Source organism: Collinsella sp. wc0529 (assembly GCF_046116875.1).
GTDB lineage: Bacteria > Actinomycetota > Coriobacteriia > Coriobacteriales > Coriobacteriaceae > Collinsella.
Window position 1 is genome coordinate 287,597 of record NZ_JBJXBO010000002.1, and the last position, 115,343, is coordinate 402,939.

The 115,343-nt window shown below is 59.2% G+C and carries 103 protein-coding genes, 6 tRNA genes and 3 pseudogenes (2 of these 112 running past the window's edge); 80 read left to right on the top strand and 32 right to left on the bottom strand.

Annotation, left to right across the window (positions count from 1 at the left end):
* Window positions 1-1,483: the 5' portion of a glycogen/starch/alpha-glucan phosphorylase gene (locus ACKUTP_RS07825; protein WP_409064009.1), read on the bottom strand. The gene continues 944 nt to the left of window position 1, outside the view; the window shows 1,483 of its 2,427 coding nt (coding positions 1-1,483); the start codon lies at window positions 1,481-1,483; the stop codon falls past the left edge of the window.
* Between the two features lie 94 nt (window positions 1,484-1,577).
* Window positions 1,578-3,839 (bottom strand): 1,4-alpha-glucan branching protein GlgB, encoded by a 2,262-nt coding sequence (gene glgB, locus ACKUTP_RS07830; RefSeq protein WP_409064228.1) that lies wholly within the window; start codon window positions 3,837-3,839, stop codon window positions 1,578-1,580.
* 331 nt (window positions 3,840-4,170) lie between these two features.
* Between glgB and ACKUTP_RS07835 the strand changes: the two genes are divergently transcribed.
* The 33 genes and pseudogenes from ACKUTP_RS07835 to ACKUTP_RS07995 all read left to right on the top strand — a co-directional run bounded on the left by ACKUTP_RS07835 (window position 4,171) and on the right by ACKUTP_RS07995 (window position 40,761).
* On the top strand, window positions 4,171-4,860 hold the full coding sequence (locus tag ACKUTP_RS07835) for an HAD family hydrolase (protein ID WP_409064010.1): 690 nt from the start codon (window positions 4,171-4,173) through the stop codon (window positions 4,858-4,860).
* Window positions 4,861-4,869: 9 nt separating this feature from the next.
* Entirely contained in the window at window positions 4,870-5,511 is a 642-nt protein-coding gene (locus ACKUTP_RS07840) for a thiamine diphosphokinase (RefSeq protein ID WP_409064011.1), read from the top strand.
* 69 nt (window positions 5,512-5,580) lie between these two features.
* A tRNA-Ala gene (locus ACKUTP_RS07845) sits at window positions 5,581-5,656 on the top strand.
* A gap of 785 nt (window positions 5,657-6,441) precedes the next feature.
* Entirely contained in the window at window positions 6,442-6,993 is a 552-nt protein-coding gene (loaP, locus tag ACKUTP_RS07850; RefSeq protein WP_409064012.1) for an antiterminator LoaP, read from the top strand.
* 54 nt (window positions 6,994-7,047) lie between these two features.
* Window positions 7,048-7,842, top strand: a complete 795-nt coding sequence (locus ACKUTP_RS07855) for a sugar transferase (RefSeq protein WP_409064013.1) — start codon at window positions 7,048-7,050, stop codon at window positions 7,840-7,842.
* 1 nt (window position 7,843) lies between these two features.
* Window positions 7,844-8,947 carry a glycosyltransferase family 4 protein gene (locus tag ACKUTP_RS07860; protein WP_409064014.1) on the top strand — a complete coding sequence of 368 codons (1,104 nt, stop codon included), beginning with the start codon at window positions 7,844-7,846 and terminating at the stop codon, window positions 8,945-8,947.
* Window positions 8,947-10,230 carry a glycosyltransferase family 4 protein gene (locus ACKUTP_RS07865; protein ID WP_035138272.1) on the top strand — a complete coding sequence of 428 codons (1,284 nt, stop codon included), beginning with the start codon at window positions 8,947-8,949 and terminating at the stop codon, window positions 10,228-10,230. Before ACKUTP_RS07860 ends, ACKUTP_RS07865 begins: the two co-directional genes overlap by 1 nt.
* 3 nt (window positions 10,231-10,233) lie before the next feature.
* Complete coding sequence (locus tag ACKUTP_RS07870; RefSeq protein ID WP_035138273.1) at window positions 10,234-11,370, top strand: radical SAM protein; 1,137 nt, start codon at window positions 10,234-10,236, stop codon at window positions 11,368-11,370.
* Window positions 11,371-11,442: 72 nt separating this feature from the next.
* Complete coding sequence (locus ACKUTP_RS07875; RefSeq protein ID WP_035138275.1) at window positions 11,443-12,546, top strand: polysaccharide pyruvyl transferase family protein; 1,104 nt, start codon at window positions 11,443-11,445, stop codon at window positions 12,544-12,546.
* Between the two features lie 58 nt (window positions 12,547-12,604).
* A complete protein-coding gene (locus ACKUTP_RS07880; protein ID WP_070100765.1) occupies window positions 12,605-13,678 on the top strand; it encodes a Coenzyme F420 hydrogenase/dehydrogenase, beta subunit C-terminal domain in 1,074 nt (357 codons plus the stop codon).
* A gap of 46 nt (window positions 13,679-13,724) precedes the next feature.
* Entirely contained in the window at window positions 13,725-14,663 is a 939-nt protein-coding gene (locus ACKUTP_RS07885; RefSeq protein WP_082421944.1) for a glycosyltransferase, read from the top strand.
* A 1-nt stretch (window position 14,664) separates the two neighbouring features.
* Window positions 14,665-15,942, top strand: coding sequence for a hypothetical protein (locus ACKUTP_RS07890; RefSeq protein WP_055287332.1), 1,278 nt, complete (start codon window positions 14,665-14,667; stop codon window positions 15,940-15,942).
* 94 nt (window positions 15,943-16,036) lie between these two features.
* Complete coding sequence (locus ACKUTP_RS07895; RefSeq protein ID WP_409064015.1) at window positions 16,037-17,311, top strand: hypothetical protein; 1,275 nt, start codon at window positions 16,037-16,039, stop codon at window positions 17,309-17,311.
* A gap of 2 nt (window positions 17,312-17,313) precedes the next feature.
* Window positions 17,314-18,387 (top strand): polysaccharide pyruvyl transferase family protein, encoded by a 1,074-nt coding sequence (locus tag ACKUTP_RS07900; RefSeq protein WP_117774364.1) that lies wholly within the window; start codon window positions 17,314-17,316, stop codon window positions 18,385-18,387.
* Window positions 18,380-19,885, top strand: coding sequence for a lipopolysaccharide biosynthesis protein (locus ACKUTP_RS07905; RefSeq protein ID WP_052044164.1), 1,506 nt, complete (start codon window positions 18,380-18,382; stop codon window positions 19,883-19,885). Before ACKUTP_RS07900 ends, ACKUTP_RS07905 begins: the two co-directional genes overlap by 8 nt.
* An 8-nt stretch (window positions 19,886-19,893) precedes the next feature.
* Entirely contained in the window at window positions 19,894-21,111 is a 1,218-nt protein-coding gene (locus tag ACKUTP_RS07910) for a Coenzyme F420 hydrogenase/dehydrogenase, beta subunit C-terminal domain (RefSeq protein WP_409064016.1), read from the top strand.
* Window positions 21,112-21,354 (top strand): annotated as a pseudogene (locus ACKUTP_RS07915) (acyltransferase family protein); the annotation flags it as partial.
* Window positions 21,339-22,067, top strand: coding sequence for an acyltransferase family protein (locus tag ACKUTP_RS07920; RefSeq protein ID WP_369796804.1), 729 nt, complete (start codon window positions 21,339-21,341; stop codon window positions 22,065-22,067). The pseudogene ACKUTP_RS07915 and the gene ACKUTP_RS07920, both read left to right, overlap by 16 nt.
* A 341-nt stretch (window positions 22,068-22,408) precedes the next feature.
* Window positions 22,409-23,308, top strand: coding sequence for a glucose-1-phosphate thymidylyltransferase RfbA (rfbA, locus tag ACKUTP_RS07925; RefSeq protein ID WP_409064017.1), 900 nt, complete (start codon window positions 22,409-22,411; stop codon window positions 23,306-23,308).
* A gap of 23 nt (window positions 23,309-23,331) precedes the next feature.
* On the top strand, window positions 23,332-24,354 hold the full coding sequence (gene rfbB / locus ACKUTP_RS07930) for a dTDP-glucose 4,6-dehydratase (RefSeq protein ID WP_409064018.1): 1,023 nt from the start codon (window positions 23,332-23,334) through the stop codon (window positions 24,352-24,354).
* Between the two features lie 13 nt (window positions 24,355-24,367).
* Window positions 24,368-25,828 (top strand): sugar nucleotide-binding protein, encoded by a 1,461-nt coding sequence (locus tag ACKUTP_RS07935; RefSeq protein WP_409064019.1) that lies wholly within the window; start codon window positions 24,368-24,370, stop codon window positions 25,826-25,828.
* 503 nt (window positions 25,829-26,331) lie between these two features.
* Window positions 26,332-28,260 (top strand): hypothetical protein, encoded by a 1,929-nt coding sequence (locus ACKUTP_RS07940; RefSeq protein WP_409064020.1) that lies wholly within the window; start codon window positions 26,332-26,334, stop codon window positions 28,258-28,260.
* On the top strand, window positions 28,250-28,537 hold the full coding sequence (locus ACKUTP_RS07945) for a hypothetical protein (protein ID WP_227790869.1): 288 nt from the start codon (window positions 28,250-28,252) through the stop codon (window positions 28,535-28,537). Before ACKUTP_RS07940 ends, ACKUTP_RS07945 begins: the two co-directional genes overlap by 11 nt.
* 578 nt (window positions 28,538-29,115) lie before the next feature.
* Entirely contained in the window at window positions 29,116-30,540 is a 1,425-nt protein-coding gene (locus ACKUTP_RS07950) for a reverse transcriptase domain-containing protein (protein ID WP_409064021.1), read from the top strand.
* Window positions 30,541-30,690: 150 nt separating this feature from the next.
* Entirely contained in the window at window positions 30,691-32,487 is a 1,797-nt protein-coding gene (locus ACKUTP_RS07955) for a P-loop NTPase fold protein (RefSeq protein ID WP_409064229.1), read from the top strand.
* Between the two features lie 290 nt (window positions 32,488-32,777).
* Window positions 32,778-33,623 (top strand): hypothetical protein, encoded by an 846-nt coding sequence (locus tag ACKUTP_RS07960; protein WP_227790872.1) that lies wholly within the window; start codon window positions 32,778-32,780, stop codon window positions 33,621-33,623.
* A gap of 11 nt (window positions 33,624-33,634) precedes the next feature.
* Complete coding sequence (locus tag ACKUTP_RS07965) at window positions 33,635-34,843, top strand: AAA family ATPase (RefSeq protein WP_250787754.1); 1,209 nt, start codon at window positions 33,635-33,637, stop codon at window positions 34,841-34,843.
* A 316-nt stretch (window positions 34,844-35,159) separates the two neighbouring features.
* Complete coding sequence (locus ACKUTP_RS07970) at window positions 35,160-36,266, top strand: hypothetical protein (protein WP_373118774.1); 1,107 nt, start codon at window positions 35,160-35,162, stop codon at window positions 36,264-36,266.
* Window positions 36,267-36,944: 678 nt separating this feature from the next.
* Window positions 36,945-37,661 carry a YfbU family protein gene (locus tag ACKUTP_RS07975; protein WP_227790875.1) on the top strand — a complete coding sequence of 239 codons (717 nt, stop codon included), beginning with the start codon at window positions 36,945-36,947 and terminating at the stop codon, window positions 37,659-37,661.
* Between the two features lie 1,160 nt (window positions 37,662-38,821).
* On the top strand, window positions 38,822-39,121 hold the full coding sequence (locus ACKUTP_RS07980) for a nucleotidyltransferase family protein (RefSeq protein ID WP_227790876.1): 300 nt from the start codon (window positions 38,822-38,824) through the stop codon (window positions 39,119-39,121).
* A 486-nt stretch (window positions 39,122-39,607) separates the two neighbouring features.
* Window positions 39,608-40,279 carry a DUF3825 domain-containing protein gene (locus ACKUTP_RS07985; RefSeq protein ID WP_350446093.1) on the top strand — a complete coding sequence of 224 codons (672 nt, stop codon included), beginning with the start codon at window positions 39,608-39,610 and terminating at the stop codon, window positions 40,277-40,279.
* A 138-nt stretch (window positions 40,280-40,417) separates the two neighbouring features.
* Window positions 40,418-40,492, top strand: a tRNA-Val gene (locus tag ACKUTP_RS07990).
* A 196-nt stretch (window positions 40,493-40,688) separates the two neighbouring features.
* A tRNA-Ala gene (locus ACKUTP_RS07995) sits at window positions 40,689-40,761 on the top strand.
* A gap of 134 nt (window positions 40,762-40,895) precedes the next feature.
* Here ACKUTP_RS07995 and ACKUTP_RS08000 read toward each other — a convergent pair.
* Window positions 40,896-40,971, bottom strand: a tRNA-Ile gene (locus ACKUTP_RS08000).
* Between the two features lie 252 nt (window positions 40,972-41,223).
* On the opposite strand from ACKUTP_RS08000, the gene ACKUTP_RS08005 reads away from it, so the two are divergent.
* The 20 genes from ACKUTP_RS08005 to ACKUTP_RS08100 all read left to right on the top strand — a co-directional run bounded on the left by ACKUTP_RS08005 (window position 41,224) and on the right by ACKUTP_RS08100 (window position 58,619).
* Window positions 41,224-41,296: transfer RNA gene (locus ACKUTP_RS08005), tRNA-Ala, on the top strand.
* Between the two features lie 75 nt (window positions 41,297-41,371).
* Complete coding sequence (locus ACKUTP_RS08010; RefSeq protein ID WP_250787757.1) at window positions 41,372-43,405, top strand: ABC-F family ATP-binding cassette domain-containing protein; 2,034 nt, start codon at window positions 41,372-41,374, stop codon at window positions 43,403-43,405.
* Window positions 43,392-43,688: a hypothetical protein gene (locus ACKUTP_RS08015; protein ID WP_250787758.1), complete on the top strand. Its 297-nt coding sequence runs from the start codon at window positions 43,392-43,394 to the stop codon at window positions 43,686-43,688. Before ACKUTP_RS08010 ends, ACKUTP_RS08015 begins: the two co-directional genes overlap by 14 nt.
* An 8-nt stretch (window positions 43,689-43,696) precedes the next feature.
* Window positions 43,697-44,380, top strand: a complete 684-nt coding sequence (locus ACKUTP_RS08020) for a site-2 protease family protein (RefSeq protein WP_250787759.1) — start codon at window positions 43,697-43,699, stop codon at window positions 44,378-44,380.
* 84 nt (window positions 44,381-44,464) lie between these two features.
* Complete coding sequence (locus ACKUTP_RS08025) at window positions 44,465-45,274, top strand: ScpA family protein (protein WP_250787760.1); 810 nt, start codon at window positions 44,465-44,467, stop codon at window positions 45,272-45,274.
* 11 nt (window positions 45,275-45,285) lie between these two features.
* The gene (gene scpB, locus ACKUTP_RS08030; RefSeq protein ID WP_250787761.1) at window positions 45,286-46,014 is read left to right on the top strand and encodes an SMC-Scp complex subunit ScpB; all 729 of its coding nucleotides are present in this window, start codon (window positions 45,286-45,288) and stop codon (window positions 46,012-46,014) included.
* Window positions 46,001-46,978: a pseudouridine synthase gene (locus ACKUTP_RS08035; protein WP_171025247.1), complete on the top strand. Its 978-nt coding sequence runs from the start codon at window positions 46,001-46,003 to the stop codon at window positions 46,976-46,978. Before scpB ends, ACKUTP_RS08035 begins: the two co-directional genes overlap by 14 nt.
* A gap of 66 nt (window positions 46,979-47,044) precedes the next feature.
* A complete protein-coding gene (cmk, locus tag ACKUTP_RS08040) occupies window positions 47,045-47,731 on the top strand; it encodes a (d)CMP kinase (RefSeq protein WP_138340986.1) in 687 nt (228 codons plus the stop codon).
* A gap of 3 nt (window positions 47,732-47,734) precedes the next feature.
* Window positions 47,735-48,463, top strand: coding sequence for a lysophospholipid acyltransferase family protein (locus ACKUTP_RS08045; protein WP_138340988.1), 729 nt, complete (start codon window positions 47,735-47,737; stop codon window positions 48,461-48,463).
* A 2-nt stretch (window positions 48,464-48,465) separates the two neighbouring features.
* On the top strand, window positions 48,466-49,365 hold the full coding sequence (gene ispH, locus ACKUTP_RS08050) for a 4-hydroxy-3-methylbut-2-enyl diphosphate reductase (RefSeq protein ID WP_409064022.1): 900 nt from the start codon (window positions 48,466-48,468) through the stop codon (window positions 49,363-49,365).
* 2 nt (window positions 49,366-49,367) lie between these two features.
* Entirely contained in the window at window positions 49,368-50,810 is a 1,443-nt protein-coding gene (locus ACKUTP_RS08055) for a DUF512 domain-containing protein (RefSeq protein ID WP_409064023.1), read from the top strand.
* A gap of 10 nt (window positions 50,811-50,820) precedes the next feature.
* The gene (der, locus tag ACKUTP_RS08060; RefSeq protein ID WP_006236029.1) at window positions 50,821-52,155 is read left to right on the top strand and encodes a ribosome biogenesis GTPase Der; all 1,335 of its coding nucleotides are present in this window, start codon (window positions 50,821-50,823) and stop codon (window positions 52,153-52,155) included.
* Window positions 52,148-52,831, top strand: coding sequence for a glycerol-3-phosphate 1-O-acyltransferase PlsY (gene plsY / locus ACKUTP_RS08065; protein ID WP_349114115.1), 684 nt, complete (start codon window positions 52,148-52,150; stop codon window positions 52,829-52,831). Before der ends, plsY begins: the two co-directional genes overlap by 8 nt.
* Before the next feature lie 9 nt (window positions 52,832-52,840).
* Window positions 52,841-53,848, top strand: coding sequence for an NAD(P)H-dependent glycerol-3-phosphate dehydrogenase (locus ACKUTP_RS08070; protein ID WP_409064024.1), 1,008 nt, complete (start codon window positions 52,841-52,843; stop codon window positions 53,846-53,848).
* 18 nt (window positions 53,849-53,866) lie between these two features.
* A complete protein-coding gene (gene rpe / locus ACKUTP_RS08075; RefSeq protein WP_409064025.1) occupies window positions 53,867-54,538 on the top strand; it encodes a ribulose-phosphate 3-epimerase in 672 nt (223 codons plus the stop codon).
* A gap of 6 nt (window positions 54,539-54,544) precedes the next feature.
* Entirely contained in the window at window positions 54,545-55,723 is a 1,179-nt protein-coding gene (locus tag ACKUTP_RS08080; protein ID WP_409064026.1) for a cysteine desulfurase family protein, read from the top strand.
* Window positions 55,720-56,529, top strand: a complete 810-nt coding sequence (locus tag ACKUTP_RS08085) for a Nif3-like dinuclear metal center hexameric protein (protein WP_409064027.1) — start codon at window positions 55,720-55,722, stop codon at window positions 56,527-56,529. Before ACKUTP_RS08080 ends, ACKUTP_RS08085 begins: the two co-directional genes overlap by 4 nt.
* Window positions 56,526-57,245, top strand: coding sequence for a zinc ribbon domain-containing protein (locus tag ACKUTP_RS08090; RefSeq protein WP_035138469.1), 720 nt, complete (start codon window positions 56,526-56,528; stop codon window positions 57,243-57,245). Before ACKUTP_RS08085 ends, ACKUTP_RS08090 begins: the two co-directional genes overlap by 4 nt.
* A 2-nt stretch (window positions 57,246-57,247) precedes the next feature.
* Window positions 57,248-58,462 carry a bifunctional phosphopantothenoylcysteine decarboxylase/phosphopantothenate--cysteine ligase CoaBC gene (gene coaBC / locus ACKUTP_RS08095; protein ID WP_409064028.1) on the top strand — a complete coding sequence of 405 codons (1,215 nt, stop codon included), beginning with the start codon at window positions 57,248-57,250 and terminating at the stop codon, window positions 58,460-58,462.
* Window positions 58,463-58,542: 80 nt separating this feature from the next.
* Window positions 58,543-58,619, top strand: a tRNA-Pro gene (locus ACKUTP_RS08100).
* A 509-nt stretch (window positions 58,620-59,128) separates the two neighbouring features.
* On the opposite strand, the gene ACKUTP_RS08105 is transcribed toward ACKUTP_RS08100, so the two are convergent.
* On the bottom strand, window positions 59,129-59,446 hold the full coding sequence (locus ACKUTP_RS08105; protein ID WP_368143250.1) for a DUF6273 domain-containing protein: 318 nt from the start codon (window positions 59,444-59,446) through the stop codon (window positions 59,129-59,131).
* Between the two features lie 113 nt (window positions 59,447-59,559).
* Between ACKUTP_RS08105 and ACKUTP_RS08110 the strand changes: the two genes are divergently transcribed.
* Window positions 59,560-59,964 (top strand): hypothetical protein, encoded by a 405-nt coding sequence (locus ACKUTP_RS08110; RefSeq protein ID WP_409064029.1) that lies wholly within the window; start codon window positions 59,560-59,562, stop codon window positions 59,962-59,964.
* A 12-nt stretch (window positions 59,965-59,976) separates the two neighbouring features.
* Window positions 59,977-60,216, top strand: a complete 240-nt coding sequence (locus ACKUTP_RS08115) for a hypothetical protein (protein WP_390398053.1) — start codon at window positions 59,977-59,979, stop codon at window positions 60,214-60,216.
* Window positions 60,217-60,666: 450 nt separating this feature from the next.
* Here the strand turns inward: ACKUTP_RS08115 and ACKUTP_RS08120 are convergent, their stop codons facing one another.
* Window positions 60,667-61,095 carry a hypothetical protein gene (locus ACKUTP_RS08120; protein ID WP_409064030.1) on the bottom strand — a complete coding sequence of 143 codons (429 nt, stop codon included), beginning with the start codon at window positions 61,093-61,095 and terminating at the stop codon, window positions 60,667-60,669.
* A 1-nt stretch (window position 61,096) separates the two neighbouring features.
* Window positions 61,097-62,785, bottom strand: a complete 1,689-nt coding sequence (locus ACKUTP_RS08125) for an ATP-binding cassette domain-containing protein (RefSeq protein ID WP_409064031.1) — start codon at window positions 62,783-62,785, stop codon at window positions 61,097-61,099.
* Window positions 62,786-63,384: 599 nt separating this feature from the next.
* Here ACKUTP_RS08125 and ACKUTP_RS08130 point away from each other — a divergent pair.
* Both ACKUTP_RS08130 and ACKUTP_RS08135 read left to right on the top strand, forming a co-directional pair.
* On the top strand, window positions 63,385-64,011 hold the full coding sequence (locus ACKUTP_RS08130) for a DUF1648 domain-containing protein (RefSeq protein ID WP_055287380.1): 627 nt from the start codon (window positions 63,385-63,387) through the stop codon (window positions 64,009-64,011).
* Window positions 64,012-64,561: 550 nt separating this feature from the next.
* A complete protein-coding gene (locus ACKUTP_RS08135) occupies window positions 64,562-64,756 on the top strand; it encodes a ribbon-helix-helix domain-containing protein (RefSeq protein ID WP_138341788.1) in 195 nt (64 codons plus the stop codon).
* Window positions 64,757-64,768: 12 nt separating this feature from the next.
* On the opposite strand, the gene ACKUTP_RS08140 is transcribed toward ACKUTP_RS08135, so the two are convergent.
* The 6 genes from ACKUTP_RS08140 to ACKUTP_RS08165 are packed head-to-tail and all read right to left on the bottom strand — an operon-like array spanning window position 64,769 to window position 69,605.
* Window positions 64,769-66,166: a sensor histidine kinase gene (locus ACKUTP_RS08140; RefSeq protein ID WP_409064032.1), complete on the bottom strand. Its 1,398-nt coding sequence runs from the start codon at window positions 66,164-66,166 to the stop codon at window positions 64,769-64,771.
* Window positions 66,167-66,192: 26 nt separating this feature from the next.
* On the bottom strand, window positions 66,193-66,855 hold the full coding sequence (locus ACKUTP_RS08145) for a response regulator transcription factor (protein WP_409064033.1): 663 nt from the start codon (window positions 66,853-66,855) through the stop codon (window positions 66,193-66,195).
* Window positions 66,856-66,900: 45 nt separating this feature from the next.
* Entirely contained in the window at window positions 66,901-67,302 is a 402-nt protein-coding gene (locus ACKUTP_RS08150; RefSeq protein ID WP_409064034.1) for a hypothetical protein, read from the bottom strand.
* Window positions 67,295-68,110 carry a lantibiotic ABC transporter permease gene (locus ACKUTP_RS08155; RefSeq protein ID WP_409064035.1) on the bottom strand — a complete coding sequence of 272 codons (816 nt, stop codon included), beginning with the start codon at window positions 68,108-68,110 and terminating at the stop codon, window positions 67,295-67,297. Before ACKUTP_RS08155 ends, ACKUTP_RS08150 begins: the two co-directional genes overlap by 8 nt.
* Window positions 68,110-68,880 (bottom strand): hypothetical protein, encoded by a 771-nt coding sequence (locus ACKUTP_RS08160; RefSeq protein WP_409064036.1) that lies wholly within the window; start codon window positions 68,878-68,880, stop codon window positions 68,110-68,112. The genes ACKUTP_RS08155 and ACKUTP_RS08160 overlap by 1 nt, the downstream gene beginning before the upstream one ends.
* Window positions 68,877-69,605, bottom strand: coding sequence for a lantibiotic protection ABC transporter ATP-binding protein (locus ACKUTP_RS08165; RefSeq protein WP_409064037.1), 729 nt, complete (start codon window positions 69,603-69,605; stop codon window positions 68,877-68,879). The genes ACKUTP_RS08160 and ACKUTP_RS08165 overlap by 4 nt, the downstream gene beginning before the upstream one ends.
* Window positions 69,606-69,800: 195 nt before the next feature.
* On the opposite strand from ACKUTP_RS08165, the pseudogene ACKUTP_RS08170 reads away from it, so the two are divergent.
* The 3 genes and pseudogenes from ACKUTP_RS08170 to ACKUTP_RS08180 form a co-directional block, all read left to right on the top strand.
* Window positions 69,801-69,896 (top strand): annotated as a pseudogene (locus ACKUTP_RS08170) (TetR/AcrR family transcriptional regulator); the annotation flags it as partial.
* 442 nt (window positions 69,897-70,338) lie between these two features.
* Window positions 70,339-70,788, top strand: coding sequence for a hypothetical protein (locus ACKUTP_RS08175; RefSeq protein WP_409064038.1), 450 nt, complete (start codon window positions 70,339-70,341; stop codon window positions 70,786-70,788).
* Between the two features lie 568 nt (window positions 70,789-71,356).
* A pseudogene (locus tag ACKUTP_RS08180) lies at window positions 71,357-71,635 on the top strand (AAA family ATPase); the annotation flags it as partial.
* A 207-nt stretch (window positions 71,636-71,842) separates the two neighbouring features.
* Here the strand turns inward: ACKUTP_RS08180 and ACKUTP_RS08185 are convergent.
* Window positions 71,843-73,006, bottom strand: a complete 1,164-nt coding sequence (locus ACKUTP_RS08185) for an iron-containing alcohol dehydrogenase (protein ID WP_409064039.1) — start codon at window positions 73,004-73,006, stop codon at window positions 71,843-71,845.
* A 43-nt stretch (window positions 73,007-73,049) separates the two neighbouring features.
* A complete protein-coding gene (locus tag ACKUTP_RS08190) occupies window positions 73,050-73,901 on the bottom strand; it encodes an aldo/keto reductase (RefSeq protein WP_409064040.1) in 852 nt (283 codons plus the stop codon).
* A gap of 287 nt (window positions 73,902-74,188) precedes the next feature.
* Between ACKUTP_RS08190 and ACKUTP_RS08195 the strand changes: the two genes are divergently transcribed.
* The 4 genes from ACKUTP_RS08195 to ACKUTP_RS08210 all read left to right on the top strand — a co-directional run bounded on the left by ACKUTP_RS08195 (window position 74,189) and on the right by ACKUTP_RS08210 (window position 77,458).
* Window positions 74,189-75,178 (top strand): aldo/keto reductase, encoded by a 990-nt coding sequence (locus ACKUTP_RS08195; RefSeq protein ID WP_409064041.1) that lies wholly within the window; start codon window positions 74,189-74,191, stop codon window positions 75,176-75,178.
* A gap of 6 nt (window positions 75,179-75,184) precedes the next feature.
* The gene (locus ACKUTP_RS08200) at window positions 75,185-75,892 is read left to right on the top strand and encodes a RibD family protein (RefSeq protein WP_409064042.1); all 708 of its coding nucleotides are present in this window, start codon (window positions 75,185-75,187) and stop codon (window positions 75,890-75,892) included.
* The gene (locus tag ACKUTP_RS08205; protein ID WP_409064043.1) at window positions 75,889-76,890 is read left to right on the top strand and encodes an alpha/beta hydrolase; all 1,002 of its coding nucleotides are present in this window, start codon (window positions 75,889-75,891) and stop codon (window positions 76,888-76,890) included. The genes ACKUTP_RS08200 and ACKUTP_RS08205 overlap by 4 nt, the downstream gene beginning before the upstream one ends.
* 118 nt (window positions 76,891-77,008) lie before the next feature.
* Window positions 77,009-77,458, top strand: a complete 450-nt coding sequence (locus ACKUTP_RS08210; protein WP_409064044.1) for a flavodoxin family protein — start codon at window positions 77,009-77,011, stop codon at window positions 77,456-77,458.
* A gap of 235 nt (window positions 77,459-77,693) precedes the next feature.
* Here ACKUTP_RS08210 and ACKUTP_RS08215 read toward each other — a convergent pair whose 3' ends face one another.
* The 4 genes from ACKUTP_RS08215 to ACKUTP_RS08230 form a co-directional block, all read right to left on the bottom strand.
* A complete protein-coding gene (locus ACKUTP_RS08215) occupies window positions 77,694-78,539 on the bottom strand; it encodes a prolyl oligopeptidase family serine peptidase (protein ID WP_409064045.1) in 846 nt (281 codons plus the stop codon).
* A gap of 67 nt (window positions 78,540-78,606) precedes the next feature.
* A complete protein-coding gene (locus tag ACKUTP_RS08220; protein WP_409064046.1) occupies window positions 78,607-79,401 on the bottom strand; it encodes an EFR1 family ferrodoxin in 795 nt (264 codons plus the stop codon).
* A 42-nt stretch (window positions 79,402-79,443) separates the two neighbouring features.
* A complete protein-coding gene (locus tag ACKUTP_RS08225) occupies window positions 79,444-80,070 on the bottom strand; it encodes a flavodoxin (RefSeq protein WP_409064047.1) in 627 nt (208 codons plus the stop codon).
* A gap of 46 nt (window positions 80,071-80,116) precedes the next feature.
* Entirely contained in the window at window positions 80,117-80,965 is an 849-nt protein-coding gene (locus ACKUTP_RS08230) for an aldo/keto reductase (RefSeq protein WP_409064048.1), read from the bottom strand.
* 129 nt (window positions 80,966-81,094) lie between these two features.
* Between ACKUTP_RS08230 and ACKUTP_RS08235 the strand changes: the two genes are divergently transcribed.
* Entirely contained in the window at window positions 81,095-81,994 is a 900-nt protein-coding gene (locus ACKUTP_RS08235; RefSeq protein WP_409064049.1) for a LysR family transcriptional regulator, read from the top strand.
* Window positions 81,995-82,131: 137 nt separating this feature from the next.
* Here the strand turns inward: ACKUTP_RS08235 and ACKUTP_RS08240 are convergent, their stop codons facing one another.
* Window positions 82,132-82,572 (bottom strand): MerR family transcriptional regulator, encoded by a 441-nt coding sequence (locus tag ACKUTP_RS08240; RefSeq protein WP_409064050.1) that lies wholly within the window; start codon window positions 82,570-82,572, stop codon window positions 82,132-82,134.
* Window positions 82,573-82,794: 222 nt separating this feature from the next.
* On the opposite strand from ACKUTP_RS08240, the gene ACKUTP_RS08245 reads away from it, so the two are divergent.
* A complete protein-coding gene (locus ACKUTP_RS08245) occupies window positions 82,795-83,559 on the top strand; it encodes a carboxymuconolactone decarboxylase family protein (RefSeq protein WP_409064051.1) in 765 nt (254 codons plus the stop codon).
* On the opposite strand, the gene ACKUTP_RS08250 is transcribed toward ACKUTP_RS08245, so the two are convergent.
* From ACKUTP_RS08250 to ACKUTP_RS08260, 3 genes are read right to left on the bottom strand one after another with little or no spacing between them, the layout of a single operon-like run.
* Complete coding sequence (locus ACKUTP_RS08250; RefSeq protein ID WP_409064052.1) at window positions 83,534-84,406, bottom strand: hypothetical protein; 873 nt, start codon at window positions 84,404-84,406, stop codon at window positions 83,534-83,536. The genes ACKUTP_RS08245 and ACKUTP_RS08250 overlap by 26 nt on opposite strands.
* Window positions 84,394-85,092, bottom strand: coding sequence for a hypothetical protein (locus ACKUTP_RS08255; protein ID WP_409064053.1), 699 nt, complete (start codon window positions 85,090-85,092; stop codon window positions 84,394-84,396). The genes ACKUTP_RS08250 and ACKUTP_RS08255 overlap by 13 nt, the downstream gene beginning before the upstream one ends.
* 3 nt (window positions 85,093-85,095) lie before the next feature.
* On the bottom strand, window positions 85,096-86,061 hold the full coding sequence (locus tag ACKUTP_RS08260) for an NAD-dependent protein deacetylase (protein WP_409064054.1): 966 nt from the start codon (window positions 86,059-86,061) through the stop codon (window positions 85,096-85,098).
* A 143-nt stretch (window positions 86,062-86,204) separates the two neighbouring features.
* On the opposite strand from ACKUTP_RS08260, the gene ACKUTP_RS08265 reads away from it, so the two are divergent.
* Window positions 86,205-86,762, top strand: a complete 558-nt coding sequence (locus tag ACKUTP_RS08265; RefSeq protein ID WP_409064055.1) for a TetR/AcrR family transcriptional regulator — start codon at window positions 86,205-86,207, stop codon at window positions 86,760-86,762.
* On the opposite strand, the gene ACKUTP_RS08270 is transcribed toward ACKUTP_RS08265, so the two are convergent.
* Complete coding sequence (locus ACKUTP_RS08270) at window positions 86,759-87,112, bottom strand: cupin domain-containing protein (RefSeq protein ID WP_195361425.1); 354 nt, start codon at window positions 87,110-87,112, stop codon at window positions 86,759-86,761. The two genes, ACKUTP_RS08265 and ACKUTP_RS08270, sit on opposite strands and share 4 nt — an antisense overlap.
* A 150-nt stretch (window positions 87,113-87,262) precedes the next feature.
* Between ACKUTP_RS08270 and ACKUTP_RS08275 the strand changes: the two genes are divergently transcribed.
* Window positions 87,263-87,589 carry a helix-turn-helix domain-containing protein gene (locus ACKUTP_RS08275; RefSeq protein WP_346971978.1) on the top strand — a complete coding sequence of 109 codons (327 nt, stop codon included), beginning with the start codon at window positions 87,263-87,265 and terminating at the stop codon, window positions 87,587-87,589.
* Window positions 87,590-87,861: 272 nt separating this feature from the next.
* On the opposite strand, the gene ACKUTP_RS08280 is transcribed toward ACKUTP_RS08275, so the two are convergent.
* A complete protein-coding gene (locus ACKUTP_RS08280) occupies window positions 87,862-88,782 on the bottom strand; it encodes an LPXTG cell wall anchor domain-containing protein (RefSeq protein WP_409064056.1) in 921 nt (306 codons plus the stop codon).
* Window positions 88,783-89,103: 321 nt separating this feature from the next.
* Here ACKUTP_RS08280 and ACKUTP_RS08285 point away from each other — a divergent pair, with 321 nt between their 5' ends.
* Complete coding sequence (locus ACKUTP_RS08285) at window positions 89,104-89,634, top strand: flavodoxin family protein (RefSeq protein ID WP_409064057.1); 531 nt, start codon at window positions 89,104-89,106, stop codon at window positions 89,632-89,634.
* 109 nt (window positions 89,635-89,743) lie between these two features.
* Here ACKUTP_RS08285 and ACKUTP_RS08290 read toward each other — a convergent pair whose 3' ends face one another.
* The 3 genes from ACKUTP_RS08290 to ACKUTP_RS08300 form a co-directional block, all read right to left on the bottom strand.
* The gene (locus tag ACKUTP_RS08290; protein ID WP_161160552.1) at window positions 89,744-90,838 is read right to left on the bottom strand and encodes an ATP-binding protein; all 1,095 of its coding nucleotides are present in this window, start codon (window positions 90,836-90,838) and stop codon (window positions 89,744-89,746) included.
* A gap of 217 nt (window positions 90,839-91,055) precedes the next feature.
* The gene (locus tag ACKUTP_RS08295) at window positions 91,056-93,296 is read right to left on the bottom strand and encodes a DNA gyrase subunit A (RefSeq protein WP_409064058.1); all 2,241 of its coding nucleotides are present in this window, start codon (window positions 93,294-93,296) and stop codon (window positions 91,056-91,058) included.
* A 45-nt stretch (window positions 93,297-93,341) separates the two neighbouring features.
* A complete protein-coding gene (locus ACKUTP_RS08300) occupies window positions 93,342-95,339 on the bottom strand; it encodes a type IIA DNA topoisomerase subunit B (protein WP_409064059.1) in 1,998 nt (665 codons plus the stop codon).
* 319 nt (window positions 95,340-95,658) lie between these two features.
* On the opposite strand from ACKUTP_RS08300, the gene ACKUTP_RS08305 reads away from it, so the two are divergent.
* Window positions 95,659-95,889 (top strand): helix-turn-helix transcriptional regulator, encoded by a 231-nt coding sequence (locus ACKUTP_RS08305; RefSeq protein ID WP_409064060.1) that lies wholly within the window; start codon window positions 95,659-95,661, stop codon window positions 95,887-95,889.
* A 9-nt stretch (window positions 95,890-95,898) separates the two neighbouring features.
* The gene (locus ACKUTP_RS08310) at window positions 95,899-96,483 is read left to right on the top strand and encodes a hypothetical protein (RefSeq protein WP_409064061.1); all 585 of its coding nucleotides are present in this window, start codon (window positions 95,899-95,901) and stop codon (window positions 96,481-96,483) included.
* 90 nt (window positions 96,484-96,573) lie between these two features.
* On the opposite strand, the gene ACKUTP_RS08315 is transcribed toward ACKUTP_RS08310, so the two are convergent.
* From ACKUTP_RS08315 to ACKUTP_RS08330, 4 genes are all read right to left on the bottom strand, one after another.
* Window positions 96,574-100,959 carry a hypothetical protein gene (locus ACKUTP_RS08315; RefSeq protein WP_409064062.1) on the bottom strand — a complete coding sequence of 1,462 codons (4,386 nt, stop codon included), beginning with the start codon at window positions 100,957-100,959 and terminating at the stop codon, window positions 96,574-96,576.
* A gap of 155 nt (window positions 100,960-101,114) precedes the next feature.
* Entirely contained in the window at window positions 101,115-102,119 is a 1,005-nt protein-coding gene (locus tag ACKUTP_RS08320) for a helix-turn-helix transcriptional regulator (RefSeq protein ID WP_409064063.1), read from the bottom strand.
* Between the two features lie 68 nt (window positions 102,120-102,187).
* Window positions 102,188-103,339, bottom strand: coding sequence for a sensor histidine kinase (locus tag ACKUTP_RS08325; RefSeq protein WP_409064064.1), 1,152 nt, complete (start codon window positions 103,337-103,339; stop codon window positions 102,188-102,190).
* Complete coding sequence (locus ACKUTP_RS08330) at window positions 103,336-104,010, bottom strand: response regulator transcription factor (protein ID WP_409064065.1); 675 nt, start codon at window positions 104,008-104,010, stop codon at window positions 103,336-103,338. Before ACKUTP_RS08330 ends, ACKUTP_RS08325 begins: the two co-directional genes overlap by 4 nt.
* Before the next feature lie 90 nt (window positions 104,011-104,100).
* Here ACKUTP_RS08330 and ACKUTP_RS08335 point away from each other — a divergent pair, with 90 nt between their 5' ends.
* From ACKUTP_RS08335 to ACKUTP_RS08355, 5 genes are all read left to right on the top strand, one after another.
* The gene (locus ACKUTP_RS08335; RefSeq protein ID WP_040219972.1) at window positions 104,101-104,247 is read left to right on the top strand and encodes a CD1871A family CXXC motif-containing protein; all 147 of its coding nucleotides are present in this window, start codon (window positions 104,101-104,103) and stop codon (window positions 104,245-104,247) included.
* Entirely contained in the window at window positions 104,240-105,142 is a 903-nt protein-coding gene (locus tag ACKUTP_RS08340; protein WP_409064066.1) for a 4Fe-4S binding protein, read from the top strand. Before ACKUTP_RS08335 ends, ACKUTP_RS08340 begins: the two co-directional genes overlap by 8 nt.
* A gap of 29 nt (window positions 105,143-105,171) precedes the next feature.
* A complete protein-coding gene (locus tag ACKUTP_RS08345; protein ID WP_409064067.1) occupies window positions 105,172-106,143 on the top strand; it encodes a TlpA family protein disulfide reductase in 972 nt (323 codons plus the stop codon).
* Between the two features lie 253 nt (window positions 106,144-106,396).
* Window positions 106,397-109,651 carry an ATP-binding cassette domain-containing protein gene (locus ACKUTP_RS08350; protein WP_409064068.1) on the top strand — a complete coding sequence of 1,085 codons (3,255 nt, stop codon included), beginning with the start codon at window positions 106,397-106,399 and terminating at the stop codon, window positions 109,649-109,651.
* A 175-nt stretch (window positions 109,652-109,826) separates the two neighbouring features.
* A complete protein-coding gene (locus tag ACKUTP_RS08355) occupies window positions 109,827-111,107 on the top strand; it encodes an MFS transporter (protein ID WP_409064069.1) in 1,281 nt (426 codons plus the stop codon).
* Window positions 111,108-111,245: 138 nt separating this feature from the next.
* Here ACKUTP_RS08355 and ACKUTP_RS08360 read toward each other — a convergent pair whose 3' ends face one another.
* Entirely contained in the window at window positions 111,246-111,779 is a 534-nt protein-coding gene (locus tag ACKUTP_RS08360; protein WP_161162250.1) for a TetR/AcrR family transcriptional regulator, read from the bottom strand.
* A 269-nt stretch (window positions 111,780-112,048) separates the two neighbouring features.
* Here ACKUTP_RS08360 and ACKUTP_RS08365 point away from each other — a divergent pair, with 269 nt between their 5' ends.
* The 4 genes from ACKUTP_RS08365 to ACKUTP_RS08380 form a co-directional block, all read left to right on the top strand.
* Entirely contained in the window at window positions 112,049-112,618 is a 570-nt protein-coding gene (locus tag ACKUTP_RS08365; protein ID WP_409064070.1) for an agmatine deiminase family protein, read from the top strand.
* Window positions 112,619-112,661: 43 nt separating this feature from the next.
* The gene (locus ACKUTP_RS08370; RefSeq protein ID WP_409064071.1) at window positions 112,662-113,288 is read left to right on the top strand and encodes an agmatine deiminase family protein; all 627 of its coding nucleotides are present in this window, start codon (window positions 112,662-112,664) and stop codon (window positions 113,286-113,288) included.
* Between the two features lie 123 nt (window positions 113,289-113,411).
* Window positions 113,412-114,476 (top strand): ornithine carbamoyltransferase, encoded by a 1,065-nt coding sequence (locus ACKUTP_RS08375; RefSeq protein WP_006234575.1) that lies wholly within the window; start codon window positions 113,412-113,414, stop codon window positions 114,474-114,476.
* Window positions 114,477-114,487: 11 nt separating this feature from the next.
* Window positions 114,488-115,343, top strand: the 5' portion of a protein-coding gene (locus tag ACKUTP_RS08380; protein WP_022094931.1) for an MFS transporter. It continues 410 nt past the right edge of the window; 856 of the gene's 1,266 nt are visible here — the first part of the coding sequence; it begins with the start codon at window positions 114,488-114,490; its stop codon lies beyond the right edge, outside the window.

Consider the following 115,343-nt stretch of genomic DNA (forward strand, 5'->3'; position numbering starts at 1 on the left):
AGGCGTCCTTCAGCCAGCCGTCGCCAATGGCCTCGGTCACGAGCTTGGCATAGGTGGGGTTGGCCTCGGCAAAGAAGCGACGGTGCGAGATGCCGTTGGTCTTGTTGTTGAACTTCTCGGGCGTCAGGGCGTAGAAGTCCTTGAGCACGATGTTCTTGATGATGTCGGAGTGGATCTTGGCCACGCCGTTGACGCTGTGGCTGCAGATCACGGACAGGTTGGCCATGCGAATCTCGCCGTCCCACAGGATGGCGGTCTGGCGCAGACGCTCCTGCCAGCCCTCCTGCGTGGTGTCGAACGACTCGTGCCAACGACGGCTGATCTCGTCGATGATCTGGTACACACGGGGGAGGAGCTTGGAGAACATGCCGATGGGCCACTTTTCCAGGGCCTCGGGCAGGATGGTGTGGTTGGTGTAGCTCACGACCTGCGTCACGATGCTCCAAGCGTCATCCCACTCGAGCTTTTTCTCGTCGATGAGAATGCGCATGAGCTCGGGTCCGCACATGGCGGGGTGCGTGTCGTTGGTGTGGATGGCCACAAACTGCGGCAGCAGCTCCCAGTTCTCGCCGTGCTCCTTCTCAAAGGTGTCGAGCAGGCTGTAGATGCCGGCCGAAACAAACAGGTACTCCTGCTTCAGACGCAGCAGACGGCCGTGCTCGCCGGCGTCGTTGGGGTAGAGGATGGCGCTGATGGCCTCGGCCTCGGCGCGCTCAGCATCGGCCAGGGCATAGTCGCCGCGGTTGAAGGCCTCAAGGTCAAAGTGCTCCTCGACCGGCTCGGCGGCCCAGACGCGCAGCTTGTTGACGGTCTCGCCGGCATAGCCCACAACGGGGATGTCATAAGGGACGGCAAGGATGTCCTGCGTGTCCACCGTGCGGTAGAACGTGCGGCCGTTCTCCTCAAAGCCTTCGACGTGGCCACCAAACTTAATGGTCACGGCCTTGTCCTGACGGCGAACCTCCCAGGGATAGCCATGGGTGAGCCACTCGTCGGTGGCCTCGACCTGGCTGCCGTTGACGATTTCCTGCTTAAACAGGCCGTAGCGGTAGCGCATGCCGTTGCCGTAGCCGGCGATGCCCTCGGCTGCCATGGAATCCAGGAAGCACGCGGCCAGACGGCCCAGGCCACCGTTGCCCAGCGCCGGATCGGGCTCCTGGTTCTCGATGACGGACAGGTCAAAACCCATGTCGTCGAGCGCTTCGGCGACCATGTCGCGCACGCCAAAGTTGAGCAGGTAGTTGTCGAGCAGGCGGCCGATCAAAAACTCGATCGAGAAGTAGTACACGCGCTTCTTGCCCTCGGCGGTGACGCGGGCGTCGCTCTTGGTGGCAACGGTGCGTGCCTTCTCGGCCACGAGCTTGGCCAGGGCGTTAAAGCGGTCCAGATCGCTGGCAGCCTCGACGCTCTTGCCGCTGATGCTCATGACGGCATCGCGATAGAGCTCGGTAAACTCCTGCTTGTTGTCGAAGATCTTATTCATACGTTCCTTTCCCCCGGGGATGTTTCTCCCGGAACGGTTATGACTTGTATCCTACGCCCCCGCGGGGCGGGTAATTACAGCTGTAACGCTTTTGTTACGCATCCTTGGCAGATGGCTTAACAGCAGCTGCCTTGGCCTTGGGAGCAGCCTTTTTAGTGGCTGCCTTTTTGGCCGTGCTGGACTTGGCCGAAGCCTTGGCAGCAGACTTGGCAGCCTTCGTCTTAGCCGGAGCCTTCTTAGCAGCCGCGGTCTTGGGCTTTACCGAGGACGTCCGCTTGCGCGTCGCCTTCTTGGGCTCTTTAACCACGGGCGGCTTATAGCTGCTGGGACCGCGGCGCTTAAGCACCACGCCTGCCAGGCCGGGCACCTTAATTTCGATGGAGTCCATCTGCCCGTTCCAGGGATAGGGCTCGCTCGAGCAGGTGTAGGGCTCCTCGCCGGCGTAGCCGCTGCCGCCAAACTCGGGACGGTCAGAATCGAAGATGACCTCCCAGTCGCCCTCGCGCGGCACGCCCACGCGGAAGCTCTCGTAGCTCGCCGGGTCAAAGTTGATCAGGATCACCAGGTCGTCGTCGACGTCCTCGCCCTGGCGCACAAAGCTCACGATGGACTGCTTCGAGTTGTCCGCATCGATCCAGGTAAAGCCGTCGTCGGTGTATCCGCGCTCATACAGGGCGGGCTCGGCGGTGTACAGGTGGTTGAGCGCCTTGATAAACGCCTGATGATGACGGTGGGTCTCGTACTCCTCGGTCAGGAACCACTGAATGGACTCGTAGTAGCGCCACTCGATAAACTGACCGATCTCGTTGCCCATAAAGTTGAGCTTGGCACCGGGGTGCGTCATCTGGTAGAAGGCCAGCGTGCGCAGGCCGGCAAACTGGCGCCACCAGTCACCCGGCATGCGGCCGATGAGCGAGCACTTGCCGTGCACGACTTCGTCGTGGCTCAGCGGGCAGATGAAGTTCTCGGTAAAGGCGTACATGATGGAGAACGTGAGCAGGCCGTGGTTGCCGGGGCGCCACGGAAAATCGGTCTGCATGTAGTGCAGGGTGTCGTTCATCCAGCCCATGTCCCACTTGTAGTGGAAGCCCAGACCGCCGTCCTGCGGCGGATAGGTCACGAGCGGCCACGCGGTGGATTCCTCGGCCATCATCATCACGTCGGGGTAGTGTGCCTCCACGGCGCAGTTGACCTGACGGATAAATGCGCTGGCGTCCAGGTCCTCCTCGGTACCGTACTTGTTGAACTTCTTTTGGCCGGGATCGTCAATGCCAAAGTTGAGGTAGAGCATGCTGGACACGCCGTCCATGCGAATGCCGTCCACGTGGAAGTTCTCGAGCCAGTACAGCACGTTAGAGACCAGGAAGGAGCGGACCTCGCCGCGGGCGAAGTCAAACTTGTGCGTGCCCCAGTTGGGGTGAATCTCGTGCTCAAACAGCATGTGGCCGTTAAAGGTGGCAAGGCCGTGGGAGTCGGCGCAAAAACCGCCGGGCACCCAGTCCATGATCACGCCAATGCCCGCCTCGTGGCAAGCGTCGATAAAGTGCATGAGCTGCTGCGGGTTGCCGTAGCGCGACGTGGCGGCATAGTAGCCGGTCGTCTGGTAGCCCCAGGAGCCATCGAAGGGATGCTCCATAAGCGGCATGACCTCGATATGCGTATAGCCCATGTCGCGCACGTAGTCCACGAGCTCCACCGACAGGTCGTCGTAGGTGTAGAACTCGCCACGCTGCGCGGGGAAGGGATCCATGGGGCCGGGATAGTTGCCGTACTCGTCGGGCTCGCCCTGCGGCGCGTCGCCGTGGCGCTTCCACGAGCCAATATGCACCTCGTAGATGTTGAGCGGCTGCGACATGTGATTGTGTTCGGCGCGGCGCTTGAGCCACGTGGCATCGTTCCACTTGTAACCATCGAGGGTCCACAACACGCTGGCGGTACCCGGAGGGCACTCGGCCTTAAAGGCATACGGATCGGCCTTATAGAGCTTTTCGCCCTCGTTGGTCTCGATGAGGTATTTATAGAGCTGGCCCTGCTCGGCACCGGGAATAAAGCCCTCCCAGATAGCGCTCGTATGCACGGGCACCAGCGGGTTGGCTTGCTCATCCCAATTGTTGAATTCACCGATAACGTGGACGCTCTTAACATCGGGCGCCCAAACGCAAAAACGCCACCCGCGCGTACGATTCTGAGTGTCGGGATGCGCGCCCATCTTTTCCCAGCTGCGCTCCCACATACCAATGCCAAACAGATAGACATCGTCCTTGGAGAGTTCCGGTGCGTGCGGGGCGGCTTTACGGGTAGCGGGCTTTTTAGCCGTTGGCTTTAGCTTTGTATCGCTCACGTTTGATCCCATCATGACACGGCAGCGTGTTGCCTTGGTGACTAGATGCGAAAGGTCCAAGGCTGCACGAATCGAAGGGACGGCAAAGTTTCTGTGATTCGTTCCACCTCGCGTGCTCGGTGGAACTTTCGGCAGAAACTACGATAACACCTGTGCGTTAGTTTTATGGATGAAAGCGGATTTGCGAGGACGTTTAATCGGTAAGCGACATGTTTATACCACTGGCAGAATTACCGTGGTAAAACTCTTGACAGTTTTACCAATTAGGGTTTCAAAATTGTTAGCCTGACGTTTGGTAAAACGTTTTTAGCAGGTTGTTTACCATTTGACATTGAAAGGTTCGTTTATGTCCCATACCGCCGCTCCCAAGGTTGCTATTATTTTCGATTGCGACGGCACATTGGTTAATAGCACCCCCGTTTGGGCCTATGCCCAGCCCGAGTTATTGCACCGTCACGGGATTGACGTGACCGTGGATGACTTTGCCCAATTTGAGCACCTGTCGCTGGAGGATGAGTGCCAGGCCTACCACGACACATGGGGCATTGGCACAGGTGGCGAGGAGCTGTATCGCGAGCTGAGCAATATTCTGATTGATGGGTACTCCAAGGTGCCGCCGCGCGAGGGACTCCTGGCATTTTTGGAGCAGGCAAAGGCGGCGGGCATTGCCATGTGCGTGGCCACGTCTACGCCGGCCGAGCTGGTGCAGTCCGCGCTCGCTGGTGCCGGGCTCGACGCTTACATGGAGTTTGTTACCACGACGGGCGAGGCGGGACGCTCTAAACAGTTCCCCGATGTGTACGAGCTGGCGCTGCGTCGCCTGGAGGAGCGCCATGGGCACAAGTTTGAGCGCGCTTGGGTGTTTGAGGACGCCGTCTTTGGTCTAAAGAGCTCTGGGGTCGCCGGCTTTAAGCGCGTGGGCATCTATGACCCACACGGCCGCATGAAGCGCGACGACGTGCGTGCCAACTGCGATATCTTTATCGACAGCTATGAGGACCTGGATCTCGCCCGCGTGCTGGCGTTTGAGGGATAGGCGAGGGCTGTGGGTTGCAAGGTATTAGTGGTCTGCGGCTCACCCGTGGTGGCGAGCGCGGATCTGTTACGTAGGCTAGCAGGGGAGTGCGACCACGTTGTCGCCGTGGACCGCGGACTCGATGCGCTGCTGGGTGCGGGACTGGGCTGCGACGTGTATGTGGGGGATGCCGACACGGTGAGCGACGCGGGTCGCGCGCTAGTCGATGCCGCCACCGATTTTAAAGTTGAGCGCCACGACCCCTACAAGGACTGCACCGATCTGGCGCTGGCGCTAGATTCCGTCCGCCGTCGCTGGCCGGGTGCTGAAGTGGTTGCGACCTGCGCCGCCGGCGGACGTCCGGATATGGCGCTTTCCGTACTGGGGCTGCTCGCGGGCTACGATGACGCCCCAGTCTGGATTGCCGAAGACGAGATCACGGCCCGTATCCTGCACGGAGGCGAATCCTGGGCCATCGAAGGTGCCGAAGGCAAGACGTTTTCCATAATCGCAATCGCCCCCAACACCGAGGTTAGCGAGCACGGCCTAGAGTGGGAACTAGATCACAGCTCCCTGGGTTTGTTGGCCGACACGGGCATTAGCAACGTCGTCAGGTCAACAGCCACGATCCGAGTCCACACCGGCACTGCCATCGCTTACCTATATCATTAGGCATTTAGAGTCTGACCAAAAAAGTCCTTGCACGTCGCGCCAACTTCCCCTATAGTATCTTCCCGTCACGGGGGCGTAGCTCAGCTGGGAGAGCGCTTGACTGGCAGTCAAGAGGTCAGGGGTTCGATTCCCCTCGTCTCCACCACCGTGAATGCAAAGCCTCCGGGAAACCGGAGGCTTTTTTCATATGCAGCAACTGCACAAATCAAATTGACGCCACACCAACATCCACACCCAAAAAAGTTGCGCAATTTATTTCCCACTTCTATACATAGTTTGTTAACCCAACATAATTCCATTTTGCATTTCACGTCGTCAGCTTTGCAGCTCGGGCGGTGCGTGCCAACAGCTACACCCGCATAAACCTGCGTTAATGTGAACAAGTTTGCAAAATTACCCCCTTAATCACTGCAAATGAACGATATGTTGTCGCGCGCGGCCTAAATAGGTTTCTAGCGACCTTGTGCTAGGATATCTATCGTTACATGGGTTCAACTGTGCCCACGGCTCCAGCAAGCCGCAAAGCGCAGGGTCGATCAGCATCCGGCCGTAACGGCGGTGCCAGAAAAACCACGAGCTCCAATAGCGTCGTCATGCGTATCGCATCGAATGACTTTGTTTTGTGTGTGCAAGCTGTTCTTTCGAATCGATATTTCATGACTAATTGCAGCAGTCTTACAGCTGTTTGCGTGTGGTCCAGTTTTGTACCCGCTTGACTGGGCCGCACGCAGCTAGCTGGAGTCGCGGTCATTTTGCGATACACGTCCGCGTCTCTAGCCACTGCAGTTATACATACCGTTCACGGTGAGGCAGAGCCACGTGCTTGACTAACTGGGCTCAGGGTTTGAATATGGAGCGCCTTCGCGCACAAGCGCCCTGGCGAAGCCATACCCAAACCCCGTGAGCCACACGTAAGACAGAAAGGGGGTGGTGCTCGTGTGGTATGTGATCCAGGTCATTAACGGTCGCGAAGACGTAATGCGCGAGCGCATCGAGCGCATGCTGCCGGCTAGCGCCATGCAGGAGCTCTTTTATCCCCAATTTCAGACCGAGATCAAGGTACACGGCGAATGGGTCAATACGACCAAGCCGCTCTTTCCCGGTTATCTTATCTGCGATACGGCAGATCCCCGTACCGTGCAACAGTATCTGCTGCGCATGGATGACTTTGCCAGGGTGTTATCCCAGGACGGTCAGTTTGTGCCGCTGGCAAAAGAAGAGGTCCAGCTTATTGGTGGCTTTACGCATAGGGGAGACCGCGTTGTGCCCATGAGCGAGGCCCTAAAAGACGGTGACAAGGTCGTAGTGACGGCAGGTCCGCTGCTGGGCCACGAAGGCCTTATCAAAACCATTAACAGACGCAAGAGCACTGCCCTTTTGGAGCTCAACCTGTGCGGCCGACGCATAACTACCCGCGTTGGCCTTGCGGTGCTTTCAAACGAACAGCGCGTCATGCGCAATCACAGAAAAGCGATCGCCTAGCTGCAAGCTCGCAAGCGGACGACCGAAAGCAAAAAAGTATCGAGGGAGGGGCTCTTGGAGACTACGATAATGACCATGGAGCAGGGTGCACGGGAGACGTGCGCCGCTGCCATGGCGAACTCCGTTCCTGCCGCAGCGGGTGCTGCGGGGGATTACCTTACAAACGAAGTGGCCACCGAGATGCTGCGCGGTGCGAACTCCGGCGTGAAGCCCGAGCTTGGGCGCAGACTCTACCGCGTTGTTAAGCGTACGGTGGACATTGTCGCCGCCGGCGGAGCCTTGGTATTGCTCTTTATACCCGGGGTAATTCTGAGCATGGTCATTTGCATTAAGAGCCCGGGCGCCAGCCCCCTTTATTCGCAGTGGCGCGTGGGCCGCGTGCGCAAAGACGGCACATTCTACCTGTTTAAGATCTATAAGTTCCGCAGCATGGTGCCCAACGCAGACCAAATGCTCAAGGACTTGCAGGCCCAAAACGAGGCCACTGGCCCCATGTTTAAAATGAAGCACGACCCGCGCATTATTCCCGGTGTGGGTAACTTCATTCGCAAGCACAGCATCGACGAGCTGCCCCAGCTCATCAACGTGTTCTTGGGCCAAATGAACCTCATTGGCCCGCGCCCCGGCCTGCCGCGCGAGGTTGCCCTGTACAGCGAGCACGACATGAAGCGCCTGGCGGTAAAACCCGGCTGCAGCGGTCCTTGGCAGGTAATGGGCCGCAGCCACCTGGGCTTCAACGAAATGGTTGAGCTGGATCTTCACTATATAGAGAATCGCAGCCTGCGCCAGGACCTGCGGTTGATATTCGGCACGCTGAAGACGATGTTCTCTGGGGAAGGTGCCGTGTAGCATGCGCATCGCCATGATAGGCCAAAAGAGAACGGGTTCGCGCGAGGGCGGCGTAGAAGTGGTGGTAGGCGAGCTTGCTCGCCGTATGGCAGACCTTGGTCACCAAGTAACCTGCTACGACCGTATGGGCGAAGGAGCTCCTTCCGAGCCCTACGAGAAGGATGGCTACCGCATCGTTCCCGTAAAGGCTCTGGACATCAAGGGGCTCTCTGCGCTCACGAGCAGCTTTGCCGCAACAAGGGCCGCCATCAAAGACGGGGCAGACGTAATTCACTATCACGCAGAGGGGCCGTGCGTCCCCCTTCGTTTTGCGCGTTCCGCGGACATCAGGACCGTGGCAACGATCCACGGCCTGGACTGGCAGCGTGCAAAATGGGGCGGCTTGGCTTCCAAGTACATCAAGTTCGGCGAGGCGACGGCGGCCAAGTACGCGGATGCGCTCATCGTGCTTTCCCGGGGCAATCAGGAGTACTTCAAGGAGGCTTACGGCCGCGAGGCTACGCTCATTCCCAACGGCATCACTCCCGAGGCGGATCTTCCCGCGAAGGAGATCTCCGAGCGCTTGGGGCTCACCCAGGGCTCCTATGTCCTCTACCTCGGTCGCATTGTGCCCGAGAAGCGACCGGAACTGTTGGTGGAGGCGTACAAGCAGGTAAAGACGGATAAGCGCCTGGTTATCGCGGGCGACTCCTCCGATACGGACGACTACGCCGTGGCGCTCAAAGAGGCTGCCGCGTCCGACCCCCGCGCGCTCTTTACCGGCCACGTTGAGGGCAACCTGCTCTCCGAGCTGTACTCCAACGCGTATTGCTACGCGCTCCCCTCCGACGTTGAGGGCCTGCCCATGAGCTTGCTGGAGGCCATGTCTCACGGTGCGGCATGCGTTACCTCGGATATTCCCGAGTGCGCGGATGTTCTGCAGGGTTGCGGGCTCACGTTCCCACACGGAGACGCGGGGGCGCTGCGCGACGTGCTTGAAGGCCTGATAGCGGATTCTGCCCAAGCGGAGAGGCTGGGCGCCATGGCACGTGACCGCGCGATTAATGGCTATGACTGGAACAGCGTCGTCCAAAGGACGCTTGCTTTGTATGAGGGTGTTGCGTAATGAAGATCCTTCTTGTAAATAAGTTTCATTGGCGCAAGGGTGGAAGCGAGACGTACTACTTTGCTCTTGCCGATGGTCTTCGCGCTCTTGGGCATGAAGTTGCCTTCTTCAGCATGGAGGATGAGCGTAATGAGCCGACTGAGTGGTCGCGTTACTTTGTAACGAATCGCGACTATAACGGACCGAGCTCTATTGTCGATAAGGCGAAGGCCGCGCAGGCACTTGTGTATTCCAAAGAGGCGCGCGAGAAGTTCGATGCGCTGTGCCGTGAATTCCAGCCCGATGTAATCCATCTCAATCTCACTCATAGGCAGATTACGTTTTCCATCTTGGACGCTCCTTGGCTAAAGCAGCATCCAACGCCGGTTGTGTATACCTCGCACGACTTGATTCTTGCTTGCCCGAGCTATCTTATGCTTGATTCCGAGGGCAACGTTTGCGATTCGTGTCTCGGGGGTCATTTTGGCAATTGCCTTAAGAAGAAGTGCGTAAAGGGTTCGATCGCAAAAAGCGCGTTAGCGGTGGCTGAGGCGGAGTGGCTTAAACGGCACAAAACCTATTCACGTCTCGATCGCATCATCTGCCCGAGTGAGTTCATGCGGAACAAGTTTATTGAAGCGGGGCTTCCCGAGCGTCAGCTTGTCCTCATGCGGAATTTCCTGAATCCCGATTCGATGTCACGGGAAGTTGCCAACCAAAATAATGAAGATCCCTACATGCTGTATCTGGGACGCCTTTCTCGCGAGAAAGGCGTGTTAACGCTCGTGCATGCTTTTGAGAAGGCGGCACCGGTGATCCCTGATTGGCGTCTTGTTATTGCAGGCGATGGCCCTGAATGTGATGCTGTGAAGGTCAAAGTTTCCGCAATGCCAAACGAAATAAGCTCGAGGATTGAGCTGGTTGGATATAAAACCGGTGACGCCCTGCGCGGACTTGTGAATCGAGCCACTCTGGCGGCTGCGCCGTCAGAGTGGCTCGAGAACGCGCCATATGCGGTTCTCGAGGCACTCGCCGCGGGCAAGCCCGTTATCGGTACGAACATGGGCGGAATACCCGAGCTGGTACGTGAGGGTGAAACGGGCTTCCTGGCTGAAGCCCACGATGAGGCAGGACTCGCAGATGCAATCCGTAGGGGTGCGGCGGTGGCCGCCGATCCTGCGGCTTACGCCGCGATGAGCGCGCATTGCCGTTCATTCGTGGCAGAGAACTGTAATCAAGAGGAATACATCCGGAATCTCGTCTCCCTGTATCAAGAACTAATTGACCGGAAGGTGGTGGCCTAACCCATGGCCGAGAAGAAACTCAACGGAACCGTAATCGTAACGTACCGCTGCAACGCGCGCTGCACCATGTGCAACCGCTACAAGGCTCCCAGCCGTCCGGAGGAGGAGCTCTCCCTCGACGTGATCAAGAAGCTCCCGCGCATGTACTTCACCAACATCACCGGTGGCGAGCCCTTCATCAGGACCGACCTTGCGGATATCGTGCGCGAGCTGTACAAGAAGTCCGACCGCATCGTCATCTCCACCAACGGCTTCTTCACCGACCGCATCATCGCCCTTGCCGAGGAATTCCCCCAGGTGGGAATCCGCATCTCCATCGAGGGTCTGCAGCAGACCAACGATGAGATCCGCGGTCTCCAGAACGGCTTCAACCGCGGCTACGAGACGCTCAAGAAGCTCGTGGAAATGAAGCACCCGGACGTGGGCTTTGGCATGACGGTGCAGGATCGCAACGCTGCGGACTTGGTGCCGCTGTACAAGCTTTCCGACGAGCTCGGCATGGAGTTCGCCACCGCCAGTCTGCACAACAGCTTCTACTTTGTCGAGGCGAAGAACATCATCAAGGACCGTCCCATGGTGGCCCAGAACTTCGAGGACCTGGTAAACGAGCTCCTCAAGTCCAACGAGCCCAAGAAGTGGTTCCGCGCGTACTTCAACATGGGCCTCATCAACTACATCTATGGGCAGAAGCGCCTGCTCCCGTGCGATATGGCGTTCGACACGTTCTTCATCGACCCCTACGGCGACGTCATGCCCTGCAACGGCACCAAGGAGAAGCTCGTTATGGGCAACCTTAACGACGAGTCTTGGGATGAGCTGTGGGAGAGCGCCCAGGCCGAGAAAGTGCGCGGCTGCGTGCGCCACTGCGACCGCAACTGCTGGATGATCGGCTCCGTGTCTCCTGCCATGCACAAGTACATCTGGAAACCCGCGTCGTGGGTGCTGGCGCACAAGCTCAAGCCCGGCAAGAAGTTCGACATGCACGAGCTCCCCATCGTGCGCGACTACGAGTCGGGCAAGGTGACGAAGGAGGAGCTGGACGCTCTTTCCACCTGCGACATGCACGCCGCGATCAACGACGGCCTTTCCGACGCAAGCCGAGCCGACGCGCACGTGTACGAGACTGAGGAGGCGCTGTAGTGCAGCCGGGTGGAAAAATCGAATGCAAAAATTCAGAAATAGCGGTTGCTCGATATCAATCGGAGGAAACACGTGAAAGTATCCTGCATAACCAGGCACGCAATCTCTAATTATGGCTCCCTGCTCCAGGCATATGCGACACAACGAGCGGTAGAGAGCTTGGGGCATGAGTTCGAGATTATGGACTATGTACCTGCTTGTGAGGACGTATCCCAGCAGGTGAGGACGCTTCTTTCGACAAAGCCGTCCTGGAACGGGAACCCGTTGAAGAAGTCTGTCTACAGACTTCTGATGGAGCCTGAGACAAGGGTGGCGGGCAAGCGGTTTGCGCGTGAGCGTTCCCAGCTGCTTAAGATGAGCCCTCACTATGCATCCCTGGAGGAGCTGAAGGCTAATCCGCCCAAGGCCGATGTCTATATGACTGGAAGCGATCAGGTGTGGGGTCCCATCAGCTCGGGCGCATACGACCTGTCATACGCGCTTGAGTTTGCTCCCGAGGGCGCAAGGCGCATCTCATATGCGGCAAGCTTTGGTAAGAAGAATATCCCGGATAGCGTGCGCCCCAGGTTTCTCGAGGACCTTCGAGCATATGAGGCCGTGTTCGTACGCGAGGATGCCGCGCGCGAGCAGCTTGCCTCGTGGGGCATAGAGGCCGGACAGGTTGTCGATCCCACGCTGCTGCTTGATGGCGAGGCGTGGAGAAGGATGGCGGCACCTGCCCCGAAGGGCGAATACATCCTCGTCTACCAGATTCACAGCGACCCGACGGTGGGGCAGTACGCCGTGAAGGTTGCCAAAAAGCTTGGCTTGCCCCTGATACGGATCTCCGCAAGCCTGCACCAGGCCTCACGCGAGGGCAAGTTCAAGTGGCTGCCGACGCTTGCTGAGTTTCTGTCGTATGTCGACAACGCAGCATGCCTAGTCACGGACTCGTTCCACGGTACGGCTTTTGCCATAAATCTCAATACGCCGCTGGTAGAAGTGCTGCCCAAGAACGGAACCTCGAGCAGGAACGTGAGTATTCTGCGACTCACGGACCTCACGGACAGAGTGCTTCAGAATCTAGATGATGTCGAGTTAGCATCCAAGCAGATTGACTTTGGTCGGGTCAACGACGTGATGGGTGCGGAGAGGGAGAAGTCGCTAGCGCAGCTCAAGAGCATGATTGAGGAGTAGGGCATTGTCAAACGTTGGCACTAGGACGGTATGCAAGAAGGATATGTGCGCTGGCTGTATGGCCTGCGTCGATTCATGCCGACATGGAGCGATTGCCATTGAGGATACGATTGAGGCGTATAACGCCCGTATTGATCCTACAAGGTGCGTGGGATGTGGACTGTGCGAGAAAACGTGTCCCCAGATGGTATCCCCATCTTCGTTGCGTCCTCTCGAGTGGCTACAGGGGTGGGCGAAAGATACATCGCTCAGAATGTCATCTTCGTCCGGGGGTCTGGCTACGGCCATCTCGGAGGCGTTTGTGGCGTCAAATGGATTAGTGTGTTCATGTGCACAGGAGGGCGGTGAGTTCCGGTTCCACCTCACTTCTGATGCGGATTACTTGAGGAGGGCCCAAGGCTCCAAATACGTCAAAAGCAATCCGCTTGGTGCGTACCGCGAGGTTAGGGAGGCCCTGCAAGGTGGTCAAAGGGTTCTCTTTATCGGTCTTCCTTGTCAGGTTGCTGCGATGCGTAACTTCGTTGGAAGCCGTTTAGCCGATTCCCTTTACACCATCGACCTTATCTGTCATGGTTCACCGTCCCCCAAGGTCCTGAGCCGATTCTTGGAAGAGACAGGTAACAACCTGTCTAATGAGCTGATACTGGACTTTCGAAAGAAAGTCCAGTTTCAGCTCCGCTATCGCGGAGCTGAAACTGTGGGTAGGACGGGTGTCCGCGATCGCTACTCGATTGCTTTCCTCTCGGGTTTACCGTATACGGAAGGCTGCTACTCCTGCCGCTACGCCAAGGGTGATCGTGTCTCCGATATTACGCTTGGCGATTCATGGGGTAGCGAGCTTTCTGATGAGGTCGCGAACGGGATATCCCTCGCACTTGTGCAGACAGACAAGGGTCGAGAACTGTTAGAAATGACGGACCTTGAGCTTTTGCCGGTTGATCCTGGTCTAGCTGTGGCCAACAATGAACAGCTTCAACGTCCTTCGACGAAGCCTATAGAAAGAAATACCTTTATGGACGGCTTTCGTAACGGGGTACGGGTTAACCGACTCGTTCTCAGGGCGAGGCCAAAAGACTGCGCCAAGTACTTGGTCAAGGATATACTGCTTGCACTGGGTTTGCTCAGGGGTTAACACATCGAGAGCGTTTGCTTTAGGCATTAATGATAAGGTAATCCATATGTTGAGTAATTCCAAGGTGCCAAAGTGCGTCGTATTAATGGCGTCATACAACGGCATCCCATTTATTTCAGAACAAATTGACAGCATTCTCTCGCAGGCTGAAGTTGACGTACGTCTTTTTGTCCGTGATGACGGGTCATCTGATGGTACTCGTGATCTTCTGCAGCGCTATGCAGATGAGGGCAGTCTGACTTTGTTAACAGGAGAAAACCTAGGACCTGCTTTAGGGTTTTTGACGTTGTTGCGGAATGCTCCCGAAGCTGATTACTATGCGTTTTCCGACCAAGATGATATTTGGGATAGCGATAAACTGATAACTGCGATTAAACAGCTTAAGAAGCAGGAGAATTTGGCTCTTTATCATTGCAATTCAAGACTTGTAGATTCAGCTGGTAATGAGATGGGCCGGTTAACCTATGGGCAACAAAGGTGCATATCTTATCGAGATAACGACCCTCTCAACCAGCTTTGCATTGGGTCACCTATGGGATGTACGCAAGTATTTGATAGGCGTATTTGGGAAGTTGTTTGCTTGCATGAGCTGCCCCATCCCGTCATCATGCATGATAAGCTGATAGCTAATCTATGCGTGCTGCTGGGTTATCGGATTGTTTTCGATGCTTCTCCTCATATGGGATATCGCCAGCATGGTCGTAATGTGGTCGGTGTGAGTACTGATTTACCATCTAAAGTGATTGAGAAAATCAATAGTTTTTGTCATCCGCGAGAGATTACTCTTGCAAAGCAAGTTACTGGACTTCTTTCAACTTATTCCGACTGCATTCTTCCTCCAGAGCGTGCTCTTGGAGAGTTGGTATCGAAAATGGACGCTTCTTTCATGGCTAGGTGCAGGGTTTCTTTCTCTTCGAGGCTGAATTTCGGCAGTCTACAAGAGGGCCTTTTCAATAGATCTCTCCTCTTGTTTGGGAAGCGATGATATGAGTAAAAGCATCCCCAAACCGCACAATAGTGGGTACGTCCTAGCGCTTGCCTTTTGCGACTATCTCAAGGACAAGACCGGCACCCCAAAGGCTATTATGGCGAGTCAGCAGGCCATGGCGTCGCACGGCATAAGTTACGTCTATCTCCACTCGGTTAAGAAGACCCTGTTCAGGGACGACCAGATGCTATTTTGCGAATTCGGGGTTACGGTCGACGGGGTGGAGGCTGGTGTTTTCAGTATTGCCCAGGTGTGCGAGGCCCTTTGCAGCTGGCAAAAAAGCGGCTTCAGCCTTCTTGAGCTTCATATCCACCACCTTCTGTACGTGAGCCTTGAGAAAGTCTCCGAACTGCTAAAAGTTACAGGCAAAACACCGGTCAGGGCCTTTCTCCACGACTATTACCTGTGTTGTACAAGCTATAACCTCCAAAATAGGAGCGGCTTTTGTGACAGCTCAAGGCTCGGCGACGCTCCCTGCGAGAAATGCCCCCACTTCAGTAACAGCCTTCGTGTGGAGTCGAAGATCCAAGGGCTGTTTGACTCCATCAAAAATCTCCGTTTTGTTGCACCTTCGACCTATACGAAGAATCGGTTTCTCTCATTCAGGCCCCAATACGAGGGCCTTGTTGATGTAATACCGCACCAAAAGCTGCTTGGAGAGTATCTGGGCAACAGACGTCCTCTGAACGCAGGGGAGCGCATCAGGGTTGCCTTTCTGGGGATGCCGAGGAAGACAAAGGGCTGGGAGACCTGGCTTCGCCTCGTATCTGCGGTCGATGAACAAGAGTACGAGTTCTTCGTCTTCAACAGCTCGAACGATATGTATCCAGGGATGAACAAGCGGTTTGTCGAATTTGATGAGAAGCACCCAAATGCCATGACCGACTCTCTCAGGGAGTGCGAGATTGCCATCGTTGTCATGTGGCCATCTTGTCCAGAGACCTATAGCTACACCTGTATGGAATCTTACTCCGCAAACGCTTATACGATTTCGAGTGCATGTGCAGGCAATGTCGCCGACTTTGTCGTTGAGCATGGGTCCGGTTTGGTGCTGAATAACGAGGAGGAGCTAATCGGGCTGTTTAGGGATAAGAGCCGGCTTATCAGGGAGGTCAATCGTTTCAGGAGCGGAAAGCCTGGTCCGCTCGATCTTGTCGATTCAGATGAGATCGTAGACCTGCTTCCATGCTCCTCGGTAGGTCTCAACACGGGAGTTCACATGCACACGAGGCTGATTGAACGTGTGCTGCTGGAGGTACTCAATGCAAGATCATAGGCATGCGAGGCTCGTTATAAATAAAGCGGAGGAGCGGGCTGGTCGAAGAGGTCGTTGGTATCTCCCTAATAAGCAAGGCGTTCTAACCGTTTGCATGGGTGACCTGGCGGATGCGACGATCGTTATAGGTATCTTGGCGCAGGTTTTCTTCCTTGAGTACTATGGTCTGGGGCGATACCTCAACTGGGTAATTACCGGCATGATTTGCGTGAGGGCGCTCTTCTCCGGATGGAAATATAGCGGTAGAGCGCTACTACTTGGGCTGATTACCGTTGCAGGGTGGCTGTCTGGTGCCCTCTTGGGTGGCAATATGGAAACGTTTAGGGCGAATATTTTGCTGCTCCTCTACCCGTTTGTCTATACGCTTTACTTCTTTCTTTTGATCACTAACAAGAGGGATTTTCTTCTTGGACTCTTTGATGCAGGTTTTCCGGTCTTCAACGCCATATTGCTTCTCAATATGGCGATCATGTTTATCCAGTACTCTACCCATGGGATGATCGCTGCGACAACGAACGACATCAGTTACTTCGAGGACAATATCTCCGGCCTGTTCTCTTATGCGTCCGTCCATGCGGTGGCCCTTTACACTTCATTCGTCGTGCTCTACAACTTCGTCTGGATTAGGAGGCTTCGGGGTCCTCTCTGGCCATCCCTTGCCATCGCTTACAACGTCTGCCTTATCGTCCTGTCCTTCTATCTTGCGACACTCAACGATAATAAGGCGCTCTTCATAATCCTTCCTCTCGTTTTAGTGATGTTCTGGCTTATTTCAGTCATGAGAGGAGAAGCGGATGTTTCGGGTCCCTTCTTTTGGCTTGTCGCCTTGTATTTTATCCTGACAATTGCATACGCCTTGGTGCCTGCGTTCCAGATCCTCGTGGATACGCAAGTGTTTGGTCTGTTCGATATGGTTGGCAGTTCAGCTTCCGTCGGTACTGCTGCCGACGGCAGTAACGAGAGGATTGCTATCATCGGCTTCGCTCTCTTGAGACCGGCTACATGGAGTCTCGGAGAGGGTCTTGGAGCCTCAAGCTTCTACGCGTCCGGGTTCATGTCGTTTAACCACTTTGGTCAAGCGGATATGGGGTCTTTCTTGATTCTCATGGGGGTTTGGGAGACGGCAGCGTATGTAGCGTTTTTCCACTCCGTGGTTAGTGAGTTTATGGAGCAGGAAAAAGGATCTAATGGCCGGATTGTTCGTTTGCTCCTTTTGCTAACAATTCTTATTACCTTTCTGTATACGCAGTGCTTTACAAGGGTGAACTGCTGCTTGTGCCTACTGCTGCTCTGTGGAGCGCTGGCTTGGTCGTGGAATTCCTCGGCTGCAGACTATTTGATTATTGATAGAGACGAAGAACAGGTTTGAACATGAAAATAGGCATTTCCACATTTACGCATGGGGACAACTATGGGCAGAGGCTCCAGAACCTTGCTGTCCAAGAAACTCTCAAACTCTCGGGTGCAGATGTCCTTACGTTCAGACAGAAGGACTCGAGATCTGCCAAATACAAGCTCAAGTCTTTGGCTTCGCTCATTCCAAAAGGGCTTGCCGTTGCCCACATCCAGAGGCATCGTTCGTTTGAGGATTTCAATTCCCGTAACATTTCCTTTAGCCGGGAGGTTATATCTGATTCCAACCCTCCACGTGACATTAAATCCTATGACTTTTTCGTTGCTGGGAGCGACCAAGTTTGGTCTCCGTATTCCCCTGACGCTAACTCCACTATGTTTCTCACGTTTTCGCCAAGAGAAAAGCGCATTGCTTTTTCGCCAAGCTTGGCAGCTCCGACGATTCCCGAGGAGAAGCGTGAGCTGTTCCACGGCTATTTCGACGGGTTTGATAGGCTGTCCGTTCGTGAGCAGAAGAGCGCCGAGCTTATAAACAGTCTGTACGGCTTAAAGGCCGAGGTGTTGATTGACCCAACACTGATGTTTGACGGCTCCTGGTGGGAAAGGTATGAAAAAGAGCCGCACTGCGGGCTTCCAAATGATTATGTATTGACGTACTTCCTCGGGAGTGCAGCTTACGAAGAGAGGGTTGCCGAAATCTGTGATTCACTTAGCTGCAAGAGGGTCGATTTACTAGGGGATGCGCGCTACTACGCCCTCGGGCCTTCAGAGTTCCTCTATGCCGTCCGTCACGCAAAGCTTGTAGCGACAGATTCATATCACGGATCAATTTTCTCGATCTTGTTCGGGAAGCCGCTGATTTATTGCCCTCGTGAGTCCACTGGTCCAGACATGAGCAGCCGATTCGACACGCTAGCCAGCGAGCTGGGTGTTTCTTTCGTTGAGCGGTCAATTCTTTCCGTATGTAATTCGGAACTGCTCGAGAGTGACTATTCAAAGGCGTATGACAGGTTGGCAGCTCAGAGGAAGATCGTTGTTGAATTCCTCGATAGATGTGGATTGAGCATTCCCTCGGAGGCCGCCCGTGGCTAGCCAGCGTAAGGCGGGCGCCCTCCTCGGCTACGCCAACATCCTCGCAAAGAACCTCGTCAACCTCGTCTACACGCCGATGCTACTGTCCTACGTGGGGCAGGCGGACTACGGCGTCTTCCAGAGCTCGAACTCCTTTGTCTTCTCGCTGACGCTCCTGTCCTTCGGCTTCTCCGAGGCCTACGTGCGCTTCTACACACAGACGGTGGCGCACGGCGGCGAGCGCGACATCCGGCACCTGAACGGCATGTACCTCACGCTTTACGTCGCCGTCACAGCCGCGGCGGTCGCCCTCGGCATGGGCTTCTCCGCAAACGCCGGCGCGGTGTTCTCGGCCGGGTTCACCGAGGCGCAGGTCTCGCTCGCCCGGGAGCTGCTCGCCATCATGACGCTCAACGTCGCCTCGACGTTGTTCACCGTCGTGTTCAATTCCTACATCACGGCGCACGAGCGCTTCGTCTACCAGCAGACCAGGCAGCTCGTCACCACGCTTGCGACGCCGCTGTGCGCCTGGGCCCTGCTGGCCGCCGGTATGGGGCCCGTGGGCGTTGCCCTAGCACAGCTCGCGGTGAACCTCGTCCTGCTCGCCCTCAACGCGCGCTACGCCATCGTCGTGCTGGGCATGCGCTTCGAGCTCAGGGGTGCCGACTGGGGCGTCATGCGCGGCATCGCCGCCTTCAGTGCCTGGATCTTCGGTAACCAGGTCTGCGAGATGGTCAATCAGAGCGTGCCCAACATCATGCTGGGGGCCATCTCGGGCGCGACTGCGGTATCTCTGTTCGCGGTGGCCGTGAACATCCGCCAGGTCTTCTACTCGCTCTCCACCACGATGTCGAACGTCTTCATTCCGAAGGTCAACCGCATCGTCGCCACCTCGGACGACAACGCCGAGCTCACTCGCCTTATGACGCGCGTGGGCCGCTACCAGATGGTACTGTTTTGCTGGGTGTACGGAGGTTTCGCTATTCTCGGGAAGTTTTTCGTGACGAGGTGGGCGGGCCCGGGCTTCGCCGAGGCCTACTGGCTCGTGCTCGCCATGACGCTACCCGTCATGGTGCCCCTCTGTCAGAACGTCGGCATCGAGATCCAGAGGGCCAAGAACATGCACCACGCCAGGAGTCTCGTCTACCTTGCGATGGCGGTCGGGAACGTTGCCTTCACCGCCGCGGCCGCCCCGGCGCTGGGGCCGTGGGCCCCCGCGATCGCCTATGTCGTCAGCATCGTGCTCGGCAACGGACTGTGGATGAACTGGTACTACCAGAAGCGGGTCGGTCTCGACATGCTCTTTTTCTGGAAGCGGAACCTGCCGGTGCTGCTCGCCTGGGCTGCCGTCACCGTCGCCTGCCTCGCTGGCACGGCGGTCCTGCCCGTCAACGGATGGCCCGCGTTCCTCGAGTGGGGCGCCGTTTACAGCGCGCTTTTCGCCATAGCCCTTTGGCTCGCCGTCCTAACGAAGGACGAACGTATCGCGGTCGTCTCTCGTCTCCCGTTCCTTAGATAGGGTCCATCATGAATGATTCCGAGAAATCCCCGAGGGTCGTCTCGCTTGGCGACCGTTGCTGCGGCTGCGGCGCGTGCGCTGCCCGCTGCCCCAAGTCATGCATCTCCATGGAACCCGATGATTGTGGCTTCCTACACCCCACCGTCGACGCCTCCGGGTGCGTAGGCTGCGGGGCGTGCGACGCCGTATGCCTGGCGCTCAACGCCCCTGGGGAGGACGGGTGCGAGTTCGCCCTCTGGGCGAAGGCTCATGACGTCGGCTTGCTCGATAGATCGTCGTCGGGCGGCGTGTTCGGTCTACTCGCCGGTGACGCTCTCTCGCGCGGCGGTGTTGTGGCGGGCGCCGCGTGGACGGACGGTTGCCGCGAGCTTCGTCACGTGCTCGTGGAGGACAGGCCGGCGCTCGGCGCCGTTATGCGCTCGAAATACGTTCAGAGCGCGGTTGGCCGCGGCGTCTTCGAGGGCGTCCGCGCTGCCCTGCGTGAAGGCAGGCCGGCGCTCTTTGCCGGTACTGCATGCCAGGTGGCTGGCATGCGCTCATACCTGGGGAAACTCGCCGACTCTGACCTCTTCCTCGGCGTCGACGTCATCTGCCACGGTGTTCCGTCTCCAGAGCTCTGGTCGCGCTGGGTCGACTACCGTGGTGAGGCCTTCGGGTCGGACGTCTGCGACGTCAATATGCGGAGTAAGACAACCGGATGGTTGTCTTACTCCGCTATGTACAAGCACATAGCGGAGAAAGACAACACCGGGGACACCGAGTCCCAGATATTCGGCAAAGACTGGTACATGAAAGCGTTTCTGGCCAATGCGAGCCTTCGTTCGTCCTGTCTGGCATGTCCAGCAAAGCGCTCCAGCGGCGCCGATATCACGCTCGGTGATTTCTGGGGGTTCCAGAATACCCATCCCGAGGTCGACAACTCCAAGGGCGTATCTGCCGTCCTATGCAATACCGAGAAGGGCGTGCGGGCATTCGAGGCTATTTCTGGGCTTACTGCAAACGGTCCGGCGACGCTTGATGGGGTAATCGCGGGCAACCCTAGCCTCGTCCATTCTGTCACGCCTTATCCAAAGCGCGACGAGTTCTTGAACGACGTGTCTGCCGGGCTTTCCATCCCAGATCTCATGGACAAGTGGGATTTCCGTCCCACTCTCTGGCAGCGTGTCCGCGGCAAGCTTGGTGGTATTAAACGACGACTAAAGAGACTCGTTGGAAGGAGAGCCTAGATGGCCAAGGATCGCTACCTTCAAGCTCTTCGTGGGCTTGCGATTTCCGCAGTGGTGCTTATCCACTGTCTTCCTCAATGTGCCGCGTCGGTCGCCATTCGCCCATTCCTCAACTTTTCTGTTGCGTTGTTCTTGTTTTTATCCGGTGTTCTTACCGACGAGCGCAAATTTAATGCGGGGGGGGGTCTTCGACGCCGCATTAGCAAGGTTGCCGGACCTTATGCGTTCTGGAGCGTTATCTATCTTGCGGCGTTTCCCGCCCTTCATGGGCGTCTGGGTTTCTGGCGTTCGCCGTGGGCTCCGTATCGGCTCAGATGTACTATCTATTGGTCTATTCACAGCTTGTGCTGCTTACTCCGGTACTGTTCAGGCTCCTTTCACGGTATAGGTTCTTTGTCTATTGTGTGACACCGGCTTGCTTGCTTCTAAGGGAGCTCGCTGCCGTTGCCGGTATCGCATTGCCTCTAATACAGGTTTTCTGCCCCATGTGGCTCATCTTTTATGTTTTCGGTCTCGACTGGAGGCGTTGGGCTGCGCTCATTGAAGGACGAACCACTCAGCTTGTTGCAGTGCTCTTTATATTTTTAATAATTCAGGAGGTCGCAGGCTTCTGGTGGTATTTGACTGGCGATTTCAATATGGCCACAACTCAGCTTAAGCTCGGTTCTGCCGCGACCTCTTTAGCTGTGATCGCGCTTCTTATGGCGGTTCCGGGATCATTCAAGTCGCGATTATCTTCTACTTTGCTTGTTGACCTTGGGAACGCCTCTTTTGGAATCTACCTCTGCCATATACTTGTTCTCAAGGCCGTTTGGAAACTGCTTGGATTATTCGTCATTCCACTTGGTGTTTCGACATTTGCTGTTTGGGCGCTAACTCTTGCCGGATCTTATTCGCTTGTATCACTTTGCGGTCGTTATTTGCCCGAACGAATTCACATCATTGTGGGATTATAAATTGATTTTCGATACTGGCGCTTTTCATAGCGTTGAAGCAAAGTGAGTCCATTACCAACATTTGGCACGCGATCATCGGTGAAGATACCGGACTTCCTGTTTTCGAACGAGAAGATGACTTTTTACTCAAAATGGCTGATTGGATTAACCAACCTGAAATAACCGGAATCAATCTCCCTTGGTCGAGCATCGAAAAATGGAAGGGGCAATTCAGGTAGCCATATTCCGCAGTCATTACCTTGCCTATTTCGTTAAGAATGAGGGGGTTTAGCAAAATAGGATACCCAAGTCTTATTTATCACTCGATCTAAAGCGCATTTCGATTGTAGAGGACAGATTAAATGAAAGGCATCATCCTCGCGGGCGGGTCCGGCACGCGACTGTACCCGCTCACGCTCGTGACCTCCAAGCAGCTGCTGCCGGTCTACGACAAGCCCATGATCTACTACCCGCTCAGCACCCTCATGCTGGCGGGAATCCGGGACATCCTGGTCATCTCCACGCCGACCGACCTGCCCAACTTCGAGCGCCTGCTCGGGGACGGCTCGCGCTACGGCGTGAACCTCTCCTACGCCGAGCAGCCCTCGCCGGACGGCCTGGCCCAGGCCTTCACCATCGGCGAGGAGTTCATTAACGGTGAGCCGTGCGCCCTCGTGCTGGGCGACAACATCTTCTACGGCAACGGCCTGTCGCGCCACCTGACGCGCGCCGTCCAGAACGCCAATTCGGGGAGGGCCACGGTCTTCGGCTACCACGTCGACGACCCCGAGCGCTTCGGCGTCGTGGAGTTCGACGGGGAGGGCAGGGCCGTCTCCATCGAGGAGAAGCCAGCCGAGCCCAAGAGCTCCTACGCCGTCACCGGCCTGTACTTCTACCCGGGCGACGTGTCCTCCCGCGCCGCCGAGGTGAAGCCCTCCGCACGCGGCGAGCTGGAGATCACCACGCTCAACCAGATGTATCTGGAGGAGGGGACGCTCTCCGTGGTGACCCTCGGCCGCGGCTACGCGTGGCTGGACACCGGCACCATGGAGTCGCTCCACGAGGCGGCGGAGTTCGTCCGCGCCGTCGAGCACTCCCAGGACCTACCGGTCTCGGTGCCCGAGGAGATCGCCTGGGAGAACGGCTGGATCACGACCGCCGAGCTGGAGGAGGCGGCCAAGGCCTACGGCAAGTCGGTCTACGGTCGGCACCTGAAGAAGGTCGCCGCCGGCGAGATCGTCAACAGCCCGCGCGAGTACTAAACGATTCAATGGGAGATACAGATATGTCTGAAGAGCTCTTCGAGCCCAGGAACATCATCGTCACGGGCGGCTGCGGCTTCATCGGCAGCAACTTCGTGCACCACGTCGTGAACAACCACCCCGGGGTGCACGTCACCGTCCTGGACAAGCTGACCTACGCCGGCAACCCCGAGAACATCGCGGGCCTTCCCGCCGACCGCGTCGAGCTCGTGGTGGGCGACATCTGCGACGCGGAGCTGCTGGATAGGCTCGTCCCCGGCCACGACGCGATCGTGCACTACGCCGCCGAGAGCCACAACGACAACTCCATCGCCGACCCGGAGCCCTTCCTGCGCACCAACGTCGAGGGCACCTTCCGCCTGCTGGAGGCCGTGAGGAAATACGGCGTCCGCTACCACCACGTCTCCACCGACGAGGTCTACGGCGACCTGGCGCTCGACGACCCGGCGAAGTTCACCGAGGAGACGCCGTATCACCCGAGCAGCCCGTACTCGAGCACCAAGGCGTCCTCTGACATGCTGGTCCGCGCCTGGACCCGCACCTACGGCCTGCGCACCACGATCTCCAACTGCTCCAACAACTACGGCCCCTACCAGCACGTGGAGAAGTTCATCCCCAGGCAGATAACGAACATCATCGACGGCGTCCGCCCCAAGCTCTACGGCCGCGGCGAGAACGTCCGCGACTGGATCCACACCGAGGACCACTCCTCGGCCGTCTGGGACATCCTCACGAAGGGCCGCATGGGGGAGACCTACCTCATCGGCGCCGACGGGGAGAAGAACAACATCACCGTGCTGCGCATGATCCTTGCGGCCATGGGACGCGACCCCGAGGACTTCGACTGGGTCGCCGACCGCCCCGGCCACGACCGCCGCTACGCCATCGACAGCACGAAGCTCCAGCGCGAGCTGGGCTGGAGGCCGGCGCACACCGACTTCGCCGGGGGCCTCAGGGCCACCATCGACTGGTACGTCGCCAACGAGTCCTGGTGGCGCCCGGCCAAGGAGGCCACCGAGGCCCGCTACCGCGCGCAGGGGCAGTAGGGAGAGGAGAGACATGGCAGACATCGCATTCGAGAAGGACCTCTCCGTCGCCGAGACCGGCATCGGGGGCCTCAAGGTCGTCGACCTGGCCGTCCACGGCGACTCGCGCGGCTGGTTCAAGGAGAACTGGCAGCGCGCCAAGATGACCGCCCTGGGCATCCCCGACCTCAGGGTCGTCCAGAACAACATCTCCTACAACGACAGCCGCGGCGTCACCCGCGGCATCCACGCCGAGCCCTGGGGCAAGTTCATCTCCGTGGCCCGCGGCTCGGTCTTCGGCGCCTGGGTGGACCTGCGCGAGGGCAGCGAGACCTTCGGCAAGGTCTACACCTGCACCCTGGACCCGTCCAGGGCCATCTACGTCCCGCGCGGCGTGGGCAACTCCTTCCAGGCCCTGGAGGACGGCACCGCCTACACCTACCTGGTGGACGCCCACTGGTCGCTGGAGCTGAAGAGGACCTACACCTTCGTGAACCTCGCCGACCCCGAGCTCGCCATCGAGTGGCCCATCCCGCTAGCGGAGGCCACCGTCTCCGAGGCCGACCTCAACCACCCGATGCTGAAGGACGTCGTCCCCATGGCTCCGAAGCGCACCCTCGTCACCGGCTGCAACGGCCAGCTGGGCCACGCGGTGCGCGCGCTCGCGGAGGAGCGCGGCGTGGCGAAGGACTTCGACTTCTGCGACATCGACACCTTCGACATGTCCGACCCGGACGCCTACGCACAGTACGACTGGTCGCTCTACGGCACCGTGATCAACTGCGGCGCCTACACCGCGGTCGACCGGGCCGAGACCCCCGAGGGCCGCGTGGCCGCATGGAAGGCCAACGCCACCGGCCCGGCCCTGCTCGCCCGCACCTGCGCCGAGCACGGGATCACGCTGGTCCACGTGAGCTCCGACTACGTCTTCGACGGCACCGCCGAGGTCCACGACGAGGGCGAGCCCTTCAGTCCGCTGTCCGTCTACGGCCAGACCAAGGCGGCGGGGGACATCGCCGTGGCCGGGTGCCCGCGCCACTACATCATGCGCTCCAGCTGGGTCATCGGCGAGGGACACAACTTCGTCAAGACCATGAAGGCGCTCTCAGACCGCGTCGCCGACCCCGAGGACGGGCTCGAGCAGGTCACGGTCGTTGACGACCAGCTGGGCCGCCTGACCTTCACGCGCGACATGGCCGCCGCCATCTTCCACGTGCTGGACGCTAAGGCCCCCTACGGCACCTACGGCTGCACCGGCTCGGGCGCCGTGAGGAGCTGGGCCGACATCGCCCGCGCCGTCTTCGAGGCTGCCAACGGCAACGGGGACAAAGTGGTCCCGGTCAGCACCGCCGACTACTACGCCAGCGCCAGCGCCGCAGGCCCCATCGCCCCGCGCCCGGTCCACTCCGCGCTCGACCTGTCCAAGCTGGAGTCGGCAGGCTTCCACATGCCCGACTGGGAGGAAGAGCTGGGGGAGTACCTCAAGACACTCTAGTCGCCCTTGAATATGCGAGAGTCAAGTCCGCTGTTCCTTAACGGCGGCCTTTCTTGTGACTAGCGTATAGCTCTGTGCCGGTAAGAGCGGCAGCGGTCGCCAGGCTAATTGCGAGCCCTGCAGATGCTTCCAGACCCGGCGGCGATTCGATTCGCCGCCGGGCCTGTTGCGTTTTGGGGCTCTGTCGCCGCGTCTTAGCCTATTCCGGCTTCGGCTGCGCGGCGCGGGTATCGCAGAAGACGTGCAGGCAGCGCTTGCAGCCCGGCGTCATCCCGGCTAGTTCAAGGTTGGATAAATGCTTTTCGTGTCCCGCCACGCTTTCCAATGTGGCGGGACTTTTTGATTGATAGAGCAACTTTGGTAGAGGCCCCGTTCTTACTGAATGCTTCGAAGGCAAGAAGAGCTTCCCAGTAGCCATTTCTACTACCGATGAAAGGCATAGAATTTTTTACTTAATCTGAATGTGGGATAATTCGACGAAAGGATAGGGTTACGGAGCCGCCATGGACCAGAAATTACAAGCGATGATCGAAGAGCTGCAAGGCGTATGCGGTAAACCCGCCCATGAAGAGGTTCAGAAGATCCAAAGGTGTCTGCCCGTCCCCAACGACCACGTCATTCTCTGGGCAGACATGATCTCATATGGAGGATACCCTGCCGGAATCGCCCTCACCGATCGCGCATTCATATCCAAAGCCCCCAAGAAAGATGTGAAGGCCGCCAACAAAGAAGCCAAAGCAAAAGCGAAGGAAACCGGTGAGAAGGCCCATAAGCTTAATGCTATCTACCGCATCATCCCATGGGATTTCTTCGATCCCGAGGATTACGACATCCTGGAGCGCAAGGATAAAGGAAATCGAAGATATGCGCTCAAAGGCAAAGACGAGACCCTCGCTGTATTCGAGAGCAAAGCTATGTACGAAGCGTTCAGAGAGTACCGCTCCGATGCGATAAGGCAAAGAAAAGAAGCGGAGGAATTGGCCGAGAGGTCGACGATCAGCGCCCTGAACTCCTTCAGCGTCGGGGGCATTATGTTCAATGCAGCCTATGGCGCAGGACAGACGAAGACGGGCCATGGAATCTACGCGGAGGAAGCCGGCGCGAAGCTTGATTGGATTCACGGCGAGAAGTCAACGGTAGTCGGAAGAGATAACGCCAAGAACGGACCCGACAAAATTGTTGGGGCATCCCCGGTGCAGTGCAAGTTCTGCAAAACGGCATACCAAACCGTAGAAGCCTGCTTCAAGAAAACGCCAGCTGGCGCCAAGGAATTCAGATACTATGATCTCAACGACAACCCGATGAAGATTGAAGTTCCGAAGGACCAGTACGCGGATGCTGTCGCCTATATGAAAACGCGTATCGAGCAAGGAACCGTTAAAGGCGTCAACGATCCGGAGGCGGCGCTTGATATCATCCGCAAGAGCAACCTTTCATACCAGCAGGTTCGCAACCTTGCCAAGCCGGGAACAGTGGAATCGCTCGTCTACGACTTCGCCGAGTCCTCGATAACATGCACTTCCGCCCTGGACATTTCCGCCGTCTGCGCATTTGCCCAAGCACTGTGGAGCACCCGAAGTCCAAAAGAGGCGGCAAAGTACGCAATCGTTACGGGCATCAGGGTCTACGGGCTCAGCTTCGCCGGAAGCGTCATTGCCTCCCAGCTGTCCAGGACCAGCTTGATGAACGCAATAAACCCATTGGCTACGCGTATCACCAAGAGGATAGGATCCAAAGCGGCGCAGGAAATAGTAAACGCATTTCGGGCGATGGCAGGGAAGAAGGCCATATACGGCGCCGCGGCACAGAAGAGCTTCGCGAAGTTTCTTGGATCGAACCTAATTACCCAGGGGGCTATGTTCGTGGTCTTTACCGTACCGGATACGTACGGGCTGATTGAAGGAAGGCTGTCAGGGGCTCAGTATACGAAGAACATAACGTCCCTGCTCGTGTCGTTCGGAAGCACGATTGCCGGGACGGCGGCGACAGGCGCTATCGCGGGGAAAAAGCTCACCGACAAAGTCGGCAAAATAGCAGTGCAGGTCATCGGGATGAGCGGAGGCCTGCTGATAGGGGGCATCGCGGGGGCGGCGACAAAGGCCGTCGGAGACATAATCCGAGAGGACGACGCGCTATGGACGACTCGAATGTTCAACGCTATCTTCGTCAATATGGAAATAGAGTATCTCCTAACTGCAGAAGAGCAGGATGCTGTCATATCCCAACTTGACTCCGATAAAAAGAGCCTGAGAAAGCTCCAAGAAAAACTAGTGAGCTCGAAAGAGCAGGAGAAGGAAATCAGAGATTACCTGCAGCCTCTATTTGAAAAAGCCATGAGATCTCGCAAGAGGGTCACGGAGCGCGATATGAAAACGCTGACTGAAAACTTGGTCGAAATACTAAAAGAGGGGGATAGAGAAATTGAAGTGTGATTGCTGCGGCAGAAAGAAAAAACTACTAGAGGCATTCGCCTCAGTAGACAACGGAGATAAGAAGCTGACTCTCTGCGTCGATTGCAACGATCTGCTTTACAAACTGCGTGATGCCGCAAACGAAGGTGCTGCAAACGAATTTCAGAGCATTCAGCAGTCGCTGACCTCGCGAATGGAGGGTGAGGCGTCGAAGGATTTCCAAGCATGGTCAGAGAAATTCATAGCTAAGCAGCATGCAAAAATTGTTAAAAGCGGAACTGAAGCTCAAGTCGAATAGCCCACGCCGAATCAAACGGTTACCCAGTGGTGCTGTGGGGTTAACGCGTTCATAACTTGAACTGACAGTGTTTCCGTTGGAGCTCCTGTGGGCGGCAGGTTGAGAATAGATTTAAAAACCGAAGCAGTCTTCCGTTTATCTTAAAGCGCAGACTCTGCATTTGTTGACGCTGAGGCCTCACGAATCTGATGCCAATGCAGATTCGATAACTCTCCTTCAGGTAGGTTCAGGTAGGTTATATATCTCTAATCCGATACGATCGTGTGTTTCAAGATAGGATTTCGGGTACAATAGAACTGCTTTACGCATTGGCGTAAAGGTGCGTTATCGCCGTCAATAGCGCAAACGACGAAATTCCGACGTTCGCACTATTGATGCCGACGTTGCCTGCGCATAGCTGGGCAAGGGCGCTGATGATCATATCGGTTATCTCCGCATCTCCATCTAGTATGCCATAGGCAAGCATTGGAATGGGCGGCCGCATTGCGTTGGTGAACTCACTTCACCTCATGTTAGCCTGCTCGGTTTGGGTGAGCCGCTCCTATATACCGAGCAGGTTGATTAAAGGCGGTGAGCCCGTGAACGATTTCGACCCGTCTCGTATTCCAGGGTATGCGACAAAGAAGAGCTACGCGCATTTCGATTACCGTGTTGCATTCAAGGATGTCGAGGCGAGGGTTTGTGATGCAGATTTTATTCAGCGTCACGCATTTCTTCCCTTAATTGCGAATAAGCTTTGCCATGTGAGATTCAGGGACGGCAAGAAAACCCTGAAGACGAGAGATATCGCATATGCATCTCACTTGGATCACAGGATTTTTCAGTATTATGCGCTGCAATGGGGCAAGTTATATGACCGTCGTGCCTTAGAAACGGGCATCGGCGGCGTTGCTGCAGCTTATCGAAGCGGATTTTACCTCACTAATTACTCTGTTGCTGCAGATGCAATCGATGCCATTCGCAGGCAGGGGGATTCGCTAGTTATCACGGGAGACTTCACCCATTTTTTCGATAACCTCGATCATAGTTACTTACGCAAGGCCGTTAGAGGGTTCTTTAACGAGGGCATGCTTCCACCGGACCATTACCAAGTCCTGAAAAACATATTGCATTACTGCTATTGGCCTGTTGGCGATTTGGCGAGAAGGAACGGACTTTGCTGGATTGATCTTCAGCCAGACGACCCGTTCACGTTTGGCAATTCTGCGTCCAAAGTTCGATCCAAGGCGTTAAGGAGCCTTAACAGGCTACCGCGCATCTTGACACCTGCGGAGTTTACGGCTTACAAGGATTCTTCGATTGTTGTGCCCTGGAAAGAAAGGCATGATGCGAGGGGCATTCCCCAAGGACTGGCAACAAGTGGCGTGTTGGCGAATATGTATATGTTTGATACCGATGCCCAGATTAACGCGTGTGTTGCCAGCGTGAATGGCAGGTATATACGATATTGCGACGACTTCATCATTGTCGTCCCTGCCAAGGATCTCAAAACAGCAAGTAAAGCTCTTGCTTTGGCACAGGGAGTTCCTGCAGTTGAACTACAAGATGAAAAAACCAAAATCCACCGTATAAACGATGGAAAGGTCGAGCAACTTTCATTTGGTGCATTGCTCGCAGGAGAAATGGAAGTTGTGCGGACCGCGCATCATGCTGGAAATCATGTTTCGTTTTTGGGATTTGATTTTGACGGTAACGATGTTCGAATTCGCCAATCTACGGTCGGAAGGTTTTACAATAGGTTTTATCGTGCTGCTAAATCAATCGGCAGGCTGGCTGATAATCCGGACAAGCATCCGAGTAAGAAGCGCGTAAGCGCATTGTACGAGCATTACTCTCCGAAGGGGAACAGATCGAGTGACAAGCGAAGCGCTTCGGACCCAAGCCGCCATGGAAACTATCTTTCATATGTTGCAAGAGCTCAGAAGGCGTTTCCGAATGACCCCATTAGTGGTCATGTTTCCAAGATGTATAGGAAAATTAACAAGGCAACGGGTAGGGGCTGATACTGGTTTAGGCGCTGTAGGTAACAGTAAAGCTTGAGCATGGTCTAACCGCCAGCTTTCAATCGAGTTTATGCCATCATTGTTGTGGACGGGGCGGCCTCAGTTGCGGGTTGATCTATCGCAGCGAAAGAAATCTTTCGCCCTAAGTTGATGCTGGAGGGAATAATGGAGACATGCCGGTCAAAAGAACCTGCTGATCAGCTCATCGGTCATATCGATTCCTATCTCAAGGATAAGGACAATCAATATGCAATTGCACTTGAGGGAGATTGGGGGTCGGGAAAGACCCGATTCATTGAAGAGAAGCTCGCCAAGCATCTCGAAGAGGGCGAATACGACCTTGTCCGCGTTTCTATGTTCGGGATTGCTACTGCTGAAGATTTATACGAACGCATTGTGATGGCGCTCGTACACCTTAGCGATAAAGACATGAGGTCGCAAGCTGCTGCCAAAACGATAGGGGGCGCCCTCAACGGTATTTCGGGGGCTTTAATTAAAAGAACGGGATTATCCGTGAATCTCTCCGTCGGGATACAATCCGTTGCCTGCCTAATGCTCAGAAAGAAGCACTTTCTTGTATTCGATGATGTGGAGAGGCGTTCTAAAGATAGCGACGATTTGGCGCTATTCGGAACGATGAACGATCTTGTCGAAAGACTTGGGTTGAAGGTCATGCTGGTTTCAAATGCCTGGGGAGGCAGTGATGCGCAATCGATGCGAGAGTTCGATAGGGACGTACGCGAAAAACTAATTTGGAAAGTCTATCCATTCAGGCCGTGCCCGTCGGCATTGGCCGAAGAAATTCTCATGGGAGATTGTCGCCCATCGGAAGACCTTGATATACATGGTGCCATACTTGCGGGGGTTGAGGCCAGCGGATGCGTAAATGCTCGGGCAATGATTCGTGCTCATGAGCTAATCGGAAGAATTTGCAGTCTTGAGGCGGTTCAAGATACAGGAATTGCACCCCAAAATCGGTTTAACGCTCTACGGGACGCAGTCCATTTTGCTTTGTTGACCTCCATGGGGAGCGCGCCTTCCATGCCACAAAACGGAAGGCGAGAGAATTTGCTCAGTCCGGAGGCCCTGGAATACGATCGTAGCGTGTCTCTTTACGAGCAATACTCTGATTTCTCCGTGATAGGTAAAGCATTCGAACCTTCAGGCGAAGTAACAAAGGATGATCTTGAGCAAGGGTTTAAAGCGTACATTGGAAAAAGGTATCCGAATAACATCGATACCCTCGATGTTAGAGAGATCGCTGCTGAGATGAGGCACGCGTACGCTCTTGATGACGAGAAGGTGGATGTCCTCGCGAAGCGTTATTTTGCTTTAGTTTCCGGGGCACATTATTCAGTCGATTGTTTGCACGACGTGCTCGAGGTTTATTACCTGTTATCTGATCTCGAATGGGAATGTCCTTTTTCGCAAAATGACTTTATCGAATATTGCAAGAAAGTGATCGATGCTGATCCAGAAAAAGCTTCTGAGTACCTTTCTGGACCAGTATTTTGTGCAGACGAGAGGCGGGAGAGACGGGCGCTCGCTGAAGATCTCAAGCGTTATGCTTGGGCAGAGTTGAATAAAAGAATGACGAGTCAGTTGATGATATCTGAAGGAGCGCAGGGACTGACGGGCAGGGAGCTTGCTCGTCGTCTCAACGATGCTGCGAAACGCGATGTCAAAGTGTTGGTTAATGCTAGTCCGAGGGTCATTGTCAAGACATTTTGCAGAGAAGATGCGTCGAATCAAGAGGCGCTTCGTGAGTTCTTTGTGCATCTTCATAACGTTCGGAATCCGGACGGAGTGCCATCGGCGGCTTTAGTTGAATGGATACATCAGATAAAAAATGCACTGGAAGAAACGAACATTGAAACGAAAACTGGAGCGATTAGAAGGCGCTGGTTCTTGAGAAATTTGGAGGAGCTTGAGAACCGATTTAGGTAACCCGTACAGAAGTAGCACCGATACTCCGCTTGCCGTGCGCTTTAGCGCCAGCGGTCTTGGTTTGCGCTTGCACGGTGCCGGCTTGATTTCATTTGTTGCATAGATCGAAGTATGAGCCGGTCGCGCCTTCTTCGCTGTGACCATGGTCTTCTATCCGTCTCAGCTGCATGGTGAGTTCGATTGCTTTTTCGGAGTGGCAATGATACGTATGGTGTGAAACGGATGGTACGCGGATAACGAGGGGCGAAAACAACGACAGCCCCACGCTAAAGGAAAGGAGCGGAGGAACTATGCCAGAAAATAAAATACCAGGCCTCTTCACCGTCTACTACATGAATCAGCAGAAGGTGTTCGAGACGAGGATGCTCCTGGACAACAAGCTCAAGACTACAAGCTCCAAGGAAAACCAGAACGGGACGACAAAGAGAGCATCATTGAACGCCGAAGCGGAGCTCAACCCTCCCTTCCTGACGAAACTCAGGGCAAAACTCGAAGGAAGCGTCAGGCACGAAAAACAAGAGAAGATCGTGGACACCCTCGAATACGTGAACACAAATAGCCGGATGCTCGCCGACATAATGGAGCACTGCAAAGCCCCCGAAAGCGGAACAACGCTTGCAGAAGGCGACCTCGCATATATTGGCGATGTCTCGCTGAAGCTCATCAATGAGGATGAGATTCGAGGCATCATGGCGATCATGAGCGGGACCTTTGACGGAATCACCGTCCCCGATGCCGGAGACCTCGACATCGGCCACATGATGCAATCCTTCATAGGAGACGGCGCAGCCTTCAAGCTCAGAGGAAACCGCGCAAGAAGAAGAACGCCGCTGTACGCGAAGATTCCCCTCGACGGAGAAGAGATGTTCGAAAGCGGGTACACAATCGACGACCTGCTCATCGGAAAGGTCGGCATCGTCGGGATATGCAAAGGGAAAATCACCCCGGCCCAGATGAAGAGCCCCTTTGATTACTTCCAGCAGCCAGGCGACCCAAAACGCACGCCGCAGAACGACATTGTTATATGCGGAAAGAACCCGTCACCCACAGCCATGACCGTCGGCGGCAATCGGGCAGAACAGGGCTATTACATAGACATCCTTGCTGTCATTCAGGCAGTGTCCTTCGAGGCTTGATAGGCAATGCCATGCGCAAACTCGTCACATACAACAAATCCCAGTATAAAGCCCTGATCGACCAGCTCGGAGTAGACGGCTTCAAGTTGATGTCACTTCTCGAACTACACGGAAGCGACCAAATCTCCGAGCTCCTTTCCGAGAAAAAGCTCGTCGTGGACGTTTCATCATTCATGGGCTTACTATCGGGTGATCTCCAGCTGGCATCGAAATTCGAGCTCCTCGTCCACCAGCTACCCTTTGGCACCCTCTTCATCGGAGACGATAAAACCGTGAACGAAGGAGCATACCAATTGAGAACCATGTTCGACGACATAATAGACTGCGACATCGAGGTCGATGAGGGCACCCAGAAGGACAAAAGAGGAAAGAGAACACTCGTATCCCTCGACGAACTCGAATTCATGCAAGTCCTCACCACCCTCGAAAGCGAGCTCATAGGCCAGATCGAATTCAAACGCTCCTTCGAATCCCGATCGCGCAGCTTCAGGCTCTTCAATGCGCTCGGCGAGCAGCCAGTATTCTCGCTGCTCCTTCTTGGCCCTTCGGGTGTCGGGAAAACAGAAGTTGCCAAGATCCTCTGCGAGGCAATCGCGCCATGCCAGCCCCTCCCTAAGGTCAATCTCGGGAACTACAGCAGTAAGGACTCTCTCAACTCCCTGATCGGCAGCCCGAGAGGATACATGGGAAGCGAAGAAGGCGAGCTGGGAAAGAAGATCGACTCATCCGATGCCGGAATTCTCCTGGTGGACGAGTTCGAGAAAGCTGAACCCGCCGTCTGGAACTTCTTCCTCGATCTCCTCGAGACAGGATCGTTCACGGACTCCCAAGGGATGGAGCATGATCTCCGCGGGTTTATCATCGTGTTCACGACAAACTGCCCCCTCGGGAAGATCGATGAAACTTTCCCGGCGGAACTCCTCTCCCGCTTCAGTTTGATGAGCCTCTTCTCCAAGCTAAGCATAAGCGACAAAAAGCTCTTTGTCGAAAGATACGTCTCCATGTTTGCCAAGAAGTACAGGGAGACTGATCTCAAGGGTTTGCCGACATTGCCGGACGACATCGCCGACAAGGCAAAGGTGGAAATCGACATTGAAGCGACCGAAAACATCCGGATCCTCAAGAACACAACAAGATCCTGGATCAGCGAATTCGTGGAGAAGGCCCGAAAGAGCAGTTCAATCACGACGCCGTCCTCCATCATCCACACCCAAATTTAACGAATATACATTCTTATTGCATCGCATCTACATTACCAAATCCAGATTGCTTGAGATGTCATGACGCAAGTTCAGATTCACTTCGGAGTATCATGCTGTCAATTTGAAGGATGCTACCTGCTTTTAAAGAATCGAAACGGAGGTTGTAAGTCGATTCTTCCTTTCACCGACTGACAAAACGATTTACACCTAATTGTGGACTTCGCCCACGCGATTTCTCTTTGCCCCCGCATCGATCTCGCTAAACTGATAAGTGCTGCCACCAGGGCATTTTCTGGTGCACATCCTATTGGCTCCTGCGAAGATCGGAGCGGGTATGTTTGCCGCCGAGTCCCACACCAGCCGTCATCACATCGCGATCGCTGCCATGGCCTGCCTATGCGTCTTGCTGGGCGGGCCTTCCTATGCCGCGGGCGCGGAGAGCCTGTTCATCGCGGGCGCGACGTACTGCGAGCCGGGCGTTTCGGGCCCCGGTTGGGCCTGGACCGATGCCGGCCATCTGGAGCTCGACGGCTACGCGGGCGACGCCATCGGCGCCGACGGCGACCTGGTCGTGACGCTTGTGGGGCAGAACTCGGTGGTCGAGTCGCAGGCGCCCGATGCGGACATCTCGCAGTGCGGCATGGAGGTGTGGGGCGACCTGACGCTTAGCGGCACCGGGTCCCTGGCGGCATCGGGCTCGCAGTGCGCGATCCACGTCTCGCGAGCGCTCGTTGTGGACGGCTGCACCGTCGATGCCCGGGCGGACGGGGCGAACGTCACGGGCGAGGCCGTGGCCGGCGTGATCGCCGGCGACATGGCCGTGCGCGGCGGCGGGCGCGTCGTCGCCTTCGGTGCCGCGCCCGCCGCCGGCGTGTACGCTTACGGTTTGTACCTGCAGGACGCTGGCGACGGCTCGGCCGGGTGCGGGCTTTCGGTCGACGCCTCGTGGCTCGACGCGGCCGGTGCCGATGGCGGCGTTGCTTGCACGGGTGGGTCGCTCGTGTCCGCGCGGTTCGTGACGCCCGTGGGCGGGGCCTTCGGTGCCGGCGGCGTGGTGGATGCCTCCGGGGCCATGGCGCCGCATGTGGTGATCGAGCCCCTGGGCGCCACGGCGCCGGCGGGGGAGACCGACGGGCGCGAGGTGCCCGGTGGCGCGGGCGAGCCGGCTGGTGGTGCCGGTCCTACCGATGAGCAGCCCGGTGCCGGGCCCGCGACGGATCCCGTCCTTAAGCCCGCGACCACGACGCCAAAGACAGCCACGACAACCAAGACGACCAAAACGACAGTGACCAAGACCGCGGCGTCCACACCATTCAAGGCCAAGACCGCCAGCGCTGCCACCGCCACTCTCCCCAAGACCGCCGACAGCAACTGGATCGCCGTCTCCTTGGCGCTATTCCTGCTGGGGACAGCGCTTTTAGGTGCCGCACGCCGCTGCTGAGGCACCCGTTTGGGCTGGAAGAGGGGAGAGGCAACCGACAAAAAGCGAGTTTTACGTTTCCCAAAGTAGGGGCACACCGGCTGACGCCGGCGCACCCCTACTGTTGAACGGACAGTTTTAATTGCTCAAGATATGGCAGCCATAGCGTGCCCCAGCTCGTTCGTAGCCTTTACTCGACGGTGCAGAAGCGCGTGCACGAAATCCTGGCATAACGCGCGAGCAGCCGCAACAAGCGCTGCCATTGGGCATGACCACGCTGCTGGCCGCGCCCCTTTGTCTAGTCCTGCTGCCCTTCGTTCTGCTGGATCTCTTCGTTGAAGCATTCATCGGCCTTTTCGTTGATTAGCCACTTTAACCAGACAGGGCACTTCTCCCAACTGTCTCCGAAGCCCCTTGAATATCAACTTCATCCGAACACCTCCCACATTCATCTGTGAGTGTACCGATGAATGTGGGAATCCGATGCCCTGAGGGCCGGATCAGCCGGTCCCGGGAGATTGGAGGACTCCACGTCTGAACCTCCCGCATCCCGTGCGGGCAAGATAAATGCCCGCAACGATCGCCGCTGCGAGCATTCTCCAGGCCGGTCACAAACCGGCAGGCTCCGACTATTTGACGTCACCGTGTAAGTGTAATACAATAATACATGACAGTAGGACACCATTAAGGAGGTAGACAATGGCAACCATCTCTATCCGAGTCAGTGATGACCTCAAGGCCAAACTCGAGGGATTGGCCCACGAATCGGGTGGCACCATCTCAGGAGTGGTCACCGAAGCCCTCGGATCAATGGTGGGTAGCCCCCGCACTGATTACCCCGAGGAGATGGCCCCGCTGACCATAGCGCCGGTCAACCGCCTCATCCTCCGCGACCAGGAGCTCATCCTTGCCGCCCTCTCGGAGGACGAGGAGGATGCCGCTTACCACAAGCGCAATGCACAGATATTCGAGAAGGGCTACGTGCGCGAGTACCCGGAGGCATTCGCCGTGCTTCGACCGGAGATTCCCAACTCACGCTGCGAGGAGCTGTACGACATCCTCGACATGTTCCGCGTCCTCAGGGCCTCATACGAGGACCTGCCTGAAGATGAGAAGGCCGAGGTGGACGAGCGCGACATCTCGCCTCAAGGCTTCGACTACAACGACATGGAGGAGGGGCGTCTCGCCGGCTACGTGAAGCACCTCTTTGCGGACAAGCGCTATGAGGAGCTCGCGGAGCCTCTGAGGAAGTACTCGGATGGCGGGAACTCGCATGGTCCCCGCCTCGAGATGTACCGCCGCATGCTTCACTGCTTCAAGCCCCTCTGGCGCAAGCATATGCTCGGCGACCGCTTCCTCGGCCTCGCCGAGATCGAGAAGGTCATCGCTGCGCAGCGCTACGACTCTGGCTACTAGGAGGGAGCAGCCGATGTCTGAAGACATCGGACGAATTCTGTAGTACATCAACGAATACATCAAGGGCTGGAGTGTCCACGGGACGGCCGGGAGCTGCCGGGGGGCCTACGGCGTGGAGGACGTGCCGCTCAGCGAGCTCGACCTGACGCCGGGGCTGATAGGGCGGGCGCACGCATAGAGGGGCGATGCCCCGCTGTCCTGGCCTGAAGGGGAAAATGTAATAGGCGGGCCGACCGTCCGGCTGAGTCTGGGAAGAGGTGCCGGGCGGAGGGCGGGGCATGGCCACCGGACCCATCGAAAAACATCTCCACCGTTCCTTCAACTGGGAAAATGCCGCCCCCGAGTCCCGGGAGGGGACTCGGGGGCGTTCGGCTGGCTGCGGAAACGGCCTATCCGATCAATGTGTTCGGCTGAGATCGGAAATCAACCCCTCTCCGAAGCCCACGGCTCGCCATTCCTCGTGGGGCTCGTGCCAGGCGGTGTCATCCCTTGGGATCATGGGTTTGGTGCCAAGCGTCTTGTTCCAGAGGCGGCCATGGTGGGCGCAGCAGTAGTTCCTCACGGTGTTGAGCGCCACGAGGCAGAACTCGGCCACCTTGGCGCTGACTCCGAGCGTGCCCGCTATTATCCCACGTGCTCGAGTTTGCCGACGGGTTCTTCTCGGTCTGCCATGAGGCCGCGCGAGATCAGCAGGTCCGCCTGTTCGTCGTAGGTGAGGAATGGCTTCTCGTACTTCGTCTCGGCTCCAAGGACTTAAAAAAGACCCGCCAGTGTGCATGCTAAGCAGAGGCCAGGCGGGTTTACTGACAACATCTTAACGTGTCCCCTCGGCATTGACTATTGAAATACTAGAACGCGTGCCCCAGCTTGTCCGTTAACCAATTGCTCTTGGCTCGGCGACATCAGCATGGCGCTCAAAGGCACCTCAGATCGCTGCCAAAATGCCTATATTTCGGAAGCGCGAGGAAAAATAAGCAATCCCTGAGCACAACCCGATTTTTGTCAATAAAACCGCGGTTAGAGACTTTGCCAATCTCCCTTACGTATGGCATCTTCAGATTTTGCCGCATGCTGCCGGATACAGCCCCTCTCTAATCACCGGCCTGCGGAACGGGCGGATGGCGATTGCCTTCCATTCAATCGGTAAGTAAAATTAAGACTTGATTACTCTTGTCGACATATCCGCTGCTGTTTCTCGTGCGCTGTCTCGTTACGACGTCCGCGAGGCATACCTATCTGGCTCCTTCGCCCGTGGCGAGCAAACGCCAGATAGCGATATTGATTTGCGTCTAGTCTGCGGTGAAACAATGACGTTCGGCACGCTATTCGAACTCTCCCTTGAGCTCGAAGAAGAGCTTGTGCGAGATGTTGAGATTGTCACCAACCCTCCCGAGCATATGCGTCCTGCATTCCGCAAGAGCATTGAAAAGGATGAGGTGCGTCTCTATGAAGCGGCGTAAATGGGATGAGGAACTCATCGAGGTCATTCTTTTTGATTGCGAAGCTCGCATATTTTGATCTCGCTACACCAATAACTACTGCTGCCAGGCAATTTATTGGCGCAGTTTCCATTGGCTCTTGCGAAGGTCGGAGCGGTCATGCTTGCTGCCGCGTTCCACACCAGCCGACACTACATCCTGTTTACTGCTTTGGTCTGCCTATGCGTTTTGCTGGGCGGGTGCTTTGCCGGCGCGGCCGGCCTCATCGCGCCGGCGATGGCCTGACTCGCCAAAAAACCTCGATGCAATCGCGTTGCGCGTATCGGCGACGTGTCATACGTATAGAATCAAAGCATCCGCACGAAGGTTATCAATTGGATTGGACACCACATGGAGATCCCCAGCACCCTGTGCAGTAATATCTACGACTTTGCGTTTTGCCCCGAGCCCTGTTACGACCGCCTGGTAGACCTCGCCGATCCCTAGGACTGGGGTCCCAACAACCGTATCCTCAAAAACTACCTGTCGTTCTCGTTTAGCCGCGCGGTGTTTCTGACCGAGCGCGACGTAGACCAGACCGCGCCGTCCAACCTGCCGCTGGTGTTCGACGACGACCGTTGCCTGTTCAACACCGGCCTGTACACGCGCCGCTACGAGACCATCTACGGCTTGTTTGAGCCCAATTCCAAGCCCGACGCGCGCCAGCATTGGTTTTTGAAGGGCTTCTTTAAGGAGAGCGACCCCATGCTGGTCTCGTTTGAGTACCTGCCGTGCCGCGTGCGCTTTGCCGAGGACCCCTCCGAGCTGGTCTTTGACTACCGCTTGCCGATCCGCTCCAACATCGACCACATTCTGGGCGACGAGGAAAACCTCACGCGCATCCCCGCCAGCCTGATGGGGGAGGGCAACTCGCTGCTGCTGCGCCGTGCCTTTGAGGGCGCCGTCGTCGAGGCCGCCCGTCGCGCCGCCGCCAACTACACGCTCGCCGTGCCGCAGTTCTATGGAGGCCGAATCCAGCTGCTGCTGCCGCTGTGCCTGACCGGCGACAAGCCCGAGCTGGCGCTGACCATCCAGCGCGAGGACGGCTTCTACGCTGCGCGCACCTGTCTCACGCTCGATATGGCCTACAACAACGCACGACTCATCTGCCGCCCCGAGACCTCGTGGATCAAGCGGTAAAGGCTCGTTGAGCTGCGGGTTTGCTGTTTATTTGGACTGCGCCAGAGCAGCCAAAGCCCACGAATTTAAAATCGAGGGCAAAAAGTTCTTGGTAAACCACGCGCGGCTATGATAGTATCTCTTTTGCCAAAAGGCGACGGGCGATTGGCTCAGGGGTAGAGCATATCCTTCACACGGATGGGGTCACAAGTTCGAATCTTGTATCGCCCACCATCAAAAGCAAAGGTCAGAGGTATTAAGCCTCTGACCTTTTTCTTTTTGACACCAAGTGTGACACTAAAAACCGACACCATGATCGAATCCATGTTGTCCGAGACGCCGTTGGACGGGCGCCGGGCGGCGCCGCGGAAAGTTTTCCAAAATTGTCCTTGCATCGCCGCCGGTGTTCCCGTATAGTACTTCTTCGCACGGGGGCGTAGCTCAGCTGGGAGAGCGCTTGACTGGCAGTCAAGAGGTCAGGGGTTCGATCCCCCTCGTCTCCACCCGAGCATTGAATGAGGCTCCAACGCTAGTTGGGGCCTTTTTTCATATTGGCACACAAGGTCTCCTATCGACCGATATTTAAGCTATATAAAAAGAAGAAGGCCAGACTTAGTGTCTGGCCTTCTGTAAATTCTGGTGGGCCCTCCGGGATTCGAACCCAGAACCCAGGGATTATGAGTCCCCTGCGCTAACCGTTGCGCCAAGAGCCCTTGAAGTTAGTGGCAACGATAGTAATGGTGGCTATCCATTTGAATTAGTTTCGCACCACGATGAAAGATACTACCATGCGCGCGTTGGTCGTTCAACGCACGATCTTGTCCGCCAGGAGGATCATGGTGCCGCCTTTGGCCCTCTTGCCTGCTTCCAGCGCCCCGGGCCGGCCGCCGGGCGCAGCCGCGGAAAGTTTTTCCAAAATTGTCCTTGCATCGCCGCCGGTGTTCCCGTATAGTACTTGTTCGCACGGGGGCGTAGCTCAGCTGGGAGAGCGCTTGACTGGCAGTCAAGAGGTCAGGGGTTCGATCCCCCTCGTCTCCACCCGAGCATTGAATGAGGCTCCAACGCAAGTTGGGGCCTTTTTTCATATAGGCACACAAGGTCAAAGGCGGCACCATGATCCTCCTGGTCGACAAGATCGAAAAAAGCTTCGGCGCGCGCGTCCTCTTTAGCGGCGCGTCATTCCAGATCAACCCCGGCGAGCGTTTTGCGCTCGTGGGCCCCAACGGCGCCGGCAAAACCACCATGCTCAAGATCATCATGGGCATCGACAGCCCAGACGCTGGCCAGGTCCAGTACGCCAAGGACTGCCAGGTAGGCTATCTAGAGCAGGAAACTAACCTGGAGCAAAAGGACACCACCATCCTTGCCGAGGTCATGGCCGCCGCCAAGGAAATCCGCCGCATGGGCGTGCGCGCTAACGAGCTGCAGGCCCAGATCACCGAGCTCTCCGAGCAGGGCAAAGACGTCGACGCCCTCCTCAACGAGTATGGCCAGGTCCAGGACCGCTTTGAGCATCTGGGCGGCTACGAACTCGAGAGCAACGCCCGCAAGATCTTGTCCGGCCTGGGTTTTAAGGTCACCGACTTTGAGCACCTGTGCTCCGAGTTCTCCGGCGGCTGGCAGATGCGCATCGCGCTGGCAAAGCTCTTCCTGCGCCACCCCGACCTGCTGCTGCTGGACGAGCCCACCAACCACCTGGACCTCGAGAGTGTCCAATGGCTGCGCGGCTTTATCGCCAACTACGATGGCGCCGTCCTCATCGTCAGCCATGACCGCGCCTTCATGGACGCCTGCGTCGACCACGTGGCCGCCCTCGAGAACCGCCGCGTGACCACCTACACCGGCAACTACAGCAGCTACCTTAAGCAGCGCGAGGACAACCTGGAGCAGATGCGCGCCAAGCGCGCTGCCCAGGAGCGCGACATCGCCCACATGCAGGTCTTCGTCGACAAGTTTCGCTACAAGCCCACCAAGGCAGCCCAGGCGCAGGAGCGCATCCGCAAGATCGAGCAGATTAAAAAGGAGCTCGTCATCCTGCCCGAGGGCCACAAGCACATCGACTTTAAGTTCCCCGATCCGCCACGCTCCGGCGACATGGTCGTGGGCCTAGAGGGCGTCTCCAAGTCCTACGGCGATAAGCACATCTACAGCGACATCGACCTTAAGCTCTACCGCGGTGAGCACGTGGCACTCGTCGGCCCCAACGGCGCTGGCAAGTCCACCCTCATGAAGATCCTCGCCGGTCTGGAGCCGCCCACCACCGGCACCCGCGACCTGGGAACCAACGTCGGCGTCGCCTACTATGCCCAGCATGCGCTCGAGGGCATGACCGAGTCCAACACCGTCCTGCAAGAGATCGACACCGTCACGCCCAAGTGGACCGTGCCGCAGCAGCGCAGCCTGCTGGGCGCCTTCCTGTTTAGCGACAACGATGCAATCGAAAAACAGGTCCGCGTCCTCTCCGGTGGCGAAAAGGCGCGTCTGGCCCTGGCAAAGATGCTCGTGGCCCCCGAGGCGCTCCTGTGCCTGGACGAGCCCACCAACCACCTGGACATCGACTCGGTGGACATGCTCGAGAATGCCCTGCAAAACTTCCCTGGTACCATCGTGCTGATCAGCCACGACGAGCACCTGGTACGCGCCGTTGCCAACCGCGTGATCGACATACGCGATGGCAAGGTCACGGTCTACGACGGCGACTACGACTACTACCTCTACAAGCGCGAGGATCTCGCAGCCCGCGCCGCCGCCGAGGCCGCAGGGGAGAGCGCGCCTGCCGCGGCCAAGTCCACCAAAGCCAGCGCCGCCCAGGCCGACACCCCCGCCGCGGCGCCTAAACCTGCCGAGGGCAAAAAGACCAAGGAGCAAAAGCGCGCCGAGGCCCAGGCCCGCGCTGCGCTCAACAAAAAGCTCAAGGGCGTGCGCAACCAGCTTAAGAAGATCGAGGCGGAGCTCGACAAAAAGCGCGCCCGCTATGACGAGCTTATGGAATTGATGGCAAGTGAAGAGCTTTATGCCGATCAGGATAAGTTCAACGCCGCGCTGGGGGAATATAACGGCCTTAAGCAAGAGCTGCCCAAGCTCGAGGACGAATGGCTCGAGCTTTCCACACAGATTGAAGAGGAGACCGCGCGTGAACTCTCGTAAGGCCGCTGCCGTGGCGATGAGCATCATCGCCATTGCGTGCCGCATCTGCGGCATCTTTATGAGCGCGATGACCGTGCTGTTGTGCTTTAGCGGCCTGACCGCCAAGCTGCAGATCGTCGGCTTTGTCGTTGAGCTTTCGCGCGCGCTGCCGAGTGCCATCGCCGGCTACGGCGTCATCACCTCGCCCTTTGGCGGCGTGTTCCGCTTAGATTACGCCATCGTGGCCGTCATCCTGTTTGTGGTCGACCACCTGCTCACGCGCGCATCGCGCCGCGTCCGCTAGGAGGTGCTATGTCCAGCAGCTACCTCATGAATCTGCTTGCCAGCGCCGTCGCTGTCATCGTTGGCATCGTGATCCACGAAAGCGCGCACGCCGCCGCGGCCTGGGCGCTCGGCGACAAGACGGCACGCTCCCGTGGCCGCGTCTCGCTCAACCCGCTCAACCACATCGACCCGTTTGGCACCGTCCTCCTGCCGCTGCTTATGCTCGCGGCCGGCGGCCCGGTATTTGCCTTCGCCAAGCCCGTGCCCGTCTATCTCAACAACCTCAAGCACCCCAAGCGCGACGAGGTCCTGGTGAGCGCGGCAGGCCCCGCATCGAATATCGCACTCGCGTGCCTGGCCGCAGCCCTCATGCACCTGGTCTATGGCAACCTCTACGCCAGCATGTCTTTTGGCGTGGCGTCGCAAATCATGAACTTCGGCGCTGCCTTTATCGTGGTTAACCTGTCGCTCGCGTTTTTTAACCTCATTCCGATTCCGCCGCTTGACGGCTCGTCTATCATCGTGCCGTTCCTCAAAGGTAAAGCGCTCACCAACTACTACCACCTGCAGCAATACGCCATGCCCATACTCATCATCGTGCTGTATCTGCTGCCCATGTGGACCGGTATCGATGTGATCGGCCGCTATTTCGACGTTACCGTGTATCCGCTGGCTGAGTGGCTGCTCAACTTCGCAATCGCCGGCATCTAAGGTAAACTTACAGGTCTACCGCGCAAAACGGTCGCAACATGCACCCAAACCGCGCCGCGAAGGCGCCGTCAAAGGAGGTCGAAGATGTCGTATCGCGTGTCGACGCAGGTCTACAGCGGACCGTTCGACCTGCTGCTGCAGCTGGTAACCCGTCAAAAAGTAGATATCGGCGCCATCTCCATTAGCGAGGTGGCCGAGCAATACCTGGCCGAAGCCGAGCGCATCGAGGCGCTGGACCTGGATGTGGCAAGCGACTTTTTGCTGGTCGCGGCTACGCTTTTGGACATCAAGGCCGCCTCGCTGGTGCCTCAGGAGGCCCCGCGCAAAGCCGATGATGATGACGAGCTCGACGATGACCTCGAGGAACTCAGCGCGCTCGACGGCGATGCCCTGCGCGAGGTCCTGATCCAGCGCCTGATTGCCTACAAGCAGTTTAAGAGCGCGGCGGCAGCCCTTGGCGCGCGCATGCAGGCCGAGAGCCGCATGCATCCGCGTGTGGCCGGCCCCGACCCGGAGTTTTTGGGCCTCATGCCCGACTACCTGGCCGGCATCACCCTGCGCGGCCTGGCCGTCATCTGTGCCGACCTGGACGGCAAGCGCCAGACCTTCCTGTTGGAGGCCGAGCACGTGGCACCGCATCGCGTGCCGCTCGACCTGACGGTGGCCTCGGTCGACCGCTTTACCACGGCGCACCAAACCTGCACCTTCCGCGAGCTGTTGGACGGCGACGCCACCACCGAGCAGCTCGTCGTCACTTTCCTGGCCATGCTGGAGCTCACCAAGCGTGGCTCGCTCACCCTGAGCCAGGACGAAATCTTTGGAACCATCCGCATCAACCGCGTCGAGGGCGCCGAGGCCTACGTACCCGGCGAGGGCCCCGAGCTCACCGAATAGGAGCGGCAACCATGTCAACCCTTTCCCCGCTGGAGACAAATAGCCTCAAAGGCGCCTTGGAGGCGCTCCTGCTGGTGTCGAGCGATCCGGTGAGCGCGCCCGCGCTGGCTGGTGCGCTGGATATCGCCCCCGGCGAATGCGCATCGCTGCTCGCCGAGCTCAAAGTTGAGTACGAGGAGGCCAACCGCGGCTTTCAGCTGCGCGAGGTCGCCGGCGGCTGGCGCCTGTTTACGCATCCCGCATATCACGACGTGGTCGAGGCCTATGTGTTGAGCTGGGACACGCAAAAACTGTCGCAGGCGGCACTCGAGACCCTGGCCGTGATCGCCTATCACCAGCCCGTGACGCGCGAGGTGGTCAAGGGCATCCGCGGCGTCAACTCCGACGGTGTCATTGCGTCGCTCGTTGACAAGGGCCTGGTGCGCGAGCTCGGGCGCGACCCCCAGCGCGGTCAGGCCATCATTTACGGCACGACCAACGCCTTTTTGGAGAAGTTCGGTCTGCGCTCCACCCGCGACCTTCCCGATCTGGAGCAGTTTGCCCCCGACGAGCAGTCACGTCAATTTATCCGCGAGCGCCTGAGCGGCCGCAGCATTCAGTCCACGCTCGAGGAGCAGGCTGAGGATCTGGACGAAGAACGTGAGCTGCTCGATACCGATATTGATGATGTCGAGGCAGTCGGCGGCGAGGAAACGCTGTCCACCGACGACACTGCGGAGGATACGCATGACGAAGACTAACGAGACAGGGGAGATGCGCACCGGCGCTGCGGCGCCCAACGCGGATGTGCACAAGTCCGACGCCCAGCCCGTCTATCCGCACACCATGCGCCTGCAGCGCTTTTTGGCGCGCGCAGGCGTGGCGAGCCGCCGCGGGTCGGAGGACCTGATGACCGCCGGCCGAGTGACGGTTAACGGCGAGGTCGCGACCGAGTTGGGCACCAAGGTCGATGTCGACCGCGATCATATCGAGGTCGACGGCATGCCCGTTAAGCTCGACCAGGGCGCCGTGTACCTGATGCTCTACAAGCCGACCGGCTATCTCACCACCATGAGCGACCCGCAGGAGCGTCCCTGTGTGGCGGACCTGGTTCCCCGCGACCGATTTCCGGGCCTGTTCCCGGTGGGCCGCCTGGACCGCGACACCACGGGCCTTTTGCTCTTTACCACCGACGGCGACCTGTCGCAGGACCTGCTGCACCCGAGCAAACACGTCTACAAGACCTACCAGGCACTCGTGGACGGCGAACTGTCCGACCGCGACCTCACGCCGCTGCGTCGTGGCATCGAGCTCGACGACGGCCTATGCCAGCCGGCAATCTGCCGCGTCATCACCGCTCGCGAAGCCGAGGCCGTGGCTCCGCAGGGCGTCAAGCCCGGCACCACCGCCGTGGAGGTCATCATCCGCGAGGGTCGTAAGAACCAGGTCAAGCGCATGCTGGGCAAGATCCACCACCCGGTGATCCGCCTGCATCGCAGCAACTTTGCCGGCCTGGAGCTCAAGGATGTGGCCAAGGGCTCGTGGCGCGAGCTCACCGACCGCGAGGTGCAAATCCTCAAGGCCGGCGGCATCCCGCCTAAGCAGGCCAGCTCCAAGCGCGACAGCGGCAAGCCCCAGGGCACGCCCGCGGCACGCACGCGTCACCACGGCAGCCACGGCTCCGCGCCCAAGCGCAACACCTACCGCGAGCGCTACACCGGCTAGGCAGACCGCCAAGCCGCAGCGCCCGCGTCCCATACCAGCACGTCAACCACCGAAAGGAAGCATTGCATGATCGTCGCCATCGACGGCCCCGCCGGTTCCGGCAAGTCCACCATCGCCAAGGAGATCGCCCGCCAGCTGGGCTTTAACAAGCTCGATACGGGCGCCATGTATCGCGCCGTCACCTTCGCCGCGCTCGACCGCGGCATCGACCTGGACGACGAGGCTGCCATCGACGCCCTCGCCGAGCAGATCGAAATCCGCTTTACCAACGGCACCGGCGAGGACACACGTCTGACCATTGATGGCCAGGACGCCTCGGCTGCCATCCGCACCCCGCAGGTCGACGCCAACGTGTCCAAGGTCTCGGCCTACCCGGGCGTGCGCGCGGCCATGCTCGTCCATCAGCGCCGCGCCGCCGAGGATCGCGACATCGTGGCCGAGGGTCGCGACATCGGAACCGTCGTGTTCCCCAACGCGCAGGTCAAGGTGTTCCTGACCGCCGACCCGCGCGAGCGCGCCCGTCGCCGCGTGCTGCAGCGCCACCAAAACGACGCCCAGCCGCTCACCAGCGAGCAGCTCGAGGCCGAAGTCGACGAGACCCTCGATGCCCTCAAGCAGCGCGACAAGCTCGACAGCAGCCGCGAGGTGGCGCCGCTCGTGCCCGCCGAGGACGCCGTGCACGTCGACTCCACCGCACACACCATAGACGAGGTCGTCCACATTATCGAGGACCTCATCAACCAAAGGAGGTAGCCCATGCGCCTGTTTAAGCAGACGCCCGAGGATTACTACAACGCCCCTTATGCCGAGTTCCCCGTGCTCATCCGCGGCACCGTCTTCGTGGTCATGGCAATCCTTTGGGCCTTCTCCAAGCTCATGTGGCGCTGGAAGGTAGAGGACGCCGATCTGCTGTTTGAGCGCCAGGAAGGCCGCGGCAGCGTGGTCATCTGCAACCACACCTCGATGGCCGAGCTTTTGGCTGTAGAGACGGCGCTGTTCTTTGGCGGCCGCCGCATTCGCCCCATTTTTAAGTCCGAGTTTGCCAAGAGCAAGATCGTACGCTGGGCCTTTAGCCGCGTTGGTGGCATCCCCGTGGAGCGTGGTACTGCCGATATGAAGTGCCTGCGTGCCGCCCAGCATGCGCTGCAGCGCGGCGAGGACGTCCTGATCTTCCCCGAGGGCACGCGCATCCGCTCGCGCGAGATCAAACCCGAGGTCCACGGCGGCTTTGCGCTCATCGCCCAGATGGGCAAGGCACCCGTGAACCCGCTCGCCATCTGTGGCTGGTCCGACATCACGCCTGCGGGCAAAAAGATCATGCGCCCCAAGAAGTGCTGGATCCGCGCCGGCAAGGCCATCTCGCTTTCCGACGCGCCAGCCGGGCTTAAGCGCACGGAGCGTCTGGCCTGGTTTGAGTCCGAGGCCATGAACCGCGTCTACGCCATGCGAGACGAGCTGTGCGCCGAGCATCCGGGCAGGTTCTAGCCATGGACGAGAACGTTATGGGCACCACCGCGACCGCGTCCGACCAGGGCGGCGCGCCCACCATCGAGATCGCAGCCCATGCCGGCACCTGCTACGGCGTGCAGCGCGCGCTCGACATGGCGCTGGCCGCCGCGCCGCAGGCAGGGGAGAGCGCTCAGGTCCACACCCTGGGCCCGCTCATCCATAACCCCATCGTGGTACGCGAGCTCGCTGAGGCAGGCGTTGGCTTGGCCGAGAACCTGGACGACGCATCATCGGGTACCGTGATCATCCGCGCCCACGGCGTGGTGCCGCAGGTGATCGATGCTGCCCGCACGCGCGGCCTCAACGTGGTCGACGCCACCTGCCCTTACGTCAAGAAGGTCCACGTGGCCGCCGAGCGCCTGGTGCGCGAGGGCGATCGCGTACTCGTCGTGGGTGAGCCGGGCCATCCCGAGGTCGAGGGCATTCTGGGTCACGCCGGCGATGATGCGCAGGTCGTGAGCTGTGCCGCCGACGCCAACGCCTTGTCGCTCAAGGGCAAGGTAGGCCTGGTTGTGCAGACCACCCAGACCGCGCAGAACCTCGCCGAGGTCGTGGCAGCTATCACCCCGCACGTGCAGGAGCTGCGTGTGATCAACACCATCTGCGCCGCCACGAGTGAGCGCCAGCAGGCAGCCGCCGCACTTGCCAACCGCTGCGACTGCATGGTCGTGGTGGGCGGCAAGAACTCGGGCAACACCCGCCGCCTGGCGCAGATTTGCGCAGACGCCTGCGAGCGCACGTATCACATCGAGGAAGCTTCCGAGCTCCAGGCCGCGTGGTTTGCCAACGCGCGCCACATCGGCATCACTGCCGGAGCCTCCACCCCGCAAGAACACATCGAGCGCGCCGTTGCGCGCATCAAGGAGCTTTGCCGCTAACCATGGACCAGACCGTACCCGCATACGCCGCCGAGGTGGCCGATTACGGGCGCAGCCGCGACCCCGAGCCGGGTGAGGGCGCGCTCGTTAAGAACGTGCGTCCCGAGTCGCCCGCATGGGATGTGGGTATCGAGCCGGGCATGCGCGTGCTTACGGTCAACGGCGAGCAGCTCACCGACATGATCGTATGGCTTTGGGAGGCCGACGATGATACCGTCGACCTCGAGGTTTTCGACCCACGCGACAACACCGTCACCTCCGTCGAGCTCGACCGCTTCCCGGGCGAGGACTGGGGCCTGGAGTTCGACGGCCCCATCTTTGACGGCATGCGTACCTGTGTGAACGCCTGCGTGTTCTGCTTTATGACCATGCTGCCCAAGGGTGGCCGCTCCACGCTCTATATCCGCGACGATGACTATCGCCTGAGCTTTTTGCAGGGCAACTTCGTCACGCTCACGAACCTCACCGACGAGGACGTGCAAAACGTCATCCAACGCAACATGAGCCCTATGAACGTGTCGGTCCATGCCGTGAGCCCCGACGTCCGCCGTCGTATGATGGGCCGCAACGCCCAGCGCGGCATGGACGTACTCGAAGCCATCATGGCCGCCGGCATCGAGATTCACGCGCAGATCGTGTTGTGCCCCGGCATGAACGACGGCGAGGAGCTGGAAAAGACCCTGCGCTTTTGCGAGGAGCACGAGCAAATCACAAGCCTGGGCATTGTGCCGCTCGGTTTTACCAAGCATCAGAACCGCTTTAGCTGGTCATACAGCGACAAGCCCGAACTGGCGCGCGAGACCATTGCCATGATCCGTCCCTACCAGGACCGTGCCTACGAGCGCTTTGGCCGCCATACCTTCCAGATGAGCGACGAGTTCTACCTGGACGCCGGCATCGAGCCGCCCGAGGCGGACTTTTACGACGGTTACCCGCAGTACTACGACGGCATCGGCATGATCCGCTCGTACCTGGACGAAACCGACGACGTGCTTACCGCCGACGCCGAGCGCCTAGCCCGCGTCCGCGAGGCCATCGCCGCCCGTAGTCAGCGCCTCCTGTGCCTCTCGGGCGCCAGCGCACGCGACACGGTGGCCCGCTTTGTGGAGTCGCCCCAGGGACTCGCCGGCACTGTCACGGCCATCAAGAACCGCTACTTTGGCGGCAACGTGGACGTAACCGGCCTCATCGTCGCGTGTGACATTCTTGAGCAGCTACCCCAAGACCTGTCGGGGGTTATGCTCTTTGTGCCTAAGCTCATGTTCAACGCTGACGGCATGACGCTTGACGAGTATCATCGTGACGATTTACTCGCAAGCCTTACCAGTCGCGGCGCCGAGGTTCATGTGGTGTCGACCATGCCGCATGAGCTGCTCGATACCCTGGAGCACATCCTTGGCATTGTGCCTGCCGACTCTAACACTTCCACTGACCCTACCCATTAAAGGAGTGCAGATGAAACCTATCGTCGCCGTCGTCGGACGCCCCAACGTGGGCAAGTCCACGCTCGTTAACCGCCTGGCCCAGACCTCGGACGCTATCGTCCATGAGTCTCGCGGCGTCACGCGCGACCGCTCGTACCACACGGCCGATTGGAACGGCCGCGAGTTCACCATCGTCGACACGGGCGGCATCGAACCGCTCAAGAGCGATGACGTCTTCGCCACGTCCATTCGCGACCAGGCCCTCGCCGCCGCCGAGGAAGCCGCCGTCATCCTGTTTGTGGTCGACGGCCGCACCGGCGTCACCGAGGAGGACGAGTCGGTCGCTCGCATGCTCAAGCGCTGCGACAAGCCGGTCTTTCTACTGGTGAACAAGCTCGACAACCCCGATCGCGAGAACGACAGCATCTGGGAGTTCTATTCGCTCGGCATCGGTGAGCCCACGCCGCTCTCGGCCCTGCATGGCCATGGCACGGGCGACCTGCTCGACGACATCGTGGCCCTGCTTCCCGAGGAAGAGGACGAAGTCGCCGACGAGTTCCCCGATGCGCTGAACGTGGCCATCATCGGTCGCCCCAACGCCGGTAAGTCCTCGCTGTTCAACCGCATCCTGGGCGCCGACCGCTCCATCGTGTCCAACATTGCCGGCACGACGCGCGACGCCATCGACACGGTCGTCGAGCGCAACGGCAAGCACTACCGCATGGTCGACACCGCGGGCATTCGCAAGAAGAGCACCGTGTACGAGAATATCGAGTACTACTCCATGGTTCGCGGCCTGCGCGCCATCGACCGCGCCGACGTGGCGCTGCTCGTCGTCGACGCCTCCGTAGGCGTCACCGAGCAGGACCAGAAGGTCATGGGCTTGGCCATCGAGCGCGGCTGCGCCATCGTGGTGCTGCTCAACAAGTGGGATCTGCTCGACGACGACCGTAAGCGCGAGGCCTGCATGGAGACCATCGACCGCCGTCTGGGCGTTATGGCTCCCTGGGCCCAGTACCTGCGCATCTCTGCCCTGACCGGCCGCAGCGTCGAGAAGATCTGGGCGATGGTCGACGCCGCCGAAAAGACGCGCTCGCAGAAGATCAGCACCTCGCGCCTCAACACGTTCCTCACCGACCTGCGCGAGTTCGGTCATACCGTGGTGGACGGCAAGCGCCGCCTGCGCATGCACTACGTGACCCAGACGGGCGTCAACCCGCCGACGTTCACGTTCTTCGTCAACCACAGCGACCTGGTCAACGACACCTACCAGCGCTACGTAGAGAACCGCATGCGTTCGACCTTCGACTTCGCCGGCACGCCCATTCGACTCTTCTTTAGGAAGAAGGAGCAAAAGGATGCATAATCCGATTCTGCTGACCGCCATCTGCGCCGTGGTCTCGTTCTTTATCGGGGCGATTCCGTTTGGCCTGATCTTGGGCCGCGTGTTCAACCACACCGACATTCGCAAGGCGGGCTCCGGCAACATCGGCACCACCAACGCACTGCGCGTAGCCGGCCCCAAGGTGGCCGCGCTCACGCTGCTGCTCGACTGCCTTAAGGGCGCCATCTGCGTCCTTATCGCCCGTCCACTCATTGCCGACTTGGGCTATGGTTTTCCGCCGAGTATTATGGCCCCCGGCGCCGCCGGCGACTGGATGCTCGGCGTCATTTGCCTGGCAGCGGTGTGGGGCCATATCTTCTCGCCCTACCTCAACTTCCATGGAGGCAAGGGTATCGCCGTGGGTCTGGGCGTTATCCTCGCCTGGTACTGGCCCATTGGTCTGTCGCTGCTGGGCATGTTTATCGTGGCCGTCGCCATCACCAAGTTCGTGTCGGTGGGCTCGCTTGCCGCGGCCATCGGTCTTCCCATTGCCGCTTGTGCGGTCTTTCCGTACAGCAGCCTAGGACTTAAGTTTTGCATGGCGATGATCGGCATCACCGTGGTGTGGGCCCATCGTGCGAACATCAAAAAGCTCATGACCGGTAAGGAGTCCAAGCTCTCGTTTACCAAGCGCGTCACCGAGCCCGACGATAAGTAGGAGAGAGTCATGAATGTTGCGCTGATTGGCTCTGGCTCCTGGGGAACCGCCGTCGCCGGCCTTGCCGCCGCGCGAGCCGAGCGCGTGACCATGTGGGCCCATAGCGAGCAGACGGCCGCCGGCATCAATGGCGAGCACCGCAACCCACGCTACCTTGTGGGCTACGAGCTGCCCGGCAACGTCGTCGCCACGACCGAGCTCGTGCAGGCGCTCGACGGCGCCGAGGCCATCATCTTTGCCGTTCCTTCGACGCACCTTCGCAGCGTGTGCCACCAGGCCGCGCCCTTTATCGCCGCCGATACCCCGGTGCTCTGCCTCACCAAGGGCATTGAGCCCGAGTCCGGCCTGCTCATGAGCGAGGTCATCGCCAGCGAGATCGGCAACGAGGCGCGCGTGGCGGCCCTCTCGGGCCCCAACCATGCCGAGGAGATTTGCCGCGGCGGACTTTCTGCCGCCGTCATCGCCAGCGAAGATCCGCAGATAGGGGAGGCCTTTAAGGAGCTGCTGCTTTCCACGGCCTTCCGCATCTACCTGTCGCAGGACATGACTGGCGTCGAGGTCTGCGGCGCCATGAAAAACGTCATCGCCATCGTGTGCGGCATCTCCGCCGGCTCGGGCGCGGGCGACAACACGCTTGCCCTCATCATGACGCGCGGTCTGGCCGAAATCAGCCGCCTGGTTCACGCCCGCGGCGGCCAGGCCATGACTTGCATGGGACTTGCCGGTATGGGCGACCTTATCGCCACCTGCACTTCGGAGCATTCGCGCAACCGGACCTTTGGCTACGAGTTCGCCCACGGCGTGTCGCTCGACGAGTATCAGGCACGCACGCATATGGTGGTCGAGGGTGCCGTCGCGGCCCGCAGCGTCAGCGAGCTCGCCCGTTCACTGGGCGTAGACATTCCGCTCACCTTTGCCGTGGAGCAAACGCTCTACAACGGTGTTACTTTGGATAGGGCGCTCGAGATCCTTACCGACCGCGTCCCCTCTCAAGAGTTCTACGGACTCGCCGACTAGCGCAGAAAGGCTACTACCATGGGTTCCATCAAAATCGCTCCGTCCATCCTTTCGGCCGACATGGCCAACCTCAAGGGCGAGCTCGACAAGATCGCCGGTGCCGACTACGTGCACTTCGACGTCATGGACGGTCACTTTACCGGCAACCTGACCTTTGGCGTTGACATCCTTAAGGCCGTCAAGCGTTCCACCGACGTGCCGGTCGACGCGCACCTGATGGTGTCGAACCCCGACGAGACGGTCGATTGGTACGCCGACGCCGGCGCCGATATGATCACCGTGCATTACGAGGCTTCCACGCACCTGCACCGTACGCTCACCCATCTGCAGCAGCGCGGCGTCAAGGCCGGTGTGGTGCTCAATCCCGCCACGCCCGTGTGCGTACTCGAGAGCATCATCGACGTTGTCGATATGGTGCTGCTGATGAGCGTGAACCCTGGCTTTGGCGGCCAGAGCTTTATCCCGGGCATCATCGCAAAGCTCCACGAGCTCAAGGCCATGTGTGAGCGCCACGGCGTTTCGCCCCTCATCGAGGTCGATGGCGGTATCTCTTCCAAGAACATCGCCGAGGTCGTTAAGGCTGGCGCCAACGTGCTCGTAGCAGGCTCCGCCGTATTTAAGTCCGAAGATCCCGCTGCCGAGGTTGCGCTGCTGCAGAAGCTGGGCAATGAGGCCGCACAGGAGGCATAAATCCTTATGACCGCAGGTCAAAACCGCATACCCGTGAATCTTGACTATGCCGCCTCGACGCCCATGCGCGCCGAGGCGCTCCTTGCGCAGCGCGAATATGACGACAGCGAGCTTGCCGGCGTCAACCCCAACTCGCTGCACTCGCTTGGACGCAAGGCCGCCGCACGCCTGGAAGTTGCCCGTCTCGAGATCGCCCGTAGCTTTGGCGAACGCGTCCGCCCGTCCGAGATCATCCTTACCAACGGCGGCACCGAGGCCAACCAGCTGGCGCTGCTCGGACTTGCCGAGGGCGCTCGTCAGCGCGATCGAAAGCGCGATCGTGTAATCGTTTCGGCCATCGAGCACGATTCGATTCTGGACAACCTACCGCTGCTGCGTGCCGCCGGCTTTACCGTCGACCTGGCGCAGCCCTGCCGCGCGGGCTACATTGAGCCTGCCACGCTTGTCGAGCTGCTCGGCGACGACGTGGCGCTCGTGAGCATTATGGTCGCCAACAACGAGACCGGCGTGGTGCAGCCCATCCGCGAGCTGGCCGCCGCCGCACATGCTGCCGGCGCCTTGTTTCATACCGATGCCATCCAAGGCTACTTGCATATTCCGCTCAATGTCACCGAGCTGGACGTCGATGCTATGACCGTTGCCGCGCACAAGATCGGCGGCCCTGTGGCGTCCGGCGCGCTCTACCTTAAGAGCCGCACGCCGCTGCGCCCCCGCATTTTTGGCGGCGGACAGGAAGCCGGACGTCGCGCGGGTACGCAGGACCTGCGTACCCAGCTGGCTTTTGCCGCTGCCGCCCGCACGCTAGCGCCCCATGTAGCCCAGGAGCGCACAACGCTGCAGGCCTTATCCGATAAGCTCTATGCCACGCTTACGGCCCATCCTCGCATTCACGCCACGATGGGCGACTACGCGCAGGCCGATCGCCTGCCGGGTATGGTATCGATCTACATTGATGGCATGGACTCCGAGGAGCTCATCATCAAGCTCGACGCCGCCGGCTTTGAGGTATCGGCAGGCTCGGCATGCTCGAGCGGCAATATGGACCCCAGTCACGTTTTGAGCGCGATGGGCATCGGTCGCGAGCAGGCATTGGGCGCACTGCGCATTTCCTTTGATGACCGCGTGAATCCGGACGATCTGGACGAGTTTGCCCAGACGCTGCTCTCGATCGTGGGTGCCGCATGATCGTCGCCGAGCTCGAGCGTGCCCTGCTGGCACGCTATCCCAAGACCGATGCCGAGAGTTGGGACCATGTAGGACTCTCCGTTGGCGACCCTGCCGCTGAGATTACCGGTGTTGCCTGCGCACTCGATGCGACCGAAGCCAATGTGCACCGCGCCCAGGAGGCCGGCGCCAATGTGCTGCTAACGCATCATCCCATCTATATCAAGGCGCCTGAGGCCTTTTGTCCGGCGGATGCCACACGTCCCCAATGCAGCGCGGCGCTGTACGAGGCAGCTCGTTGCGGCGTGAGCATCATCTCGCTTCACACCAACCTGGACCGCTCGCACGAAGCGCGCGTTCGCCTGAGTGAGCTGCTGGGCGCTGAGCCCATGAGCTCGTTGGAGCACGTGGACGACCCCGAAGCGACCGGCCTGGGCGCGCTTGCAACGCTGAACGACCCCTGCAGCCTGCGTAACCTTGCCGCGCGCGCCGCAGCGGCGTTTGGCAGCGACCCCCGCGTATGGGGCGAGGCCGATTACCCGTGCCGGACCGTCGCCATTCTGGGCGGCTCCCTGGGTGACTTTGGAGAGCTTGCCATCGCCGCGGGCGCGGACGTTGTCGTGTCGGGCGAGGCGGGCTACCACGTAGCGCAAGACCTTGCGTTGCGCGGACTGCCGGTGATCTTGCTCGGCCATGACCGCTCCGAGGAGCCGTTCGTGGATATCTTGATGAACTCTGCGGTTGACGCCGGGGTCGACCCCCGTCATACGATTAAAATACTGAACCCTTGCCAATGGTGGACTGTGACAAAAGGAGAGAACTTATGAGCGCCGGCGCTACGCTACTCAAGCTGCAACAGATCGATTTGGAGCTCGCCCGCAACAAGAGCGAACTTGCCAATATGCCGGAGCTCAAGGAGCTCGCTTCCAAGCGCAAGACCTATGTGAAGCTCAAGGCCGAGATGACCAAGCTCTACGCCCAGCGCAAGGATCTGGACATTGAGCTCGACGACCTCAACACCACCGAGATTCAGACCAATAACGCCATCGAGGCCGCCAAGAAGCGCCACGTTGACGGCTCTGACTACCGCGAGGTTCAGGACCTGGAGAACGAGCTCGCCACCCTGGCCAAGCGTCTGGACAAGATCGAGCACACCCGCAAGGACGTCGTAGTCGCCCACAAGGAGGCGCTCGACCGCGAGGCCCGTGCGCAGGCCATCATCGCCAAGTTCGAGGAGGGCGTGAAGGCCGATACCAAGGCCGCTCGTGCCAAGGCCGCCGACCTGCAGGCTCAAATTGACGCCGCCACCAAGGAGCGTACCGCGCTTGCTGCCACGCTGCCCGCCGACGTGCTCACCGACTACGAACGTCTGCTCAAGCAGTTCCGTGGCCTGGCCGTCGAAACCATTCAGGGCAACATCCCCACGGTCTGCCACACCGCGCTGCAGGCGTCGTCCATGAGCGACCTCAACCATGACGGCAGTGAGATTACGCACTGCCCGTACTGCCACCGCCTGCTCGTGCTCCCTAGCAAGGAAGCCTAACGATGACGGCGGCACCCAACAATTCAATGCTACTTGAGGGAAAAACGATCCTGCTGGGCATTACCGGCGGGATCGCCGCCTATAAGTCGTGCAATATCGTGCGTCTGCTGCAAAAGCGCGGCGCACGCGTTAAGGTCGTTATGAGCGAGCATGCCACCGAGTTTGTGGGCCCGCTCACCTTCCGCGCGCTCACCAATGAGCCGGTCGCAGTGGGTCTGTTCGACGACCCCTCCGACCCCATCCACCACATTTCGCTCGCGCAGGAGCCCGACCTGGTGGTCGTGGCGCCTGCCACGGCAAATATCATCGCTAAGATGGCCAACGGAATCGCCGATGACCTCATCTCCACCACGCTGCTTGCCACGCCGCGACCCATCGTGATCGCCCCCGCCATGAACAATGGCATGTGGAAGGCGCCGGCGACGCAGGCCAACATGGCCACGCTGCGCGAGCGCGGTGTCCATGTGGTGGGTCCCGGCAGCGGCTACCTTGCCTGCGGCGACGTGGACACGGGCCGCATGAGTGAGCCCGAGGACATCATCGAGGCTGTCTGCGATGTGCTCAACCCCGCGCCTCAGGACCTGGCAGGTAAGCGCATCGTCATCACCGCCGGACCCACGCACGAACCGATCGATCCTGTGCGCTTTATCGGTAACCGTTCGTCGGGCAAGATGGGCATCGCCCTGGCAGGGGAGGCCGCTCGCCGCGGCGCTGCGGTCACGCTCGTGTTGGGACCGACATCGCTCGATGTTCCCCGCGGCGTGGAGTGCGTGCGCGTGCAGACCGCCGCAGAGATGCTCCAGGCGGCCCTGAGCGCCTTCCAGACGGCCGAAGCGGCAATTTGTGCGGCCGCCGTCGCCGACTACACACCCGCCGCTCCTGCCGACCATAAGCTCAAAAAGTCCAACGAACGCTTGGATCGCATCAAGCTGGTCGAAACGGTCGATATTTTAGCCGAGCTCTCGCGCCAGAAGGGCGAGCGATGCGTGATCGGATTTGCGGCCGAGACCGATAACGTTGTCGAGTACGCCGAGCACAAATTGGTCCGCAAGGGTTGCGATGCGATTATCGCCAACGATGTCTCGCGTGCCGATTCGGGTTTTGGAACCGATACCAACAAGGCCTGGATCGTGAGCACAGCGGGTACGCAAGAACTTCCCGTACTAACAAAACCCCAGCTCGCAGATACAATTTTGGACTTGATTCAAAATTTGTAAAAAAGTTCTTGCACAAGGACAAAGTTTCGGGTTAATATACTCCCTGTTGCGAGCGAGAGCAGAGCAACAAACAAAAGCTTCGGGACGTGGCGCAGCTTGGTAGCGCACTTGACTGGGGGTCAAGGGGTCGCTGGTTCGAATCCAGTCGTCCCGACCAGAAGTTTGCAGGTCAGGCACCTAGTGCCTGACCTTTTTTGTTTTAAGCAATTGCTTAATTTTGTTAAGCAACAGGGTGCCAAAAATCTACCTACGCGGTAATCGCCTTTTGCGGCTACTTGCGCGTTTTGCACGCGCTTGAGCCGATTTATTAACGCGATATGAATCTACATACGCGTAGCTGGTATACAGCTGAGTACGGGCTGTATTTATCGCGGCAATTTACACAGATATAGCGACTGTAACGAACAAACGTGTCGCTGTATTTATTCCGGTAGTTCACTTGATCGGTGGACAAGTGGGCTGTTGCGACGAAACGCCAAGCAGGATGGGCTCTATACGAGGACGCCGCAGAGGCAATGGCGGGGGAGTGCGGCAGGCGCTCTGAGAGCCGCTGTATGACCCCATTTCTCCTCAACCCGATTACCTGTGCTATGAACCTCGAATTGTTCGAGTAATCGCCAAAAGAAAAGCCCTCGCAGGATTGCGAGGGCTTTGCGCTAAAAGAGATCAGAAGCAGAAAGCGGGGAGAACATAAAACGAGTCCGTCGCGCTGTAGCTGTAGCAAATACCGCCGCTTTGAACATAGCGAAAGGACGTGGAGCTGCGCGGTCTCACGGAGCGAGTCCAGTGGCTATAGCCTGATGCACCGGAATAGTTCGACCCCGTCACGCCCTTGGATTTGTAGCACTCGTACTGGATGCCGTCGGATTGCATATCCCCGTATACTTCGGTTGCCGAGAGCAGAAAAACCTTGTCGGTCGTCGCTGAGGGGGCACCGCCCCAGTTACCGCCAACGTTATCGGTTGTCTTTGTGACGGGTTTCACCTTTGACTGGAAGAACCTCTTGCCTTATTAAAGAAATACGCCAAATACAACGGATATAAAGCGGAAGGAGGCGACATCAAGTAACTATCAAAGGCCAGATTAAGGAGCCAGCCATGAAGAACTGCCTGCCCTCCATCGTCTCAGCAGCTCTTTGCCTCTCCCTTGTCATGACACCATTTGTGCCCGTTGCGGCAGCCTATGCCGACGATGGATCTCCCGCCGAGAGCAGCGAAATCTACGTCGGAGACAACTACGACGAAAATTACGATATATCCCTTTTTGAGCGCGGACGCTGCACGGATTCATATTCCAAGGCGTGGTGCGATTCTCACGGATTTGCAAATAACCGCCCCGTCCCTCACAAGGTCAAGCTGAACGCGAAGGTGGAGGCTTGCCTGCGCGATCTCCAGCTTGCTGGCACCGCTGAAGTTATCGCCGGTCTCGTGACAACCGGTCCTAGCGGCGGCTTTTTTGCAACCGCAATGACATCGTACCGACTTTTCATTTGCATGTTCTGAAAGGAAGTTGCCATGTTGTCGCAAAATCAATCGAGATACTTGAACACAATCGGCTTTGCCCTGCTTGCATTACTCTTTGCTAGCGACCTTTTGCTGAAACCGCCCAAGGAACTCGTTTTGCTTGCCATAGACTGCATTTCCGCCCTTTACTTTACGGCAACCCTAATCGTCGGACTAAAGGAGAGGAAAAAAGGCGCAGTCGTTGCGTCCGCCGTAGGCGTGATCACAGCCATTGCCTCATTCTTTATCTGACACATTGGTGATCTAGGGGCGATATCGTAGGAATACGACCGGGAGAGCCGGGACCAGATTGCCCGGGTTACCCGGTCGGCTCGCGCGACGGCGCGGCGGTTCGACAGAAAGCTCTCCGGACTTCACGCCGTTTCTGATCGCATTGTAGACAGCCATCTCGTCTTCGCAGTCGGCGAGCACGCGGTGTGCGTCGTCGTTTTGGATGTACAGTAAATCTCGAAGGTCCTCCATGCACCAGCGTCCGAGATTTGGCCATGCGCGTCGCGCGAGCTGATAAGTGTCGATTGCGATGTTGTAGTTAAAGTCCAGACCAAAGCCGTCCCAGGCAGAACGGCATTGTTTCCTTGATTATCAACTTCATCCGGACACTTCCCGCATTCATCCGTGTGTGTACGGATGAATGCGGGGTTCGATACCCTGGCGGCCTGATCGGCAGACCGCCGGGAATTCTCACTCCTCGAAAAAAGCCGGCACTCGGTTAGTCCTGCGCATCTTGAAATCGCCAGTCTCGTGGGAGACGTAGAGAATGCCGTCCATCCCATCTCGTGATGCATACGACAGGTGAACTGAACCGCAATCCGATCCATCATTGTCGAGAAGATCGAACGAATTCGGGTCGCTCGTTGCGGCCAAACGACCACTCAGACAAGAGCCATCGTCATAACAGATTTGCCATTCCATGTCTTCGCCTGCAAGAATCGCCATAGACGGCCTGGTCGCGCCATCGTTGACATACATCCCGTCTATGCCAAACCCATTTTCAGCGCCATCGATGAACGACTGCTCGGACCTATACCTCGCAAATGATGCACATAGCACCATTGCAAGACAAAGTACAAAGCCAACAATCGCTATCTTTGCATAGCTCTTGCCTATCATGTCATTCACCTCCCTCGTATGTATCGAGGTATTCCTGCTTGAGCGTCTGCGAGGACGACTTGATCTTTTCCACGAGCGTGCCGGCCTCGATGAAGTAGAACGAGTCGGTGAGGTCTGCCAGGTCGTCGAGCAGATGGCTTGAAATGAGCACGCTTCGTCCCCGCGCCACCTCGCTGCGCATCGCGTCGCAGGAGGTTTTCCGCTTTCCCGGATCGAGGCCGTTCAGCGGTTCATCGAGGATGAGGTACGGGCAATCGGTCGATATCGCCATGGCAAGCTTTACCTGCTGCTTCATTCCTGTCGAGAGTTTACGGGTCGGCTTGTCGAGATATGGGGAGATTCCGAGGGAGTCGCAGAGCGAGTCGATGTCGGTGGCCGATTTCCACGCCTCCCTAACGAAAGCAAGGTGCTCGATGGCCGATAGCGTGGGGTAGAGATCCGCGCTGCCCGAAGAGCTCAGGTAGACGAGTTCTGCAAATTCGGCTGATCGACGTTGGCAGATTCCGTCTGCCGCCAGGCTTCCCGAGCGGATGCGGGTGGGAAATTGGCCCGACAGCGCTTCAAGAAGGGTGGTTTTCCCCGAGCCGTTGGGGGCAATGAGGCCCGCCGCCGTTCCCGGGCTCAGGAAAAGCGACCCGATTGAAAGTACCGTCGCGCTCCCGTATCCCACGCTCGCGTCCAGAAGCTCGAGCCCATGGTGCTTTTTCGCGGGTCCAGCCTGTTTGGGCGAACGTGCCGCAACGGCGCCGACCGCAAAAAGGACCGCGACGTATGCCAGGGCCACGGCAAGCATCGATGCACTGCCTGAACCGGAGCCAATGAATTCTGTCGGGAAGCATCCCACGTAACCCGTTGCCTCGATAGGCGAGAATACGGCCAGCGGCAGGAGATTGAGCGCGGCGTTATGCTCCAGTGCCGAATCGGACAGTAACGGGAATGCCGGGGCCGCGACAAGCAGCGCGGAGGTAAGGGGGCCCGCGAGGACGCGCCTCGTTGCGGTCGATAGGACGGCGGAGCAAACGGATATCAAGGTTCCGCCCGCAAGCAGCGCGAGAAGCAGGGCCGTGAAGACGTCTCCCGCGGTCGTGGTGGTAAGCGCGCCGTCATGGAAGAAGGCGATCGGGTACCCAATTTGCCCGAAGCCGTTTAGGGCCAAGGCGTAAATGCCCCCGGGTGCGAGGCCGGCGAGGAGCATCGCGGTCCCCGCGGCGATTATCGAAAACACGATCTGAATAAGGCGCCGGAATTTGGGCACGGGCGCCTTCGCCGCCAGGGTCGCAGGCCTTGTGGCGCCGAGCAGGAGTATCGACGAGAGAAGGAAGGGGATGAAGGGAAGGAAAGACGGCGCCGCGGCAATGGCGTAAGGCAGGAAGGAAAGGAATGGCAGGTCGCTTGCGGAGGCCGGGATATCCGTGATGCCGGAGCTGCTCAGGGCACGGCAATACGCGAGCTCCGCGTCATTGGTCTCTCGGTCTCCCACGATGGACCCGGATTGGAAGCCCTCGTCCATGAGCGCGTAGTAGCTCTCGGCAGAATCGAGAAAGGCGGCGTCGGTTTGGGCGGCAAGGGCGGCGTTCGCGTATCTTGCAAGCTCCGCGTCGACTTGCTGCTCTGGAGATAGGTCTGTGCCGCTGGCCTGGGGCGCGCGCGTATTGAATGCGTCGACAAAGCCCTGCATGCCCTGCTTCATAAAGAAGGGCCCGTAGATGGGTGAATTGAACGCAATGGGGACGGAAAAGGCTACAGCGAGAACGAGCGTACAAATCCATACGGCCTTGTCTCTTAGGATTAGTTTGAGAAGAAGTCGACAGTACATTTAGAAGCACCTACGTTCCTCAAAGAATTGTTAGATTAAAAGTAACAGACCGGATGAAGATGCGTAAGATGGGGGCGAGGCGAATGGCTGAGCGGTATCGATACGCGGGTTCAACGGTATTATATTGACCACATAGATTATTAACTTGCTTGACTTGTAAGCCTAATCGTCCTGTCATCATATTCAACTTCGAAAAAAGGGGAATGAGGGCATCCCGATGCATCGAGTATTACTGGAACCCTGGCGATACGCTGAATGATTTGTGACGAATAGTCATGTCCATCAAGAAGGCTCGACGCTTCGGGCAGCTCGTCAATCGATATATCAATTCTTGGAGACATGTATTCCTACCATTTTTAAAGAAACAACGGCGGTAATCGCTATCGCGATTGCGCCAATAATACCGAGCGCCATCTATTTATACTTGATTTAAGGCGGAGTGGAATGTGGGCGCGCAAGGAGATGCGGAATCGATGAGAGCCTCAAAAAAAATTACTGCAGTGTTATCATCTTTCATCCTCTCTATTCTTCCATTTCTGATTCTATGGGCGGCTTGGTCAGTCCTCCCTGATACAATTCCCGCTCATTGGAGTGGGGGTGTGGTTGATCGATGGGGTAATAAGCTTGAATTGCTGGTTGTTCCGCTGTTTTCTCTGATTGGTTCTATTGCAATTTCTGTGTACCTTATTGTTTCCACGCGGCGAAGAGAGTTCGCGGATTTCTCTGTTCGAATGCGACGGGACTTTGTTGCGTGCTATATTTCTAGTCTTCTTTTATCGACAACCTGCTCAGTGATAATTGCCGTTTGGGTTCAGTTGATTCTTACGCAAAACACTGCGGTTGATGGGGGGCTTGGACTATCGATCCTGTATTCCCTTCCCGGGCTATATGTGATCTTGTGCGCTTTGCCGCCTTTTTATGCGAGCGGCGAGAGCAAAAAGGCAGAGCGCCTGATAACAGTTCTTATTGGCGGCGCGGAGATTGTTCTTTGTGGAATAGTGCTTGAAGGTTCGGCTGCCTCTTATGCGATGATTGGACTGATGATTCTGTTCTGTGCGTTTGAGATTGTGTCACAGGTAAGGGATAGCCGGTCCTTATGAGTTGAATTACGCGCGTGCGGATATAAAGGGTGGCATGTTAAATTTGTTGAAAACTCTGACATGCGCTGCCGACTTCATTAAAATCGATTGCCAATCAAGTCTTCCTATATATGCGAGCCCTGAGAAGCTGCGCTGTGAACCTGAGACCGCTATCGATCGGCCCGGTGCACCGGGCCGCTGTCCTCGAGCCGGCAACAGCTTGCCGGTCTCAAAACGTATGCCGTCCGGCACGACCGACGGCCGAGTCTTGCGCCCCGTTCGGGCAGCGCCAGAACCCCGTGCCGGAACCCATGCGGTCGATTGCAGGGGAATTCAGCCGAGGCCATCGAGGAGCCGACCTAGGGACGGTGCCCTCAGTCCTCGAAGGATTTCAACCGCCCCTTAAAGGCTCGGATTGATTTAACGGTTGATTCAATCCGGCAGAATATGCCGGGCATGGACCGGTTGACACAATGTAAGGTAAAAAGCAGATGCGGCCGTACGCCGGTGCGGGGTTCGGGTGATGTGATAGAAAGAAATATACGTATTACATCTAACCAAGAGGTGCGTCATGGCAACCGCCACCGCAGCCCTGAGAATCCCCGAGGACCTTGCGAACAGGTACGACCGCCTGGCGAAGTCGACGGGCCGCACGAAAAACTTCTACATGACGGAGGCGCTTGCCGCAGAGATAGGCAGGCTCGAATACGAGTACGGCCTCATGAATTATCCGGGAAGCGTTTGGTTGCGAGGTATGCCAGTGTGAGGGCCTGATTCGTCAGGCCCCGCACAGGGGGACCGCGATGGTGGCCACCGCGCCGCCCGAGGGGCTGTTGGCGAGCGAGACGGAGCCCCCGTGGGCGCTCGCGGCCTCGGCGGCGGCGTGGAGGCCGAGCCCGTAGTGGCGGCCTCCGTCGCGCGAGGAGCGGGAGGAGTCGTCTGTGAAGAGGCGCTCGCAGCCGCGTTCGAGGGCGGCGGGAGAGAAGCCCGGTCCGTCGTCGGCCACCTCGATGACGAGGTGGCCGCCCTCGACGTCGCAGGAGACCGCCACGCGCGAGCGCGCGTGCTCGGCGGCGTTGGCCACGAGGTTCGCGGCGGCTCGCGCCAGGGCGGTTCGGTCGAGCGGGGCCTCGGGCGCGCCCGCGACAGCGGGGCCCGTGGTCGCGTCGAGCGTCACGCCTCGCGCCCGGGCGATCTGGGCGGCCTCGGCGAGGACCTGTTCGCAGAGCTCGGCCGGCCGCATGGGGGCCCTCTCCGCCCCGCCGGACCCGCGCGAGGCCTCGATGAGCAGGCGCACGTAGCCGTCGAGCCTTTCGACACTGCCGGCTATGTCGCGCGCGGCGGCCGCGAGGTCTGCGTCTTTCTCGTCTTCCAGCTCCTCCGCCACGAAGTCGGCGTTGGCGCGCAGCACGGTGAGCGGCGTCTTGAGGTCGTGGGCGAGCGACGCCACCTGCTCGCGCTGCCCCCGCTCCGCGGCCCAGCGGGCCTCGAGCGACTCGGCGAGGGAGGTCCGCATGGCGTCCATCGCGGCGAGGACGTCGTTCACCTCGCGCACGTTGGTGCTGCCGACCGCGAAGTCGAGCTCCCCCGCGCCGACGCGCCCCGCCGCCTCCGCGAGCGGCGCCATCTTGCGCGAGATCACGCGGCTCGCGCGGCGCGCCACGAGCGCGAGCGCGAGCGCGCTTCCCGCAGCGGCGCCGACGAGCATGAGATTCTGCGGGTTGGGAAGCAGGCCGGCGAGGTCGCGCGAGACCCACTGCGGCAGGTACTCGCTGACGAGTGCGCAGGCCCCGCCGCCCTTGAGCGGGAACGCGGCGTAGGTGAGGCCCGAGCCCCCGCCCTCGATCTCCACTGTGCCCGGATCCGCGGCGAGTGCCGCACGGGCCATTTCCGTCGCGTCCTCGAGCCGCGTGCCCTCGAGGTCTGTCATCAGCGCGTATCCGTCCTTGTTCAGGATGAGGTAGCGGTACGCCGTCGGCACGTCCTGCTGCCCGCAGACGCCGTCGCGTGCCAGGCCCTCCGCGACCTCGCGCGCATTGGCCGGCCCCCAGCTTGCCTCGTAGACGAAGCCCGCGTCGATCGCCGCGGAGAGCGCCATGAACGAGGCGAGCCACGCCGTGGCGACCGCCGCGAACGCGTAGGCGAAGTAGCGCGCGATGACGAAGGAGAGCGGCATGCCCCCGCGACCTCGCGCCCCGGTCCTCAGAGCTGCCACTTGTACCCCATCCCCCAGACGGTCGCGATCGGATCGGCGCCGGCCTCGGAGAGTTTCCTCCGGGCGCGGCTGACCTGCATGGATATGGCCGCGTCGTCGGCGTCGCTCTCCCAGCCGAGCACCGCCTCGCGGATCTGCGCGCGGCTCATGACCTGCCCGGGGTGGCGGGCGAGGTACTCGCAGATGGCGTACCCGGTGGGCGTGAGCGGCACGGCCTCGCCACCCACGGCGAGGCCGCGCGCCCCGAGGTCGATCCGCACCTCCCCGAAGGAGAGGGCGTGCGAGCGCGGCCGGCGCTCACGGCGTAGATGGGCCGCGACCTTGGCGCGCAGCTCCGCGGCCCCGAAGGGCTTGCGGACGTAGTCATCGGCGCCCAGGCCGTAGCCGGCCACGGCGTCCTCCTCGGCCACGCGCGCGGTCAGGAAGATGATGGGCCCGTCGAAGTCCGGGCGGATCTGCCGCACGAGCTCGAAGCCGTCGAGCCCCGGCATCATGACGTCGCAGAGCACGAGGTCGAAGCGCGAGAGGTCCGTCCCCGGGACCGCCGTCGGGTCCGCTGCCTTGACGACCTCGTGGCCGTCGCGGCCGAGGACGCGCGCGAGCGCGTCGAGGATCGCCCGTTCATCATCCACTGCCAGTATCCTCGCCATGTTCGACCTCCTGAAACTCCCGTCGGAATTGTACTTGCGCCGCGCTCAGCGGTCCAGAGCCCCGCGCGCAGCCGCGGGCGCCTCGGCCGCATCGCACGCGCGGTAGCGCACGCCCGAGCCGCCGCGCGCCTCGATCTCGAGCCAGCCCTCGCCGTCCGACTCCCGCCCGAAGAAGATGAGCTGGAGCTCTCGGACATTGCCCCTATCGTCCGCCGCGTCCACCAGGTAGACGTAGTTCGCCCCCGCCCCGATGGCGTCGGTGTAGGAGCTCGCGTGGCTACCGGGCTCGGGCGCGGGCGCCCACATGGCGATCTCAGGGTTGGGCAGCACGCGGTCGGCGATCGAGCGCAGCGCCGACCCCCAGCCGGCGTCGAGCAGGGCATTCCCGCCCAGGACGAGCGCTGCGGAGAGGAGGGCGAGCGCGGCGGCGAGCGGCTTCCTACTCATCTGCCCTCCCGTCCTCGAAGCGGCAGAACCAGGCGATAAGGACGGCGGCGGTCGCCAGGGCGAGCACGAGGCTGGCGAGCGCAGTCGTGAGGAGAGGGCCCGCCGCGCGTGCGGCGTCGATGAAGGCCTCCACCCCGAGCGACCCCAGGCGCGCGGGCCAGGCGAGCGGCACCCAGCTCAGGGGCGTCGCCAGGGCACCGGTGAGCTCGCCGGTCATGAGGCCGTGCGCAAGTCCGCCCACTGAGAAGAACGCGAGGAGCATACCCGCCGCGCCGGCGCCGATGGCGGCGTTGCGGCCGAGGCGCAGGGCCACGCCGAGCCCCAGCGCGTAGAGGGGCAGGCTGCCCAGCACGATGCCCGCCCAGGCGGCCGCAAGCGGAGCGGGCCCGAGCGGCAGGCGCCCGGCGACGGCGAGCACGGCCCCGAACACGCCGAGCGCCACGGCCAGCGCGCCCGCGCCGAGCGCCGCAAGGGCGAGCAGCTTCGCCGCGACGGCGCGCCCGCGCGAGGGGACCGCCGTGAGGTTGGCGAGGCGCCCGGCAGCGCGCTCCTCGTCCACGGCGAGCCCGCAGACGATGGCGGACATGAGCGGCATGAGGGCGCCGAGGAACTGGGCGTAGGCGTCCGCGCCCAGCGCCGGGTCCCATCGGGTTACGGAGAAGTACTCGCCGCAGGCAAGACCGGCTGCCAGGCCGCAGACGAGGTGCACCGCCGCGAGCGGGGAGCGCGCCAGGCGCAGGGCCTCGGAGTGCAGGGCCCGCGGGAGAGTCATGCGCGGCGTCGGGTCGGAGAGTCGTGTCACGGCCATCACCTCTCCTCGGAGCGCGCGAACCAGGCCGCGCCCGCCGCCGTGAGCGCGGCGAACGCGAGCGCGCAGACCGCAAGGCCCGCCAGCGTGAGCATGCCGTCCGCCGTGAGCGCCCCGCCGAGCGCCATGTCCGCCGCGAGTGGCTCGCCGCTCGGCAGCACGGGGATGAAGTTCGTGGGGATGACCATGCTCGCCGACGGCGGAAAGAGCTGCGGCAGCGGCATCAGCGACCAGGCGAACCCGCCCACGAGCTGCGTGGCGAGCGGGCAGAAGATGCCCGCGAGCATGCCGAGCCGCGCCGTGAGGAAGAGCCCTGCGGGGATCATCCACGCCGCGGTCACCGTGTTGGCGAGCGCGCAGAGGAGCATCGTGAGCGTGCCCGCGGCCGTGAGGCCCTGCGAGGAGAACGCCGATCCCGCGAGGTAGATGCCGAAGACCACGAGGTTCGAGAGCGCGCAGAGCGCGAGGCACCAGAGCGCCTTGGCCCACCAGGCGCGCCCGAGCGGGAAGCCCAGGCCCAGAAGCCCCCGCATCCGCGTGCGCGCGTCCGCCCGCGCGACGCACGCCACCACGAGCGAGAGAGACACGGGCAGGAAGAGCGCGTACCAGTAGTTCCACGCGCTGAAGATCTGCACGCCCCGGTAGGGCATCGCGCCGAGCAGCGGCATCGGCAGCGCCATGAGCACGGCCAGGCGAACCGGTGCCGCGTGGCGCGACTTCAGGGCCTCGGCGCGCAGGCCCGCGAGCAGGCCGCCTTTCTCGCCCGTCATGCCGCCACCTCCCCGCGCGCTCGTCGCCCTTCCCGGCAGAAGCTCATGAAGAGTTCCTCGAGGTCCTGCCCGGGCCGAAGCGCATCCTCGTAGGCGAGGCGCCCCCCGCAGATGATGCCGATGGTGTCCGCCATCTGCTGCACCTCGGAGAGGATGTGGCTCGAGACGATCACCGTCGTGCCCGCAGCCGCGAAGCCGCGGATCTGGTCGCGCAGCTCCTCGATGCCGATGGGGTCGAGGCCGTTGGTGGGCTCGTCGAGCACGAGCAGGCGCGGCCGGGCGATCAGCGCCAGCGCGAGCCCCAGGCGCTGTCGCATGCCCATCGAGAAGCGCCCGGCGTGCTTCTTCCCGGTGTCCGCGAGGTCCACGGCGGCGAGCACCTCATCTATGCGGCTCTCGGGAAGGCCCAGCAGCGTGGTGCGCACGCGCAGGTTCTCGCGCGCGGTGAGGTTGGGGTAGAGCGGCGCCTCCTCGATGAGGCTGCCGATTGCGTAGAGGTCCTCGCGGCGCCAGGCGTGCCCGGCAAAGAGGATCTCCCCGGCCGTCGGCCGCAGCATCCCGCAGATCATCTTGAGCGTTGTCGACTTGCCGGCGCCGTTGGGACCGAGCAGCCCGTACACCTCGCCCTCGCGGATATGAAGGCTCACGTCGGCCACGGCGTCCTGCGCCTGGTCGCCGCGGCCGAAGCGCTTGGTGAGCCCGCGCGTCTCGAGCATGTAACCCATGGGCTTATCCTTTCTCTTCCGGGCGCGCGGGCCGAGTCGCCGTGCCCGCGCGCCTTACCTTTCGGGTTCACCATCCATGGTGGGGCGCGTTTCTAACGAAGCCGTAACGGCCGTTGGGCTCTTTTGGCGCCAGCCCTTCTCGACCCGTACGCCACTCATGGTATGTTTATCGCGATAACAAGGACGGAGGTGCCCGTGGCACGCAATAAGTACCCGGAGGAGACGGTCGAGAAGATTCTCGACGTTGCCGAGCGGCTCCTCGTGGAGCGCGGCTACGAGCACACCACGATGACCTGAAGAGCAATACGCTAAACCGAAAAAGGCAATCGAAGCCGCGCCTGTGGACTTATCGAGGGTCGAGATTCCCGCCCCATCCATCGGCACCCAGCAGAAGGTCGTCGACATCCTCGACCGCTTCGGCACCCTAACGAAATCGCTCACCGACGGTAGGATAAACCCCCATGAATATATGAATTGACCTGCTGACTCCAATGAAGATTGGAGAGTAACTGCCAGGGGTGACGGCCCAGCGAGTGTTATTTTGCGAGCTATGCGCATTGAAAGCGACCTTTCGTGGTATAAACTACTTGCCGGAAGCCGCGGCTTTCAGAGTACGGCTTACGTGTACGTTTAACCTCCGTGGGCGACGGGGTGCCGCAAGGCGTAGAATATCGCCCACCTGTAGGGGCCTGCAGCGATGCGGGCCCCGCTTCGTATGAAGGGGGCGTAACCGATGAAGATCGTATCCATCTCCCAGGACTTCTTCGACCTCGTCGAGGGCGACCGCGAGCTCATGCTTAAGCACAATCGCCCCTGCATCGTGGTGGTGAGGCTGCGTTTCCGCGGGAAGCGCAGGGACTTCGCTGTGCCGCTGCGTTCCAACATCGCCCCTAACGCGCCCAAAGACCAGTACTTTGCGTTGCCACCCCGCCCCACGACGCGCCCCGGCTGCCGCCACGGCATCCACTACATCAAGATGTTCCCCATAACCAAGGTCTACCAGCGCCGCTTCAGGACCGAGGGCTCGGCCTACTACGAGACGCTCCAGCGCATCATCGACGGCAACACCAAGCGCATCGTCTCCGAGTGCCAGGCATACCTCGACCGCTACGAGCGCGAGGGAAGGCCTCGCTTTGCCGTCGACATCGACCGCATCGTGGGGCTGCTGGAGACCGAGAAGTAGGGCACCTCGGCTCAGTCTCGAGCCATGCGGAGTCGCTCCGCATTTTTGAACGCCGCGTGTGCGTCCCAAATACTTGAGAAACAAGCTGTGAAGTGCGGTGGCGCGCCCGTGCCCGTGCGCAGCCATCTCCATCAGCGTCTACGGTGCGCTACAACATCACGGGCAAACCGCCTGACAAGCCGAGCATCCTGATCGTTCCGTCTATGAGCTACGTTGCTGTGCGGGGCAAGGGCGATTCCAATGCCGAAGGCGGCGCATAGCAGAACGCGTTGCCGATGCTCTACGGCGTCGCATATACAATCAAGATTTCGAAGAGGGCCCGCGGGAAATCGAGGGCTATTTCGACTTCGTCGTGCCGCCGGTCGAGGGCTTCTGCCGACATGACATGGCTGGGGCTTACCCTCCGACGCGCCCTTGCGCATATTTCCTTATCGGTTTTGAAACCGAGAAAGAGCTGATGATTGATTGGGTCGACCGCAATACGTACATGGAGCGGCTTTGGGCGCTCGAGGGCACCCGGGACATCAAGGTGATCACGGGGATGCGCCGCTCTGGTAGGTCCGAGCTTATGAAGGCGTTCTCCGCCTCCGTTGCTCGGAGGGACCCATCCTCCAACAACGTCTACATCGATCTGCTGGACCTCGACAACGAGCCACTGCTTGAGTATCACACGCTGTATCACGAAATCATCGAGCGGCACAAAGAGGGCACCCGCAACCGTCTCTTCATCGACAAGGTGCAGCTGTGCGAGGGTTTCGAGAAAGCAATTAACAGCATTCACGCACGTGGCGGATGGGATATCTACCTCACGGGATCGAACGCGTTCCTCCTGAGTTCGGACCTGGCAACCCTGTTCACAGGGCGCCACGGGGAGGTACACATCCTCCCCTTCAGCTTCGGCGAATACCGCTCCTGCTTCGACGAGCAGGGAGCCGTCGACGACGACTTCGACGGATTCATCAGGCGCGGCGGGCTCGCCGGGTCCTACGATTACGATGACATCTCGGAGTCGTACGGTTTCCTTCGGCGCGGGTGGATCGGGACCCCCGCCGATCTAGAGGCACTCGGTCAGAATCTGGAACACCTCGCTGCGCTCCAGTTTCTTGGCGCAGCCGCCGGTGAGTACGCAGGTGTCCGCAACCTTGTGCAGCGTCTCGTCGGACGCGTCGGAGCCCATCTCGGCGAAGCTCGTGGGAAGCCCCATCTCGCCGATGAACGTCTGCAGGCGGTCGATGCCCTCGAGCGCCACCGTAAGGTCGTCTTTGCCCTTGGCGTCGACGTCCCACACCTCGCGTGCCCAGCGGGCGAACTGCGCGGGCGCCTCGGGGGCCAGGTGGCGGTAGAGCGCAGGGTGGATGACCGCGAGGCCCATTCCGTGGTTGGTGTGGGTGTACGCGCCGTACTGGTGCTGGATCATGTGCGCCTGGAAGTCCGTTGACTTGCCGATCTTGAGCACGCCGTTCTCGGCCATGGCGGAGTCGTATACGAGCTCGCTTCGGGCATCGAGGTTCTGGTCGTCGTCCGCGATAATCCGCATGTTGCGGATGACGTTACGCTGGATGGCGAGGTTGATGTCGTCGGTGACGTTGCGCCCGCGCGGGCTTCCGAAATAGCTCTCCATGCAGTGCGAGAGCGTGTCGAACGCGCCGCTCATGAACTGCGCGTGCGGTACGGTGAGCGTGAGCGCCGGGTCGAGCGCCGCCCACATGGGCATCGCCCCCAGATAGGCGCCCTTCACGTGCGTCTCCTCGTTGGTGATGACGGCGCCGTTGTTCTGCTCGGCGCCCGTGCCGGAGAGCGTAACGATGCATCCCATGGGGATGAACGAGCTCGGCATCTTGCCGTCGACGTGCTCGAACGCCTCGATGTCCTCATCAAGCATCGCCTGCGCGGAGACCACCTTGCAGCAGTCGAAGACCGACCCGCCGCCGACGGCGAGAATGAAGTCGACCTGTTCCTTGCGTGCGAGCGCGGCGCCTTCCTGGCACTTCTCGTAGGTCGGATTGGGCATGATGCCGCCGAAGTCCACCACGCGCTTGCCCGCGCTCGTGAGCTTATCGACCACGTGGCCGTAGGCGCCGGTTCGCTTGACCGAGCCTCCGCCGTAGGCGAGCATCACTGTCTTGCCCATGGCACCCATTTCGGCGTCGAGCGCCTGGTCCATGGCCCCCTCGCCGAAGTAGTTCCTGACCGGGTAGTCGTACGTGAATGAGTTCATGGCAATTCCTCCTAGTAAGTTATCAGTGCGGTCTGACGCTCGTCTACACGTTGCGCACGAGCCCGGACATCCATTCGATGGTGGCGGGGTCGTGGTGGTCGAAGAACGCGCTGCGCCCGGTGTCGAGCGCGGCGATGGCGACCATCTCGTCGTCGCCCAGCGCGAAGTCGAAGACGTCGAAGTTCTGCTCCATGCGATCGCGGTGCGTGCTCTTAGGGATACAGACCACACCGCGCTGCAGCAGCCAGCGCAACACGACCTGGGCGACCGTCTTGCCGTGCGCCTCGCCGATGCGAGCGAGGACCTCGTTGCGGAAGAGGTCGTTTCTGCCCTCCGCAAAGGGTGCCCAGCCCTCCATGGCTACCTCCTTGCCGGCCATATACTCCTGTGCGTCGCGCTGCTGGAAGAACACGTTGCACTCGACTTGGTTCACGGCGGGGGCGATGCGGTTGAACGAGATGAGGTTTGCGAGGTGATCGGGGTAGAAGTTAGCTGTGCCTATGGCGCGGATAACGCCCTGCTCGTAGAGCTCCTCCATGGCGTGCCACGCGCCGAAGACGTCGCCGAACGGCTGATGGATGAGGTAGAGGTCGACGTAGTCGAGCCCCAGCCGCTTGAGCGACGCGTCGAAGCCGCGCTTGGCCCCCTCGTAGCTCACATCCGACATCCACAGCTTGGTCGTCACGAACACCTCGTCGCGCGGCAGGCCGCTCGCACGAATGGCGGCCCCGACCGCCTCTTCGTTGCCGTAGCTCGCGGCCGTGTCGAGCAGCCGGTAGCCGACCGAGAGCGCGTCCTCCACGGCGCGCTGGCATTCCGCGGCGTTTGGGATCTGATACACGCCGAAGCCGAGCTGCGGCATCCTGACGCCGTTGTTCAAGGTGATGTAGTCCATGGTGCCTTCCTTTCTCGCAACTTGACGTATCCACCATACGAGGGGCGCCGCGGCGGCGGAAGTTTCCGTTGGTGAGGGTTCTATAACGCTGGGGTGCGCACGGGGTTATAACCCGCGGGTTCAGGGCACCGCACCAAAGGGGGATTCCGCCGAGCGCCCCGCGGTCGTACGCTTGGCGATGAGAGAGAACAAGCCACCGACAGGGGATGTGCCTAACGGAGCTCGATGAACGGGCGGACGTGGGCGTCGCAAACAAATGACGGATATCATAGACAGGGAGAACAGGAATGGACAAGCGCGTTCTAGGAAAGAGCGGCATCGAAGTCAGCCCGCTCGGCATGGGCTGCATGGGAATCACGCACGCGAGCGGAGACCCGATGCCCGACGACGAGGCCGTGAGCGTCGTCCGTCAGGCCCACGAGATGGGCTATACCTTCTTTGACACGGCGGAGTGCTACGTTGGCACGTGCGCTGATGGGACCGAGGCGCACAACGAGGACGTGGTGGGCAAGGCGCTCGCGCCCGTGCGCGACGAGGTTGTCATTGCCACCAAGTTCGGCGTCACGCACGCCCCGGACAAGACCATCCTCGTGGACTCGCGCCCCGAGGTTATCCGTATCTCGGTGGAGAAGAGCCTGCGCCGGCTGCGCACCGACCACATCGACCTCTACTACCAGCACCGAATCGACCCAAAGGTCGAGCCCGAGGTCGTTGCAGACACCATGGCAGACCTCATCAAGGAAGGTAAGATCCGCGCCTGGGGAATCTCCGAGGCGACGGAGGAGTACCTGCGTCACGCCGATGCGGTGTGCCCCGTCTCCGCCGTCCAGAACCGCTACTCCATGATGGCACGCTGGAACGAATCCCTGTTCCCCGTGCTCGAGGAGCTGAACGTTGCCTTCGTGGCCTTTTCTCCCATGGCGAACGGCTTTCTGACGGGCGCGTACAGCCACAACACCAGATTCGAGGGCGCCCAAGACTACCGCGATGGCATGCCGCAGTACACAGAGGAAGGCGAAAGGCGCGCCGAGCCCCTCATGCGGTTCGTTCGCGAGCTGGCTGAGCTGCACGCGGCGACGCCCGCCCAGGTCTCCCTTTCCTGGATGCTCAAGAAGAAGCCCTATATCATTCCCATCCCGGGCAGTCGCAAGCCCGAACGACTGCTCGAGAACCTCGGTGCCGCCGAGGTCGGGCTCACCGACGATGAGGTTGCCAAGATCGACGGGCTGCTCAACGGACTCGACCTCATGGTCTTCGGCGGGCATACGGTAAGGTAGGGAGCCATGAACATTAGACCCTATGTCGTCTGTCATGTCTTTGCCGGGCTCAACGGGCGTATCGACGGCGCGTACATGCTCGACCCCGCCGCCTCGCCCGCACGCGCCGCGTACTCTCGCATGCAGGTCGAGTTCGGGGCGGACGCCGTGGCGTACGGGGCCGTGACCACGAAGGGCTTCGTCGGGTCGCGCCCCCTTGCGCTCGATACCCACGGGAGCGCGCCCAAGGGGGACTTCGTGGCGCCTCATGACGAACGATCGTTCTACGTCTCCGTCGACCCCGCCGGGGAGATTGCATGGGAGTCTGCGACCTATCGTCGCGCCGGCCGTGCGGATGCGCACGTCATCGAGATCCTCACCGAGGCGGCATCGCCGGCGTATCGCGACTATCTGCGAGAGCGCGGCGTCTCATACGTGCTTGCCGGCTCGCGCGGGCTAGACCTCCCGCTCGCCCTGCGCAAGCTGCGCGAGCTTTTTGGCATCGAGCGCCTGCTCGTGTGCGGCGGCGGAAAGACGGACATGTCGTTTCTTGCCGCGGGCGTGCTTGACGAGCTGAGCCTCGTTCTCTCCCCGACGGTCTCGGGGGAGCCCGAAACGGCTTCCGTCTTCGACGAGATGCCTCGCTCAGCCGGCGGTTCGCACGTATTCTCGCTTGAGCGCGTCGAGCGCCTTGCCGGCGACGGCCTCCACCTCGTCTATCGAGTGCGGCGATGATGCCGCGCCGTTCGTTTCTGGAGGCTGCCGTGTGGTTGGCCGCTGCGGGCAGCCTTGCCGGCTGCTCGTCGGACGGGACCGCCGGGTTCGCGCGCGGCTCCGCTCCGGGCCCGGTCACGGCGGACACGCCCATCTACGACGTCATCAACAACCCTTTGCTCGATGGCTACGGACGGCTGCTCTTCCCCACAACGCTCCATCCGCCGACGGAGGATATGACGCTCGATGACCTTTCCGCTTGCCTGCCGTGGTACTCGGAAATCCATACGAGCACCACGGGCGACGTCGTCAGTTATCTGCTGTCAGAGCGCGCAGCGGAACGGACGTTCTTCTACGACATCTACACGGATGCCGAGAAGGCCGCCGACCCCTCGCTCGCCAACACGGGGCTCTTCCGCTTCGCTGCCGAGGGAGCGGGCGGCGCGTCTGCACCGTTTGCCGTGGTAAGCGCGGGCGGCGGATTCGCCTACGTCGCTGCCATGCACGACTCCTTCCCGCACTGTCTGCACCTGGCCCGTTCCGGCGTCAACGGGTTCGCGGTCATCTATCGGCCGGACGCGCAGCTCGCCTGCGAGGACTTGGCCCGCGCCGTCTCCTTCATCTTCGAGCACGCCGACGAGCTCAGCGTGGACACGTCGGGCTATTCGCTGTGGGGCGGCTCGGCCGGTGCGCGCATGGCGGCATGGGTCGGCGGCTACGGCCCGGCCGCCTTTGGCGCGCCAGTAGGAACGCCCCAGCCCGCGGCGGCCATCATGCAGTACACCGGCATGAGCGAACTGACGGGTGCCGACCCCGCGACCTACGCCTGCGTGGGTGATCGCGACGGCATCGCGAGCTGGCGCACCATGCAGGCGCGTCTCGAAGCGCTCTCAGCAACGGGCGTGCCCACGGAGTTTCATGTTTACGAAGGCCTGAGCCACGGCTTTGGCCTGGGTGTCGACACCGTGGCAGAGGGCTGGATCGACGATGCCCTCGCGTTTTGGAAGGCGCAGCGATGAGGATGGCAAGACGTACACACCCCACGGTTATAAGCTGCCTACGAGCAGGAACTTCTCGCCGGATCTCCTCACGCCTATGGTAAAGGCGGTATCAGACAATACGTAAGGAGTGAGACGTATGATTCTTTTCATCAACGGAAGCCCCAACAAGGATGGCAACACGGCGCGCCTGGCGCGCGAGCTCATCGGCGATCGCCCGTACGAGCAGCTGAATCTTGTCGAGCACAAGGTCTACGGCTACGGCCAGAGCTACGGCGACGATGACTTCGAGGACGTGCTCGCGCGCATCGAGGCGGCGGACACCCTGGTCGTGGGGTCGCCCGTCTACTGGCACAGCCTCTCCGGCATGCTGCGCAACCTGCTCGACCGCTTCTACGGTCCGGTGCGCGAGGGCAGTATGAGCGGCAAGACGCTCTATTTCGTGTTCCAAGGTGGCGCGCCCACGCGCGAGATGCTCGATTGGGGCGAGTACACCATGAAGCGCTTCGCCGCGCTCTACGGCATGACCTACGGCGGCATGGTCGACAACACGCACGAGGCAAGGGCGCTCTCGAAGAAGCTCGCGTAGTCCCGACTTGCGTAACCCAGTTCGGCGGCGGTGGGCCCGTGAAGACGGAGGCCCACCGTCCCTTTTCGTTCGCCTAGCGTATGGTCGGACGGGCGCTGCGGGCGACTACCCGCATGGGCAGGGCACCCAGAAGCGCATGGAAATCCTCTGGTAGCAGCTGGCAGCACATCTGAACCAGAAACAGGATCGCAAGTGCCACGTCGACCGCGTGGCGCCGCGCCCTTTGCTCGCCGCGTCATGAGAACAGCCGCCCCATAATATCTTCGTCATGTGCAAACAGGTACCCGCCCGCTCCGTGCTGGCCCGCGTCCGCAGCAAAGCCCCGCTCGGTGAAGTAGCTCGTGGGCTTGACATCGAGCACGACCAGCTCGCTGATGCGCTCCTCGGAAAGCCTGCGAGCTCGATAGGCGGCGCGAATCTCCTCGTACGCCTCGCGCGCGGGTCCGGAGCCGTAATAGTCGTCGTTCTCGCCGATAGCCATATACACGGGAACCTCGGCTGTGGTGAGCGTCTCGATGTCGCCGTCCCAGCGCGAGATGGTGTGAAGCGCACGGCGGTAGAGCTCGGGGCGCGTTCCCAAGACGATGGAGATGGTCTCGCCGCCGCCCGAGCATCCGCTCAGGTACACATGGTCCGCATCGATGCTGTAGGCGCCGAGCAGCCATTCGGTGAGCCCCACCACGTCTGACGCCGATTGCTCGTCCCAGGCGTCGAGCTGGGGCGAGGCCACGATCATGTCGGCGATGTAGTCGTTCGCCACGAAGGGGTAGTCCTCCTGAAGATTCGCCCCCACGCCCTGGAAGTAGAGCCCCTCCCAGCCGGGGCAGGCCACGTAGAGCGCATAGGGCGCGGACCCGTCATAGGAGTCCGGCACATGGAGCGAGAAGTGCAGCGTCCTGCCCGATGGCGTCTGCAGGGCGTCGTCAACGACGAAGCCGCGGTCTGTCTGCGACCCCTCCGTGAGGACGTAGCCGCCAAGCTCACGGACATCCGCGCAGCCGACCAGGCCTTCCCCGAGTACCAGCCCGCCCGCAGCGAGCGCGGCAGCCTCGATAAAGGACCTGCGTGAAAGATGGCTCACGTGCATAGTTCCTCTTTCTGAATGAACCAAGCCGAAGCCGCAGGCTTTCGGCTTGGCGAGAAGCGCATCAGCGGCCGCTGTTGGCCTCTTGCAGCTCGGCAAGGGTCACGTGCTCGTTGCGGAAGCGTGCCGCGGGATTCTTGTCGCCCGCCGCGCAGGTGATGGCGTGCGCGGGACAGGCGTGCATGCAGGCGAGGCAGGCGTTGCAGCCAAAGCCCGCCTGTGCGTTACGGACAGCCTTGCCGCCCTCGAGTGCGATGCAACCAGTCGGGCACACCTTTGCGCACGCCCCACATCCCACGCACTTCTCGGAATCAACGGTCAGGAATCCGCCCAGCATCGCCGGCTCGAAGCGCAAGCCCCGGCTCATGAACTGCTCGTGGGCAGCGCGATCCTCGTCGGTCACCGGCTCGAGCCACTGGCGGCGCGCCGCGACGTCCGCGCGGATGCGCGCAAGGTTCTCGCCGATCTTCTTCTCGGGAATGCGGGCGCGCTGCTCGTCCATGTCGAAGTTGGGCAGCCAGTTGTCCACCATGAGGAGTGTGGTTGCGTAGGCAGGGTTGAGCCCCGCCGCCCGCGCGTCCTCCAGGCACAGCTCGACGGCATTGGCGTGCCGGTTGCCGTAGGTGCAAACGAAGTAGAGGTAGGGCGTGTCGAGCGTCGCGCGCTCGAGGAACGTCTTCACCATGTCGGGCATCATGTGCCCGTAGATGGGGTACACGATGCCAATCGTATCGTCCACGTAGGCGAGCTCGCCCTCGCGGCGCAGCTCCTGCGGGATGCTCAGGACCCTCTCGCCCTCCGCGGCCAGCTCGCGCGCCACGTAGAGGCAGTTGCCCGTCCCGGTGAAGTATAGGATCATTCGAAACTCCCAGATTGTCAGCGGTCTGTCATCTCTAATTGCTTATGCCAGGCCGAGACCGGCGACCCAATCACGAACTCCGGACTCGTCCACACTGGACGAGAAGCGCTGGCCCTCCTGCCGCTCCCCGCTGCCCGCGGCCTCGGCGAGTAGCTCGCCGCTCCGGCCAAGACTCGAGGAGGAAGAGGTGCAGAACGGGAGCACCGTCTTGCCGTCCCAGTCGTTGCCTGAGATGAAGTTGTCGATGGGCCAGGCCGCGATGCCCCACCAGATGGGATACCCCACGAGCACGGTGTCGTAGTTCTCCCAGCCGTCCGGCGTGACCTGCGTAAGCTCGACGTCGCGCAGGCTCTCGTCCTCGTGCTCGCGGGTCACGCGGCTACTGTCGTCGGTCCAGTCGAGGTCATCGTCGGAGTAGGGCTCCGTAGGCGTCACCTTAAAGAGATCGGCGCCGAGCTCGTCGGCGATGGTCTGAGCTACGGCAGCGGTGTGGCCCTGTGCCGAGTAGTAGGCCACGAGGACGTTGCCGCCTGCAGCGGGCGCGGCGGCGGGCTGGTCCTCGGCGGCGGCTTGGCCGCCGTCACCCTGGTTGCAACCGGAGAGCATCGTTGCGCACAGCGCGGCTCCGAGTAGGAAGTTTCTTCTAGTCACGGTCGGGTTTGCGGTCATGGGGCATCTCCTCCGTTGGCTTGGTTGGTCCGTTATCGTCTGAGCGCTACTCCTGCGCGTCGAAATCGGGGCGTATGGCCAGGTAGCCCGCGAGTGCTTCCTCAGTGGCGGTGTAGTAGGTCATGGTCCCGTCGAGCTTGGCAATCTCGGCCATCTCGTCTTCGGTGAGGGAGAAGTCGAAGATGTTCGCGTTGTCGGCGATGTGGGCGGGGTTCTTGGAGCCGGGGATGATGGAGGTTCCCATCTGCACGTGCCAGCGCAGGATCACCTGGGCCGGGGTCTTGCCGTACTTCTCGGCGAGAGCGACGAAGACGGGCTCCTCCAGAAGACCTTTGTCGCCGTGGCCGAGCGGGTACCACGCCTCGATCACCGTGCCGTACGGCGCGAGGTAGGCGCGCAGGTCGCGCTGGGCGTGGTAGGGGTGGCACTCAACGGTCACGAGCTGCGGCTTGATGTCGGCGACCTCGATGACCTCGGCGGTCTTGTCTTGCGGGAAGTTGGAGAGGCCGAGGGCGCGCACCTTGCCCGCGCGGTACGCCTCCTCCATCGTGCGCCACGCGGCCAGGTGGTCGCCTACCGGCTGGTGCAGGATGAGCATGTCGACGTAGTCGAGCCCCAGGCGCTGGAGCGTGGCGTCCACCGCCGGCATTCCCGCGTCGTAGACGCTCGGCCAGAGCTTGGTGGAGACGAAGATCTTGTCGCGCGCGATGCCGCTCTTGGCGATGGCGCGGCCCACGGCGCGCTCGTTCATGTAGGCGTTGGCGGTGTCGATGTGCTCGTAGCCAGCCGCGAGCGCGGCGGTTGCGGCCGCCTCGGCCTCGGCCGGGGTCATGAGGAAGGTGCCCAAACCCTCGATGGGCATCTCTACGTCGTTGTTGAGCTTCAGATACTCCATGGTCTCCTCCTTAATGGTGACTTTTCGAATACAAGGCTACGGCGTTTACTGACGTGCGAGAAGTTCACGTTGGAATGATGGATATAACCATGGGGTATATACGGCACATAATGCGTGACGGGAGGATCGATGTACAATCCACAGCTTGACACTTTCATCCGCGTGGCGGAGGCGGGCAGCTTCTCCAAGGCGGCACAAGAGTCCTTCATCACGCCCACGGCCGTCATCAAGCAGATGAACCTGCTGGAGTCGCGGCTAGGCCTTACGCTGTTTCACCGATCGCATCAGGGGCTTTCGCTTACGCGAGCAGGCAGGTCGCTGCTCGCCGACGCCCGCCATATCGTGCAGTACTCTCAAGAATCAATCGCGCGCGCCCGCGTCGCCGAGCGTGGAGAGAAGCGCATCATCCGCGTGGGAGTGTCGCTCATGACGCCCAGCACGCCGCTCACGAAGCTGTGGCCGAAGGTGAAGGAACGTTGCCCTGGCATGAGCCTTCAGGTGGTCACGTTTGAAAACACACCCTCGGCGGCGCGCGGTTTGGCGAACCTCGGGCAAGACATGGATATCGTGGTGGGGATTTTCGACGATGCCTTTCTTAAAGAGCGCGGGTGCCTGGGCCTCGAGCTCTCGCGCGAGCCGCTCTGGTGCGCCGTTCCCGTCGACAGCGAACTCGCCAAACGCGACATCGTCACATTCGACGACCTCCACAATCGCAGTCTTATGCTTATACGTCGGGGCTGGAACGCCGAAATCGACCGCGTGCGCGACGAGATGCTCTTGCATCATCCTCAAATCGCGCTCGTGGACTTCCCGCAATATCGGGCGGAGGTGTTCAATCGCAGCGCGAACGAGGACCTCGCGCTTGCGACGCTGCCGTTGTGGGTCAACGTCCACCCCATGCTCAAAACCGTCCCTACCGATTGGGACTGTCTCGTGTCTTACGGGCTGCTTCATTCGCCGCATCCCGCAGACCATGTGCGGGAGTTCCTCGATGCGGTGTCTGCTGTGCTCGAGGCAAAGCATCGATAGGCAATCGCGAGCAGATGCGCTTATGCCTATGGGGACAACGGGAATAACAGCCTCCGAACCTTCTGGTTCGGAGGCTTTCTTTTTGCATGTCTGCCTAAAACGACTCCTTGCCAAAGCCCCTTGAGCATCGGGTGGCATTATTGAGCGTGGGCGTTATCGTAGATATCTTTGATCTCTTCCGGCAAATTGTCGGGAATCAGCGCCTTCAGTCTATCCTCGTTGCCATCTTGGATCGCCTGCTCGTAGTACCAGCATTTGAACTTCAACATGTCCAGCGCACGGTTCATGTTTGCGATCTCCGACTCCATGTGGGCCTTTCGTTCCTCGAACATGGCCTTGCGCTTGGGATATGTCGATGGGCCCTCCGCGCACCATTCCATGAACAGTCGGATGTCTTTGATTTCCATTCCGGCCTTCTTCAGGCATTCGATGACCCGAAGCGCCTCGAGTTCCGTATCGCCGAATCGGCGAATGCCGGACGTCCGCTCCAGCCCCGGGAACAGCCCCTGCTTGTCGTAATACCGCAGCGTGGAAACGGGCAGACCGAACATCTCCGCCACCTGTCCGATTGTGTACATGGTCCCTCCGGATAAATCTCGAATTCATTCCTTGACCTAAAGTCAGGTTTAGGTATTACCTTCATTCTCGTCAATATAAATTGGGAGCGCAAGGGGTGTTCCGTAATCGCCGGCCACCCCGCCCTTGAGCAGGCGCGACGAATGGGCATGGGAATCTAGGCGGGCAGCTTGGCCGCACGGAAACAGATTTGTGCCTAATACCATCGACAGGAGGAATCAAACATGACGATCAAGCAGACGGCGGGCAGAGATGCCCTGGGGGATTTTGCCCCCAAATTTGCACAGCTCAATGATGACGTGCTGTTCGGCGAGGTATGGAGCCGAGAAGACAGGCTTTCCCTTCGAGACCGCAGCGTGGTGACGGTTGTGGCCCTGATGGCGCAGGGGCTGACGGACTCTTCGTTCCAATATCATCTGATGTCCGCAAAGAACAACGGCGTGACCAGGACTGAGATAGCGGAAATCCTTACGCATGCGGCGTTTTATGCGGGATGGCCCAAGGCGTGGGCGGCCTTTCGCATGGCGAAGGAGGTCTGGGCGGACGAAGACGCTGCCGACGCAAAGGCGCAGCACCAAAACGAGATGGCTTTTCCTATCGGCGCCCCCAACGACGCATTTGCGAAGTACTTTATCGGGCAAAGCTACCTCGCGCCCCTTTCCACCGACCAGGTCGGCATTTACAACGTTACGTTTGAGCCCGGCTGCCGCAACAACTGGCACACGCATCACGCCAAAAGCGGCGGCGGGCAGATCCTCGTCTGCGTGGCTGGCCGAGGGTTTTACCAGGAATGGGGCAAACCGGCACAGGAGCTGTGCCCCGGCGATGTAGTAAATATTCCCGCAGGCGTAAGGCACTGGCACGGTGCGGCGCCCGACAGCTGGTTCTCCCATCTCGCGGTGGAGGTTCCGGGCGAGGAGGCCTCCAACGAGTGGTTGGAGCCCGTGGACGACGAGCAATACCTTAAAGCGACTGACAAGGAGGCTTAAATACCTTCGCCGTCCGCGCCGCCGAGAGCAGGGCGCCCAAATCGGCCTGGATTGCCTCTGCCTTGCTTCCAAGCTGCAGCGGAGCCGAGTCGCCCGAGATGTTTACGCTTAACAGGTGCGCATCCGTCAGCTTTGCGGTCATGCTCCAGAACGGGAGTGTGATGATGCCGGGGGTCATCTCGCCCACGCCGAGCTCCAGCAACAGCACGCGGCTACTACCGCGCTCGCGCACGAAGTGCTCATATCGTTCGAGGCCCTCGCGCCATGCCGTGCCCTGCAAAAACGTGTCGTCGCGCACCCACGGCACAAGCTGCCAACCGCAGTGCGGGCATCGGGGGACATCCTCGCTGCGGATCTCGAACCCCGCCATGCCTGCGAGCATGCGCTCGACGTAGGGACTCGCATCGAAGATCTCGTCGCAGCATGGTTGCTTGCACTGAAGGTGCGCGAAGCTTCCCTGGTAGTTGCAGATCCTCTCGGCGGGAAACGTCTTTTCGACCTGGGTGTCCACATTGGTGCTCAGGATGAAGTAATCCTTATGGCTGATGAGGGACCGCAGGTCGAGATAGGGTTGCGAGGCAGGCTTGCGCAGCATGAAATCGATGTATCGCGCGTAGTAGGCCCATTGCTGCTCGAGGCTGGGGTAGAGGTGGTAGAAGCCGTCGAAAAGGCTCTTGAAGCCAAAGGCCCGCTGCCAGTCCGTCATTCCGGCGCGCGCCATGCCTGCGCAGTTGTAATGGTTGAACCCGGCGGCGCTCGACATGCCCGAGCCGATGCCGACGATGATGGCATCGGCATCGTCGATAAGGCTTCGAAGCCTACGCGCTTCCCTCTCTAGAGACGGCATTGGGCAATCTCCTCGAAAGCCGGGGTCATATCGCCGTCAACGAGAATCGTCTCGCACGATGCATCGGGCGCCATGGCCTGGCTGTAGTTGAACACGATGTAGGTGGCGTGTTCGCAGACGTTCGCGACCTGAGCGAGCATGCGCTTTATGACGCCGTTGCGCAGTCCCACACCAAGTTCGAGGATGGCAACCTTGTGGTTGTGATGGGCTTGCACAAGGTGTGCGAGCTCTTCGAGCTGTGCCATGGCGAGGGTATCTGGATGGGCGAGACGCCGCTCGTCAATCGACGTGCGTATGCTCCCCTCCGTTTCGAGCACGCTGTTCTCGTTGAACCCTGCACGTGCGAAGTGTCCGTCGATATTGCACGTGATCACGAAGGTGTCAGCGTGCTCCGTAAGATGCCGCAGCCTGTTCATGAGCGGGCTGGGCTCATACTCGACATACTCCTTTTGATGGAACCGCTCGGCCCATCGGCGTCGTACGTTTGCATCTGGAGAGGCGAGCCCCTGCAGTATGCAGCCGATGCCGTCGGCCTGAGCGAGGTCCCCGTACGCCTCTCGGAAATGGGCGTCGGCGCAGAAGAGATTGAGCCCCTCCGCCATGTCGAGCCCGTTGCTGGCGCCGATGATGACAAGATCCGCCTCGGCAAGTGCCTGGCCGATACGAACCGCTTTTACCGTTTCCATGCGCTACCTACCCAGCGTCTTGCGCACGTCGGCGAGCACGTCGGCGATATCGGCGCGAACGGCGAGTCCCCGATCCTCGATCGCACGGGGGAGAAACTGCGCCCTGTTGTTCACGGCGATGTAACTAGCCTGTGGCAACTGCGCTGTGAGGGCCCAGAACGGCTCCTGGATAAACGCGGGTGTCATGCGGCCCACGCCCAGCTCAAGGAAGAGAATCTTCTTCCGCGCGTGCGCGTCGAGCCAGTCGGACACCTTGCGGTACTGCTCCTCGTAGAGCTCGCCCTGCAGGAAGTTGCCGTAGCCGCGAACCCAAGGGAACGCCTCTGCCCCGCAGTGCGGGCAGCGTGGCACGAGTTCTGTCGGAGCCTCTAGGCCGTCTCCCATGGCCTCTACCATACGAGAGACCGGCTCGATGGCGTCCCATACCTCGTCGGTACAGCAACGGGAGCACTGGAAGAAGCGGTGGTCGCCCTGGATCTCTGCCACCTTCTCCCAAGGGTAGATTTTCATGAACTGCGTGTCCTGGTTGGTGGTGAGAACGAAGAAGTCTTTCTCGGTAAGAATGGCGTCGAGATCTTTGTAGGGCTCGCGCAACGGGGCGTTGAGCGTGGTGTCGAGGAAGGTGGCGAGGTATCCCCAGCGCGACTCGGCGGTGGGCCAGCGGTAGGACGACCCTTCAAAAGCGCCCCTGAAACCGTAGCGCTCGGCGAATTTGCCGAAATGCCTGCGATAGGTCGCGTTGTCCTCGTAGTAGAAGTCGCCGCCGCCCGCCGCGGAGAGCCCGGAGGCCCCGCCTACAAGCACGCAATCGGCTTCATCGATCATGCGGGCAAACGTTTCGATTTGCTGGTCGTAGGGCTCGGGCTCGCGGGCACTCAGCTCATAGGGCGTGCCGCCGGTGCGGTAGGCGGCCTGATGGGAAAACGATTGGTTGGTGAGTTCGATAACGAGCCGCTCGTATAGAGTCACTTGATACTCTCTTTCAACTACAATGAACAGGTGTCTATAAAAAGTATCAATGTTGATTTGCGTCAGAGCAATGAACAGTTTCGAGCTGCTGTCGATAAACGAGCGGCTTCTGGATATTGTTGAGCGCTGCAATTGGAGGGGCCATGGAATCGGGGAAGATCGATCGTCGCCGACGCTACACGCTCTCGGTTATACGGGAGGCGTTCTTTGCGCTGCTGACCGAGGTCGGCTTCGCGAAGATGACGGTGGCGGATATTTGCCGCTGCGCCGATATCAACCGCGGCACGTTCTATTTGCACTACGAGGACAAGTTCGCACTGCTCGACGCACTTATCGACGAGGCCCTGGCAGCGGCGCCCCCACTCGAGGGAACGGGGGCGGGGGCCCTCTGCCAGCGCCCACCGGCAAACGATGACTATTATCTGCTCTACTCGGATGACGACGCGTACGCCCGGGTGGCGCAGCGCGTCGTCGAGCGCGGCGCCGAGCAGATGGTTCCCTCGATCATGGAGGAGACCGGGCTTTCGCGCGAGGACGCTTATCTGCTCTTCGTTCACAACGTCCAAGGAAATCTCGCGGTCAACCGCCTGCTCGGTTGGAGGCGAGGGCCCGAGTTCGCCCACGCCCAGGAGCTGCTCAGCGCCTATTCCGAAGGGGGCATGCGGGCGGTATCGGCCCCTTGCACACCGATCGCGAATTAGAACATGATAGCGTCGTCGGCCGTGAAGGCATCAAGGGATCCCTGCTTGACCTGGATGCAGACGTATGTGATGCCCGAGTCGGATGCGGCGCGGAACTGACGGTGTGCGGCGGGGGAAATGCGCAGCCAGTCGCCGGCTGCAAGCTCGATTTCCTCACCGTCGATCGTGACCGAGCCAGCGCCTTCGAGCACGCCATAGATTTCCTCGTTTTCCTTGTGTGCGTGGACGAATGGAACGCCAGCGCCGGCGGGAAGATTGTTGACACTCACCTCTGCCCCGGTAAGCCCGAGCACTTCGTGCAGCTCGACACGGCTCTCATTACCGATGTGGGTCTTTGCATAATTGGCCATAATGGGTCCTCTCTTTGGGTTGATTTACCTTGCAGGCATCTCCTGCGTGAGTTATATTCAACGCGAAGGCGCATGCAAATACGAGTACGCACATATTTGTAACTGCGTACTTTTTGTGAAACCGGTATGGTCAAGGAGGTTGAGTCTCCCGTGATGGCGAAAGAGGAGCTTCCGGAGTGTCCGGTCGCAACGGCGGTAGCGCTCATTGGCGGCAAGTGGAAGTTGCTCATTATCCGTAACTTGCGCGTACGCCCCTGGCGTTTCAACGAGTTGCGCCGCGACCTTGAGGGGATCTCTCAGAAGGTGCTTACCGACAGCCTGCGACAGATGGAGGATGATGGGCTGGTCTTTCGCCATGACTATGGCGAGAATCCTCCCCGCGTTGAGTATGGCCTCACCGAGCTCGGCCGCCAGATGATGCCCATCATGGACTCGCTCGCAGACTTCGGCGCTTATTACAAGACGGTTGTTTCGTAGCGGACACGCTGCTTAGGGGGCGGAGAACCGCTACGAGTACGATAGCGATTCTCCTACGGCTGATGTCGTTCCCGCAGGATTAGAGCGGAAGGAGACTGCAATGGGGTTGTCCGCCCCACAAGAAGGCCCTCCCTTCCCGGTATGGCGCTGACATGCGCACGCTGGCTCAAACTGCTCGATGTGCGAAGTGTTGTTATGGCTTCACCCAGCCTGCGGACGCCCAATCATCCGCGCACCACATTCTGTCTGTGTGAATGGCGTATTTGTTTTAGCTAGCGGTTGCGACGCCTTGTTGCGGAAATACCAACTGCTGCAGCTGCGCCACCGGCAACACTCAGGGCGACAGCCATCGCACCGTTGTCGCCCGTCGCGGGTAGGGTGGTCCCGGCTGGTTTAACCGTCGCTACTGCCTTGGTGGAAACGGGATTTGCCGCGGGCTTTTCTGCCTTGGGCTGCGGTGTGGGCTCGGGCTTGGTTTCCGGTTCGGGTTTTACCTCTGGGTTCGGCTTAACGTCAGGGCTCGGCTCGGGATCGGTCACGTCGGTTGCAATCAAGTGCACGTCACTGTCGAAGACGTAGCGGATGTAGTAATCGTGCCGCGTCTCGTGCATAATCCCCTGCCCGCTGTCGAAGTCGCGGTCAACGTGTGTGCCAAGGTGGGTTGAGCTGATGAGGTTCAGCCTGTAAGGGATTTGGTCGTCGGCGTAGCCGCCTGTAAAGACTACGGTTGCTCTAACGTGATTGTCGATCATGGTCAGGGCAATAGAGACGCTGGCCTCTTTGGGGTTCTCGGTTTTTATAAGGCCTTCGGTATCGGTGTCGATCTTGAAGAGATGGACGGTGTCGTTAAGCCCGTAGATGAAGTCCTCGGGTTTGTCGGGGAAATCGTATACAAACGCCTCATTCTGGACCAACATGAAGGCAGGAGGGAACTCCAGGTCATAGTTATGGTCGACAACGGTGGTAGCTGTGAAATTGCCTTCCGTGTCGGCTTCGCTGCGGGTAATGGGCGTTACAGCATCAGTTTCGGGCATTTCAGTCGCCAGTGCTGCGCAGGGTAGCAAAAGCAGTCCTGCCACAAGAATGCTTACTCCGAAGGCGGCGATTCTGGCGTCTGCATGACGCTTGACGTCGCGGATAGACAGGCCAGTCCGTTTGCTATGGGTCTGCGGTGCAACATGCTGTCCATACATAAGACGCTCCTTGTTCGTAGGCCGGTTTCCGTGGATCTAAATTGCGCCTGGCCGATGCGGCTAGGCTCTTTCACGCGAACGCTTACGCGAGCAGGGAGAAAGCTCAAGCTAATTTTCCCACAGTCGATACTTTGCGAGCAACGATTTGCTGTTCAATTCTCGGAGAGAGAATCAAGGTGGCCGAGGAGTTATCAGGCAATGAGATTGTGTCTAGAGAACACGAACGAGAGATGCGATCTACAGACGACTGAATAGCTCCATCCGTTTTGGTTACAACGAAATGTGTGCCGCGCGCCTGCGGCATGAAGGAGGGAGATTTCTATGAATATCGTTGTGTTGAGTGGCAGCCCGCGCAAGGGCGCCAATACCGACACCATGGTCGAGGCGTTTGCCGAGGCCGCGCGTGAGGGCGGCAATACGGTCGAGGTCGTCCGTGTTGCCAGTAAGAAAATCGCTGGTTGCCTGGGGTGTCAGTATTGCTTCGCCCACGAGGGCACTTGCGTGCAGAAGGATGACATGGCCAACGTGATCGAGTCGCTGAAAGCCGCCGACATGGTTGTCTTCGCTTCGCCCATCTACTGGTTTGATATCACTGCGCAGGAGAAAGCCGCCATTGACCGCCTGTACGCCTTCGGTGCCACGGGATTTCCGTTCACCAAGACGGCTCTTTTGCTCGATAGTCACAGCGAGGGTGTCTATGACGCGGCGATCGCCATGTACAAGTCAACCTGCGCATACTGCAAGTGGGAGGACCAGGGCATTGTCACCATCAGCGGTATGACCGAGCGCGACAGCATGGTGTCGTCGCCCAAGTTGGAAGAGGTGCGAGAACTCGCTCGCAAGCTCGCCTAAGGGCAAGAAGAACGCATGGCAATCGGTGTTGGTGGAAAATGCTTGCTATCCTTACCAAGAGGAATGCTGATTGCCATGCGTTGATGCTTCCGCGGACAATTCCGGCGTGCTAAAACGCCTTCTCGTTCAAGAATTCCCTGAACGCGGGAATGTCAAAGCCAACGAGACCACGCCCGCGCTCTCCAATGACGCCGTCCTCCAGGAGGCGGCGTTTGTATTGGCTTGCGTAGTTGCTGGCGACGCCCATGCGTTTGGCTATCTCCGAGACCCTGCTGGGGCCAGAATCGGGCAGCATCGCGAGCAAAAACTCAATGTCTTTATCGGAAAGCTCCCGATAGGTCGTTTCGAGAATTCGATCGCGCAGCTCCATGCGGGCAAGCAGAGAGCCCTGCTGTACATCAGGTGCACTGATTTTGGGCGAGTTCTCCGAAACATCCCATGTGCGATATCCGACGAGCTGCATCATATAGGGAAATCCGTCGACGGCCTTCACGGCATCCTCGAGCGCTTCTGGCGTGATTGAGCGGCCTCCGGCCTCAACGGTTTTGCGGAATGCGTTTGCAATTTCAACGTCAGTGATTCGTCCCAACTGATGATATTGGGAACGCCTGAGGAACGAGACGGAATCGTTACGCAGCAACGCCGATACTTTGTAGGGCAGTCCTGCCATGAGTAGGGCAACTTTTTTACCTTCGCGTACAAAGTGCTGGTAAACAGAGGCAAATTGAAGCATTTCTTCGAGATCGACGGTGACTTCATCGATGGTGATGAGAAGTCCGATGTCATGTTTTTCGAGTTGCTTAAAGATGCCATTCATGCGCGTGCGCCAGTTGCCCTGAGCCTCTTGAGCATATGTCCAATCGATGCCCACTGGGCCAATTTGAACACCGTTTATGCGCGCGTGAGGCTGTGAGAGGTAGCTATCTGCGGCTTCTTTGGTTCGCTCGATAATATCTTCGAGCATGCCTGGCATGGCGGAGACATTTGCTGCGATCCAGCCGTGTTCAAGCGCCGTTTCTGAAAGGAGCGAGAGAAGCGCCGTCTTGCCCGTTCCCCTTGCGCCCGTAAAAATGGTCGACAGGTTGGGATCTCCCGGGCCGTTGATAAAGCCACGGTTGATGTCACGCAGAATATGCTCGCGACCCGCTAGAAAGGGAGGGACGCTTCCGAACGTCGGGGTAAAGGGGTTCTTGCTGTACTCCATGGTGGCTCCTTTGCAAGTTTTGCTAATTTTTGCAAGTTTTGCTAATTTTTGCAAGTTTTGCTAATGGCTTAACATGCCTTGTGCCGTGGGATTGCAGGAGTGAAAAACGGGGAGTTCTATTATTCCGACTACGTTGCAACGAGCGGGGCCCGGAGCGCGATGTTGCTGCGCTCCGGGCCCCGCCGTTTTGAGAGCTTATGGCGGTTCTGCCGTCGTCCTAGTCAAACAAACTCGGCATGTCGTTTTCTTTCATGAGGGCACCGGCGGAGGGCAGACTCTGCGCGGTGAACTTCTCGGCCGAGACGCCGGCGCCAAGAATCTCCTCGGTCGTGCCGACGGTGGTGACCGAGCGGCCCTTCTTGGCCGTAAAGGCCTGGACGCCCTGCGTGTTGGTGGTCGTCTTGGTCTTGAGCAGCGACGTGTTGAAATTCATCAGGCGGTAGTCGCTCGAGACCAGCGCGATGTCGCGATCTTCCTTGAGCACCTGGGCATACAGCAGCTTGCTGCCACCGTAGATGGCGTTCTTAAGGCGCTTGCGGTTGGTCTTGGTGACGTATCCGGCAAGTGCGACGCGCACCACGCGGCCGTTCTCAAAGACGAACAGCACGTCGGCCTTGTAGTCCTCGGGGTCGATGACCCAGATGACACTCTCGTCGGGTTCCATCTCAAGGTCAGTCGGCAGGTATGAGCCCAGCTGTGCCGACTTGGTATCCTCAAACGCCGCAACCTTGCACTTGTACACCTGGCTCTTGCTGGTAAAGACCAGCAGCTCGTGGGTGTTGGAGGACGGGAACTCGATAAAGGGTTTGTCGCCGTCCTTGTACTTAAGCGTGGTCGCCTTCTTGAGCACGCGGTCCGTCATCTTCTTAAGGTAGCCCTCGCGCGAGAGCATGATGGTGACCGGGTACTCCTCGACCTCGGGCTCCAAGCTTACCTCGATAACCTCATGGGGCTCGATCCTACCCGTGCGGCGCGGCATCACATATTTCTTGTTGACCGCGGCCAGCTCGTCGCTGATGACCTTCTTGATGTTCTCCTCGCTCGAGAGAATCTCCTCAAGCTCGGCAATCTCGCCCTCGAGCTTAGCGATGTCCTTGGTGCGGTTGAGGATGTACTCCTCGTTGATGTTGCGGAGCTTGAGCTCGGCAACAAACTCGGCCTGGGTCTCGTCGATATCGAAACCCTTCATAAGGTTGGGTACGACCTCGGCCTCGAGTTTGGTGCCGCGGATGATGGCGATGGCCTTGTCGATGTCGAGCAAGATGGCCTCGAGGCCGTGCAGCAGGTGCAGGCGCTCGGACTTTTTGCCCAGGTCAAAGTTAATGCGGCGGCGCGTGGACTGAATGCGCCACTTGACCCACTCGTGCAGGATCTGGCGCACGCCCATAACGCGAGGGTAACCATCGACCAGCACGTTGAAGTTGCACGAGAACGAATCCTGCAGCGTGGTCGAGCGATAGAGCTTGGCCATGAGCTTGTCGGGGTCGACACCGCGCTTAAGGTCGATGGCGATGCGCAAGCCCGAGAGGTCGGTTTCGTCGCGGATGTCAGCGATCTCCTTGACCTTGCCCTCTTTGGAGAGCTTGACGATGCGCTCGATGATGACATCGGTCTTGGTGGTGTAGGGAATCTCGTAGACCTCGATGATGCGCTCTTCGGGAATCCAGCGCCAGCGGGAGCGAATCTGGAAGCTGCCCAGGCCGGTCTCGACGATCTTCTCCATCTCCTCGCGGCGGTAGATGATCTCGCCGCCGGTCGAGAAGTCGGGCATGGGCATGTACTCGAGCAGATCGCAGTCGGGATCCTGCAGGTAGTGCATGGTGGCGGTGCAGACCTCGTTGAGGTTGAAACCACAGATGTCAGACGCCATGGCGACGCCGATGCCCTTATTGGCCGAGACAAGGATGTTGGGGAACGTGGTGGGCAGCAGGCGCGGCTCCTTCATGGCGCCGTCGTAACTGTCGACGAAGTCGACCGGGTCCTTGTCGATGTCCTTGAAGATCTCGGCGCTGATGGGGGAGAGCTTGGCCTCGGTGTAACGCGAGGCGGCGTAGCTCAGGTCGCCCGAATAATACTTGCCAAAGTTGCCCTTCGACTCAACGAACGGCGCGAGTAGCGCTTCGTTGCCCGTCGCCAGGCGCACCATCGTCTCGTAGATCGCGGCGTCGCCGTGCGGGTTGAGCTTCATGGTCTGGCCCACGATGTTGGCGCTCTTCTGGCGCTCGCCCTTGAGCAGACCCATCTTGTACATGGTGTAGAGCAGCTTGCGGTGCGAGGGCTTAAAGCCGTCGATCTCGGGGAACGCACGCGAGACGTTGACGCTCATGGCGTAGGGCATATAGTTGACCTCGAGCGTCTGCGTGATCGGCTGGTCGGTGACCTCGGAGTGCAGGCCGATGACGTTCTCGGCGTTGACCTGCTTTTTCTTTGGCTGGTTCTTCGTCTTCTTCTTTGCCACGATATCCTCTTGAACTTCTTAAGGGCCGTCGTTATCGATTTGCTGCTACTGCAGGTCCAACTGGTCCAGGTATTCCTTGCCGTGCTCCGAGATATGGCGCTTGCGGCCCGCCTCGTCGTTGCCCAGCAACAGGTTGAACATGGTTTCCATCTTGGTGACGTCCTCGGGCTCCACCTTGATCAGACGACGCGTCTCGGGGTTCATGGTGGTGAGCCACATCATGTCCGGATCGTTCTCACCAAGACCCTTGGAGCGGTTGATGGAGCACTTCTGGTCGCCAATCTCCTTGAGGATGCCGTTCTTCTCGAGCTCGGTGTAGGCAAAGTAGGTCTTCTCTTTGCAGTTGATCTCGTAGAGCGGCGATTCGGCGATATACACGTAACCCTCGTCGATAAGCGTGGGCACCAGGCGGTAGAGCATGGTGAGCACGAGCGTACGGATGTGATAACCGTCGACGTCGGCGTCCGTACAGATGATGACTTTGTTCCAGTTGAGGTTGTCCAGGTCAAAGGCGCCCAGGTTCTTGATACGCTTGTCTTTGATCTCCACGCCGCAGCCCAGCACGCGCATGAGGTCCATGATGATGTCGGACTTAAAGATGCGCGGATAGTCCTCCTTCAAGCAGTTGAGGATCTTGCCGCGGACGGGCATAACACCCTGGAACTCGGCATCGCGCGAGGTGCGAATGGCACCTGCTGCCGAGTCGCCCTCTACGATGTAGATCTCGCGGCGGCTCTTGTCCTTGGAGCGGCAGTCGATGAACTTCTGCACGCGGTTGGCCATGTCGGTCTTCTGCTGCAGGTTGGTCTTGATGCTCTGGCGCGTCTTTTCGGCGTTCTCGCGCGAGCGCTTGTTGATGAGCACCTGCTCCATGATCTTGTTGGCGGCGTCTTTGTTCTCGATCAAGTAGGTCGAAAGGCGCTCCTTAAAGAAGGCCGTCATAGCCTGCTGGATAAAGCGGTTATTGATGGCCTTCTTGGTCTGGTTTTCGTAGGACGTTTGGGTGGAGAAACAGTTGGTCACCAGCACCAGGCAGTCCTGGACGTCCTGCCATTTGATGCCGCTCTCGTTTTTGTTGTACTTGCCCTGTTGCTTAATGTAAGCATCGATGGCACTGGTCAGAGCGCTGCGGGCGGCCTTCTCGGGCGAACCGCCGTTCTCGAGCCATGACGAGTTGTGGTAGTACTCCTGCATCATGAAGGTGCGCGAGAAGCACATGCATGCGGTAATCTTCACGTTGTAGTCGGGCAGGTCCTCGCGGTCGCGACCGCGGCGGTCGGCCTCGATAAAGAAAGGCTCGGTGAGGTAGTCGGCACCGACCTTCTCGAGCACATAGTCCTCGATGCCCTTGGGGTAGCAAAAGTCCTCTTCGGAAAACTCGCCATCGTCGCCCTCGATGCGCAGACGGAAGGTCACGTTGGCGTTGACCACGGCCTGGCGGCGCATGGTCTCGCGATACCACTCGTGGGGAATGCTGATCGAGGTAAAGACCTCAAGATCGGGACGCCACTTGATGGTGGTGCCGGTACGGTCCTCATTGCTGGGCTCAATCTCGAGTGCCTTCTTTTTGGCGCCGACCACCTTGCCTTTCTTAAAGTGCAGGGAGTACTTGTTGCCGTCGCGCCAAACCGTGACGTCCATGTATTCGGAGGCGTACTGGGTCGCGCACGAGCCTAGGCCGTTGGTACCGAGCGAGAAGTCGTAGTCGCCGCCCTGGTTGTTGTTGTATTTGCCGCCGGCGTAGAGCTCGCAAAAGACGAGCTCCCAGTTAAAGCGCTTCTCGGAGGGGTTCCAGTCGAGCGGGCAGCCGCGGCCATTGTCCTCTACCTGGATAGAGCCATCGCGAAAGGCGGTAAGGGTGATGAGCTTGCCGTAGCCCTGGCGCGCCTCGTCAACGGCGTTGGACAGGATCTCGAAGGCAGCATGCGCGCAGCCGTCGAGTCCGTCCGAGCCAAAGATAACGGCGGGGCGCAGGCGTACGCGCTCCTCGTCCTTGAGCTGGCGGATACTGTCGTTACCATAGTTTGCGGTGTTTTTTGCCATACTCGCTCTCTCGGTGCTCCTTTGCTGCGTTTAAGTCATATAGATAGTCAAGGTAGCATAGCCCAGCCCACAGACGATTCCACCCAACACGAAATCCATCGAACAATCGTTCGAGCTTAGGCTGAAAAGAGCTTACTCGGACAAAACCGAGTCGGCTCTTTCCGAGTAAGTTTGAATAGCGAATCGAAATTGCTATGTCCGCATAGCGATGGCGGATATGGTTTCCGTAATGACAGATATAGTTGACATTGGCTGATAGATGCAATATATATGTGTCATATTGCAACGGATATCTGTCCATTACTACGAAAGGAACTCCATGCCGGGCAAAAAGAACCTACGCATGAAGGCGGCGCGCGCGGCGGTTGGCCTTTCGCAAGCTGACTTGGCCGAGGCCGTGGGCGTTACGCGCCAGACCATCGGCCTGATCGAGGCGGGCGGCTACAACCCCACGCTCAATTTGTGCGTGGCAATCTGTAAAGCGCTACGCGTTACGTTGAACGACTTGTTTTGGGAAGACGAGAGCGACGTCGGCCCTGACGCTCTTTAGGAGTTCGCTATGAAATTTGAAGATTTAAAACTCGTGCAAAAGTGGCGTGAATATGCCGGTCCAAAGGATGAGCGCCTGGAGGCTGAGAGCGCGAAGATCTACAAGATTGGTTTCGTGCTGCTTTCGTTTGGCATGTTGATGATCTTTTTCTACCAGTTTATAGCTCGACAGGTTGCGTGGGTTCACAGCGACGCCAGTGAAATGCCGCATGGCTTTGCAACGCCGTTTGAGGCGGCCATGTATTTGTGGCTCGTTCTCGTGATGTTGATTTGCGCAGGACTGCAAACGCGGAAGGGCTATGTCGATACCAATCGTTTTGGGCAAACCGAGCATCTTCCTGTTGGATATTTCCTGCTTGTCAGCGGTCTTAGCGGCGCCGCGTTCGCGCTTGTTATTGCCGCAATGCGCTGTATCGCTGAGGCGCAGATCGTACCGCTCGAAAGCGTCTTTTGGTTGGCGAACCTGGCCACGGGCGTGTTCTGCGGTGCGACGATTTCCGCGGCCACGTTTGCTGCCCTGTGCGCAACGTTTTTCACGGCGAAAAGACGCCGTGCCAAGCTCGAGACAGAACTCGACTCCACTGACGATATCTAATGCGTAATGGGCCGGCTCTGGGTATCCAGAACCAGCCCTTTTTGATGTTCGATGAGCCGAGTCGGCGTCTCTCACAAAAGTAACTAGGGGCTAGCGAGGTCTATCCGAATTGGCCTCATTGGCGGTGTCGGTTTCGAGCGCCGTGCGGCGGGTGCTGTAGGCGACGAGGCCGGCGCCAGCCGCGGCGAGTGCTGCTGCGGCTGCGGTTAGGGGAGCGTTGGCATCGCCCGTGCCCGCAAGCGCGCCCGCTTTTCCGGAGCGCTTGTTATTGCCGTGATCCTTGCCGCTGCCAGAGCCACTGCCGCCACCTGAGCTGCTTCCGCCGGAGCCGCCGCCCTTGTCAGTACCGCCGCCACTCGAGCCGCCACTGCCGTCCGCCGTCATCGGGGCGTCGTGAAGTCCTGTCGTATCCGCGCTGTCGCATACGCCGACCTGAACTTCTGAGCGTTCGCATGCCGCGTCGGGCACATGAAGCTCGTGCAGTACGGCACCCAGCGCCGAGTTTGCGCCCGGTCGAATTTCCTCGAGCGTTACGGGATCGAGCGCCACCAGATTACGCGCCTTCGCATACAGCGTTACGCGTTTGCCCACTTCGTCGCTCCAACTCTCGGGGATGGCGAAGCTCATACGGAACTGTGCCGTGCAACCCGGTGCCAGCACGGCGTTGCCGTTGTCGGCTACCAGCGGGTGCGTTGCAAAACGTGCGCCCAGCGTCTCGAGCGCGTACTTCACGTGTGCCATGTCGTTGGCCGAAGCGTCCTCGGCAAGCTCTGGATCGTAGATTGAAGCCATGCGTGCTTTCACTCCGAATCCGATGGATGCGCTGGAGAACGGCTGGCTGGAGCCCTCTCGGTACAGATCGATCGTGCCGGCGGTCAGCAAGGTGTTGCCGTCGTTTCGCACCGTGACCATGAAGGATTCGCCTGCTGCTCCGGGCACCACCGCGCCCGAGGTAGCAACGGCGCCCGTCGGAGTGGCACACGCCACCAAGGGCACTTCGATGCCGTGTAGCTCTGCCTCGCTCTTCTCCGCGCTCACAATGTGCGTGGCGAGCGCGGAGAGCATGCCTCCCGACGTCAAAAATGTCGTTATCTGATCGACGGGATGGTCCAGCTCGCACATCACGAACGGCTCCGTGAACAGATCGCCTGCCAAGGTGCTGGCGAAGATGCGGAAGTGCTTACCCATCACTGCTACCGGGTTGCCTTCTTCGTCGTAGGTTTGTCCCACCTTGCCATCGGTGTTCTCTACATAGAGCACGCACCTGCCGTTGTTGCTTACGCTAAACGATGCCGGGCCACAGCCTGCGGCACCCACGGGCTGCGTTGCAAATGCCGATGCGCCTCGCGTCCAAGTAATATGCTGCAGTTGTTCGTTGACGGTGGCCAAAAAGCCCGTGTGCTGCGGCCATGGCACCGCACGGGGCACCGCGGCGTCCGGCGGCATAACGCCCCAGCCCGCGATAGACTGGCCGATCACGGCGTACGATGCACAGCCGCAACCGTTTGCGGTCTCGTATGCAACGGGCACCACCATTTTGCCGTTGATATTCTCGGGCTCACCCAGCTCGATACTCGACGGTGCTTGCGGAAAGCGGAGAACTTGGCGGAACGTCAGGCTATCGCCCGAAACGTCCGACCACAGGGTAAAGCACTCCAGCACAACCTCAGCCTCGCTGCCGAGCGCCTTTTCTGCGGTGATTCCGCGGCGGTGGAGGTAGGCGCCCGACAGACGCCCGTCGACCAGCGTCTTGCCCACCGTGATACGCGGGCACTGCAGACAATGGTAGCCATCCTCTTGCAGGCGGCCGCGCGAAATGCTGCGCCATGACGTATGCGACACCACGCGAACTCCGCCGTTGCTTATGCGCAGGCGCACAACGGACAGTATGCCGGCTGTGCTTGCCATATCGAAAAGGGTGTCGTCGCCGGCGGGGCGCTCGCCCGAGACCAGCAGCACGTAGGCGTCCTGGTTTCCTCTTCCGTCCGTATATTCCACTACGTCGAAGTCGTAATCGTATATGCTGTCGCGCTCCACGTCGCCCTCGCCAAACCCAAGGGGAAAGTCCACGGGCGTGGGGGCGGACCACGTGCCGTTTGTCTTTGTGTGCACCACCAGGCGCGAGCGACCATTGTCGCCGTAGCGCACCGAAGCGATACGGAACAAGCACTCCACGCCGGCGATCATCGCCAGCTTCATGTGGGCTTCGCTGAGCACGCCAGCAAACAGCACGTTGTCGCTCGAGGGTTTGATGCCGCCACGCTCGTCCTCCGACACGCCGGCAGAATTGGCGTTGGGGTCCGCAACGGCGTTCGTTGCCTGACCGATGTAGGTGTACTCATACATCGGCGCGGCGTTTTCGTCGTTTTCCATCAGTGCGTGGACGAAGTGCTCGATCTGTCCCGTGTCGTCGCTTTCTACATCCGCCTCGAGCTCAATGCGCGTGACCGACCGGTCCCAATCGCGTACGGTAGGCGCGACATTCCTTGCAGTGGCTTTAACCTCGGCGCGTGCGAGCAGCTCGGCGTTGGTGACGATGGTGGCCGATGCGATAAATTGCGGCACGCCGCCCGCCTCAATGTTGCCGGCCGAGCCGAAGCGGGCATCCAGCGTATAAGGCGTATCTCCACCCAATGCGAGCTCAGAGCGCTGGAGCACATACTGGTCGCCATTGTTCACCGACATATTCCACGAATCGATGAGTGTGGGCCACGACCCCGACCAAGCCTTGGTGGTCCACTTGAACATTACGAACTGGAGTATCACATCGACATCGACGTCTGCACCTACGCGCAGTCGCGGAAGCTGGTGTCCATCTGTCTTCTCGTACCCAATGAACAGCGTGAGGGATGCGGCGCCGCGCACGGCAGACGAAGCGACGCCTGCAACACCGGCGCCAAAGGTGACGGCAAGCCCGATCTGGATGGTGAACGAGCCCGACGTGTTGGAATAGTCGAGCGAAATGTTCTTGAAAAACGCCGCGCCGCTGCCGTGCGTGTGGGCACCCACGGCGAGCGCCAGCTTCGCCAGCACCCAGGGGTTGACGTTTAGGAAAAACGGCACCGGTCCTAGGGTAAACTGCTCGGTCCAATTGAGGTCGGTTCTTACTTGAAAGAGCGCCTTAATATTGCCGTATGCGGGGTCGTTGTTGTTACCCCAGGTTTTGCCCACCCAATCGTAGGCGAGCGAGCCGTACAGCTGCGTGGCGATATCCATCGTGAACAGCGGCGTGCAATGGTGGCGAAGGAGCTTGGTGTTTCTTGAATCGGTGCCCGAACCGGCACTCATACTTTTGTACTGATTCCACTTCCCCTCCATCTCGTCGAGGTAGCGGTTTGCCTGCTTGGCGCCCGACTCGCGCGGCGATTTCTTCCAGTATTCCGGATCAGGGTTGCCCGAATCGTTCATATAGCTGGCTGGTTTGTATCCTCCGCCGAACAGCACGTATCCAGCAAACGAGAAATCGAAGAGAATCGGAAATGTGGGCATCCAACACGTGAACTTATTGCCGCCGATGCCGGGAAACGCTGCGGGGAAATCAAACGGAGTGATCTCTTGGTCCATGGTGGTGGGGACGATAGTGGTCGATCCGGATTCCGCCTTTGCCGCCGGCGCGGTAGCAACGGCCATGGGGGAGGAGAGCGTGTAGGTTTTGCCCTGGTAGTCGAGGACAAAGCGCAGCTTGCATCCTTCTTCCAGAAGGCTCGACGCTGCATCGAGGAACTTGTCTTCGAGTGTGAACGTCGCCAGATTGTCCGAACCCGATGCGCTGGCCTTGACTTGGCCAATCTGCGTGACGGTTTCGGGTGAACTGCCCGCGGCGGGCGTCACTTTGTTGATGCGCAGCGTTGCCTGTCCACCCTGTGGCAGATGTGCCTGCACGGTAAAGGCGTGCGTATCGGGCTGCTCGTTTGCTGTGTCGTCCTTCGGCAATGCCATGAACGTAGCATCGGCGTACTGGATGTCCCATTCGTTGAACGTGAGCTGTCGAAAGTACGGCTCGCCGTCGGAAAGCGGACGCGTGGGCGTGGTTATGGCGGTGCCGCCCTGAATACGCGCAAGGGGAATCTCGACATCACGGTAGCCCGCCATGCTAATGGAGATGCCGCCGTTAAAGTCGTACGCGTCGAGAAGCGTTGCCTCGTCCACGTAGCCTTCCGAAAGAGGGGCGACCTCAAAGATGGCCGTACCCTCGTCGTCGGTAGTGGCGGTGAGCTGCTTGCCTGCGGCATAGCGCGATGTGAGCGTGACCTGGGCCCCCGTGATGGGCGTATTCTTGTTGGCGACGTCGACCACGACCACACCAAACATGGTGCGCGAGAGCACCAAGACCTTGAAGGGATCATCTTCGTCGGCGTATGCCTCGGCGGGGGCGAACGGCAATATGAAGGCGTTTGCGCTTCCCGGCACGCGCGGCAACATAATGCTCGCCAGCGAGGACGCTCCGGCAACAAGTAACGAACGGCGATCAAGCATCTTTGGCTCCCATCCCGCAGGTATCGGTGGAAATAATCCAATTTTGCGAGAAGGCGCCCCGTGGCGGTAGTGCCGTTCAAGGGTCAAAATGTCCAAATTGATCGAGCGAAGCGCCGGGTTCCGGAACGCGTTCGATGCGCTTGGTAGTCCGGTCGCTAACGTAACATATGCGCGACCAGCTCGGCGCGTGTGCCGATGCCAAGTTTTGCGTATACGCCGGATAGGCGGTTTTTGACGGTGCCCGGCGATACTCCCATATGGCGTGCGATTTCGGCGTTGGTCCACCCACGACAGGCGAGCATGGCCATGGTGAATTCCGTGGTCGTTAGATCGTCGGCAACGTCCTCGCCCGAATCGGGGTTGTGGATGCGCCGCCAGCCGTAGCTGAAGCGGTACGTGATCTCGATGATGCGCGCGAAGTCGTCAGGGTATTGCGTTTTTAGGCATGCCTCGATAAGCCCCTGTAAAAGGCCGTGATGCTCGCCAATGAGCTCGATAAGGCCGTCGGGACGCGCAATGTTCCAAGCAACTCCGAAGTGCGTTTTTGCGGCGTCGATGTCCTTGAGGCTCATGCATGCCATGGAAGCTGCCAGGTGCAGGAACAGTTCCGAGATCGGATAGCTCCCTTGTTTCATGATCAGGGCGTTTTCCGCCATGCCCAGACTGCGGCCATATTCGCCGCGCAGGTACAGGGCATGCGCCATCACGTAACTGGCGAACAGGCGCAGGCCTTCGGGCAGATGCGCCGCAAGTGGATAAAACTCTTCGGCAGAATACGGGGAAGGCAAGTGCAGCAGGACGCTCGCGGCGGAGGCGAACAGGATATGCGTGGCGTGGACGGCGGGCGATTCCTCGTCGGCCGGTGTATCGAGGATGCCCGCAAGGCAACGGCGGGCATCGGCGATACGGTTGAGCGACAGACTGGCGTATCCGCAGATAAAGCATGCGGAATAGCGCAGTGCGGGATCGGTGGCGTCAAGATAGGGGCGTGCTGTCTCGGCAGCGAGGGCGGCCTGTCCGCGAAAGTACAGCGCTTCTGCCGTGGCGATGGCGCGCGAATCGGGGTCGGAAATGCCTGCAACCGCAGCGTCAATCTGCCCCGGCACAAAGGCGGTGCACATCAACGGCATGGGAACGCGTGGGTAGCCATCGCAGTCCATCTTCCATCTCCCAACAGCTGGCAACAATAGCAGCAATTGTACTCCTGTTGCTCGGGACCCCTTTCGTTTTACTGTTCGGTTAACGCTGCGGATCGTTTTGGAAGGCTTACGAGCATGGTGGTCCCGTTCTCAGAACTTGCTTCGACCTCTACCGTGCCACCGTGAAGCGTTGCAATCTCCCAAACGAGCGCTAGTCCGAGTCCTGCACCGCCGTATGCCCTGCTGCGGGATTTGTCTAGACGAAAGAACGGCTGGAAGATGCTCTCACGGTACTGCTTGGGTATTCCCGGGCCCTGGTCCTCGACTCGCAGGAACACATGGCTGTCGTTGTCGCAGATGGAGACGTTGACAGTCGAGCCGGTGCGGCTGTAACGGATGGCATTTTCGACCAGGTTAAACACCAGCCGATAGAGGAGCGTGTCGCTCCCGATTACTAAAGCGTCTCCAGCACAATTGAGGGCTATGCCCTTATTTTCGGCAAGTGGCGCAAGGTCGGTGAGGACCTCTTCGGACAAAGGACCAAGTTCCACATCGTCCTCGCAAGGGACGCTGCGGAGCTCACTCATCTCAAGCAATACCTTGGCCATTCGAGACATGCGCTCGGTTTGTTCTTGTAGCAGGCCGAGCAGCTCGGCTGTTTCGGGTTGCAAACCGGAGTGCTCGGAGATGAATAGTTCAATCTGTGCTTGCATAAGGGCGAGCGGGGTGCGCAGCTCGTGTGCGGCGTTGCCGGTAAACTGACGCTGTGCAGAGAATCCTTCGCCAAGACGAGTGATCATGTCGTTGAAAGAGGCGCTGCATCGTTGTAGCTCGGTGGGCACATCTTCATTGAGTCTGATTTCGCTTAGGTTGTCAGGCTGCACACGCTCAACCTGGGCTGCAAAAGCCCGTAGCGGTTTGAGTGCACGGCCGCTCACAAAGTATGCCAGCGCGCCGCCAAGGAGTGTGACTCCAGCCGTGATGTACCAGGCTGTCGTGCCAAAAGACTCCTGTGCGTCGTTTACGACGATCGTGACCTCGTCATCGAGACTCCCCTTCGTTGGGTCAAACGCCTGAGGTGCATCTACGCCGGCTGCGCTAAGGGCCGAGATGTCACTGCCGATGGCATCCATGTAGCGCATGCCCGTATAGCCGACCAGGCAGTTTGTCAGCACGCATGCTGCACACGTGAGCAGTGCCGTCATAATCGTTATGCGCCATTGCAGCGAAAACCTTTTCATTCGCTATCCTCCATAACGTAGCCCTCTCCAATCCGATTGCGAATCGGGTCGTACCCCAAAGCGATGCGTAGCTTTTTGCGGAGTGACGAGATGTGAACGCGGATTGCGTTGCTAAAGCTGTTCACGCTGCTATCCCAAACGTGCTCGATAAGCTCCTCTTGACTTACCGGACGCCCCTGATTAAGCATCAGGTATTCCAAGATTCCCGTTTCCTTGCGCGTAAGAGATAAAGCCTCGCTGTCCACGGAAGCGATGCGCGCCTTGGTGTCAAAGCGGAGCTTTCCGCAGGTTAATACTATGTCGCTTTGTGCAAAGCGCCTGAGGGTAAGGCTGCGGATCCTTGCCGCAAGCTCGTCAAGATGAAACGGCTTGGTAAGGTAATCGTTGGCGCCGGCATCGAGTCCGGCGACCTTGTCGGCGACCTCGCCGCGTGCGGACAGAATCAGTACCTTGGTCTCGCAGTCGGTTTTCCTAAGTTCCCTGAGCACGGTCATGCCATCGATACGGGGAAGGTTGAGGTCGAGTACCACGAGGTCAAAGACTTCGACGCCCAGCAGGTCGAGCGCCTCCTGTCCGTCGTGGCAGCAGTCGACGCTGTACGCCAAGTTTCGCAAGCTGCGCGCGATTGCATCGCACAGCGCTCGCTCGTCTTCGACGATCAAAATACGCATAACAGTCTCCTTGCACATTCCAAATCGCGCTTAACACGGATTTTATAGTCGATATGGTCCAATGGTCGCGTAACGAAAGGAGTGGTCAGGTTGTTCAAAGCGGTAAAGCCCGTGGTACAGGTCGCTTTGTTGATCGTCGGAATTGCCATGGTGTGCTTTGGTGTTATGCGTGGCGAGGCGGATGCCGTGCTGGCCAAAGCGATTAGGCTGTGCTTGGAGTGTATCGGAATTGGATAAAAGAGAAAACACTGCGTCGCATGTTTTGGCCCGATTTCGCGGATTCATTCAGGCGGCGACGACGCCGGTCACCAACATTCACCTGCCAAACTTTGCCAAAGGCGGCATCTATCAGGGCGCGGGAAAAACAGTCTGCGTACCTGGACTTAATTGCTATTCGTGCCCCGCGGCATCGGGTGCGTGCCCCATCGGGTCGTTCCAGTCGGTGGTAGGTTCATCCAAGTTCAACTTTTCTTACTATGTTACCGGTACGCTCATTTTGCTCGGCGTGCTGCTGGGACGCTTTGTATGCGGCTTTCTGTGCCCGTTTGGCTGGCTGCAGGAGCTGCTTCATAAGATTCCCGGCAAAAAGTTCTCCACGAAAAAGCTCAAGCCGCTCACGTACATCAAGTACGTCGTGCTGCTGTTTGCCGTGGTGCTGCTGCCCGTCTTGGTGGTTAACGACGTGGGCATGGGCGACCCGTTCTTTTGTAAGTACATCTGTCCACAGGGTGTGCTCGAGGGCGCCATTCCGCTGGCCATTGCCAACGCCGGCATTCGATCTGCGCTGGGGCAGCTCTTTACCTGGAAACTTGCCGTTCTCATTGCCGTGGTAGTGCTGAGCGTTTTGTTCTATCGCCCCTTCTGCAAATGGATTTGTCCACTTGGCGCATTCTATGCGCTCATGAATAGGGTGTCCCTACTGGGGATTCGGGTTGACGCATGCAAATGTGTCTCGTGCGGCAAGTGTTCAAGGGTTTGTCAGATGGACGTTGATGTGGTCCGCGCGCCCAATCATGCCGAATGTATCCGGTGCGGAAAGTGCATCGGGGCCTGTCCCGTCGATGCCATCAGCTATCGCTATGGCCTGGATGTGTCGGCGGAAAAGCTTCCCTTGACCGCCGATAAAAAGTAAACAAGCTTCGACAAAACGGAGGAATGACTATGAAGCTTTCTAAGATTGCGGCCCTGTTTATGGTGCCGGTATTGGCCTTGTGCCTTGTGGCATGTTCGGCGCCCGGTGGCAATGTGAGCGAATCTGCGAGCTCCGATCCTAAGATCGCAGAACTCACTGCGCAGAAGCCGGCCAATGCCGACGAGGCCGCCGAGCTGTATGCGAAGCTCATGCAGAAGGAGAACGAGATCTTTTCGAGTGATAACGCGCTGTGGGAAAAGGTATTCAATGCGGCAAATAAAGACTCGACAATGATTGAGGACGGCAGCAATTACGGCGATTTCTTGCTCAAGACCATCGACGGCGCCAAGGATGAGTTTACGGCGGATGAGCTTAAGACGCTCAAGGCCGGTGCGCAGCAGATCAAGGAAATCGAGGACAAGCTCGAGAGCTTGGAGAAGGAGTTCCCCGGCTGTGGAAGCACGCCGAGCGCAGGCGAGAGCGTCGACGCTTCGACCGCTGGCATGACGGCTGGTGCCAATGCTTCGAGCGAGGCGACGAAGTTCCCCAGCTTTACGGGCAAGGACCTGGACGGCAACGACGTGAGCAGCGACGAGCTGTTCTCTAAGAACAAGGTCACCGTCATGAACTTCTGGTTCACCACTTGCAAGCCGTGCGTGGGTGAGTTGGGCGACCTTGAGGACCTGAATAAGGAGCTTGCCAAGAAGGGCGGCCAGGTCGTGGGCGTCAATTCCTTTACGCTCGATGGCAACAAGGGCGAGATTGCAGATGCCAAGGACGTACTGAGCAAGAAGGGCGTGACATATAAGAACATCTGGTTCAAGTCGGATAGCGAGGCCGGTAAGTTTACGTCAAATTTGTTCTCGTTCCCGACAACGTATGTCATCGATCAGAATGGCAACATCGTAGGGGAGCCCATCGTGGGCGCCATCAGCTCCGCTGAGCAGCGCGCAGCGCTCGACAAGCTTATCGACCAGGCGATTGCGAATAGCGAGCAGTAGAAAACGCGTAAAGCATGGCGATGATCGTGCGCCGCTGTACGAAGTAGTCCGCTACCTTTCAAGATAAGCTCCACCATATAGAGGTCCCGCTCGGGACCTCTTCTTTTGGGCGCCGTCCCGTTCGTTTTTTGGCGCGGTTTGTTACATTCCTCACTGGCGTCGGCAAAAAATGGGGATAGAGTAGGACAAACGCGTCGAATACGAACGGCGGAGGAGAGCGGGCAGGGTGCCTGCGCAGGAGAGGTTGCCGTCCATGCTGGAGCTCAAAGGTATTTGCAAAAGGTACGTTACGCAGTCGTTTACGCAGGTGGCGCTCGACAGCGTGAGCCTGTCTTTTCGCGATAACGAGTTCGTGGCCATTCTGGGTCCCTCGGGTTCGGGCAAAACCACGATGCTCAACGTTATCGGCGGACTCGACCACTTTGATTCTGGCGACCTGCTGATTGACGGCATCTCGACCAAGGACTTCCGCGACCGCGATTGGGATGCCTACCGCAACAATCGCATCGGCTTTGTGTTCCAAAGCTATAACCTCATTCCGCATCAGACCATTTTGGAAAACGTGGAGCTGGCGCTCACGCTCACGGGCGTGGGGCATGCCGAGCGCCGCCAGCGTGCGCGCGAGGCGTTGGAGAAAGTCGGCCTGGGCGAGCACGTTAACAAGCGCCCAGGCCAGCTATCGGGCGGACAGATGCAGCGCGTGGCCATCGCCCGCGCCCTGATTAATGATCCCGAGATTGTGCTTGCCGACGAGCCGACCGGCGCTTTGGATTCAACGACATCCGTACAGGTCATGGATTTGCTCAAGGACGTGGCGCGCGACCGCCTGGTCATCATGGTCACGCACAATCCCGAGCTGGCGTACCAATATGCCACGCGTATCGTCAATCTGGCGGACGGCAAGATCACCGACGATTCCGATCCTTTCGATGCTGCCAAGGCCGCGCGTCGCGAGGCAAAGCCTACGCGCAAAACCTCGATGAGCTTTGTGACGGCGCTGGGGCTTTCTGCCCGAAACCTCATGACCAAGAAGGGCCGCACGGCCATGACTGCCTTTGCGGGCTCGATTGGCATTATTGGTATCGCGGCGATTCTGGCGCTGTCCAATGGCGTAAACGGCTACATCAAAAAGGTCGAGGAGGATACGCTCTCGAGCTACCCGCTCACCATTTCCAAGCAGGATTACGACCTGTCGTCCATGATGGGCGGACAGGGGGCCACGGACGACGATATGTCCAAGAACGAGGGCTCGTCCGACGACAGTGCCGGCGGCAAGGCTAAGGGAACCGATAAGATTCCTGTGGTCACGGCCGTAAAGGATATGTTTGCGAGCGTTAAGTCTAACGACATGACAAGCTTTAAGGCATGGCTCGATGCCGGTGGCGACGGCATCGATAAAGAGGTCAACGCCATTCAGTACGGCTACGGTGTATCGCCGGTTGTCTATCGTGCCGGCAAGGGCGATGAGAAGCCTGTTCGGCTGGTGCCCAGCGCTATGACCGAGGCCATGAGCGGAGGCGCGAGCTCGGCGGCAACGGTGAGCATGGAATCCATGGGAACCTCGGTCTTTAACGAGATGATCGACGACCAGAGCCTGCTCGACAGCCAGTACGATGTCGTGGCGGGGCATTGGCCTACGTCTGCTAACGAAGCCGTGATGGTGCTTTCGAGCCGTGGCACGGTGGGCGACTACACGCTCTACAGCATCGGCGCGCTGGATATCAATGAGCTCAACGATCTGGTAAACAGCGCTATGACGGCTGACGGTGGGGTCGAAACGCCCGAGATCGGCGCCGACTTTACCTACGACGATGCGCTGTCCACGACGTTTAAGGTGTTGTCGCCGGCCGATGCCTATCGCAAAAACGAAGAGACCGGCATGTGGACTGACATGTCCGACGATGCCGACTTTATGACGGCCAAGGTTGCCGACGGTATTGACGTGCGCATTGTGGGCGTGGTGCGACCTAACGAGACGGCCAACGCGAGCGCATTGACCCCGGGCATTGCCTATACGCATGCACTGACTCGCCAGCTTATGGAGCGCGCCGCCGATTCGCAGATTGTGCAGGAGCAACTCGCCCACCCCGAGACGGATGTCTTTACGGGCAAAACCTTCGACGAACTGCAAGGCGAGGCCAAGCAAGGCGTGGATCTGGGCAGCATGTTCAGTGTGGACGAGGCGGCGCTCAAGAGCGCGTTCTCGTTCGATACGTCTGCACTTTCGGGTGCGGCCGGCGGTATGGACCTGTCGGGTCTTGACTTGTCCGGGCTGGACATTGACCTTTCGGGCGTTGGCAAGGACATCGACTTCAGCGACATCATGGCAAAAGCGCCAACCCCAGATTTCTCGGGTATCTTTGACGGTCTGGAACTCACGCCCGAGCAAATGCAGCAGGTGGGAACACTAGCCAACCAGCTGTTTGAGGGCTTTTTGCAGTCTGATCAGTTTAAGGCGCTGTCGCCCGAAGATCTTAAGGACGCGTCAAAGCTCTCTGCCGCATTCTCGACGTATCTTGAGAATGATGACACAGCTCAGCAAATCCTGGCCCAGCTCAAAGCGCTCGGCGGCGATGCCCTGGCCGAGCGTCTGCAGCAGGCGATGAGCGACTATGTGCAAAAGCAGCTGGCTCCGTATCTGCAGCAGGCTATGGATCAGGTGATGAAGGCAATCAGCGAGCAGATAGCGTCGACGGTATCATCCCAGCTCAAGGCGGGCGCGGCAGGGCTTATGGACCAGGTGGCGACGCAGATGTCTTCGAGTTTTGCTAACCTGGCGAGCGCCATGCGCGTGGATGCGAGCGCCTTTGCTCATGCCATCCACTTCAACATGGACGCCGAGGACCTGAGCTCGCTCATGATGAGCTATGCGAAGGCGTCGAAGCTCACCTACGACAACAATCTGACCACGTTGGGCTATGCGGACGAGGCAGACCCCATCTCAGTCAAGATTTTCCCGCGTGACTTTGAGGCCAAGGAGCGCGTGCTCGATCACATCGATGCGTACAACAAGCAGGTCAAAGCCGCTGGCCACGATGATCGGGCAATTTCGTACACAGACTACATGGGCATCATCATGGGTTCGGTGACCGACATCGTGAACACCATCAGCTTGGTGCTCATCGCATTCGTGAGTATCAGCCTGGTGGTGAGCTCCATCATGATCGGCATCATCACCTACATCAGCGTGCTGGAGCGCAAAAAGGAGATTGGCATTCTGCGCGCGATCGGCGCGTCGAAGCGTAACGTGGCAAACGTGTTCAACGCCGAGACCTTTATCGAGGGCCTCATTGCCGGCGTCTTTGCCATTGTCGTCGTGGTGCTCGTGAGTTTCCCGGTCAATGCCTGGGCACTTGCGGTCAAACAGGTTCCCAACCTGATGAGCCTGCCCGTGCAGGATGCGCTGGTACTCATTGCAATTTCGGTGCTGCTAACGGTCGTCGCTGGCCTGCTGCCGGCCCGTAGCGCGTCCAGGAAGGATCCCGTGGAGGCCCTGCGCTCCGAATAATGTGACAAAGGGGCAGTCCCTTTGTCACATTGAGACCCTTGCGAAAACGGGGTCTAATTACCGTTCGGCAGGTTAAGAACTCCCTCTCCCCGCTTAATGCTTGACGAAGAGTCCTCTGGTTTATATACCTATCGGTAGGCATATAGGATGTATTGCCGATAGAAATGGAGCAACCATGACTCTCACCACACCAGCCAAAAAAGATTGTCTCCGTGAAAGCGGCGCATTTGCTTGGGTCGTCGTTATTGCGCTCGGCTTAATGTCCGCCGGAACAACTGGCACATATAGCATTATTGCCGGCTCATTCGTTGCTCCAGTATGTGAAGATCTGGGCTTTGACTACACTTCTTTTTCTTTCTATTTCACCGCGATTCTTCTTGGCCTTGCGCTTGGGCTTCCGCTTTTGAGTCGCTTCATTCCAAAAGTAATCGGCAAACCATGGCATATTTGCATTGAACTCGTCCTTATTGCCGCCGGCGCCGCAATGGCGTTCTACACCGAGGTCTGGATGTTCACCGTCTCCGCCGCAGTGATCGGCATCTGCTTTTCGTTTACAACGGGCGTCTGCATGTCCGATGTCATTGACCAATGGTTCAGCAAATCGTCCGGTCTCGCCATCGGCCTCGCTTGGGGCGTTAATTCTCTCTGCACGCTGTTATTGAGTCCTGTCATTACACTGGTCATCGAGCAGCAAGGCTGGCGTACGGGATACATCGTGCTTGCGGCCGTTTCTGCAGCTATGATTTTGCCTGCAAGCGCATTTATCATTCGCCTTAACCCCTCTGATCGCAATATGCTTCCGTACGGAGAGACCGCCTCCGAAACCCATGAGAGCTGCAGCGCCGATGAGCAGGAAGATGTCCTTTCGGGCATGGCACTCCGCGATGCCGCGAAAACGCCGTCTTTTATTCTCTGTGTCCTCTTGCTTTGCGTGGCGCAGCTCACCTGCTGCATGAACCAGCTGTTTCCAACCTATGCAAGCGAGGTCGGTTTCAATCCTATCGTAGGAAGCTTAATGGTCTCGGCAGCTTCACTCTCCGATATCTTCCTAAATCCCTTCGTGGGCAAAACATGCGACAAGCTTGGCGCTATTAAAGCAACGGTCGCATGGACAGGTGTCAGCATTCTTTCATTCCTGCTTCTTATCATTGGCGGAAGCAATGAGACCGTTTCCATCATTGCAGCTGGTGTAAACGATGTCATGTTCGCCATCGTTGGAACCGCAATGCCGATGCTTCTCCTCTCGCTCTTTGGATCACGCGATTTTGGAAGGATCTATTCGATCGTTTGCTCAGCGGGCTATGTCGTCGGTGCTTTTGGAATGCCGGTCATGATGAAGGTTTACGGCATGGCAGGGCCATTCCAGGGAGTATTTATCTTCTGCATTGCCTGCAACCTTATGATTGCTGCGTTTGCTATCGTTTCCGGCTTTCTCAATAAGGCTGCTGAAAAGTAATAAGCGCCGATTTGCATCGGCATAGATTGCCATGCAACAGGGGTCGACTCCAAGCCAGACTGGAGTCGACCCCTGTTTTCGTTTTAAAGGTTGCCCGCAGGCACCATGGGTGCCAACATGCGCTTCAGCTTGGCTGGTTTATTTGAACATAAGCTCGACTATTCCCGCCCAAACCGCTTTCTCATCAATATCCTCACCTTGAGCGACCGTATTGCTTGCTCCCTCCAGAACGGTATAAAGAATTTGTACGTAGAGCATTACGTCGGCGCTATCGGAAAACGCGCCAATCTCTACACCATGAAGAAGGATGTCTTTAAGCGCATCCATGGTTCGTTTGGTCGCCGTCGCTTGACGTTCCTGAACTGCAGGAATTCGATTTGCTTGAACGCTAACCTCGGCCAGCACGCGCCGGCGCTTTTCATCGCTTCGATAGCCACCTATAACTGAATTGCCGAGCTCGATAAGCGCGGCCTTGAACCCGTCCCTATCGACTATTAGCGAGTAGTCGCGCTGATAGTCAATGGTCGGAAACATGCTGTCCAAGAGCGTAGTGAAAATCTCCTCTTTTGAGGGAAAGTAGTAGTACACCGACGGCTTGGATATACCGACAAAGTCGCAAATCTTTCCGATAGACGCTTTGTCATAACCGACTTCTGCCACAAGATCGTACATTGCGTCCAATATTTTTTTTCTTGTGCTCACGCTGCATTTCTCCATTGCAAATCACTTCCGCACTACCAACATTATTAAGGATGGCAACGGGACATCAATTCGTGTCCAAACATGACCACTATATACGGCGAACGGTATGTATCAGTAGGCGAGCGGCAATTATTCAAAAATATCTACCGAACGGTAGGTATAGTAGTACTATAGCAGGTGAAACCCCGCTATTGTCGCGGCCGGACAGCATTGCGGGAAACCCGACGGAAGGACCAACCATGTACGAGAACTATCGTATGCCGGGCGAGTTCGAGAAGCGCTCCAACGTCTATGTGACATGGCTTCCCGATTACATCCGTGCAGAGGGCTACGATAACCGCCAGCCCTGCGTTGACGTGATCAAGGCTCTGCTCGAGTATGGCGACGTTACGGTCAACCTCAATTGCGGCACCCCCGGCTCCTATGAGGAGGCTTGCTCGCGCCTGAAGGAGGAGGGGGTTGATCTCGATCGCATCGAGATCACGCAGTTCGAAGACTCCAACTTCTATGTCCGCGACAACGGTCCCAGCATCATGGTCGACGACAAGGGCCATTCTTATATGGTCAACCCCGCTTGGACCTATTACGGCGTGTGGGACAAGAACTCCCCGGAGTGCCAGTCCGCACGTAAGGCAGCCGTTCACATGGCGGTTGCGCTCGGTTGCTTCGATATCGTCAATTCCGAAATGGTTTCGGAGGGCGGCGACCGCGAGTTTGACGGTCACGGCACTCTGATCGCCATCGAGGACACGGAATGCCGCAAGCGTAATCCCGAGTTCACGAAAGAGGAAGTAGAGGCCGAGTTATAAGCGCATCTACAACCTCAACAAGGTTGTCTGGCTTCCGCAGCCTATGCTCGAGGACGACGACTATCGACTGGGCATCCTCGACGAGAAGGAAGACGGAACTCCCGTCTTTGGCATGAGCTTTGCAGCTCACATTGATGAGATGTGTCGCTTTATCACTCCGAACAAGATTCTTCTTGCCGAGGTGTCCGATGAAGAGGCAGCCTCGAGCAAGGCTGGAGCAGAGTCTCGTCGCCGCATTGAGGCAGCCTACGAGATCCTGAGCAACGAAACGGACTGGGAGGGCAAGCCCTTCGAGATCGTTCGTATGCCCACCGCCGAGCCTATTGAAGTCGTTATCGCCCCTGGCGATGAAGATTACGAGCTCTATAAGGGCTTCATCGACGAAATGGGCGGCAAGTTTATGGATGGCACCCCCTGGCCCGAGGGCCCCGTCCACTTCTACGCCGCAGCGAGCTACTGCAACTTCCTGATTTGCAACGGCGTCGTTCTTGGCCAGCGTTATTACCACGAGGGCATGAGCGAGGTCGTGAAAGAGAAGGATGAGCAGGCCAAGGCAGTTCTTGAGAGCTGCTTCCCCGATCGCAAAGTCATCATGATTGATTCCCTCGCGCTTAACCTGTCCGGCGGCGGCGTGCACTGCTGGACTAAGGACGTGGCGGCCAGTCGTTAGTGAGCCTTAGAGCCTGCGCTCTTTGGCTTAGGCGCCACATGTACCGCTCCCCGAGGGATATCCGTGTTTTCCTCGGGGACACATTCAACAATAATTTTGATAATAATTCGAAAGGAAATAGGCATGAACAACAGCCTCCGCGGTCGCGACTACATCAACATCCATGATCTCTCCTCCGAGGATTTCCGCTATCTCATCGATCTTGCCTGGAACCTTAAGGCTCAGAAGAAGTCTGGTGTCGACCAGCGCTACTTCCCCGGCAAAAACGTTCTCGCCAACTTTGAGTGGGGCTCGACCCGTACTCGTTGCGCATTCGAGACCTCCTGCAATGATTTGGGCATGGGCTTCACTTATCTGACCAACTCCCACATGGGTGACTGCGAGACCGTCAAGGATGCCATGCGCGTCTTTAACGGCATGTACGATCTCATCGTCTACCGCGCACAGAAGGACGAGCAGTTCCTCTATGACGTCGCCGACCTGGTTGACATCCCGGTCATCAATGCCCTTACTCTCGGCGATCACCCGACTCAGATGCTCGCTGACGCTCTTACGATGGAAGAGCAATGGGGCGGTCTGCGTACGAGCCGCGGCAAGAAGATGGCTTTCGTTGGCAACTGCGCCGGCGCCCCAGTGTGGTATGGCCGTCTGTGCGCTATGCTCGACATGGACTTCCTCGCCATCGGCCCCGACGACCTCCGTCATCAGATGTGCAAGGAAATGATCGAAGAGGTGGAGGCCTGCTACGCCAAGTACGCTCCCAATAGGACCTTTACCATCACCTCTGACCTCGATGCCCTGGATGGCGTTGACGTTATCGTTACCGAGGAGTGGCGCTACATCAACCCCGAGTGCGGAGAAGAGGTTCTGGATCCCGACGACTACAACTCCTGGTTGGGCGATGCCGAGTCTCTGTACCCCTATCGCGTCACCAGCGAGCTGTGCAAGCGCACCAACAATCCCGACATCTTCTGCATGCATGAGCTTCCCTCTGTCCACAACGCGGATCACCGTGTTGGCAAGATGCTCCTCGACCAGTGCAAGAACGACCTTCATCGCGAGATCATCACAGAGGGTTTCGAGATTGCCGACGAGTGCTTTGAGGCCAACGCTTCGGTCATCTTCCGTGAGGCAGAGAACCGTCAGCACACCATCAAGGCCGTTATGTGTGCCCTTCTGGGTCTCTAGGAGCTGCGTCAATGGAAAATGCAAAGTTAAAGAGCAGCAAGGTTTACGCATGGGTTCTCGTAATCGCGCTCGGCCTTATGTCTGCCGGCACGACCGGATCCTATAGCGTCATCGCGGGCTCCTTCGTCGCGCCCGTGTGCGAGGAGTTCGGGTTTGACTATTCCATCTTCTCGTATTACTTCACCGCAACGCTCATTGGTCTTGCGGCAGCCCTTCCGTTTGTCGGAAAACTCATTCCCAAGGTCGTTGGCAAGGTTTGGCTCCCCGTTGTCGAGCTTATTTTGCTCGCTGCCGGCGCAGGCATGGCCTTCTACACCGAAGTCTGGATGTTCATCGCCGCTGGCGCCCTGATTGGCGTTTGCTTCGCCTTCACCACCGGCGTCGCTATGTCCGACGTTATTGACCAGTGGTTCAAAAAATCTGGTGGCCTGGCAATCGGTCTCGCTTGGGCAGTGAACTCGATTTACATGCTCATCATGAGTCCCGTCATCACCTCTGTCATCGAGGCCGCTGGCTGGAGAACTGGTTATCTGGTGCTCGCCGGTGTTTCCGCAGTGCTCATTCTCCCAGCTTCCATTCTGATCATCCGCTACAAGCCTCAGGACAAGGGCATGCTGCCCTATGGCTACGTCGAGGGCGAGACGGTCACCGAGACCGAGGAGACGACCGAGGATAGCACGCGTGGCGTTAGCTATGCGCGCGCCATTAAGTCGCCTGCCTTCTTCTTCTGCATCGGCTTCCTCTGTCTCGTTCAGCTCACTTGCTGCATGAACCAGCTCTTCCCGACGTATGCTTCCGAGGTTGGTTTTAGCCCCATGGTGGGCGGCTTCATGGTATCCGCTGCATCGCTCTTCGATCTGTTCCTCA

Bases quoted from the DNA above. Each gene is read 5' to 3' on its own strand.
- ACKUTP_RS08265 (WP_409064055.1), top strand. From the start codon at position 86,205: ATGGAATCGGGGAAGATCGATCGTCGCCGACGCTACACGCTCTCGGTT.
- ACKUTP_RS08305 (WP_409064060.1), top strand. From the start codon at position 95,659: ATGCCGGGCAAAAAGAACCTACGCATGAAGGCGGCGCGCGCGGCGGTT.
- ACKUTP_RS08120 (WP_409064030.1), bottom strand. From the start codon at position 61,095: ATGATAGGCAAGAGCTATGCAAAGATAGCGATTGTTGGCTTTGTACTT.
- ACKUTP_RS08330 (WP_409064065.1), bottom strand. From the start codon at position 104,010: ATGCGTATTTTGATCGTCGAAGACGAGCGAGCGCTGTGCGATGCAATC.
- ACKUTP_RS08375 (WP_006234575.1), top strand. From the start codon at position 113,412: ATGAACAACAGCCTCCGCGGTCGCGACTACATCAACATCCATGATCTC.
- ACKUTP_RS08020 (WP_250787759.1), top strand. From the start codon at position 43,697: ATGTCCAGCAGCTACCTCATGAATCTGCTTGCCAGCGCCGTCGCTGTC.
- ACKUTP_RS08300 (WP_409064059.1), bottom strand. From the start codon at position 95,339: ATGGCAAAAAACACCGCAAACTATGGTAACGACAGTATCCGCCAGCTC.
- ACKUTP_RS08225 (WP_409064047.1), bottom strand. From the start codon at position 80,070: ATGACCGCAAACCCGACCGTGACTAGAAGAAACTTCCTACTCGGAGCC.
- ACKUTP_RS08370 (WP_409064071.1), top strand. From the start codon at position 112,662: ATGCTCGAGGACGACGACTATCGACTGGGCATCCTCGACGAGAAGGAA.
- ACKUTP_RS07900 (WP_117774364.1), top strand. From the start codon at position 17,314: ATGAAAATAGGCATTTCCACATTTACGCATGGGGACAACTATGGGCAG.
- ACKUTP_RS08365 (WP_409064070.1), top strand. From the start codon at position 112,049: ATGTACGAGAACTATCGTATGCCGGGCGAGTTCGAGAAGCGCTCCAAC.
- ACKUTP_RS08200 (WP_409064042.1), top strand. From the start codon at position 75,185: ATGAACATTAGACCCTATGTCGTCTGTCATGTCTTTGCCGGGCTCAAC.
- ACKUTP_RS08280 (WP_409064056.1), bottom strand. From the start codon at position 88,782: ATGTATGGACAGCATGTTGCACCGCAGACCCATAGCAAACGGACTGGC.
- ACKUTP_RS08230 (WP_409064048.1), bottom strand. From the start codon at position 80,965: ATGGAGTATCTGAAGCTCAACAACGACGTAGAGATGCCCATCGAGGGT.
- rfbB (WP_409064018.1), top strand. From the start codon at position 23,332: ATGTCTGAAGAGCTCTTCGAGCCCAGGAACATCATCGTCACGGGCGGC.
- rpe (WP_409064025.1), top strand. From the start codon at position 53,867: ATGGGTTCCATCAAAATCGCTCCGTCCATCCTTTCGGCCGACATGGCC.
- ACKUTP_RS08185 (WP_409064039.1), bottom strand. From the start codon at position 73,006: ATGAACTCATTCACGTACGACTACCCGGTCAGGAACTACTTCGGCGAG.
- ACKUTP_RS08090 (WP_035138469.1), top strand. From the start codon at position 56,526: ATGAGCGCCGGCGCTACGCTACTCAAGCTGCAACAGATCGATTTGGAG.
- ACKUTP_RS08345 (WP_409064067.1), top strand. From the start codon at position 105,172: ATGAAGCTTTCTAAGATTGCGGCCCTGTTTATGGTGCCGGTATTGGCC.
- ACKUTP_RS08055 (WP_409064023.1), top strand. From the start codon at position 49,368: ATGGACCAGACCGTACCCGCATACGCCGCCGAGGTGGCCGATTACGGG.
- ACKUTP_RS08355 (WP_409064069.1), top strand. From the start codon at position 109,827: ATGACTCTCACCACACCAGCCAAAAAAGATTGTCTCCGTGAAAGCGGC.
- ACKUTP_RS07895 (WP_409064015.1), top strand. From the start codon at position 16,037: ATGGGTGACCTGGCGGATGCGACGATCGTTATAGGTATCTTGGCGCAG.
- ACKUTP_RS08190 (WP_409064040.1), bottom strand. From the start codon at position 73,901: ATGGACTACATCACCTTGAACAACGGCGTCAGGATGCCGCAGCTCGGC.
- ACKUTP_RS08285 (WP_409064057.1), top strand. From the start codon at position 89,104: ATGAATATCGTTGTGTTGAGTGGCAGCCCGCGCAAGGGCGCCAATACC.
- ACKUTP_RS07860 (WP_409064014.1), top strand. From the start codon at position 7,844: ATGCGCATCGCCATGATAGGCCAAAAGAGAACGGGTTCGCGCGAGGGC.
- ACKUTP_RS08110 (WP_409064029.1), top strand. From the start codon at position 59,560: ATGAAGAACTGCCTGCCCTCCATCGTCTCAGCAGCTCTTTGCCTCTCC.
- ACKUTP_RS08270 (WP_195361425.1), bottom strand. From the start codon at position 87,112: ATGGCCAATTATGCAAAGACCCACATCGGTAATGAGAGCCGTGTCGAG.
- ACKUTP_RS08250 (WP_409064052.1), bottom strand. From the start codon at position 84,406: ATGCCGTCTCTAGAGAGGGAAGCGCGTAGGCTTCGAAGCCTTATCGAC.
- ACKUTP_RS08210 (WP_409064044.1), top strand. From the start codon at position 77,009: ATGATTCTTTTCATCAACGGAAGCCCCAACAAGGATGGCAACACGGCG.
- ACKUTP_RS08115 (WP_390398053.1), top strand. From the start codon at position 59,977: ATGTTGTCGCAAAATCAATCGAGATACTTGAACACAATCGGCTTTGCC.
- glgB (WP_409064228.1), bottom strand. From the start codon at position 3,839: ATGATGGGATCAAACGTGAGCGATACAAAGCTAAAGCCAACGGCTAAA.
- ACKUTP_RS08155 (WP_409064035.1), bottom strand. From the start codon at position 68,110: ATGGCCGTGACACGACTCTCCGACCCGACGCCGCGCATGACTCTCCCG.
- ACKUTP_RS07970 (WP_373118774.1), top strand. From the start codon at position 35,160: ATGTTTGCCGCCGAGTCCCACACCAGCCGTCATCACATCGCGATCGCT.
- ACKUTP_RS08145 (WP_409064033.1), bottom strand. From the start codon at position 66,855: ATGGCGAGGATACTGGCAGTGGATGATGAACGGGCGATCCTCGACGCG.
- ACKUTP_RS07940 (WP_409064020.1), top strand. From the start codon at position 26,332: ATGGACCAGAAATTACAAGCGATGATCGAAGAGCTGCAAGGCGTATGC.
- scpB (WP_250787761.1), top strand. From the start codon at position 45,286: ATGTCAACCCTTTCCCCGCTGGAGACAAATAGCCTCAAAGGCGCCTTG.
- cmk (WP_138340986.1), top strand. From the start codon at position 47,045: ATGATCGTCGCCATCGACGGCCCCGCCGGTTCCGGCAAGTCCACCATC.
- ACKUTP_RS08070 (WP_409064024.1), top strand. From the start codon at position 52,841: ATGAATGTTGCGCTGATTGGCTCTGGCTCCTGGGGAACCGCCGTCGCC.
- ACKUTP_RS07935 (WP_409064019.1), top strand. From the start codon at position 24,368: ATGGCAGACATCGCATTCGAGAAGGACCTCTCCGTCGCCGAGACCGGC.
- ACKUTP_RS08205 (WP_409064043.1), top strand. From the start codon at position 75,889: ATGATGCCGCGCCGTTCGTTTCTGGAGGCTGCCGTGTGGTTGGCCGCT.
- der (WP_006236029.1), top strand. From the start codon at position 50,821: ATGAAACCTATCGTCGCCGTCGTCGGACGCCCCAACGTGGGCAAGTCC.
- ACKUTP_RS07910 (WP_409064016.1), top strand. From the start codon at position 19,894: ATGAATGATTCCGAGAAATCCCCGAGGGTCGTCTCGCTTGGCGACCGT.
- ACKUTP_RS07885 (WP_082421944.1), top strand. From the start codon at position 13,725: ATGTTGAGTAATTCCAAGGTGCCAAAGTGCGTCGTATTAATGGCGTCA.
- ACKUTP_RS07890 (WP_055287332.1), top strand. From the start codon at position 14,665: ATGAGTAAAAGCATCCCCAAACCGCACAATAGTGGGTACGTCCTAGCG.
- ACKUTP_RS07965 (WP_250787754.1), top strand. From the start codon at position 33,635: ATGCGCAAACTCGTCACATACAACAAATCCCAGTATAAAGCCCTGATC.
- rfbA (WP_409064017.1), top strand. From the start codon at position 22,409: ATGAAAGGCATCATCCTCGCGGGCGGGTCCGGCACGCGACTGTACCCG.
- ACKUTP_RS07880 (WP_070100765.1), top strand. From the start codon at position 12,605: ATGGCCTGCGTCGATTCATGCCGACATGGAGCGATTGCCATTGAGGAT.
- ACKUTP_RS07955 (WP_409064229.1), top strand. From the start codon at position 30,691: ATGCTGGAGGGAATAATGGAGACATGCCGGTCAAAAGAACCTGCTGAT.
- ACKUTP_RS08325 (WP_409064064.1), bottom strand. From the start codon at position 103,339: ATGAAAAGGTTTTCGCTGCAATGGCGCATAACGATTATGACGGCACTG.
- ACKUTP_RS08035 (WP_171025247.1), top strand. From the start codon at position 46,001: ATGACGAAGACTAACGAGACAGGGGAGATGCGCACCGGCGCTGCGGCG.
- ACKUTP_RS08135 (WP_138341788.1), top strand. From the start codon at position 64,562: ATGGCAACCGCCACCGCAGCCCTGAGAATCCCCGAGGACCTTGCGAAC.
- ACKUTP_RS08130 (WP_055287380.1), top strand. From the start codon at position 63,385: ATGAGAGCCTCAAAAAAAATTACTGCAGTGTTATCATCTTTCATCCTC.
- ACKUTP_RS08310 (WP_409064061.1), top strand. From the start codon at position 95,899: ATGAAATTTGAAGATTTAAAACTCGTGCAAAAGTGGCGTGAATATGCC.
- coaBC (WP_409064028.1), top strand. From the start codon at position 57,248: ATGACGGCGGCACCCAACAATTCAATGCTACTTGAGGGAAAAACGATC.
- ACKUTP_RS08045 (WP_138340988.1), top strand. From the start codon at position 47,735: ATGCGCCTGTTTAAGCAGACGCCCGAGGATTACTACAACGCCCCTTAT.
- ACKUTP_RS08235 (WP_409064049.1), top strand. From the start codon at position 81,095: ATGTACAATCCACAGCTTGACACTTTCATCCGCGTGGCGGAGGCGGGC.
- ACKUTP_RS08220 (WP_409064046.1), bottom strand. From the start codon at position 79,401: ATGATCCTATACTTCACCGGGACGGGCAACTGCCTCTACGTGGCGCGC.
- ACKUTP_RS08010 (WP_250787757.1), top strand. From the start codon at position 41,372: ATGATCCTCCTGGTCGACAAGATCGAAAAAAGCTTCGGCGCGCGCGTC.
- ACKUTP_RS08150 (WP_409064034.1), bottom strand. From the start codon at position 67,302: ATGAGTAGGAAGCCGCTCGCCGCCGCGCTCGCCCTCCTCTCCGCAGCG.
- ACKUTP_RS08320 (WP_409064063.1), bottom strand. From the start codon at position 102,119: ATGGACTGCGATGGCTACCCACGCGTTCCCATGCCGTTGATGTGCACC.
- ACKUTP_RS08140 (WP_409064032.1), bottom strand. From the start codon at position 66,166: ATGCCGCTCTCCTTCGTCATCGCGCGCTACTTCGCCTACGCGTTCGCG.
- ACKUTP_RS08350 (WP_409064068.1), top strand. From the start codon at position 106,397: ATGCTGGAGCTCAAAGGTATTTGCAAAAGGTACGTTACGCAGTCGTTT.
- ispH (WP_409064022.1), top strand. From the start codon at position 48,466: ATGGACGAGAACGTTATGGGCACCACCGCGACCGCGTCCGACCAGGGC.
- ACKUTP_RS08290 (WP_161160552.1), bottom strand. From the start codon at position 90,838: ATGGAGTACAGCAAGAACCCCTTTACCCCGACGTTCGGAAGCGTCCCT.
- ACKUTP_RS08245 (WP_409064051.1), top strand. From the start codon at position 82,795: ATGACGATCAAGCAGACGGCGGGCAGAGATGCCCTGGGGGATTTTGCC.
- ACKUTP_RS08160 (WP_409064036.1), bottom strand. From the start codon at position 68,880: ATGACGGGCGAGAAAGGCGGCCTGCTCGCGGGCCTGCGCGCCGAGGCC.
- ACKUTP_RS08080 (WP_409064026.1), top strand. From the start codon at position 54,545: ATGACCGCAGGTCAAAACCGCATACCCGTGAATCTTGACTATGCCGCC.
- plsY (WP_349114115.1), top strand. From the start codon at position 52,148: ATGCATAATCCGATTCTGCTGACCGCCATCTGCGCCGTGGTCTCGTTC.
- ACKUTP_RS08175 (WP_409064038.1), top strand. From the start codon at position 70,339: ATGAAGATCGTATCCATCTCCCAGGACTTCTTCGACCTCGTCGAGGGC.
- ACKUTP_RS07835 (WP_409064010.1), top strand. From the start codon at position 4,171: ATGTCCCATACCGCCGCTCCCAAGGTTGCTATTATTTTCGATTGCGAC.
- ACKUTP_RS08165 (WP_409064037.1), bottom strand. From the start codon at position 69,605: ATGGGTTACATGCTCGAGACGCGCGGGCTCACCAAGCGCTTCGGCCGC.
- ACKUTP_RS08125 (WP_409064031.1), bottom strand. From the start codon at position 62,785: ATGAAGCAGGGCATGCAGGGCTTTGTCGACGCATTCAATACGCGCGCG.
- ACKUTP_RS08025 (WP_250787760.1), top strand. From the start codon at position 44,465: ATGTCGTATCGCGTGTCGACGCAGGTCTACAGCGGACCGTTCGACCTG.
- ACKUTP_RS08315 (WP_409064062.1), bottom strand. From the start codon at position 100,959: ATGCTTGATCGCCGTTCGTTACTTGTTGCCGGAGCGTCCTCGCTGGCG.
- ACKUTP_RS07870 (WP_035138273.1), top strand. From the start codon at position 10,234: ATGGCCGAGAAGAAACTCAACGGAACCGTAATCGTAACGTACCGCTGC.
- ACKUTP_RS08360 (WP_161162250.1), bottom strand. From the start codon at position 111,779: ATGTACGATCTTGTGGCAGAAGTCGGTTATGACAAAGCGTCTATCGGA.
- ACKUTP_RS07975 (WP_227790875.1), top strand. From the start codon at position 36,945: ATGGCAACCATCTCTATCCGAGTCAGTGATGACCTCAAGGCCAAACTC.
- ACKUTP_RS08195 (WP_409064041.1), top strand. From the start codon at position 74,189: ATGGACAAGCGCGTTCTAGGAAAGAGCGGCATCGAAGTCAGCCCGCTC.
- ACKUTP_RS08240 (WP_409064050.1), bottom strand. From the start codon at position 82,572: ATGTACACAATCGGACAGGTGGCGGAGATGTTCGGTCTGCCCGTTTCC.
- ACKUTP_RS07960 (WP_227790872.1), top strand. From the start codon at position 32,778: ATGCCAGAAAATAAAATACCAGGCCTCTTCACCGTCTACTACATGAAT.
- ACKUTP_RS08085 (WP_409064027.1), top strand. From the start codon at position 55,720: ATGATCGTCGCCGAGCTCGAGCGTGCCCTGCTGGCACGCTATCCCAAG.
- ACKUTP_RS07865 (WP_035138272.1), top strand. From the start codon at position 8,947: ATGAAGATCCTTCTTGTAAATAAGTTTCATTGGCGCAAGGGTGGAAGC.
- ACKUTP_RS08255 (WP_409064053.1), bottom strand. From the start codon at position 85,092: ATGGAAACGGTAAAAGCGGTTCGTATCGGCCAGGCACTTGCCGAGGCG.